Origin of the sequence: Pseudomonas cavernicola (genome assembly GCF_003596405.1) — a bacterium.
Classification (GTDB): Bacteria; Pseudomonadota; Gammaproteobacteria; order Pseudomonadales; family Pseudomonadaceae; genus Aquipseudomonas; species Aquipseudomonas cavernicola.
Genome location: NZ_QYUR01000002.1, coordinates 742,945 through 856,670 on the forward strand (window position 1 = coordinate 742,945; position 113,726 = coordinate 856,670).

General features: G+C 62.2%; 105 protein-coding genes, 4 pseudogenes and 1 riboswitch (2 of these 110 only partly in view). Of the genes and pseudogenes, 55 read left to right on the plus strand and 54 right to left on the minus strand.

Annotated features, from left to right (window positions below; translation table 11 throughout):
• Positions 1–1,250, plus strand: the 3' portion of a protein-coding gene (gene yccS / locus D3879_RS03800) for a YccS family putative transporter (RefSeq protein WP_119954878.1). The gene continues 940 nt to the left of window position 1, outside the view; 1,250 of the gene's 2,190 nt are visible here — the last part of the coding sequence; its start codon lies beyond the left edge, outside the window; the stop codon is at positions 1,248–1,250.
• A 256-nt stretch (positions 1,251–1,506) separates the two neighbouring features.
• On the opposite strand, the gene D3879_RS03805 is transcribed toward yccS, so the two are convergent.
• From D3879_RS03805 to D3879_RS03815, 3 genes are all read right to left on the minus strand, one after another.
• Entirely contained in the window at positions 1,507–2,364 is an 858-nt protein-coding gene (locus tag D3879_RS03805) for an HDOD domain-containing protein (RefSeq protein ID WP_119952753.1), read from the minus strand.
• A 143-nt stretch (positions 2,365–2,507) separates the two neighbouring features.
• Positions 2,508–3,251, minus strand: coding sequence for a substrate-binding periplasmic protein (locus D3879_RS03810; protein WP_119952754.1), 744 nt, complete (start codon positions 3,249–3,251; stop codon positions 2,508–2,510).
• Positions 3,252–3,771: 520 nt separating this feature from the next.
• Positions 3,772–5,010: a DUF3422 domain-containing protein gene (locus D3879_RS03815; RefSeq protein ID WP_119952755.1), complete on the minus strand. Its 1,239-nt coding sequence runs from the start codon at positions 5,008–5,010 to the stop codon at positions 3,772–3,774.
• A gap of 318 nt (positions 5,011–5,328) precedes the next feature.
• On the opposite strand from D3879_RS03815, the gene D3879_RS03820 reads away from it, so the two are divergent.
• Positions 5,329–5,790 (plus strand): aminoacyl-tRNA deacylase, encoded by a 462-nt coding sequence (locus tag D3879_RS03820; RefSeq protein WP_119952756.1) that lies wholly within the window; start codon positions 5,329–5,331, stop codon positions 5,788–5,790.
• A 439-nt stretch (positions 5,791–6,229) separates the two neighbouring features.
• Complete coding sequence (locus D3879_RS03825; RefSeq protein ID WP_119952757.1) at positions 6,230–6,463, plus strand: DUF2789 domain-containing protein; 234 nt, start codon at positions 6,230–6,232, stop codon at positions 6,461–6,463.
• Between the two features lie 90 nt (positions 6,464–6,553).
• Here the strand turns inward: D3879_RS03825 and D3879_RS03830 are convergent, their stop codons facing one another.
• The 3 genes and pseudogenes from D3879_RS03830 to D3879_RS27775 all read right to left on the minus strand — a co-directional run.
• Complete coding sequence (locus D3879_RS03830) at positions 6,554–7,072, minus strand: M48 metallopeptidase family protein (RefSeq protein ID WP_119952758.1); 519 nt, start codon at positions 7,070–7,072, stop codon at positions 6,554–6,556.
• A gap of 176 nt (positions 7,073–7,248) precedes the next feature.
• Positions 7,249–8,112, minus strand: a complete 864-nt coding sequence (locus D3879_RS27770; protein ID WP_420800916.1) for a methyl-accepting chemotaxis protein — start codon at positions 8,110–8,112, stop codon at positions 7,249–7,251.
• 231 nt (positions 8,113–8,343) lie between these two features.
• Positions 8,344–8,874 (minus strand): annotated as a pseudogene (locus tag D3879_RS27775) (Tar ligand binding domain-containing protein); the annotation flags it as partial.
• Positions 8,875–9,507: 633 nt separating this feature from the next.
• On the opposite strand from D3879_RS27775, the gene D3879_RS03840 reads away from it, so the two are divergent.
• Positions 9,508–10,194, plus strand: a complete 687-nt coding sequence (locus D3879_RS03840) for a polysaccharide lyase family 7 protein (protein ID WP_119952760.1) — start codon at positions 9,508–9,510, stop codon at positions 10,192–10,194.
• A 266-nt stretch (positions 10,195–10,460) separates the two neighbouring features.
• On the opposite strand, the gene fba is transcribed toward D3879_RS03840, so the two are convergent.
• The 7 genes from fba to tkt form a co-directional block, all read right to left on the minus strand.
• Positions 10,461–11,525: a class II fructose-bisphosphate aldolase gene (fba, locus tag D3879_RS03845; RefSeq protein WP_119952761.1), complete on the minus strand. Its 1,065-nt coding sequence runs from the start codon at positions 11,523–11,525 to the stop codon at positions 10,461–10,463.
• A 161-nt stretch (positions 11,526–11,686) separates the two neighbouring features.
• Positions 11,687–12,004, minus strand: a complete 318-nt coding sequence (locus D3879_RS03850) for an MliC family protein (RefSeq protein WP_119952762.1) — start codon at positions 12,002–12,004, stop codon at positions 11,687–11,689.
• A 53-nt stretch (positions 12,005–12,057) separates the two neighbouring features.
• Positions 12,058–12,270 (minus strand): hypothetical protein, encoded by a 213-nt coding sequence (locus D3879_RS03855; protein ID WP_119952763.1) that lies wholly within the window; start codon positions 12,268–12,270, stop codon positions 12,058–12,060.
• 83 nt (positions 12,271–12,353) lie between these two features.
• On the minus strand, positions 12,354–12,605 hold the full coding sequence (locus D3879_RS03860) for a hypothetical protein (RefSeq protein ID WP_119952764.1): 252 nt from the start codon (positions 12,603–12,605) through the stop codon (positions 12,354–12,356).
• Positions 12,606–12,681: 76 nt separating this feature from the next.
• A complete protein-coding gene (locus tag D3879_RS03865; RefSeq protein ID WP_119952765.1) occupies positions 12,682–13,845 on the minus strand; it encodes a phosphoglycerate kinase in 1,164 nt (387 codons plus the stop codon).
• Positions 13,846–13,874: 29 nt separating this feature from the next.
• Entirely contained in the window at positions 13,875–14,936 is a 1,062-nt protein-coding gene (epd, locus tag D3879_RS03870; protein WP_119952766.1) for an erythrose-4-phosphate dehydrogenase, read from the minus strand.
• 204 nt (positions 14,937–15,140) lie between these two features.
• Positions 15,141–17,138: a transketolase gene (tkt, locus tag D3879_RS03875; RefSeq protein ID WP_119952767.1), complete on the minus strand. Its 1,998-nt coding sequence runs from the start codon at positions 17,136–17,138 to the stop codon at positions 15,141–15,143.
• 327 nt (positions 17,139–17,465) lie between these two features.
• On the opposite strand from tkt, the gene D3879_RS03880 reads away from it, so the two are divergent.
• From D3879_RS03880 to D3879_RS03900, 5 genes and pseudogenes are all read left to right on the plus strand, one after another.
• Positions 17,466–18,479 carry an ArsR/SmtB family transcription factor gene (locus D3879_RS03880; RefSeq protein ID WP_119952768.1) on the plus strand — a complete coding sequence of 338 codons (1,014 nt, stop codon included), beginning with the start codon at positions 17,466–17,468 and terminating at the stop codon, positions 18,477–18,479.
• Positions 18,480–18,491: 12 nt separating this feature from the next.
• The gene (gene metK / locus D3879_RS03885) at positions 18,492–19,682 is read left to right on the plus strand and encodes a methionine adenosyltransferase (RefSeq protein WP_119952769.1); all 1,191 of its coding nucleotides are present in this window, start codon (positions 18,492–18,494) and stop codon (positions 19,680–19,682) included.
• Between the two features lie 338 nt (positions 19,683–20,020).
• Positions 20,021–20,764 carry a metallophosphoesterase gene (locus D3879_RS03890; RefSeq protein ID WP_119954879.1) on the plus strand — a complete coding sequence of 248 codons (744 nt, stop codon included), beginning with the start codon at positions 20,021–20,023 and terminating at the stop codon, positions 20,762–20,764.
• Positions 20,765–20,823: 59 nt separating this feature from the next.
• Positions 20,824–22,500, plus strand: a complete 1,677-nt coding sequence (ligB, locus tag D3879_RS03895; protein ID WP_119952770.1) for an NAD-dependent DNA ligase LigB — start codon at positions 20,824–20,826, stop codon at positions 22,498–22,500.
• A 329-nt stretch (positions 22,501–22,829) separates the two neighbouring features.
• Positions 22,830–22,949 (plus strand): annotated as a pseudogene (locus D3879_RS03900) (DUF1090 family protein); the annotation flags it as partial.
• Positions 22,950–22,961: 12 nt separating this feature from the next.
• On the opposite strand, the gene D3879_RS03905 reads toward D3879_RS03900, so the two are convergent.
• On the minus strand, positions 22,962–23,411 hold the full coding sequence (locus tag D3879_RS03905) for a c-type cytochrome (protein WP_119952772.1): 450 nt from the start codon (positions 23,409–23,411) through the stop codon (positions 22,962–22,964).
• Positions 23,412–23,544: 133 nt separating this feature from the next.
• On the minus strand, positions 23,545–23,931 hold the full coding sequence (locus D3879_RS03910) for an MAPEG family protein (RefSeq protein ID WP_119952773.1): 387 nt from the start codon (positions 23,929–23,931) through the stop codon (positions 23,545–23,547).
• Between the two features lie 237 nt (positions 23,932–24,168).
• Positions 24,169–24,292: riboswitch (S-adenosyl-L-homocysteine riboswitch) on the plus strand.
• A gap of 21 nt (positions 24,293–24,313) precedes the next feature.
• Between D3879_RS03910 and ahcY the strand changes: the two genes are divergently transcribed.
• The 3 genes from ahcY to D3879_RS03925 all read left to right on the plus strand — a co-directional run bounded on the left by ahcY (position 24,314) and on the right by D3879_RS03925 (position 28,939).
• On the plus strand, positions 24,314–25,708 hold the full coding sequence (gene ahcY, locus D3879_RS03915) for an adenosylhomocysteinase (protein WP_119952774.1): 1,395 nt from the start codon (positions 24,314–24,316) through the stop codon (positions 25,706–25,708).
• Between the two features lie 112 nt (positions 25,709–25,820).
• Positions 25,821–26,666: a methylenetetrahydrofolate reductase [NAD(P)H] gene (gene metF / locus D3879_RS03920; protein WP_119952775.1), complete on the plus strand. Its 846-nt coding sequence runs from the start codon at positions 25,821–25,823 to the stop codon at positions 26,664–26,666.
• Positions 26,667–27,022: 356 nt separating this feature from the next.
• The gene (locus tag D3879_RS03925; protein ID WP_119952776.1) at positions 27,023–28,939 is read left to right on the plus strand and encodes an RNA helicase RhlE2; all 1,917 of its coding nucleotides are present in this window, start codon (positions 27,023–27,025) and stop codon (positions 28,937–28,939) included.
• 139 nt (positions 28,940–29,078) lie between these two features.
• Here D3879_RS03925 and D3879_RS03930 read toward each other — a convergent pair whose 3' ends face one another.
• The 3 genes and pseudogenes from D3879_RS03930 to D3879_RS03940 form a co-directional block, all read right to left on the minus strand.
• The gene (locus D3879_RS03930) at positions 29,079–29,654 is read right to left on the minus strand and encodes a YceI family protein (RefSeq protein WP_119954880.1); all 576 of its coding nucleotides are present in this window, start codon (positions 29,652–29,654) and stop codon (positions 29,079–29,081) included.
• Between the two features lie 50 nt (positions 29,655–29,704).
• Positions 29,705–30,259 (minus strand): cytochrome b, encoded by a 555-nt coding sequence (locus D3879_RS03935; RefSeq protein ID WP_119952777.1) that lies wholly within the window; start codon positions 30,257–30,259, stop codon positions 29,705–29,707.
• Positions 30,260–30,494: 235 nt separating this feature from the next.
• Positions 30,495–31,970, minus strand: a pseudogene (locus D3879_RS03940) (flavin monoamine oxidase family protein); the annotation flags it as partial.
• A gap of 252 nt (positions 31,971–32,222) precedes the next feature.
• Between D3879_RS03940 and D3879_RS03945 the strand changes: the two are divergent.
• Positions 32,223–33,626 (plus strand): adenosylmethionine--8-amino-7-oxononanoate transaminase, encoded by a 1,404-nt coding sequence (locus D3879_RS03945; RefSeq protein ID WP_119952778.1) that lies wholly within the window; start codon positions 32,223–32,225, stop codon positions 33,624–33,626.
• Between the two features lie 129 nt (positions 33,627–33,755).
• Positions 33,756–34,475 carry a 16S rRNA (uracil(1498)-N(3))-methyltransferase gene (locus D3879_RS03950; protein ID WP_119952779.1) on the plus strand — a complete coding sequence of 240 codons (720 nt, stop codon included), beginning with the start codon at positions 33,756–33,758 and terminating at the stop codon, positions 34,473–34,475.
• A 130-nt stretch (positions 34,476–34,605) separates the two neighbouring features.
• Here the strand turns inward: D3879_RS03950 and D3879_RS03955 are convergent, their stop codons facing one another.
• The 8 genes from D3879_RS03955 to pilG form a co-directional block, all read right to left on the minus strand.
• Positions 34,606–35,076 (minus strand): chemotaxis protein CheW, encoded by a 471-nt coding sequence (locus D3879_RS03955; RefSeq protein ID WP_119952780.1) that lies wholly within the window; start codon positions 35,074–35,076, stop codon positions 34,606–34,608.
• A 31-nt stretch (positions 35,077–35,107) separates the two neighbouring features.
• The gene (locus D3879_RS03960) at positions 35,108–36,127 is read right to left on the minus strand and encodes a chemotaxis protein CheB (protein ID WP_119952781.1); all 1,020 of its coding nucleotides are present in this window, start codon (positions 36,125–36,127) and stop codon (positions 35,108–35,110) included.
• Complete coding sequence (locus D3879_RS03965; RefSeq protein ID WP_119952782.1) at positions 36,124–43,527, minus strand: Hpt domain-containing protein; 7,404 nt, start codon at positions 43,525–43,527, stop codon at positions 36,124–36,126. The genes D3879_RS03960 and D3879_RS03965 overlap by 4 nt, the downstream gene beginning before the upstream one ends.
• Positions 43,528–43,551: 24 nt before the next feature.
• On the minus strand, positions 43,552–44,418 hold the full coding sequence (locus D3879_RS03970) for a CheR family methyltransferase (protein WP_119954881.1): 867 nt from the start codon (positions 44,416–44,418) through the stop codon (positions 43,552–43,554).
• Between the two features lie 62 nt (positions 44,419–44,480).
• Positions 44,481–46,529 carry a methyl-accepting chemotaxis protein gene (locus D3879_RS03975; RefSeq protein WP_119952783.1) on the minus strand — a complete coding sequence of 683 codons (2,049 nt, stop codon included), beginning with the start codon at positions 46,527–46,529 and terminating at the stop codon, positions 44,481–44,483.
• A gap of 84 nt (positions 46,530–46,613) precedes the next feature.
• A complete protein-coding gene (locus D3879_RS03980; protein WP_119952784.1) occupies positions 46,614–47,150 on the minus strand; it encodes a chemotaxis protein CheW in 537 nt (178 codons plus the stop codon).
• Positions 47,151–47,196: 46 nt separating this feature from the next.
• The gene (gene pilH, locus D3879_RS03985; protein WP_108094980.1) at positions 47,197–47,562 is read right to left on the minus strand and encodes a twitching motility response regulator PilH; all 366 of its coding nucleotides are present in this window, start codon (positions 47,560–47,562) and stop codon (positions 47,197–47,199) included.
• 46 nt (positions 47,563–47,608) lie between these two features.
• Positions 47,609–48,016 carry a twitching motility response regulator PilG gene (gene pilG / locus D3879_RS03990; protein WP_079203716.1) on the minus strand — a complete coding sequence of 136 codons (408 nt, stop codon included), beginning with the start codon at positions 48,014–48,016 and terminating at the stop codon, positions 47,609–47,611.
• A gap of 245 nt (positions 48,017–48,261) precedes the next feature.
• Between pilG and gshB the strand changes: the two genes are divergently transcribed.
• The 7 genes from gshB to D3879_RS04025 all read left to right on the plus strand — a co-directional run bounded on the left by gshB (position 48,262) and on the right by D3879_RS04025 (position 54,496).
• Positions 48,262–49,215: a glutathione synthase gene (gene gshB / locus D3879_RS03995; protein ID WP_119952785.1), complete on the plus strand. Its 954-nt coding sequence runs from the start codon at positions 48,262–48,264 to the stop codon at positions 49,213–49,215.
• Between the two features lie 179 nt (positions 49,216–49,394).
• On the plus strand, positions 49,395–50,288 hold the full coding sequence (locus tag D3879_RS04000; RefSeq protein WP_119952786.1) for an energy transducer TonB: 894 nt from the start codon (positions 49,395–49,397) through the stop codon (positions 50,286–50,288).
• Between the two features lie 44 nt (positions 50,289–50,332).
• Entirely contained in the window at positions 50,333–50,902 is a 570-nt protein-coding gene (locus tag D3879_RS04005; protein ID WP_119952787.1) for a YqgE/AlgH family protein, read from the plus strand.
• Positions 50,902–51,357, plus strand: a complete 456-nt coding sequence (gene ruvX, locus D3879_RS04010; RefSeq protein WP_119952788.1) for a Holliday junction resolvase RuvX — start codon at positions 50,902–50,904, stop codon at positions 51,355–51,357. The genes D3879_RS04005 and ruvX overlap by 1 nt, the downstream gene beginning before the upstream one ends.
• A gap of 193 nt (positions 51,358–51,550) precedes the next feature.
• Positions 51,551–52,060 (plus strand): bifunctional pyr operon transcriptional regulator/uracil phosphoribosyltransferase PyrR, encoded by a 510-nt coding sequence (pyrR, locus tag D3879_RS04015; RefSeq protein WP_119952789.1) that lies wholly within the window; start codon positions 51,551–51,553, stop codon positions 52,058–52,060.
• A 154-nt stretch (positions 52,061–52,214) separates the two neighbouring features.
• Positions 52,215–53,225: an aspartate carbamoyltransferase catalytic subunit gene (locus D3879_RS04020; RefSeq protein WP_119952790.1), complete on the plus strand. Its 1,011-nt coding sequence runs from the start codon at positions 52,215–52,217 to the stop codon at positions 53,223–53,225.
• Positions 53,225–54,496 carry a dihydroorotase gene (locus tag D3879_RS04025; RefSeq protein WP_119952791.1) on the plus strand — a complete coding sequence of 424 codons (1,272 nt, stop codon included), beginning with the start codon at positions 53,225–53,227 and terminating at the stop codon, positions 54,494–54,496. The genes D3879_RS04020 and D3879_RS04025 overlap by 1 nt, the downstream gene beginning before the upstream one ends.
• 53 nt (positions 54,497–54,549) lie before the next feature.
• On the opposite strand, the gene D3879_RS04030 is transcribed toward D3879_RS04025, so the two are convergent.
• Positions 54,550–54,951 (minus strand): NINE protein, encoded by a 402-nt coding sequence (locus tag D3879_RS04030; protein WP_119952792.1) that lies wholly within the window; start codon positions 54,949–54,951, stop codon positions 54,550–54,552.
• Between the two features lie 288 nt (positions 54,952–55,239).
• Between D3879_RS04030 and D3879_RS04035 the strand changes: the two genes are divergently transcribed.
• Complete coding sequence (locus D3879_RS04035; RefSeq protein ID WP_119952793.1) at positions 55,240–55,836, plus strand: C40 family peptidase; 597 nt, start codon at positions 55,240–55,242, stop codon at positions 55,834–55,836.
• A 74-nt stretch (positions 55,837–55,910) separates the two neighbouring features.
• Here D3879_RS04035 and D3879_RS04040 read toward each other — a convergent pair whose 3' ends face one another.
• Positions 55,911–57,056, minus strand: coding sequence for a PilT/PilU family type 4a pilus ATPase (locus tag D3879_RS04040; protein ID WP_119952794.1), 1,146 nt, complete (start codon positions 57,054–57,056; stop codon positions 55,911–55,913).
• A gap of 132 nt (positions 57,057–57,188) precedes the next feature.
• Positions 57,189–58,223 (minus strand): type IV pilus twitching motility protein PilT, encoded by a 1,035-nt coding sequence (gene pilT, locus D3879_RS04045; RefSeq protein ID WP_119952795.1) that lies wholly within the window; start codon positions 58,221–58,223, stop codon positions 57,189–57,191.
• 328 nt (positions 58,224–58,551) lie between these two features.
• Between pilT and D3879_RS04055 the strand changes: the two genes are divergently transcribed.
• From D3879_RS04055 to D3879_RS04115, 12 genes are all read left to right on the plus strand, one after another.
• Positions 58,552–59,235 (plus strand): YggS family pyridoxal phosphate-dependent enzyme, encoded by a 684-nt coding sequence (locus tag D3879_RS04055; RefSeq protein WP_119952797.1) that lies wholly within the window; start codon positions 58,552–58,554, stop codon positions 59,233–59,235.
• A 55-nt stretch (positions 59,236–59,290) separates the two neighbouring features.
• A complete protein-coding gene (proC, locus tag D3879_RS04060; RefSeq protein ID WP_119952798.1) occupies positions 59,291–60,109 on the plus strand; it encodes a pyrroline-5-carboxylate reductase in 819 nt (272 codons plus the stop codon).
• Between the two features lie 279 nt (positions 60,110–60,388).
• Positions 60,389–60,979, plus strand: coding sequence for a YggT family protein (locus D3879_RS04070; protein WP_119952800.1), 591 nt, complete (start codon positions 60,389–60,391; stop codon positions 60,977–60,979).
• The gene (locus D3879_RS04075) at positions 60,979–61,275 is read left to right on the plus strand and encodes a DUF167 domain-containing protein (protein ID WP_119952801.1); all 297 of its coding nucleotides are present in this window, start codon (positions 60,979–60,981) and stop codon (positions 61,273–61,275) included. Before D3879_RS04070 ends, D3879_RS04075 begins: the two co-directional genes overlap by 1 nt.
• Positions 61,276–61,470: 195 nt before the next feature.
• Positions 61,471–63,453 (plus strand): dynamin-like GTPase family protein, encoded by a 1,983-nt coding sequence (locus D3879_RS04080; protein WP_119952802.1) that lies wholly within the window; start codon positions 61,471–61,473, stop codon positions 63,451–63,453.
• A 183-nt stretch (positions 63,454–63,636) separates the two neighbouring features.
• Positions 63,637–64,776 carry a homoserine O-succinyltransferase MetX gene (gene metX / locus D3879_RS04085; RefSeq protein ID WP_119952803.1) on the plus strand — a complete coding sequence of 380 codons (1,140 nt, stop codon included), beginning with the start codon at positions 63,637–63,639 and terminating at the stop codon, positions 64,774–64,776.
• 8 nt (positions 64,777–64,784) lie between these two features.
• The gene (gene metW / locus D3879_RS04090; RefSeq protein WP_119952804.1) at positions 64,785–65,405 is read left to right on the plus strand and encodes a methionine biosynthesis protein MetW; all 621 of its coding nucleotides are present in this window, start codon (positions 64,785–64,787) and stop codon (positions 65,403–65,405) included.
• A 41-nt stretch (positions 65,406–65,446) separates the two neighbouring features.
• Complete coding sequence (locus D3879_RS04095) at positions 65,447–65,866, plus strand: DUF4426 domain-containing protein (protein WP_119952805.1); 420 nt, start codon at positions 65,447–65,449, stop codon at positions 65,864–65,866.
• On the plus strand, positions 65,863–66,459 hold the full coding sequence (rdgB, locus tag D3879_RS04100; RefSeq protein ID WP_119952806.1) for an RdgB/HAM1 family non-canonical purine NTP pyrophosphatase: 597 nt from the start codon (positions 65,863–65,865) through the stop codon (positions 66,457–66,459). Before D3879_RS04095 ends, rdgB begins: the two co-directional genes overlap by 4 nt.
• Positions 66,456–67,646, plus strand: a complete 1,191-nt coding sequence (hemW, locus tag D3879_RS04105; RefSeq protein ID WP_119952807.1) for a radical SAM family heme chaperone HemW — start codon at positions 66,456–66,458, stop codon at positions 67,644–67,646. Before rdgB ends, hemW begins: the two co-directional genes overlap by 4 nt.
• Positions 67,647–67,664: 18 nt before the next feature.
• Positions 67,665–67,988: a DUF3392 domain-containing protein gene (locus tag D3879_RS04110; protein ID WP_119952808.1), complete on the plus strand. Its 324-nt coding sequence runs from the start codon at positions 67,665–67,667 to the stop codon at positions 67,986–67,988.
• 11 nt (positions 67,989–67,999) lie between these two features.
• Complete coding sequence (locus D3879_RS04115) at positions 68,000–68,206, plus strand: hypothetical protein (RefSeq protein ID WP_119952809.1); 207 nt, start codon at positions 68,000–68,002, stop codon at positions 68,204–68,206.
• A gap of 102 nt (positions 68,207–68,308) precedes the next feature.
• Here the strand turns inward: D3879_RS04115 and D3879_RS04120 are convergent, their stop codons facing one another.
• The 5 genes from D3879_RS04120 to D3879_RS04140 all read right to left on the minus strand — a co-directional run bounded on the left by D3879_RS04120 (position 68,309) and on the right by D3879_RS04140 (position 72,457).
• Entirely contained in the window at positions 68,309–69,652 is a 1,344-nt protein-coding gene (locus tag D3879_RS04120; RefSeq protein ID WP_119954882.1) for a DUF1329 domain-containing protein, read from the minus strand.
• A 255-nt stretch (positions 69,653–69,907) separates the two neighbouring features.
• Entirely contained in the window at positions 69,908–70,579 is a 672-nt protein-coding gene (gene trmB, locus D3879_RS04125; RefSeq protein WP_218567828.1) for a tRNA (guanosine(46)-N7)-methyltransferase TrmB, read from the minus strand.
• A 173-nt stretch (positions 70,580–70,752) separates the two neighbouring features.
• A complete protein-coding gene (locus D3879_RS04130; RefSeq protein WP_119952811.1) occupies positions 70,753–71,547 on the minus strand; it encodes a thiazole synthase in 795 nt (264 codons plus the stop codon).
• 75 nt (positions 71,548–71,622) lie between these two features.
• Positions 71,623–71,823 carry a sulfur carrier protein ThiS gene (gene thiS / locus D3879_RS04135; protein WP_119952812.1) on the minus strand — a complete coding sequence of 67 codons (201 nt, stop codon included), beginning with the start codon at positions 71,821–71,823 and terminating at the stop codon, positions 71,623–71,625.
• A 259-nt stretch (positions 71,824–72,082) separates the two neighbouring features.
• The gene (locus tag D3879_RS04140; RefSeq protein WP_119952813.1) at positions 72,083–72,457 is read right to left on the minus strand and encodes a DUF423 domain-containing protein; all 375 of its coding nucleotides are present in this window, start codon (positions 72,455–72,457) and stop codon (positions 72,083–72,085) included.
• A gap of 184 nt (positions 72,458–72,641) precedes the next feature.
• On the opposite strand from D3879_RS04140, the gene D3879_RS04145 reads away from it, so the two are divergent.
• Both D3879_RS04145 and mtgA read left to right on the plus strand, forming a co-directional pair.
• Positions 72,642–72,986 carry a cupin domain-containing protein gene (locus tag D3879_RS04145; protein ID WP_119952814.1) on the plus strand — a complete coding sequence of 115 codons (345 nt, stop codon included), beginning with the start codon at positions 72,642–72,644 and terminating at the stop codon, positions 72,984–72,986.
• A gap of 143 nt (positions 72,987–73,129) precedes the next feature.
• Complete coding sequence (mtgA, locus tag D3879_RS04150; protein ID WP_119952815.1) at positions 73,130–73,840, plus strand: monofunctional biosynthetic peptidoglycan transglycosylase; 711 nt, start codon at positions 73,130–73,132, stop codon at positions 73,838–73,840.
• An 87-nt stretch (positions 73,841–73,927) separates the two neighbouring features.
• On the opposite strand, the gene D3879_RS04155 is transcribed toward mtgA, so the two are convergent.
• The 5 genes from D3879_RS04155 to ftsY all read right to left on the minus strand — a co-directional run bounded on the left by D3879_RS04155 (position 73,928) and on the right by ftsY (position 78,762).
• The gene (locus D3879_RS04155) at positions 73,928–74,539 is read right to left on the minus strand and encodes a hypothetical protein (protein ID WP_119952816.1); all 612 of its coding nucleotides are present in this window, start codon (positions 74,537–74,539) and stop codon (positions 73,928–73,930) included.
• Positions 74,540–74,639: 100 nt separating this feature from the next.
• Complete coding sequence (gene rpoH, locus D3879_RS04160; protein WP_119952817.1) at positions 74,640–75,494, minus strand: RNA polymerase sigma factor RpoH; 855 nt, start codon at positions 75,492–75,494, stop codon at positions 74,640–74,642.
• Between the two features lie 111 nt (positions 75,495–75,605).
• Positions 75,606–76,625, minus strand: coding sequence for a permease-like cell division protein FtsX (gene ftsX / locus D3879_RS04165; protein ID WP_119952818.1), 1,020 nt, complete (start codon positions 76,623–76,625; stop codon positions 75,606–75,608).
• Positions 76,625–77,293, minus strand: coding sequence for a cell division ATP-binding protein FtsE (ftsE, locus tag D3879_RS04170; protein WP_119952819.1), 669 nt, complete (start codon positions 77,291–77,293; stop codon positions 76,625–76,627). Before ftsE ends, ftsX begins: the two co-directional genes overlap by 1 nt.
• Complete coding sequence (gene ftsY, locus D3879_RS04175; RefSeq protein ID WP_119952820.1) at positions 77,290–78,762, minus strand: signal recognition particle-docking protein FtsY; 1,473 nt, start codon at positions 78,760–78,762, stop codon at positions 77,290–77,292. Before ftsY ends, ftsE begins: the two co-directional genes overlap by 4 nt.
• A 145-nt stretch (positions 78,763–78,907) precedes the next feature.
• Here ftsY and D3879_RS04180 point away from each other — a divergent pair, with 145 nt between their 5' ends.
• The 4 genes from D3879_RS04180 (at position 78,908) to D3879_RS04195 (ending at position 83,425) form a co-directional block, all read left to right on the plus strand.
• A complete protein-coding gene (locus tag D3879_RS04180) occupies positions 78,908–80,263 on the plus strand; it encodes a M16 family metallopeptidase (RefSeq protein ID WP_119954883.1) in 1,356 nt (451 codons plus the stop codon).
• A complete protein-coding gene (locus D3879_RS04185; RefSeq protein WP_119952821.1) occupies positions 80,256–81,737 on the plus strand; it encodes a M16 family metallopeptidase in 1,482 nt (493 codons plus the stop codon). Before D3879_RS04180 ends, D3879_RS04185 begins: the two co-directional genes overlap by 8 nt.
• Entirely contained in the window at positions 81,737–82,336 is a 600-nt protein-coding gene (gene rsmD / locus D3879_RS04190; RefSeq protein ID WP_420800900.1) for a 16S rRNA (guanine(966)-N(2))-methyltransferase RsmD, read from the plus strand. Before D3879_RS04185 ends, rsmD begins: the two co-directional genes overlap by 1 nt.
• A gap of 105 nt (positions 82,337–82,441) precedes the next feature.
• Positions 82,442–83,425 carry a hydrolase gene (locus D3879_RS04195; protein ID WP_119952823.1) on the plus strand — a complete coding sequence of 328 codons (984 nt, stop codon included), beginning with the start codon at positions 82,442–82,444 and terminating at the stop codon, positions 83,423–83,425.
• Between the two features lie 38 nt (positions 83,426–83,463).
• On the opposite strand, the gene D3879_RS04200 is transcribed toward D3879_RS04195, so the two are convergent.
• Positions 83,464–84,129: a TetR/AcrR family transcriptional regulator gene (locus tag D3879_RS04200; RefSeq protein WP_119952824.1), complete on the minus strand. Its 666-nt coding sequence runs from the start codon at positions 84,127–84,129 to the stop codon at positions 83,464–83,466.
• Between the two features lie 263 nt (positions 84,130–84,392).
• On the opposite strand from D3879_RS04200, the gene D3879_RS04205 reads away from it, so the two are divergent.
• From D3879_RS04205 to ggt, 6 genes and pseudogenes are all read left to right on the plus strand, one after another.
• A complete protein-coding gene (locus D3879_RS04205; protein WP_119952825.1) occupies positions 84,393–85,823 on the plus strand; it encodes a coniferyl aldehyde dehydrogenase in 1,431 nt (476 codons plus the stop codon).
• A gap of 30 nt (positions 85,824–85,853) precedes the next feature.
• Positions 85,854–86,399, plus strand: a complete 546-nt coding sequence (locus D3879_RS04210; RefSeq protein ID WP_119952826.1) for a twin-arginine translocation pathway signal protein — start codon at positions 85,854–85,856, stop codon at positions 86,397–86,399.
• Positions 86,400–86,550: 151 nt separating this feature from the next.
• The gene (locus D3879_RS04215; protein WP_119952827.1) at positions 86,551–88,146 is read left to right on the plus strand and encodes a GMC family oxidoreductase; all 1,596 of its coding nucleotides are present in this window, start codon (positions 86,551–86,553) and stop codon (positions 88,144–88,146) included.
• A 296-nt stretch (positions 88,147–88,442) separates the two neighbouring features.
• Positions 88,443–88,922 carry a pantetheine-phosphate adenylyltransferase gene (gene coaD / locus D3879_RS04220; protein ID WP_119952828.1) on the plus strand — a complete coding sequence of 160 codons (480 nt, stop codon included), beginning with the start codon at positions 88,443–88,445 and terminating at the stop codon, positions 88,920–88,922.
• 230 nt (positions 88,923–89,152) lie between these two features.
• A complete protein-coding gene (locus D3879_RS04225) occupies positions 89,153–89,404 on the plus strand; it encodes a YfhL family 4Fe-4S dicluster ferredoxin (protein ID WP_119952829.1) in 252 nt (83 codons plus the stop codon).
• A gap of 13 nt (positions 89,405–89,417) precedes the next feature.
• Positions 89,418–91,133: pseudogene (ggt, locus tag D3879_RS04230) on the plus strand (gamma-glutamyltransferase).
• 25 nt (positions 91,134–91,158) lie between these two features.
• Here the strand turns inward: ggt and D3879_RS04235 are convergent.
• From D3879_RS04235 to D3879_RS04250, 3 genes are all read right to left on the minus strand, one after another.
• Positions 91,159–91,500 carry a multidrug transporter gene (locus D3879_RS04235; protein ID WP_119952830.1) on the minus strand — a complete coding sequence of 114 codons (342 nt, stop codon included), beginning with the start codon at positions 91,498–91,500 and terminating at the stop codon, positions 91,159–91,161.
• 196 nt (positions 91,501–91,696) lie between these two features.
• On the minus strand, positions 91,697–92,509 hold the full coding sequence (gene mutM, locus D3879_RS04245) for a bifunctional DNA-formamidopyrimidine glycosylase/DNA-(apurinic or apyrimidinic site) lyase (protein WP_119952831.1): 813 nt from the start codon (positions 92,507–92,509) through the stop codon (positions 91,697–91,699).
• 221 nt (positions 92,510–92,730) lie between these two features.
• Complete coding sequence (locus tag D3879_RS04250; protein WP_177412414.1) at positions 92,731–93,543, minus strand: HDOD domain-containing protein; 813 nt, start codon at positions 93,541–93,543, stop codon at positions 92,731–92,733.
• Positions 93,544–93,729: 186 nt separating this feature from the next.
• Here D3879_RS04250 and D3879_RS04255 point away from each other — a divergent pair, with 186 nt between their 5' ends.
• The 3 genes from D3879_RS04255 to D3879_RS04265 all read left to right on the plus strand — a co-directional run bounded on the left by D3879_RS04255 (position 93,730) and on the right by D3879_RS04265 (position 97,656).
• Positions 93,730–94,923 (plus strand): class I SAM-dependent rRNA methyltransferase, encoded by a 1,194-nt coding sequence (locus D3879_RS04255; protein WP_119952833.1) that lies wholly within the window; start codon positions 93,730–93,732, stop codon positions 94,921–94,923.
• Positions 94,924–95,253: 330 nt separating this feature from the next.
• Positions 95,254–97,101, plus strand: coding sequence for a dihydroxy-acid dehydratase (gene ilvD, locus D3879_RS04260; RefSeq protein WP_119952834.1), 1,848 nt, complete (start codon positions 95,254–95,256; stop codon positions 97,099–97,101).
• A gap of 96 nt (positions 97,102–97,197) precedes the next feature.
• Entirely contained in the window at positions 97,198–97,656 is a 459-nt protein-coding gene (locus tag D3879_RS04265; protein WP_119952835.1) for a metallophosphoesterase family protein, read from the plus strand.
• Positions 97,657–97,888: 232 nt separating this feature from the next.
• Here D3879_RS04265 and D3879_RS04270 read toward each other — a convergent pair whose 3' ends face one another.
• Positions 97,889–98,401, minus strand: coding sequence for a dihydrofolate reductase (locus D3879_RS04270; protein ID WP_177412368.1), 513 nt, complete (start codon positions 98,399–98,401; stop codon positions 97,889–97,891).
• A 103-nt stretch (positions 98,402–98,504) separates the two neighbouring features.
• Here D3879_RS04270 and D3879_RS04275 point away from each other — a divergent pair, with 103 nt between their 5' ends.
• Together D3879_RS04275 and D3879_RS04280 are read left to right on the plus strand one after the other, a co-directional pair.
• Positions 98,505–99,905 carry a DUF2868 domain-containing protein gene (locus D3879_RS04275; RefSeq protein WP_119952836.1) on the plus strand — a complete coding sequence of 467 codons (1,401 nt, stop codon included), beginning with the start codon at positions 98,505–98,507 and terminating at the stop codon, positions 99,903–99,905.
• 54 nt (positions 99,906–99,959) lie between these two features.
• On the plus strand, positions 99,960–101,333 hold the full coding sequence (locus tag D3879_RS04280; RefSeq protein WP_119952837.1) for a DUF3482 domain-containing protein: 1,374 nt from the start codon (positions 99,960–99,962) through the stop codon (positions 101,331–101,333).
• Between the two features lie 10 nt (positions 101,334–101,343).
• Here D3879_RS04280 and D3879_RS04285 read toward each other — a convergent pair whose 3' ends face one another.
• The 4 genes from D3879_RS04285 to D3879_RS04300 form a co-directional block, all read right to left on the minus strand.
• Positions 101,344–101,775 carry a hypothetical protein gene (locus tag D3879_RS04285; protein WP_119952838.1) on the minus strand — a complete coding sequence of 144 codons (432 nt, stop codon included), beginning with the start codon at positions 101,773–101,775 and terminating at the stop codon, positions 101,344–101,346.
• The gene (locus D3879_RS04290; RefSeq protein ID WP_119952839.1) at positions 101,772–102,566 is read right to left on the minus strand and encodes a thymidylate synthase; all 795 of its coding nucleotides are present in this window, start codon (positions 102,564–102,566) and stop codon (positions 101,772–101,774) included. Before D3879_RS04290 ends, D3879_RS04285 begins: the two co-directional genes overlap by 4 nt.
• Positions 102,563–103,381 carry a prolipoprotein diacylglyceryl transferase gene (gene lgt, locus D3879_RS04295; protein WP_119952840.1) on the minus strand — a complete coding sequence of 273 codons (819 nt, stop codon included), beginning with the start codon at positions 103,379–103,381 and terminating at the stop codon, positions 102,563–102,565. The genes D3879_RS04290 and lgt overlap by 4 nt, the downstream gene beginning before the upstream one ends.
• Positions 103,382–103,591: 210 nt before the next feature.
• A complete protein-coding gene (locus D3879_RS04300; RefSeq protein ID WP_119952841.1) occupies positions 103,592–104,374 on the minus strand; it encodes a sulfite exporter TauE/SafE family protein in 783 nt (260 codons plus the stop codon).
• A 177-nt stretch (positions 104,375–104,551) separates the two neighbouring features.
• Between D3879_RS04300 and D3879_RS04305 the strand changes: the two genes are divergently transcribed.
• On the plus strand, positions 104,552–105,298 hold the full coding sequence (locus D3879_RS04305; protein ID WP_119952842.1) for an NRDE family protein: 747 nt from the start codon (positions 104,552–104,554) through the stop codon (positions 105,296–105,298).
• Here the strand turns inward: D3879_RS04305 and D3879_RS04310 are convergent.
• The 3 genes from D3879_RS04310 to D3879_RS04320 are packed head-to-tail and all read right to left on the minus strand — an operon-like array spanning position 105,282 to position 108,970.
• The gene (locus tag D3879_RS04310) at positions 105,282–106,172 is read right to left on the minus strand and encodes a DUF6929 family protein (protein ID WP_119952843.1); all 891 of its coding nucleotides are present in this window, start codon (positions 106,170–106,172) and stop codon (positions 105,282–105,284) included. The two genes, D3879_RS04305 and D3879_RS04310, sit on opposite strands and share 17 nt — an antisense overlap.
• A 16-nt stretch (positions 106,173–106,188) precedes the next feature.
• Positions 106,189–108,468: a phosphoenolpyruvate--protein phosphotransferase gene (gene ptsP / locus D3879_RS04315; RefSeq protein ID WP_119952844.1), complete on the minus strand. Its 2,280-nt coding sequence runs from the start codon at positions 108,466–108,468 to the stop codon at positions 106,189–106,191.
• Positions 108,469–108,490: 22 nt separating this feature from the next.
• Positions 108,491–108,970, minus strand: coding sequence for an RNA pyrophosphohydrolase (locus tag D3879_RS04320; protein WP_119952845.1), 480 nt, complete (start codon positions 108,968–108,970; stop codon positions 108,491–108,493).
• A 157-nt stretch (positions 108,971–109,127) separates the two neighbouring features.
• On the opposite strand from D3879_RS04320, the gene D3879_RS04325 reads away from it, so the two are divergent.
• Positions 109,128–109,781 carry a histidinol-phosphatase gene (locus tag D3879_RS04325; RefSeq protein WP_119952846.1) on the plus strand — a complete coding sequence of 218 codons (654 nt, stop codon included), beginning with the start codon at positions 109,128–109,130 and terminating at the stop codon, positions 109,779–109,781.
• Position 109,782: 1 nt separating this feature from the next.
• Here D3879_RS04325 and D3879_RS04330 read toward each other — a convergent pair whose 3' ends face one another.
• From D3879_RS04330 to ilvA, 3 genes are all read right to left on the minus strand, one after another.
• Complete coding sequence (locus tag D3879_RS04330) at positions 109,783–110,250, minus strand: DUF2269 family protein (protein ID WP_119952847.1); 468 nt, start codon at positions 110,248–110,250, stop codon at positions 109,783–109,785.
• A 182-nt stretch (positions 110,251–110,432) separates the two neighbouring features.
• A complete protein-coding gene (locus D3879_RS04335; protein WP_119954885.1) occupies positions 110,433–110,873 on the minus strand; it encodes a DUF2269 family protein in 441 nt (146 codons plus the stop codon).
• A gap of 89 nt (positions 110,874–110,962) precedes the next feature.
• Positions 110,963–112,477 carry a threonine ammonia-lyase, biosynthetic gene (gene ilvA, locus D3879_RS04340; RefSeq protein ID WP_119952848.1) on the minus strand — a complete coding sequence of 505 codons (1,515 nt, stop codon included), beginning with the start codon at positions 112,475–112,477 and terminating at the stop codon, positions 110,963–110,965.
• A gap of 360 nt (positions 112,478–112,837) precedes the next feature.
• On the opposite strand from ilvA, the gene rpiA reads away from it, so the two are divergent.
• Positions 112,838–113,509 carry a ribose-5-phosphate isomerase RpiA gene (gene rpiA / locus D3879_RS04345; protein WP_119952849.1) on the plus strand — a complete coding sequence of 224 codons (672 nt, stop codon included), beginning with the start codon at positions 112,838–112,840 and terminating at the stop codon, positions 113,507–113,509.
• A 73-nt stretch (positions 113,510–113,582) separates the two neighbouring features.
• Positions 113,583–113,726, plus strand: the 5' portion of a protein-coding gene (locus D3879_RS04350; RefSeq protein ID WP_119952850.1) for a YegP family protein. It continues 189 nt past the right edge of the window; 144 of the gene's 333 nt are visible here — the first part of the coding sequence; it begins with the start codon at positions 113,583–113,585; the stop codon falls past the right edge of the window.

The window sequence follows — 113,726 nt, forward strand, 5'->3', positions numbered from 1 at the left end:
AGGCCCTGAGCGATCTGCAAGCCTCGCTGGAACACCTGCGCATCCAGAGCAATCCGGCGTGGCGCAGCTTGTTGCGCTCGCTGCGCGCGCTGGCCAGCAACCTCGGCACCTTGAATGACCTGCTGTGTAACGCCAATAACCCGGATGCCCTGGCGGAGGAACAGGACAGCAGCCTGCTCGACCGGTCGCCGCATTCGCTGAAAGACATCTGGACGCGCCTGCGCCTGCAACTGACGCCCACCTCGCTACTCTTCCGCCATGCCTTGCGCCTGGCGATTGCCCTGAGCGCAGGCTACGGCGTGCTGCACCTGATCCACCCGAGCGAAGGCTACTGGATCATCCTCACCACACTGTTCGTCTGCCAGCCGAACTATGGCGCCACCCGGCGCAAACTGGTGCAGCGCATCAGCGGCACGGTGATCGGCCTGGTGCTCGGCTGGGCGCTGTTCGACCTGTTCCCCAGCGCACTGATCCAGGCCATGTTCGCGGTAGTCGCCGGCGTGGTGTTCTTCGCCAATCGGGCGACCCGTTACACCCTCTCTACCGCCGCCATCACCCTGATGATCATGTTCTGCTTCAACCAGATCGGCGATGGCTATGGGCTGATCGTGCCGCGTCTGGTCGATACCCTGCTCGGCAGCTTGATCGCCGGCCTTGCGGTGTTCCTGATCCTGCCGGACTGGCAAGGTCGGCGGCTCAATCAAGTGGTGGCCAACACCCTCAGCTGCAACAGTCATTACCTGCAGCAGATCATGCAGCAATATGCCCGTGGCAAGCGCGACGACCTCGCCTACCGCCTGGCCCGGCGCAATGCGCACAACGCCGACGCCGCGCTCTCCAGCACCCTGGCCAATATGCTCATGGAGCCCGGCCACTTCCGCAAAGAAGCGGATATCGGCTTCCGTTTCCTGGTGCTTTCGCACACCTTGCTCAGCTACCTCTCGGCCCTCGGCGCGCACCGGGGCGAAGCTTTGCCCAGCGCCGCGCCGCCCAGCCTGCTCAGTGACGCCGCCACGCGCCTGGCCGGCAGCCTCGATGAAGTGGCCCAGAGCCTGGCGAGCAAAACCCCGGTCACCATCCACAGCGATGCCGAAGAAAATCTCGCCAAGGAGCTGGAGCAACTGCCGGAAGAAATGGACGACCGCGAGCGCCTGGTGCAAAGCGAACTGGCGCTGATCTGCCGCCAACTCGGCCCGCTGCGCACCCTCGCCGCGCACCTGCTGCGTGACCGAGCGGCCATCAGCAGCTGAAAAAAGCGCTAAGGACAACTCGCACGCAGGAGACCGCCTCGTAGATTGGCGCTGCTGATGTAGGTTGGCGCTGAAGTAGGTTGGCGCTGAACGCAGTGATGCCCAACAAGGAGTCGCTTAGCGACTCCCAATTCTCGATCCCGCGCTTAAGGAAGTTCTAGAAAGCCCATCATCCCCGCACAGGCGGGGATCGGGTGCCGGCGCAACAACTGGGTTCCCGCCTTTGCGGGAACGACGGAAGGAAGTTAATTCAGCCTCAACGCAGGGCATCCGCGAGCGCATGAATCTCCGCCCGATGGCTGATCAGCAACGCCAACTCGTCGTTATCACCGATAACGTTCAACGGCGGCAACAGCTTCGCGTAGGCCGCCAGGGACGACAGCTCCGGCAGATCCGCCTCGGCATTCATGCCCTTGACCGAGTGATAGAGGCTGAGATTGACCAGGTCAATCAATTCGAGGTGGTAGCGCTCCCGATGGAGCCAGTTGCCGGTGTTACGGATGATGCCGATGAACTCCTCATCCACCGCCCACTTCTTCAATAGGATGACCCCCAGCGATTTGCTGTAATCGCGACACAGGCGGTAATACAGCTCGCGCGAAGGCGCGACCGGGTCGTCCCTGAACGCCGAAAGCACCGCTAGCGAGCCCAGCTCGCTCAACAAGCTGGCGAGAAAAGCGTGATCAGGCTGCGTGTAACCGACCAGCCGAGCCAGGAAGGCGCAGGTACTGGCCTTCAGAATCAGCCGCTCCCAGGCCTCTATAAACAGCTTCTTGTGCCCTGGGCTGTGCAGGGTGAACAGGCTTTTGATGCTGTGGATCATCGTCACCCGATCCACCTGCGCAAGGCCCAACACCTGCAGCACGTCTTGTAGGGTTTTCGGCGGCCGGCTGCTGCGCAACATCGCGCTGGCGGCGTACTTCATCAGCAGCGCGCTAAGGGCCGGGTCTTTGCTGATCAAACCGCTCAAGGTGCCCAGGCTGACCTCCGGGCTGCGCAGCGACCGGCGAATTTCCAGAGTGATCACCGGCAGGCTGGGCAACTGCTCATCGCCACACATCAACTGCGAAACCACCTGCCGATACCTGGCATAGCCAGTCTGCTCAGCGTCCATGAGAGCCTTCTCTTGAGATTACACACAGCCGCATAGGCTAAACGCTAGCGGGCACTTTGCCCACCCGCCGCGGGTCACGCCAGCACGGTCAGCGCCACGCGCAGCATGCAAAAAATAGCGGCGCCGCACCGACGGCAAAGTGCCTACATCCCATGGCGTTTGAACAACGCAGCATAACTGCCGTCGGTCTTCATCGCCTTGATCGCGCGGTTGAACGCCGCGACGATCTGCGCATGCCGCGGGTTATGCAGGCTGACCAGAATATGCAGGTTGTTTTCGCTGAGCGGCTTGGGCAAAAACTCCAGGTCATCGCGTACGCTGCTTGGCTCGCGGTTGAGGTAATAGCGCGCGACGAACTCATCCTCCAGCGTCAGGTTGACCCGCCCGGCATGCAGCATCCGCGCCGCGCTGGCAAAGCCGAGCACCGGGATCTTGCGCAAACTGCTCGCGCTATCGAACTCCGCTCCATAGGTATATCCGCGCACCACCGCGATGTTGAAGGGCTGCAAGTCCGCCAGCGAGGTGAAACCAATCGGCGAACCCTTGCGCTTGAGCAAGCGCACTCGGTTGACCAGATAAGGCGAGGAAAACTGCCCGACTTGGGTACGTTCCTCGGTGAACCAGGCGTTCACCAGCACATCGTAGCTGCCCACCCCAATCCCATGCAGCGCTCGCGCCCAAGGCACCTGCGCGTACTCCGTGGCGTACCCGGCGCGGGCCAAGGCGGTGCTGACCAAATCGGTGGCCAAGCCGCCGTTCGGCAAGTTCTGATCGGTAAACGGCGGCCAGACATCCGCCACCAGACGCAACGTCTCTGCTGACGCGCCGGTCGTCAGCAGCCACAACACACACAACAGCACAAGCACAGTGCGCGGCACGGGTCTCATCCTTTTTTATCCTTCGCGATCCATGCAGGCCAAGAGCTGTAACCCGCTACTCCCAACGCAGGGTCGCAACCCCATCCGAACCAGGCGTCGCAGCAACCGCCACACCACTAATGGCCACCTGCCATTAATAGACCAGATTATGGCGCCAGGATAGTGGCGCTCAATGATTCATCCAAGTGGCCCGCAACGGTTCCAGCAACACTCCCAGCCCAGAGCCTTCGCCCCTTCAGCCCCCGACGCTGGCCAAACGGCCAAAACGGTGCCGCGTCGGTCAACCGCATCGAAGCAGTAGGTTGGTGCTGAGCCGAAGGTGATGCCCAACAACCGGCCCGCAAGGCCGGGCTGTCAAACGCGAGTCGGTGAGAGGGAGTCGCTGGGCGACTCCTTGTTGGGCATCACTGCGTTCAGCGCCAACCTACTTCAGCGCCAACCGACAGGCTGCCTCTTGCCTGCGAATTGTCCTTAACTGACTGGCATTAGCTCATCGAGCGGTTTTTCTGTGGCTGATCCAGCAACGCATCTAGTGGCTCTTCGCCTGGCGGATGCGCAAGGCGATGAAGCCAAGAATGAACAGCGCGATAGGCGTCATATAGGTTGCAGCGGTCAGTGGCTCGATCTTCAGCCCGATGGTGTGCAGCCCTTCCAGCACCAGCTTGAACAGGCTGAGCAGGTAGTAACTGATGGCGATCAGCGAGAGCCCTTCGACAGCCTTCTGGATCTTGATCTGGGTATTGGCTCTGCTGTTCAGGCTATGGAGGATTTCCGAGTTTTGCGCTTCAACCTCGACCTGGACCCTGGCCTGGAGCAACTCGCTCAGGTTGGCGACGCTGTGCCCCAGGCGTTGCAGGCGTTGATCCGTCGCCGCGCAATAGCGGACTGTCGGTTTGAACCGTCTTTCGATGAATACGCCCAGCCGCTGACAGTCGCCCAGATGGGCCTCGCGTAGCTCGCCGATGCGCTCGAAGACGATCTTTGAATAGGCTTCAGTCGCGCTGAAGCGACGGCGCGAGCGTGCCGTGCAGCGCACGATGCGCGCGGAGAGTGCGGCGATGTCGTTGAGCAGGCGCTTGGCATCGCAGGAGGCGGTTTCCGCATTGCTGTCGGAAAGGCCGGTCAGTTCCTTGTCGAACTCCTTCAGCGAGGCGCTGATGGACTGCGCGACCGGAAGCGTCAGTGACGCCATCATGCGATAGGTTTCGATCTCCAACAGGCGCCGGATCATGCGGCCCAGGCGATAGGCATTCAAGCCGCGATTGACCAGCAGAATACGGTTCATGCCCTCCTGATCGAGCTTGAAGTCACTCCAGACCGTGGCATCGCCGCCGCCGACATTCGAGCCGGCTGGGTCCTTGAACCCATAGAAAGCATAATCGCCGGCCCAGCTCTGCTCCGTTTCAACCTGGATCAGGTCGGCGTTGATAATCAGGTCGCGGTGGGCTGCGACGATGTCCCTAAGCACCGCGGGAAGTGGCTGCCAGATACCAGCGGTCTCGCTGTCGGACTTGGGCGCGACCAACGTCAGGGTGAAAAACTCAGTGTGCCGCTCCCACTTCAACGCAAACGTCCCAAGCTTGATCAACCCTTGAGGCGTGCTGCGATCATAAAGCGCGTCGGTCTGCTCATAGAGGCTACTGATTATGCCGTCGCACTGATCATCGGGGTCGATGAAGGCCAAGTGGTAGACATAAGCGGGCCCTTCGAAATAGATCGAGGGGCGCGAATGCAGTTCGTTATGCAGCGCTTTTCTCAGAGGGTGCATCGGCAGTTCACTTCAAGACGGGAGAGGGCTTAAGTGGTGACGTGCCTGGCCTTGAATAGGGTCACAGGCAGCGCATAAGTTTCTAGGCTGCAAAGAGTGATTCGGCTCCCACGCGCGCCACCCGACCGGCTCTGTAACCCGTCTATTGCTTGGGGCGAAAGCCCCCTCTTAGGCCAATCACCGCTATCGACAGCGGCCCATAGCATCAAGTGTTACAGCCGCCCAGCCGCCGCCGCCCCTCGCACTGCCTAAACTTTTATCAGGGGAGTTCTGATAACCAGTAGCCCTAGAGCATTCGACAGGGCGTGGAGGTGCATCATGCGTATGGCAAAAACTTTACAGCGCAGTCTAGAGCAGGCGCATTGCGAGTTCGACATCGTTGCGCACCCGCATTCGGCGAGCAGCCTAGAAACCGCTCGCGCGGCCGGCATTCCGGCGGAACGGGTGGCCAAATCGGTGATTCTGGATGATCGGCACGGTCACTACCTGATGGCGGTGGTGCCTGCCAGTCAGAACCTGGATCTGGGCAAAGTGCGTGGCGCAGAGGAATGGCAACTCACCAACGAAAGCACGATCGCCGGTCTGTTCACGGACTGCGAGCGCGGGGCCGTGCCGGCGTTGAGCGAACCTTACGGGATGAACATGGTGGTCGACCCTCTGCTGACCCGGCAGCAGGACATCTACCTGGAAGCCGGCGATCACAAGAGCCTGGTACACATGCGCATGGATCAGTTCCTCAAACTGGTGCCCAGCGCCGAGGTGCGCGAGGTCTGCCGCTAAGGGTCGCCATGCGGCTGCACACGCCAGCACAACGTCAAGTTGACGCGACTCGCGCTCAGCTTGGTGGGGGTGGGGGTTGTTGTTACTGTGTGAGCAAACCCGCTGCGCCCGCGCAGTTTTACTTCCGGCGCTCGATCGGTGGCCGCCAGCCACACCGGGTGGGTCGAGGCAATCCGAAGGCCTGAGCCCGTGACACGTGGACTCACGTCGGCGGAGGAGCGGTGTGGGTAGAGCTGAGTGAGCGACGCTATTCAAATCGGCTTACTGAGCCCGGAGGGGAATATTTACGTCCCACCGAGACCCGCCACGCACCGCCTATGAGAGGAACAAATCGCCCCGCGGCTGTCGATCTGCGCTACGGTTTTATCTTAGGCGGCGACTGCCGGGCCGAGCGTCTGCGGCGCACACACCAACCCAAGCCTGATCTGTGGAGAACCTCATGCAATCACCAACGCACAATCTCCCGTCCTTGTTCAAACAACTGGGGCTGCCTGCTGACCCCGCCGGCATCAATGCCTTCATTTCCACCCACTCGCCCCTGCCGGCCTCATTGTCCCTGGCGGACGCGTCGTTCTGGACAGCGGCGCAAGCGGATTTTCTGCGCGAGGAAATCCTTGAGGATGCCGACTGGGCCGAGGTCGTCGATCAGCTCAATCTACTGCTGCGCAAATAACTGTAGGAGCGAGCTCTGCTCGCGATGCTTCTCTGCCATGCCCGATCGCGAGGCGGCAGCCGTTCCTACAAGAGCAAAGGCGACAGCACACTAGCGGGAGGTGTCCGACGGCGGGCGACCTTGCAGCTCGCGATAGGTCAGATACACGCGCAAATCAAACTCCAACTGGTGATAGCCCGGCTGCATGTATTCGCAGAGCTGGTAGAACGCCTTGTTGTGCTCGTGCTCCTTCAGATGCGCCAGCTCATGCACCACGATCATCCTGAGAAACTCCGGCGGCGCCTCCTTGAACAAGGACGCCACACGAATCTCCTTCTTCGCCTTGAGCTTGCCGCCTTGCACCCGCGAGATCGCCGTGTGCAAACCCAAGGCACGATGCGTCAGGTCGAGGCGATTATCGAACAGCACCTTATCAATGCTCGGCGCGTTCTTCAGGTGCTCCTGCTTTAACGCCAGGGTATAGGCGTACAGCGCCTTATCGCTTTGCACCGCATGCCGTGCCGGGTAGCGCTGACCCAGGTAGTCGCCCAGGCGATTGTGCGCGATCAGCTGGCGCACCTGATCCTGCAATGCGGGGGAATAAGCGTTGAGGTATTTGAGCGGGGTCATGGGTGTTGTCGAGGCTAGCCGAATCTATTCGCCGAAGGATCGCTGGGTGAAGGTTCTTGCGGAGCCCGCGGCCCCTACAAAAGCCTTATACGCGGCGGAATTTCAAAAGCGCGCCAGTGTAGCTGAGCCGCCGACTCTCGGCAGCCGCTCTCCGCCCTGAGACAGCGCGCCGCGGCTTAGAAGCTGAAGCGCCGGATAATGCCTTGCAACCCATCGGACATGCTCTTGAGCGCCTGGGTTGCCTGCACGATCCCACCCTGGGCCGCGGAGTTCTCCTCGACGATCTGCGCCACCTTTTCCACGCTGCAAGCAACTTGCTCACTGGCCGCGCGTTGCTCCTGCAATGACAGGGAAATGAAGCTCACGGCCGCGAGCGACTCATCCAGCGCACTCTTGATCCGGCCCATCGATGCGCCTGCGCTTTCCACCAGTTGCCGACCATTGTCCACCCGCTCGCAGCCGGCGGCCATGCTGTTCTTGGCCTTGGCCATGCCGCTTTGAATGGCGTCGACCAGGGTGACGATCTCCGTGGTGGACTGGGCCGTGCGTCCGGCCAGGCTGCGTACCTCATCGGCCACCACGGCAAAACCACGGCCCTGCTCGCCTGCTCGCGCCGCCTCGATAGCGGCATTCAGCGCCAACAGGTTGGTCTGTTCGGCTATACCACGAATCACACCGACAATCTGGCTGATGTTGTTCGACTGGATCGCCAACTGATCGATATCGGCCGAGCTTTGCGCGACCAGATCGGCGATATGGCCCATTTCATGGATGGACTCCTGCATCACGGCCATGCCGTCATCGGTGATCTCACCGGCCTTCTTCGCCGTGCTCTGGGCCTGCTGAGCGTTGCCCGCGATGTGGTTGATGCTTACGGACAGCTGCTCGACCGTAGCCGCCATGGACGCAGCGGTATCGCTCTGCAGGTTGGCGCTTTTCAGCACCTGCTCGGAAGATGCGGCCAATTGCAGGGCGGCGCCCTCTATCTGCTCGGAGGCCTGGCCGATATTGCCAATCATGTCGCGCAGGCTGTGGCGCATGCGGTGCACCGACTGCAGTACGCCGGTTGCGGCCTTGTGCTGGTCGAGCTGCGCGCCGGCCAGTTGCCCCTGGGCGATGTTCGAGCTGATGGCCGCGAGCTCGCCCGGCTCAGCGCCGAGTTGGCGACCCAACAGCCTGGTGAAGAAGAACGCATAACCGCCGCCCAAGGCTAGTGCCAGCGACAAGACCAGAAGGCTGAGCTTGAGATTGAAGGCATAGGCGCTCTGGCCCTGCTCGAACTGGTGCTTGGCCTCGACCAGCTGCACCTCGATAAGTTCGGAAAATTTAGCCGACAAGGGATCGATCAACGGATACAGCCGCTGGTCGGCGAAGTGCTCGACGCCCGCGACGTCGCCCTTGCGCAGCATGCCCTGCAACTCCTGCAGCGGACCTTGGGTGGCCTCCATCAGTGGGCTGATTTGCGCGATCAGACGGTTTTCTTCCGTTGTCAGCTCGGTCGCCTTATAGGCCTGCCAGGTCTGGCCGATGGCCGCCTGAGCCTGCTCTAGCTGCGCCAGCGCTTCGGTATGGGTGGAGCTGCCGTCGTGCGCCTTGTGGGTGGCATCGACAATGCTCACCGCATACAGGTCGGCGATTTTTTTCAAATCCCGCAAGGGCACGACCCGATCGAGATAAACGGTCTGCAGGCCATACACGGTGGTCTGCAGACCATAAAGTCCGAGCCCGCCGACACAGAGCAAACCCAGGAGCAGAGAGCCGGCTAGCAGGAACAGGTGGGTTCTGATTTTCCAGTTGTTCATGATGAGTCATTCCTTGATCGAACTATCCAATACGGCTAGCGGGGTTGAAAATTCAGCCTTGCCATGCGTTGCCCGCAGGAAGTTTAGGCGACGATTTAATCAAGTGGGAAGGGATTGAAGAGTTTGCCTGACTTTGTGTTTCAACCCGTCAGTCCGTCGCTTGAAACTCGCCCGAAGTGGTCACCTGGAGCATTCTGGACGTGGTTCAGGGGCGCCAGTGTAGCGCGGTGGGATTAGCAACCGATGGGCCAACTCTTGCGAAAAACGGGGGGCACCAAATGCCCGCACGGGAGGGCCGCTGGTCGGACCGAAGCTTTATTCGCTCTGTGCTGTTGGGGCTTTCACGTTCAAGTTCGGGGGCGCGGAAAATGCCTTTGCGCTCAACCTGCTTCAGAGCTTTCCTATAATCCTCAGTATCTGCCTGCTTTCTGACGCCACGATATCGACGGGCGGTCATCAAGCGCGGCCCCGCCATGCCGATACTACCTTCGCGAGGCAGCTTCAAGCACAACGAGCAGCGCCTAGAAACCCTTTTAGTTCGTGCGTCACTGGCTGGAACGCCGAGTAAGCCCTTACTGACTCGAGGATGAGTCGTGCCACCCGACTGAAACCTTCTCCCGCGGAGAATCAGTCATGATCGACCTTGCCACCTGGAACCTCACCATCCCTGTGGGCGTACCTGCCACCACCATCGACACCCCGCTACTGGTGGGCGGTTATCAGGACCACTACTTCAAATCCACCCCGGACACGCTGTTCTTCTGGGCGCCGGTAAACGGCACCACCACTGCCAACGCCAGCTACCCGCGCAGCGAACTGCGCGAGACCTTCGCTGACGGCGCGCTGCGCAACTGGGCCTACCCGGCAGCCGACAACTCCCTGAGCGCGGCGCTGAGCGTCGGCCAGGTTCCATCGACCGGGAAGATCGTGATCGGCCAGATCCACGCATACGGCAGTAACAAACCGCTGCTCAAGCTGGAGTACCAGTACAAGACCACCAGCGCCAGCGCCAACATCGTCGCCAAAGTGCGCATCACCCCGTTGGACGAGGTCGGCCAGACCATCACGGTGCTCAAGGGCATTGCGCTGAACCAGCGCTTCACCTACGTGCTCAACCTGTCGCCGACGGGGCGCCTCAGCGTGATGATCAATAGCACCCTCTGGAGCCAACAGTTGGACTCCAGCTGGGCACCCAAGCCGCTGTACTTCAAGGCCGGCGTCTACCCCCAGGACAACACCGGCTACGAAACCGAAGCCGGCAACGCGACCTTCTACAACCTGAAGATCGACCACAAGCCGCTGCCTGTCGGCACGCCCTGAGAACCTGCTCAGCATCTGCTAGGGCTTCGCGCGTGATGCTGCGTTAAAAATGGTTTCGGAATGCTCATTTACAGCTCGTAAATTCTGCTTCCTCAGCCATTTTGACTCACTACGTTCGCCCTGCGGGCCAGCCTACGGCTGTTACTCCGCGTCGCTACGTTGCGCCTTGCCTGACCTTCGCTCGCTTAGATCCTGAACAGGTTCTAAGAACGCAAAAAGCCCGCATCGCTGCGGGCCTTTCGTTTAGTGCGATGAACGCGCGGTGATCAGTTCACCTTGGCGTTCAGTTCACCTTTGGCGTAACGCTGGAACATGTTTTCCAGGGAGATCGGCTTGATCTTCGAGGCGTTGCCGGCGGTGCCGAAAGCTTCGTAACGGGCGATGCAGACATCGCGCATGGCCTTGACGGTTTCGCCAAAGAATTTACGCGGGTCGAATTCGCTCGGGTGCTGGGCCATGTAACGGCGCATGGCACCAGTGGACGCCAGACGCAGGTCGGTGTCGATGTTGACCTTACGCACGCCGTGCTTGATGCCTTCGACGATTTCTTCGACCGGCACGCCGTAGGTTTCCTTAATCTCGCCGCCGTATTGGTTGATGATCGCCAGCCACTCTTGCGGGACCGAGGACGAGCCGTGCATCACCAGGTGGGTGTTGGGGATGCGCGCGTGGATCGCCTTGATCCGGTCGATGGCGAGGATGTCCCCGGTCGGCGGCTTGGTGAACTTGTAGGCGCCGTGGCTGGTGCCGATGGCGATGGCCAGGGCGTCGACCTGGGTCTTCTTGACGAAGTCGGCGGCCTCTTCCGGGTCGGTCAGCATCTGGCTGTGATCGAGCACACCTTCGGCGCCGATGCCGTCTTCTTCGCCGGCCATACCGGTTTCCAGGCTACCCAGGCAGCCCAACTCGCCTTCCACCGACACGCCGCAGGCGTGCGCCATGGCCACGGTCTGCTGAGTGACGCGAACGTTGTATTCGTAGTCGGTCGGGGTTTTACCGTCTTCGCCGAGGGAGCCGTCCATCATCACCGAGCTGAAGCCCAGCTGGATCGAGCGCTGGCACACGTCAGGGCTGGTGCCGTGGTCCTGGTGCATGCACACCGGGATGTGCGGGAACTCTTCGATCGCGGCGAGGATCAGGTGACGCAAGAACGGCGCACCGGCGTATTTGCGCGCGCCGGCGGAGGCCTGCACGATCACCGGGGAGTCGGTCTTGTCGGCCGCTTCCATGATGGCGCGCATCTGTTCCAGGTTGTTGACGTTGTAAGCCGGAACGCCGTAGCCGAATTCGGCGGCGTGATCCAGCATCTGGCGCATGCTGATAAGTGCCATGGTTTACCTATCTCCCGGTTGGGGTCGTTAATCGTGCAAGCCTGCCACAGGGCAGGCCATGTTCAAGTGTTTGAGGAGCGGGGGCGACCCCGCTACCCAGATATTTCGACAAGTCTGCGTAACCCATGCGGTGGGTTACGCCGCTGTGCGGCTAACCCACCCTACGGGGATTTGCAGCCCCGGCCAATCAGGTCGTTGTTGGCGACCCAGTAGAGCAAACCTTCCTCGCCCTTGCTGTGAAAGGCCAGGACGCCATCGCTATAGAACGCTCCCGAGGCGGCCGGTTCCTGCTTGAGACGGTAGACGATATCACCGCCGGCGAGACGCAAATCGACCGCTTCCTGACTGCTGTCGGCGAAACGCCAGAGCACTTCGGCCTGGCTGTCGCAGACCCAACGCGTCCACTGCTCCGTCGGCTGCGGCGAGCCGGCACAGCCGACCAACAGCGCGAACGCCGCCACGACAATAAAGCCCTTCATCCAACACTCCTTGTGTACGAACCAGCACTAGCCGCTCGTCCTTACATGGTTATTCAGGGGCAATGCTGCTCCTGACTGTCGTCGTCGCCCGGCTCACCACTGCCCTGTGCCTCGATCCGCTGATCGTCCTGCGTGGTTGGCTGGGGAAACTGCCCTGGGCTCCACACTTCACAGGTGCTCGGCGATCTACCCTCGGCACAGCCTGCAAGCCCCAAACACAGCAGCATCAGAGTCGCCGCGCAAGACTTTGCAAGGTAGCTATTCATAGTGAGGCCCTCCTTTTACGGTTAACCCACTACAAAGACCTCTGTCGGCCGCGGTTGGTTGCCTGCCCTGCTAAGCGCCTGGACTATGGACACTCGTCCATCGACGGCATGGCACTGAGCGGCTCCCCTTCCTTGAGTGCCGGCTTCGGCATGTCGTCCTCGCCGAAGCGTCGGTAGATCACCGCGGCCGTCTCCGCCCACCAACCCGCCTGGTAGCAACTGCGCTCGCGCGCCTGGGGCTGGTCCTGGCCAGCCTCCTCGGCTTGCCCCTCTGGAGCGCCCGCGCACCCTACAGCAAGTCCCGCGCTCAACAAAATCAGCAGGGGCTTGAGCATGTGCAACACCCTCTTCTTAGCCCTGGCGCTTGCCTGACCAGACACCCCCGCTTCGCTGCGCAGGGATATCAGACACTCAGGCTTTGGCGCGTTGTTCCAATACTTCCACGGCTGGCAGGACTTTGCCCTCGACGAATTCGAGGAAAGCGCCACCGCCGGTGGAGATGTAGGAGATCTGCGCAGCAACGCCGTATTTGTCGATCGCCGCCAGGGTGTCGCCACCGCCAGCGATGGAGAACGCCGAGCTTTCGGCGATGGCCAGGGCCAGGGCCTTGGTGCCTTCGCCGAACTGGTCGAACTCGAAGACGCCGACCGGGCCGTTCCAGAGGATGGTCTTCGACGACTTCAGCAGTTCGGCGAACAGCGCGGCGCTTTGCGGGCCGATGTCGAGGATCATGTCGTCTTCGGCGACATCGGCGATGGCCTTGACTGTCGCGGCGGCGCTTTGCGCGAACTCCTTGGCCACCACCACATCCACCGGCAGCGGCACGCTGACCTTGGCGGCGATGGCTTTGGCGGTGTCGAGCAGATCCGGCTCGTACAACGACTTGCCGACCGGATAACCGGCAGCTGCGAGGAAAGTGTTGGCAATGCCACCACCGACGATCAGCTGATCGCAGATCTCGCTCAGGCTGTTCAGCACGTCGAGCTTGGTCGAAACCTTGGAGCCGGCGACGATCGCTGCCATCGGCTTGGCCGGGGCGCCCAGGGCTTTGCCCAGCGCGTCCAGTTCGGCGGCCAGCAGCGGACCTGCGGCGGCGACTTTGGCGAACTTGGCTACGCCGTGGGTCGAGCCCTCGGCGCGGTGCGCGGTGCCGAAGGCGTCCATGACGAACACATCGCACAGCGCCGCGTATTGCTGCGCCAGCTCATCGCTGTTCTTTTTCTCGCCCTTGTTGAAACGCACGTTCTCGAACAGCACGATTTCGCCGGCTTTGATCTCAACACCGTCGAGGTAGTTGGCCACCAGCGGCACTTCACGGCCAAGGGCCTTGCTCAGGTAGTCGGCCACCGGCTTGAGACTGTTCTCAGCGCTGAACTCGCCCTCGCTCGGGCGACCGAGGTGCGAGCAGACCATCACGGCGGCGCCCTTCTCCAGCGCCAGCTTGATGGTCGGCAGGGAAGCCAGGATGCGCGCATCGCTCGTCACCACGCCGTCTTTCACCGGCACGTTGAGGTCTTCGCGGATCAGTACGCGCTTACCTTGGAGGTCGAGGTCGGTCATCTTCAACACGGTCATCAGGGTCAGTCCTTCACGGGGCTGGTTAATTAAAGGCTTTTAAGTTTCGCAGCGGCGGCGACGCGCAGATAGTGGTCGGCGACGTCGAGCATACGGTTGGCGAAGCCCCATTCGTTGTCGAACCAGGCCAACAGGTTCACCAGCCGGGGGCCGGAAACGCGGGTCTGGCTACCATCGACAATCGCCGAATGCGGATCGTGATTAAAGTCGCAGCTGGCGTGCGGCAACTCGGTATACGCCAGCAGGCCTTGGAGCGGGCCCGACTCGGCGGCCTGCCTGAGCACGCGGTTGATTTCGGCCGCGTCGGTATCGCGAGCGGTCTGGATAGTGATATCCAGGCAGGACACATTCACCGTGGGCACACGCACGGCTTTGGCCTGAATCCGCCCGACAAGTTCCGGCAACAGCCGTTCGATGCCACGCGCCAGACCAGTGGACACCGGAATCACCGACTGGAAAGCCGAGCGCGTGCGGCGCAGGTCTTCATGGTGATAGGCGTCGATTACCGGCTGGTCGTTCATCGCCGAGTGGATGGTGGTGATGGAGACGTACTCCAAACCCACCGCCTCATTCAGCAGCTTGAGCAATGGCACGCCGCAGTTAGTGGTACAGGAGGCGTTGGAGACCAGCAGTTCGGCGCCGCTCAACGTCTGCTGATTAACCCCGAAGACGACGGTGGCATCGATATCCGCCTCGCTGGCCATCGGCTGCGAGAACAGCACGCGCGGCGCGCCGGCGTCGAGAAAGCGCTGGGCGTCGGCACGAGTGTGGTAGGCGCCAGAACATTCGAGCACCAGATCGACACCCAGCGCGGCCCAGTCGACGCCCTCCGGCGTGGCGCTACGCAGGACTTGCACGCTAGCGCCATTGATATGCAGGCAATCGCCTTCGATCCGTACGTCGCCAGGAAAACGACCGTGGGTCGAGTCGAAGCGCGTCAGGTACTCGAGGCTGGCCAGATCGGCCAGGTCATTCAGTGCCACCACGTCGAAACAGGCCTTCGTCCCGCGCTCATACAACGCGCGCAGCACACAACGACCGATCCGGCCATATCCGTTGAGGGCGACTTTGTAGGGGCGGGTGCTGGGCATAAGGTTCTCAATGTGCGGGCTTTTGTTCCCTCTGCCATTCATGGGGAGGGGCGCTAGAGCACTCAGAACCTGTTCAAGGTCGTCGCGAGCGCAGGTCAGGCAAGGCGAAAATAGGCGAGGAAGCGGAGTTGACTGCAGTCAATGAGCATTCCGAGCCTGTTTTCAACGCAGCATCACCAAGCGCAGCAGACATTGAGCAGGTTCTCAGCCTTCCAGCAGTTCGGCGGCGGTATCCAGGATGTTCTCCAGGGTGAAGCCGAAATGCTCGAACAACGCCGGTGCCGGTGCCGACTCACCGAAGGTGGTCATGCCGATCACCCGACCTTCGAGGCCGACGTACTTGTACCAGTAATCGGCATGGGCCGCTTCGATGGCGATCCGGGCACCGACTTGCAACGGCAGCACGGACTGCTTGTAGCCGGCGTCCTGGGCGTCGAACACGCTGGTGCAAGGCATGGAGACCACACGCACCTTACGGCCTTGCTCGCTGAGTTTGTCGAATGCCTGTACCGCCAGACCGACTTCCGAGCCGGTGGCGATCAGGATCAGCTCCGGCTCGCCGGCGCAGTCCTTCAGCACGTAACCGCCACGGCTGATGCTGGCGACTTGCTGCACATCCCGCGCCTGATGCGTCAGGTTCTGCCGGGAGAAGATCAGTGCGGACGGGCCGTCGTTGCGCTCGATGGATTGTTTCCAGGCCACCGCGGACTCCACCGCATCGCAGGGACGCCAGCAGTCCAGATTCGGCGTCATGCGCAGGCTGGCCAGTTGCTCGATCGGCTGGTGGGTCGGACCGTCCTCGCCCAAGCCAATGGAGTCATGGGTGTAGACGAACAGCACGCGCTGCTTCATCAGCGCGGCCATGCGCACGGCGTTGCAGGCGTATTCCATGAAGACCAGGAAGGTCGCGCCGTAGGGGATGAAGCCGCCGTGGCGAGCGACGCCGTTCATGATCGCGCTCATGCCGAACTCGCGCACGCCGTAGAACATATAGTTGCCGTTGGCGTCGTCGGCGGTCACGCCCTTGCAGCCCTTCCACAGGGTCAGGTTGGAACCGGCGAGGTCGGCCGAACCGCCGAGGAATTCCGGCAGCAGCGGGCCGAAGGCGTTAAGCGCGTTCTGGCTGGCTTTGCGGCTGGCGATGGTTTCGCCCTTGTTGGCGACGTCGGCGATATAGACCGCGGCCTTCGCAGCGAAGTCGGCCGGCAGCTCGCCCTTGACTCGCCGGCTGAACTCGCTGGCCAGTTCCGGATAAGCGGCGGTGTATGCGGCAAAGCGCTGGTTCCATTCGACCTCGGCGGCGGCGCCAGCTTCCTTGGCATCCCACGCGGCATAGATCTCACTCGGCACTTCGAACGGGCCGTGAGTCCAGCCGAGGGCGGCACGGGTCAGGGCGATTTCGTCGTTACCCAGTGGCGCGCCGTGGCAGTCTTCCTTGCCTTGCTTGTTCGGCGAACCGAAGCCGATCACGGTTTTGCAGCAGATCAGGGTCGGCTGCTCGCTCTTGCGTGCGGTGTCGATGGCGATCTTGATTTCTTCCGCGTCATGCCCGTCGACGTTGCGGATCACCTGCCAGCCGTAGGCTTCGAAGCGCTTGGGCGTGTCGTCGGTGAACCAGCCATGCACTTCACCGTCGATGGAGATGCCGTTGTCGTCGTAGAAGGCGATCAGTTTGCCCAGGCCCAGCGTGCCCGCCAGCGAGCAGACTTCATGGGAGATGCCTTCCATCATGCAGCCGTCGCCCAAGAAGACGTAGGTGTGATGGTCGACGATGTTGTGGCCATCGCGATTGAACTGCGCCGCCAGGACCTTTTCCGCCAAGGCCAAGCCCACGGCATTGGCCAGCCCCTGGCCGAGCGGGCCGGTGGTGGTCTCGACGCCGGCGGTATAGCCGAATTCCGGGTGGCCCGGGGTACGAGAGTTGAGCTGACGGAAGTTTTTCAGGTCATTGATGGTGACGTCGTAGCCGGTCAGGTGCAGCAGCGAGTATTGCAGCATCGAGCCATGGCCGTTGGACATCACGAAGCGGTCGCGGTCGGCGAACTCCGGGTTGCTCGGGTTGTGCTTGAGGTAATCGCGCCACAACACTTCGGCGATGTCGGCCATGCCCATTGGGGCGCCGGGGTGGCCGCTGTTGGCTTTCTGCACAGCATCCATGCTGAGGGCACGAATGGCATTGGCACGCTCACGACGGCTGGGCATCGCTGATCTCCTGGGAGGGCTGCATTAAAACAGCGGGTCGAAAAAAGGCGGCTATTTTCGCCCAGCCAAGCCTGCGGGGGCAATCACAGATGGTCATGCGCCGGCCAAAAGCTCACTTATTTGTCGCGCGACCGCAGGTTCTCCCGCGCCTCAGTGACAGGCGTTTGCTCACTCAGCAAGGCTGACCGGGTCAGCGAGCGACCGTTTATCAGAAGAGTTGGCAGTGGCGGCCGTCCCCCAGCAATGCTTAGCCGCCCATCAGCCAATATCAAAACTTTTTGATATTGGCATTGCGAGCAGCAAAACCGGGGGCTAGACTGCCGCCCCATGAACTTGCGCGCGCCCTTAATCCGCCATGACGACTGCGACGAACTGGCTGCCCTGTGCAAAGCCGGTGGCGACCCGTTGCGCTTGAATGTGTTGCGCGCACTGGCCAACGATTCCTTTGGCGTACTGGAACTGGCACAGATCTTCGCCACCGGCCAGTCCGGTATGAGCCACCACTTGAAGGTACTCGCCCAAGCCGGGCTGGTAGCCACCCGCCGCGAAGGCAACGCGATTTTCTATCGCCGTGCCTTGCCGCAGGGTGAGTTGTTCGGTGGCACGTTGCACGCGGCGCTATTGGAAGAGGTGGATGAACTGACCCTGCCGCCGGATGTGCAAGCGCGCATCGGCGAGGTGCATGGCCAGCGCGCAGCGGCCAGCCACGACTTCTTCGCGCGGATGGCGGCCACCTTCCAGGCGCAGCAGGATTTGATCGCCGGGCTGCCACAGTATCGCGATAGCGTGTTGGCCTTGCTCGATGCGTTGAGCTTCCCCGCCGGTGCCACGGCGCTGGAAGTCGGCCCAGGTGATGGCGGTTTTCTGCCGGAACTGGCCCGGCGTTTCAGCCGGGTCACGGCGCTGGATAACAGCCCGGCGATGCTCGAACTGGCGCGTCTGCGCTGCGAGCGCGAAGGGTTGGGCAATGTCGATTTACAGCTGGCCGACGCCTTGGGCTCCGCCTGCGAGACCGCCGACTGCGTGGTGTTGAATATGGTTCTGCACCATTTCGCCGCGCCGGCCGAAGCGTTGAAGCAACTGGCGCCGCGCGTACGTCCCGGCGGCAGTTTGTTGATCACCGAGTTGTGCAGCCACAATCAGAGTTGGGCCAGGGAGGCCTGCGGTGATCTCTGGTTGGGCTTTGAACAGGACGACTTGGCCCGCTGGGCCTCAGCCGCAGGGCTTACGCCCGGTGAAGGCCTGTATGTGGGCTTACGTAATGGTTTCCAGATTCAGGTCCGACATTTTCAGCGGCCAGCTGGCGACACTCACCCATCGGTGCATCCATCGATAAACTAGGAAACCGTCGAGATGAGCGAATACTCTCTTTTCACCTCCGAGTCCGTGTCTGAAGGACATCCGGACAAGATTGCTGACCAGATTTCTGATGCGGTGCTGGACGCCATCATCGCCCAAGACAAGTTCGCCCGTGTGGCATGCGAAACCCTGGTTAAAACCGGCGTGGCGATCATCGCCGGCGAAGTCACCACCAGCGCCTGGATCGACCTCGAAGACCTGGTGCGCAAGGTCATCACCGACATCGGCTACAACAGCTCCGACGTCGGCTTCGACGGCGCCACCTGCGCGGTGATGAACATCATCGGCAAGCAGTCCCCCGACATCAACCAGGGCGTTGATCGTTCGCGGCCTGAAGATCAGGGCGCTGGCGACCAGGGCCTAATGTTCGGCTATGCCAGCAACGATACCGATGTACTGATGCCAGCGCCGATCTGCTACGCCCACCGCCTGGTCGAGCGCCAGGCCGAAGCGCGTAAATCCCACCTGCTGCCGTGGCTGCGTCCGGATGCCAAGTCGCAGGTCACCTTCCGTTACGAAAATGGCAAGCCGGTCGCCGTCGATGCCGTGGTGCTGTCGACCCAGCACAGCCCGGAGGTGTCCTACAAGGACCTGCGTGAAGCCGTGATGGAGCTGATCATCAAGCACGTGCTGCCGGCAGAATGGCTGCACAAAGATACCCAGTTCCACATCAACCCGACCGGCACTTTCGTCATTGGCGGCCCAGTGGGTGACTGCGGTCTGACCGGCCGCAAGATCATCGTCGATTCCTACGGCGGCATGGCCCGTCACGGCGGCGGCGCGTTCTCCGGCAAGGACCCGTCGAAGGTTGACCGTTCGGCCGCTTATGCCGGTCGATATGTGGCGAAGAACCTCGTCGCCGCCGGCCTGGCCGAGCGCTGCGAAATTCAGGTGTCCTACGCCATCGGCGTGGCGCAACCGACTTCGGTTTCGATCAACACCTTCGGCACCGGCAAGCTGAGCGATGACAAGATCGTCCAACTGGTGCGCGAGCATTTCGATCTGCGTCCGTACGCCATCACTAAGATGCTCGACCTGCTGCACCCGATGTACCGGGTAACCGCGGCCTACGGCCACTTCGGCCGCATCCCGCAAGAAGTAACGGTGGATGGCGATACCTTCACCACCTTCACCTGGGAAAAAACCGACAAAGCCGAGGCCTTGCGCGCAGCTGCCGGCCTGTAAGGCCCACGCCTGCGACAAAACAGCCCTGCACATGCGGCAATGCTGTTCACTTAAGCGATGTGCGCCTGAGCTCCCCTCTCCCGTTTACGGGAGAGGGGCTGGGGGAGAGGGTAAATAGCGGGCAAAAGTGAATTCATCTGGCATGCACCCCTCTCCCTAACCCTCTCCCCAGAGGGGCGAGGGGATAAAAGGCGAAGACGTATGCTTAAGTGAACAGCATTGCCTGCACATGCGGGGCTTTTTTGTGCCTGGCCCAACGCCTCTGGAAGGCCTCCTTGTGCGAGGACGCCCGCATGCGCAAAATCAATGCACCGCCCCCCTCAGCGCGAGAACCCGCCATGCGCATCCGGACACTCTCGGACCTGCACCACGAACACTTCGGAGGTCGCCGCGAGCTGCCCGGCGTCGAAGCGGATGTGGTGGTGCTCGCCGGGGATATCCACAGCCACTTGGAAGGACTGCACTGGGCGCGCGAAGTCTTTGCCGACACGCCAGTGATCTATGTCGCCGGTAACCACGAGTTCTACTCGTCCGATCTGCCGGAACTAACCCAAGCGATGCGCAACCTCGCGCGCGACCTGGACATCCACTTTCTGGAAAACGATGCCGTGGTGATCGATGGCGTGCGCTTTCTCGGGGCCACGCTCTGGACCGATTTCCAACTCTACGGCGCCGACGCCTACCCGACTGCGCACGAACTGGCGCTGCAACTCATGCCGGACTTCAACTGCATCGACTGGTTCGGCGCGGACTTCACGCCGGAACACAGCATCGCCCTGCACCAGGCCTCCCGCGCCTGGCTGCATGAACGGCTGGATGAGCCCTTCAGCGGCCCGAACATCGTGATCACCCATCACGCGCCGAGCGCCCGCTCGATTCCTCCGCAGTTCGTCGGCGACGGCCTGTCGCCCGCCTTCGCCTCCAGCTGTGACGTGCTGGTGGCACGCGCCGACCTGTGGATTCACGGGCATGTCCATCAAAGCCTGGACTACTACATCGGGAACGCCCGTGTGGTCGCCAACCCTGGCGCCTACCCGAGGGAGGACAGCGGTTTCGACGCCACCAAGATCATCGAAGTCTGAAGCACTGAAATGCCGCGCAAGGGATGTGCGCGTTATCACTCACGAACAGGACGTTCGCCATGCCACGCTGGATCGCTTTACTGCTGTTTCCCTTCGCCCTTCCCACCTTGGCCGGCACCTGCCCTGACTGGCCAGAGGCACGCGCCAAGGCAGAGCTCACGGCCTTAAGCGAGCAGATCGCCGAGTGGGACGCGCGCTATCACCGCCAGGGGCAATCGCCCATCGCCGATGAGCTCTACGACCAGGCCCAGGCGCGCCTGGCGCAATGGCAAAGTTGCTTTCCCGCCCAGACCGCTCCGCCCGCCGAGCCCTTGCGCGGCGCGGGCGGCCCGCAAACCCACCCGTTCGCCCACACCGGCCTGGACAAGCTGCCGGATACCGCTGCCGTCCGGGCCTGGATCAAGGGGCGCAGCGACCTCTGGGTGCAACCGAAAGTCGATGGGGTGGCGGTCTCCCTGATCTATCGCGATGGCCAGCTGCAGCAAGCCATCAGCCGTGGCGACGGGCGCAGCGGGCAGGACTGGACGGCAAACGCCCTGCGCATCGCGGCGATCCCGCGCCGCTTCGAGGGCGAGCACGGCCAACTGGTGCTGCAGGGCGAACTGTACTGGCGCCTGCCCGAGCATGTGCAGGCGCGTAGCGGAGGTGCCGGGGCGCGCGGCAAGGTCGCGGGACTGATGGCCCGGCAAAGCCTCAGTGACCGCGAAGCAGATGGCATCGGCCTGTTCGTCTGGGAACTCCCGCAGGGGCCGGCGGAAATGCCTGAGCGCCTCGCCCGTCTCAGCGCTCTTGGCGTCACCGAGAGCGTGCAGCTGAGTGAACCGGTAGCAACGCTTGCCGAGATCAGTCGCTGGCGCGAGCACTGGTATCGCTCGCCTCTGCCCTTCGCCAGCGACGGCGTGGTTATCCGTCAGGGAACACGGCCGTCGGGCAACAGCTGGCAAGCCGAACCGCCGTCCTGGGCCGTCGCCTGGAAATACCCGGCCGCCCAAGCACTGGCCGAAGTCCGCGCAGTGCAGTTCAAGATCGGTCGCAGCGGGCGGATCACGCCGGTGCTGAGCTTGCGCCCGGTGCGCCTGGATGACCGGACGATTCAGCGCGTCAGCCTCGGCTCGTTGCAACGCTGGAGCGAACTGGATATCCGCCCCGGCGACCAGGTGGCCATCGCCCTCGCCGGCCTGACCATCCCACGCCTGGACAGCGTGGTCTGGCGCGCCACTGAACGCGCCGAGCTGCACGCCCCAAAGGCCACCGATTACCACGCCCTGAGTTGCTGGCGACCATCCGCCGGATGCGCCAGCCAGTTCCGTGCACGCCTGGCCTGGCTGAGCGGCAAGCACGGTTTGGCGCTCGACGGGGTAGGTCCCGGCACCTGGGACAAGCTGCTGAACGCTCAGCGCCTGCCGGGCCTGCTCGACTGGTTGACGCTGTCACAGGAAGAGCTGGCCAGCATTCCGGGCCTGGGTGAGCGTAGCGCGAGCAATCTCAGCCGCAGATTTCAAACCGCGCCCCAGCGTCCCTTCCTGACCTGGCTGCGCGCCCTCGGCCTACCACCCACCGGTAGCGCCAAACTCCCCGACCACTGGGATGAGCTGGCACGACGCAGCGAGCAGCAGTGGCAAACCGAGCCGGGCATCGGACCAACCCGCGCCCAGCAACTCAGCGCGTTCTTCCATCATCCAGAAGTGCTGGCGTTGCGCGCACAGCTACAGGCCGCCGGCGCCGTGGGTTTCTAAGCTAAACCGCGCATAAGCTGAACAACGCGACAGCGGCTGTGGAACTCTGATCTGCCGCAACAGCGCACGTATCCGTCAGGATTGCGCACAAACTTTGGCTATGTACCCGTTAATTGTTGAGCTGGGCTGCCGCTCCTACAGGTGTTGCGCTTTTCCAATGCACGCCCTGCAACAGCTAACTCAGACAGAGCTCAAACTTTTCCCGCTAGACGCAGCCGACTCTAGCGAGTCCTTAAGCTGCTTTGGAGTGTTGTATGTTGCCGCGCAACTTCTTACCCACCGCCCTGTTCGCCACCAGCAGCCTACTCGCCACAGCACTGTCAGCTACCGAGAGCGATCTGCGCAAAGCCATGACCAAAGGCGATGCCGAGAAGATCAACACCCGCAAGGACAAGCTCGCAGAGGCACGCAAGGAGTTGCAGCATGCCCAGGATCAGTTGGGGCGCTAACAGATTGTTAAGTCAGTGGGTGCGAAACGCCTTGTGACAGGTCTCGCAGGCGTCTTCGACGGCCTGCACCGGCGGGCCGAGCTTGACCGGGTCCAACGGCTGTTGCGTGGTCGCAACGACTAACGCCGCGGTTGCGCCTTCAAGCTGACGTGCCAGCTCCTGAAAGCGTGCCTGACTTTCCCAGACCTCGGGCTTGGCGCTGGTTTTGTCGGTTTCCTTGACCTGCGGGAAGTGCTGCCAAGGCTGCTGCGACAGGCTGTCGAGCTTGATCGCGCCAGCGGTGAACCGCGCCCCATCGAAGGGAATGCGGCCACGCAGCATGCCACCGAAGTCTTCGCTGGTTTTCAGCATCTGCTTGAAGATCGCCTGGCGCTTACCCAGCGGCGAATTGGGGTCGACCCCGCCACAGGCAGTCAATGTCAGGCAGGCCAGCAGGGCGAGGGATAATTTTTTCAAGGTCATGACGGGTACTTAGCGACTAAACGGCGGCCAACAGTATCCTCGCCGGAGGGCGGAATACCAAACTCGGTGTTTTCCAAAGCTTGCCGCCACACTTGTGCAGGAGCGCGCTCGCGCTCCTCGCGCCGGCTACCAATCAGGCCGCCACCACGAACAGACTGACGATCAGCCCCATGCCGACAAACCAGACCAACGAACGCAGCGACGCCCAATCGGCCAGGTAGCAGACCAGGTACAGCAGGCGACTGACGACGAAGGCGATGGCCAGCATATCCAGGGTGGATTGCGCCGCACCTCCGGCCAGATGCGCAATGATCACCGCCGCAGAGAAGGCCGGGATGACTTCGAAAGCGTTCAACTGGGCATTGTTGGCACGCCGCCCCACACCGCTGAGCGTGGCGAGAAAAGCCCGCGGGTCGTGATTATGCTTCGGGCTGAAACCACCACTCACGCCCTTGGCCGCGACGGTGGACAGGTACGGCAGGAACAGGGCGATCAGTACGCACCAGTAAGCAATGGTCATAACGGCTCCAACTATTATTGTTCTGGAAGAATGCCCGCGCATCCTGCCCGCCCCGGCTCGCACCGTCCATGACCGCACGAACGCTGGGCTCAGCACCTCGGCCAATAGCCTTGGTGGCCCGCTTGCCCGTCGCTTTAGCCACCCGACAACCGACAGAAAGCCTTGGGCAAGCCCGTTTCCGCAGCTATAATCGCCCGGCTTCACAGCGGCCAACCTTGTTTTGGCCGCTCCCGCCACCTGTCCGAGGGGCGCTGCAGCAGATCACATCTGTCAGGCTCGGATGGGGCGTACTCAACAGCCGGTTACCCTGTCCCTGATAGAGACAACCGCTGTTCAAACGCATCAACGGCGCCCATTCGCACACCACGAATGGAGTTACAGCATGAGCGCTGCTTTTACCGACTATAAAGTCGCGGATATTTCTTTGGCCGCTTGGGGCCGTCGCGAAACCATCATCGCCGAATCGGAAATGCCAGCCCTGATGGGCCTGCGCCACAAGTACGCCGGCGAGCAACCGCTGCAAGGCGCGAAGATTCTCGGCTGCATCCACATGACCATTCAGACTGCCGTGCTGATCGAAACCCTGGTTGCCCTGGGTGCCGAGGTACGCTGGTCGTCCTGCAACATTTTCTCCACGCAGGACCAGGCCGCTGCCGCTATCGCCGCTGCCGGCATCCCGGTATTCGCCTGGAAAGGCGAGACCGAGGCCGAGTACGAGTGGTGCATCGAGCAGACCATCCTCAAAGACGGTCAGCCGTGGGATGCCAACATGATTCTCGACGACGGCGGCGACCTGACCGAGATCCTGCACAAGAAATACCCGGCGATGCTGGAAAAAATCCACGGCGTCACCGAAGAGACCACCACCGGCGTGCACCGTCTGCTGGACATGCTGGCCAAGGGCGAGCTGAAAATCCCGGCGATCAACGTCAACGACTCGGTCACCAAGAGCAAAAACGACAACAAGTACGGTTGCCGTCACAGCCTGAACGATGCGATCAAGCGCGGCACCGACCACCTGCTGTCCGGCAAGCAAGCGCTGGTCATCGGCTACGGCGACGTGGGCAAGGGCTCGGCTCAATCCCTGCGCCAGGAAGGCATGATCGTCAAAGTCACCGAAGTCGACCCGATCTGCGCCATGCAAGCCTGCATGGACGGCTTCGAAGTGGTGTCGCCGTTCAAGGACGGCATCAACAACGGCACTGCCGCCAGCATCGACACCCAACTGCTGGGCAAGATCGACCTGATCGTCACCACTACCGGTAACGTCAACGTCTGCGACTCCAACATGCTCAGCGCCCTGAAGAAGCGCGCCGTGGTCTGCAATATCGGCCACTTCGACAATGAAATCGACACCGCTTTCATGCGCAAGAACTGGGCTTGGGAAGAAGTGAAGCCGCAGGTGCATAAGGTTCACCGCACCGGCAGCGGCAGCTTCGATCCGCACAACGATGACTACCTGATCCTGCTGGCCGAAGGCCGCCTGGTGAACCTGGGCAACGCCACCGGCCACCCGAGCCGGATCATGGACGGCTCTTTCGCCAACCAGGTGCTGGCACAGATCCACCTCTACGGTGCCAAGTTCGCCAACCTGCCGGCTGCCGAGAAAGCCGCGCGCCTGACCGTTGAAGTGCTGCCGAAGAAGCTCGACGAAGAAGTGGCGCTGGAAATGGTCAAGGGCTTCGGTGGCGTTGTCACCCAACTGACCAGCAAGCAGGCCGAGTACATCGGCGTGCCGCAGGAAGGCCCGTTCAAGCCGCACGCCTACCGCTACTAATATGTAGGCTGGATAAGCCTTTGGCTTATCCACCGCCGTGGCCATTGGTGGATAACGCATGCGTTATCCACCCTACGCAAAGCCCGTACATGGGTTTTCCAGGAATTGTTTTATGAGCCAAGAACGCCGCTACAGCTTCGAGTTCTTCCCCGCAAAGACCGAGGCCGGCCACGCAAAACTACTCGCCACTGCGCATCAGTTGGCGAGCTACCAGCCGGATTTCTTCTCCTGCACTTACGGTGCGGGGGGCTCGACCCGCGATCGCACGGTCAACACCGTGCTGCAGCTGGACAGCGAAACCAAGGTGCAAACCGCACCGCACATCTCCTGCATCGGCGACTCCAAAGCCGATCTGCGAGTCCTGCTCAGCCACTACAAACAGGCCGGGATCACGCGCATCGTCGCCCTGCGCGGCGACCTGCCTTCCGGCATGGGCATGTCCAGCGGCGAACTGCGTTATGCCAACGACCTGGTGGGCTTTATCCGTGAGGAAACCGGCAGCCATTTTCACATCGAAGTGGCCGCCTACCCGGAGATGCACCCGCAAGCGCGCAATTTCGAAGACGACCTGGCCAACTTCGTGCGCAAGGCCAAGGCTGGCGCCAACAGCGCCATCACCCAGTACTTCTTCAACGCCGACAGCTACTTCTACTTCGTCGAGCGCGTGCGCAAGATGGGCGTCGACATCCCGGTAGTCCCGGGGATCATGCCGATCACCAACTACAGCAAATTGGCGCGTTTCTCCGACGCCTGCGGCGCGGAAATTCCGCGTTGGGTTCGCAAGCAGCTGGAGGCCTACGGGGATGACATCGAAAGCATCCAGAGCTACGGCGAACAGGTGGTCAGCGAAATGTGTGAACGCCTGCTGCAAGGCGGCGCACCTGGGCTGCACTTCTATACCCTGAACCAGGCCGAACCGAGTTTGGCGATTTGGAACAACCTCAAGCTGCCACGCTAAGGGTTTTCCACCACGCCAAGGCCGGCAATGCTCGACCTTGGCGCTTATGTCACCTCGTACTCGCAGTCGTACTTGTCGCCTGCCAGCCACACAAAGCTCAGCCAGAACACAGCGCGCAGCCCGAACGACTGCCGTTTTGTACTGTCCATTGGCTCGCACAACGGCGATAAACCGTTGAGCGGCAGGAAAGCAGCGCAGTTTCGCCGCTCTGTTATACTCCGGCTTCCCGCCAGGCTTACGCCCGGACGCTCGGCCCCCGCGGCCCAGCAGGACCGGACGGGATCGCGCCCCTAAGCGCGTTTCGAGCCAGGCCAGATCATCCCATTGGGCCACGCCCTAACTAGACAGGATTACTCATGTCCTTTGCTTCCCTCGGTCTCTCCGAGGCTTTAGTCAGCGCCGTTGAGGCAGCTGGCTACACCGAGCCCACTCCAGTGCAACAGCGGGCTATCCCCGCCGTGTTGCAAGGTCGCGATCTGATGGTTGCAGCCCAGACGGGCACCGGCAAAACCGGCGGCTTCGCCCTGCCCATCCTCGAGCGACTGTTCCCTAACGGTCACCCGGATCGCGAACACCGCCACGGCCCGCGCCGGCCGCGCGTGCTGGTGCTGACGCCGACCCGCGAACTGGCCGCCCAGGTGCATGACAGCTTCAAGGTCTATGCCCGCGACCTCAAATTCGTCAGCGCCTGCATTTTCGGCGGCGTTGGCATGAACCCGCAGGTGCAGGCCATGGCCCGCGGCGTCGACGTGCTGGTGGCCTGCCCCGGTCGGCTGCTCGACCTCGCCGGGCAAGGCAGTGTCGACCTGTCCCACGTCGAGATCCTGGTTCTCGACGAAGCCGACCGGATGCTCGACATGGGCTTTATCCATGACGTCAAGAAGGTCCTCGCGCGCCTGCCGTCCAAGCGCCAGAACCTGTTGTTCTCGGCGACCTTCTCGAAAGACATCACCGATCTCGCCGGCAAGCTGCTGCACAACCCGGAGCGCATCGAAGTCACCCCGCCGAACACCACGGTCGAGCGTATCGAGCAGCGTGTGTTCCGCCTCCAAGCCAGCCACAAGCGCGCCCTGCTGGCGCACCTGGTGACCGCTGGCGCCTGGGAGCAAGTGCTGGTGTTTACCCGTACCAAGCACGGCGCCAACCGCCTCGCCGAGTACCTGGACAAACACGGCCTGCCGGCGGTGGCGATCCACGGCAACAAGAGCCAGAACGCTCGCACCAAGGCCCTGGCCGACTTCAAGAACAACGGCGTACGGATTCTGGTCGCCACCGATATCGCCGCCCGCGGCCTGGATATCGACCAACTGCCGCACGTGGTCAACTTCGAACTGCCGAACATCGAAGAAGACTACGTTCACCGTATCGGCCGTACTGGCCGGGCCGGACGCAGCGGTGAGGCGATCTCGCTGGTGGCGCCGGACGAAGAGAAGTTGCTGAAAGGCATCGAGCGCATGACCAAGCAGAAGATCGCCGACGGCGACCTGATGGGTTTCGATGCCAGCACCGTTGAAGCCGAGCGCCCGGAAGTGCGTGAGCGTCCCGACGTGCGCGGCCCGCGCGGTCCACGCGACCCGAACAGCCCGCGTGGCGGTGGCGGCGGTGAGCGCCACGGCAGCGGGCGCAAGGACAAGGGCAAGGACACCGGCAAGGACAAGCCCGCCGCCCAGGCCCGTGCGCAGCAACCGGCCCGCGAGCAGCGTCAACCGCGCACCAGCGCAGCACCGACGCCACGTGCCGACCGCGCGCCGGACGAGTTTCTGGATGACGAAGTGGACAACTTCGGCAACCGTGCCGACTACGTCAGCCCCTACCAGAACAAGCAGCAGAACCGTGGCCGCCGTCCTGGCGCTCCCGCAGCGTCCGGCCCGAGCGCCAGCAATGGGGTTGGCCTAGGTGGCGCACGTCCTGCCGGCCAAGCTCCGCGTGGCCAAGCACCACGCCCACAAGGCCAAGGCAAGCCAGCAGGCCCGCGCACCGGTGGCGCTGGCGCTGGCCAGGGCAAACGCCAAGGCCAGCCTGGTCGCAGTGGCCCTGGGCGCGATGGTCAGGCGCGGCGTGATGACTCCCGTGGCCGTGGCCCGGGTCGTGACGAACAGCTGCGTCAGGAGCCGGCGGTGAAAGGCCCGCGCGACAGCCAGCCGCGGATCGTGCACAAAGAGTCGAAGATCGATCGCGTGCTGACGCCCGAGCAGTTGGAGCAACTGGATCAGTTGCCGAGCCGCACCCGCGGCGAGAAGCCCGCTTTGCTGACCCGCAACCGCGAAGCCTAAGGTTTCCCGTTGCAACAAAAACACCGGCCTCGTGCCGGTGTTTTTGTCTGTGCTGGGGCCGACTGCTTCGCCGCGGCAACCCTGGGCGCAATACAAAAACGCCGGCTCAGGGCCGGCGTTTGCTCTTAAGCGCAGCCGCTTACGTGCGCACGCCTTCGAACGAGAAGATCAACTCGACTTCCTGGGACGCCGGGCCAAGGTCCTTCTGAATCGCGAAGTCCTTCAGATTGAGCGTGGTCGAACCCTCGAAACCCGCGCGGTAGCCGCCCCATGGATCATCACCCTGGCCGATCAGCTTGGCTTTGATTACCACCGGCTTGGTCACGCCATTCAAGGTCAAGTTGCCGGCGATATCGGCAGTGTCGGTACCGGTCGACTTCACCGCGGTGGAGACGAAGGTTGCCTGCGGATTCTTGCCGACGTTGAGGAAGTCCTTACTGCGAATGTGCTTGTCGCGCTCAGCGTGGTTGGTATCGACGCTGGCGGTGTTCATCGTCACCTGAACCTTGCTCGCTTCCGGGTTCTTTTCATCGAAGCTGAAGCTGCCATCGAAGTCTTTGAACGTGCCGTACAGCCAGCTGTAGCCCAAATGGCTGATCTTGAAGTTAACGAAGGCATGCTGACCGTTCTTGTCGATAACGTAGTCAGTCGCCATCGCCTGGCCAGCGCTCAGCAGCGCAGTACCGAGGGCCAGGGCAGCCAGGGTTTTCTTCATCGTGAGGCTCTTCAACATTGCGATTGTCCTTGTGCAGTTGAGGGTTAGGGTTAATTCGTGCGACGCCCGAGCATGCGTGTCAGGGTGGCATCGCGGTCAATAAAGTGGTGTTTCAGTGCAGCTAAAGCGTGAAAACCGGCAAAGATCACCACGCCCCACGCCAGATACTCATGCACCAAGCCCGCAACATCTTCCTGATCGGGGATGCTGGTGATGGATGCAGGGACTTCAAACAGGCCAAACACCTCGATGCTCTGGCCGTCAGCGGTGGAGATCAAATAGCCGGAAACCATCAAGGCAAACAGCCCCAGGTACAGCAGGCTGTGGCCCACTTTGGCGCCCAAGCGGGTCATCGCGCCGTAACTGCCCAGGACTGGCGGTGGCGGGCTGACCAAGCGCCAGAGCGCGCGCAGCAGCATGACCGCGAACAGGGTCAGGCCAAGGCTTTTGTGCAGCGCCGGTGCGGTGTGATTCCAGGAGCTGTAGTAATCCAGCCCAACCATCCACAGGCCCAGCCCGAACAGCCCGAAGACCGCCAGCGCGATACCCCAGTGCAGCAGGATGCTGACCAGACCATAGCGGGAGGAGGAGTTGCGCCACTGCATGAAGATAATTCCGTAAAAAACGAGGGAACAAGACTAGCGGCAAATCAATCGATTTAAAGCGGAAAATCTTGCTTTGAAATATCGAGAAATACGATTGATATGCCGAATCTAGCGAAGCCTGAATTAGTGCGACACTGCTGCGGGAAGTTCAGTGGCCGGCACCCGAACGGCACCAGAGCGGGGATAAGCGGCGCCAGGCGTGACCGCTACGGCCACGCCTGGCGCGATTTCAATCGAACAGGCGCGAGAAAAAACCCGGCTTATCATCGGCCGCCTTAACTTTGCTCGACCCAGCAGAGGCCGCCGTAACCATTGGTTTGCTCGGCTCGACCGTCTTGCCGGCCAGCAAGTCTTGCACCTGCAGCGCCGCCCGCTGGCCGCTGCGCAAGGCGCCCTCCAGCGTGCCCGGGTATAGCGCATCGGTGTGTTCGCCAGCGAAGGCGAGCCGCTGCAACGGCTTCTCCCACAAGCGCCAATGGCGGCTGATCTGCCCCGGGCCAAACGCTAGATAAGCACCACCGGTAGCCGGATCGGTGCTGTAACGACGAATCTCATAGCCGGTATAAGCGCCCCGCGCCTTCGGATAGAACTTGTGCAGGCGGATCAACACCTGGTCGACCATCTGCTTGTCGCCAAACGCCTGCAACAACCGCGCATTGTCACCGGACAGGTTGATCACTACGTTGGCGCCGCCCTTCAAGGCCGGCTCGATCCACAACATGCCCAGACCCTGATCGCTGTAGATCTCACCCGAGAGGCGCGCCTTGCTATCCCACACCGGAGTCTTGAACTTCAGCATGATCTGGTCGCGCCAGCCGTAGTTGGTGCTCTTCAACGCCGCCAGATGCGCGGCGTCCAAGGCCGGCGTCTGCTGAATCTGTCCCAAGGCGCGCAACGGTACCGCCAGCACCACGTAATCGGCGCTGTAACCAACCGAGCCAACCTTGACGACCACACCATCCTTGCCCTGGCTAATGGCCGAAACCCGAGCGTTGGTCTTGATGGTTTTCAACTGTTTGACGAAGGCCTGCGCCAGCACCTGGCTGCCGCCCGGCAGACGTGCGGCACGCAGATCGCGGTCATCGACGCCGCGATACACCCGGGTTTGTTGCGCCAGATACAGCAGCGACAAACGCGAAGGCTCGTCATAGCGCGTGCGAATCCGCTGATTCACCAGCAAGCGCGCGGTGCTTGGCAATTCCAGTTTGTCCAACCACTTGGCCACGGTGATCTGATCGAGGGCGAACAGCGTGCTGTTGGCCGCAGGGTTTTGCGGGTCGCTGATGGAGGCGGCCAACTCGTCGAGGGTCTTGTCGAAGCGTTTCAGCGCGTCGGCAGTCGCCGGTTGTTTTTGCGCCAGTTCGGCGGCCGTGAAGTACTGGCCATCGATCAGGTAACTCGGCGTGCGCACAAACTCCGGGGCATCCAGCGTTTTCAACTTGAAGCTATCGAGGTAAGCATTCAGCACCGGTTGCGCTTTTTTGTTGCCGATCCACTCGCTGGTGGCCAGGCCTGAACGCCCACCGAGACTTGGCTTGGCTTCCAGCACCGTCACCTGCCAGCCCTTTTGCTGCAGCTCATAGGCGGCAGCCAGGCCCGCAAGGCCACCACCCACCACGATGGCACTGGGTTGCTTGTCCTTACCCAGCGCGACCACGCTGAACAACCCCATTGTGATCAGCGCCAGCGCGCGCAACCCAGTCAGCAACATTCCCTACCCCCAAACACGCCAAGAAACCGCTCTGCGACAGCAGAACGGCCTTCAATGCCGCGCAGGATACGCCTGCATCCGAGGGTGGGCCAGACGTGCCCGTCGGACATCTGCAAGCGCGCAAAAGACAATCCGGGTTGTCCAGCGACCGGGCATTGCATAGGCTTGCGCAACTGTTTGTCGGGCGCCTGTGCCGCCCTTGAGTTCAAGCGTCGTCTGCTGGACTAAGTCTGAGTTCCGAGGAGTGTTGAAATGGGCCTGAATGATCAGTGGATGCAGCGCGACCTTGCCGTGCTCTGGCATCCCTGCACCCAGATGAAAGACCACGAACAGCTGCCATTGGTACCGATCAAACGCGGCGAAGGGGTGTGGCTGGAGGACTTCGAGGGCAAGCGTTACCTGGACGCGGTCAGCTCCTGGTGGGTCAATGTGTTCGGCCACGCCAACCCGCGGATCAACCAACGGATCAAGGATCAGGTCGACCAACTGGAGCATGTGATCCTCGCGGGTTTCAGCCACCAGCCGGTGATCGAGCTGTCCGAGCGCTTGGTCAAGCTCACCCCGGAAGGCCTGACCCGCTGCTTCTACGCCGACAACGGCTCTTCGTGCATCGAAGTCGCGCTGAAGATGAGCTTCCACTACTGGCTCAACCGCGGGATGCCGGCGAAGAAACGCTTCGTCACCCTGAGCAACAGCTACCACGGCGAAACCATTGCGGCGATGTCGGTCGGCGATGTCGCGTTGTTCACCGAAACCTACAAGGCGCTGCTGCTCGACACCATCAAAGTACCGAGCCCGGACTGCTATCTGCGCCCGGAAGGGGTGAGCTGGGAGGAACACTCGCGGCTCATGTTCGCGCACATGGAGCAGACCCTCGCCGAGCATCACCAGGACGTCGCCGCCGTCATCATCGAGCCGCTGATCCAGGGCGCCGGCGGTATGCGCATGTACCACCCGGTCTACCTCAAGCTGCTGCGCGAAGCCTGCGACCGTTATGGCGTACACCTGATTCACGACGAAATCGCCGTCGGCTTCGGTCGCACCGGGACGATGTTCGCCTGTGAACAGGCCGGCATCCGCCCGGACTTCCTCTGCCTGTCCAAGGCCCTCACCGGTGGCTACTTGCCGCTGGCCGCCTGCCTGACCACCGACGATGTCTACAACGCCTTCTACGACGACTACCCGACCCTGCGGGCCTTCCTCCATTCGCACAGTTACACCGGCAACCCGCTGGCCTGTGCGGCAGCGCTAGCAACCCTGGATATCTTCGAACAGGACAACGTCATCGAGAGTAACCGGGCGCTAGCCACACGGATGGCCAAGGCCACCGCGCATCTGGTCGATCACCCGAACGTCGCCGAAGTCCGTCAGACCGGCATGGTCCTGGCCATCGAGATGGTGCAGGACAAGGCCAGCAAGACCCCTTATCCCTGGCAGGAACGGCGCGGTCTCAAGGTCTTCCAGCACGCCCTGGAGCGTGGTGCGTTACTGCGCCCGCTGGGCAGCGTGGTGTATTTCCTGCCGCCGTATGTGATCACCCCGGAGCAGATCGACTTCCTCGCCGAGGTCGCCAGCGAAGGTATCGACATCGCCACCCGCAGCAGCATCACAGTGCCGGTCAGCGGTCGCTATCCCAATTTCAGAGATCCGGGTTAACCGCGACCATGCGTAGGCTGGGTAGAGCGTAGCGAAACCCAGCGCCACCACAGCCACCTCGCTGGGTTTCGCCAAAAAACGGCTCTACCCAGCCTACGAGTCTACGAGCCAGGAATCCGTCTTAAACTTATGCGCCTTTCCCGTTTCTTTATCGATGCCCCTTTAAACCTCGGCGAACACGAGCTGCCGGAGGCCCAGGCGCACTACATCGGTCGTGTGCTGCGCATGAGCGAAGGCGCAGCCGTCCAGTTGTTCGATGGTTCCGGCACGGAATTTCTCGGCGAACTGATCGAGGTCGGCAAAAAGCGCGTGCGCGTCAGCCTTACCGAAAGCATGGCCGGCCAACCGGAGTCGACTCTACAGGTGCATCTCGGCCAGGGTCTGTCACGCGGTGAGCGGATGGACTGGGCGATCCAGAAAGCCACCGAACTGGGAGTCGCGCAAATCACCCCAATCGTCAGCGAGCGCTGCGAAGTGCGCCTGAAAGACGAGCGTGCCGACAAACGCATGGCCCACTGGCGCCAGGTGGCGATCAGCGCCTGTGAGCAGTGTGGGCGCTCGCAGGTGCCGCTGATTCATCCGCCGCTCAGCCTCGCGGAGTGGCTCGAGCAAACCCACGCCGAGTTGAAACTGGTGCTCCATCCGGTCGCCGAACCGCTGGCCAGCCATGCCAAACCCAGCACATTGGCCTTTCTAATCGGCCCGGAAGGCGGCCTCTCCGACGCGGAAGTAGCCCAGGCTCAACATGCGGGCTTCCACTCCGCCCGCTTTGGCCCGCGGGTACTGCGCACGGAAACGGCACCAGTGGTGGCGTTAGCCGTCGCTCAGCAACTCTGGGGTGACTTGTAAGGTGGGTTAGGCCGATAGGCCGTAACCCACCAACCCGGCCGGCCGCTTGGCCAGGCAACTCGGGCACCTACACTGGACGGTGGGTTACGCCGCGATGCGGCTAACCCACCCTACGCCTGCAGCCACTTTCCTAGATCAAGCCGGCATCCGCCAGCATCTGCTCCAGCGCGAGCAGATCTGGAATCTTCGCCACCTCCTCGCCGAAGCTGACTGCATCCAATTCCAGCGGTGCCAGCGGCGCATTCGCGCGCGCCAACTCCGCGCCGACCTTGAGCGAGCGTGGAATTCCCTGCACCAGCAGAGCAAGGAATTTCACTTTAGGCCGACCACCCAAGGCGTTGATCACCGCCACCCGCGCACCTGGGCGGATATGTGGCTGGCCATCGGAAGCCGCCTCGAAGGACAGCAGCGGCAGACTCAGATCACGCCAGGCCATCTGCCCCAAGAACCAGGCCGGCATGCCCGGGGTCACTTGCGGAGCACGATAAGGAATCAGCTCGGCCACAGCCACGTTCGGCAGCAGCAAGGTGCGGTCGACCAACGGCACCAGTAGCCCGGTCAGGCTGGTCATGCTATTGGGGGTCGTTACAGCTTGGCTCATCGGAATGTCCTGTACGCGGCAACGCGCGGCCTCAGCCGCACTGCGCCGCCAAATGATTAACCAGCGTCTCCGCCAACTCGCGCGGGTCGCCACTGTAGGCGCTATAGCCGCCTTCGCGCAGGCTATCCGGCATGCTTGGGCAGACGCAGCTGTCCGCGCGCTGGGTCCAGATCTCGCCGCCCTGGCGGCGCACATAGGCCGCCGCGGCGCTGCCGTCGCTGCCCATGCCGCTGAAGGCGATCACCCCGCACTGGGCACCGAAGTGCTGCGCCAGGTTGAGCATCATCTGGTCGATGGACGGGCTGTAGGGTTCCGGCCAGCCACGTTGGGCGATCTGCATGCTGCCGCCTTCGGCAAACCCGAGTTCGTGCACAATTGGTGCGACCACCACTTCGCCACAACGCACCGCATCCCCTTGCCTGGCCGGATTCACATGCCATTGGCTATGCCGGCCGACCGCTTGCGGCAACGCTGTTTCGAAGCTGGCATCGATATGCTGGGCATAAATGAAGCCGATCGGCAGTCCCCCCGGCAGAGCATCGAGGAAGGCTTTAACCGCGGCAGGGCCACCCAACGAGGCCGCCAACAGCCACACTTGCCGAGCTGGCGCGCCGGCCACCAGCGGCGTGTCCGCCAGCGCGCGCGGCAGTTCCAGGCGCGCGGGCCGCTGAGCCTCGTCGAGCAGCGCTTGCAGAGTTGGACCGACCGCCTGCGCCGGATCACCGACCAGCCGCTTGAGTTTGCCGACCAGGCGGCGCTCCCAACGCGGGTAATGCTCGGAATGCCGTTCTGGCGCATGCCCCTCGCCAAACAACACCGGAGCACTGGCGTATTCAAGCAGGCTATCGACCAACGGCGAGTCTTCCGACTGCGCCAAATCGACCAGCCACAGATCAGCCTCACAGGCGGCCAACGCCTCTGCATCGAGGCGCGCCGGGTCACTGTTCAGCACTACGTTATAGCCGTTACCCGCCAACGCCTGCTGCAGCACATGGCGTTGCAGCGAGGTATCGGCAAGCACGGCGATGCGAGCGGCAGTTTTTTCAGTCATATCCGTTTGACCAGTTGCGCAATGGTTTCGAGCAGCAAGGACTCTTGGTAGGGCTTGCCAAGGTAGTCGTTGACGCCGATGTTGAACGCCCGTTCACGGTGTTTCTCACCGGTACGCGAGGTAATCATGATGATCGGCAGGTCCTTCAGGCGCTCATCGTGGCGCACCAGAGTCGCCACTTCAAAACCATCCATGCGTGGCATTTCAATGTCCAGCAGCATGATATCGGGCTTGTGCTCTTGCAGCAGGGAGATCGCGTCGACCCCATCCTTGGCGGTCAGCACATTCATGCCGTTACGCTCCAATAGGCGGCTGGTGACCTTGCGCACGGTGACAGAGTCGTCCACCACCATCACCAGCGTCGGCCGCTCGACTTCGAGCTCCGCAGGCAAGGCGGTACGGTGCGCGGTGCGCGGCAGCAATTGAGTGAGCAGGTGGGCATGCAGCACCCGGATAGTCGCCAACAGATCGAGAATCACCACCACTCGACCGTCACCGAGGATGGTCGCCCCGGAGATACCATGCACTCCGGCGAACTGCGGGCCGAGGCTCTTCACCACGATTTCACGTGAGCCGGCCAGGGAATCCACCTGCACCGCCACCGCATGCTCGCTGGAACGCACCAGAATCACCGGCAACGGCAGACTCTGGCCGACCAGCTTCGGCTGCTGGCCGTTGTTCAACAGATCGCCGAGGTAGCGCAGTTCATAGGCCTGCCCGGCGTACTCGAAGCGCGGCGCATCCGGCTGATAGTAAGCCTCCAGCTCGTAAGGCGAGACCCGCACGATACCTTCGATAGTATTCAACGGAATGGCGTAAAGGTCTTCGCCAGACAGCACCATCAGCGCACGGTTGACCGACACGGTGAACGGCAGGCGAATCCGGAATGTGGTGCCCACTCCCAGGGTCGAGTCGATGCTCATGGAGCCGCCGAGCTGCTTCACCTCGGAGTGGACCACGTCCATGCCGACGCCACGCCCGGAAATCTGCGTGACCTTCTCGGCGGTGGAGAAGCCCGCTTCCAGGATGAATTGCAGAATCTCGTGATCGGTAAGATCGGAGTCGGCATCCATCATGCCGCGTTCGATGGCCTTGCGGCGCACCGCATCAAGCTTGATACCGCCGCCGTCGTCAGCGAGAGTCAGGACAATATCGCCACCCTCGCGGCCGAGGCTCAGGCGGATGCTGCCCTGCTCCGCTTTGCCGGCGGCGCGGCGCAGTTCAGCCGACTCAATCCCGTGGTCGACGGCATTGCGCAGCATGTGCTCCAGCGGGGCGACGATGCGCTCCAGCACCGTACGGTCCATCTCACCGTCGGCATTGCCGACGACAAACTCGACCTGCTTGCCTAGCTCGCTCGCCACCTGCCGGACGATGCGGCGCAAGCGCGGCACCAGCCGATCGAAGGGCACCATGCGCGTACGCATCAGGCCTTCCTGCAGTTCGGTGTTGACCCGCGCCTGTTGCAGCAGCAGGGTTTCCGCGTCGCGATTACGCGCTGCCAAGGTCTCTTTCAGTTCGAGCAAGTCGGATGCCGACTCGAACAGCGCGCGCGAGAGCTGCTGCAGCTGCGAGTGCCGGTCCATCTCCAACGGGTCGAAGTCTTCGTAGCCGACGCGTTCGGCCTCCGCTTGATAGCGGCTGATGATCTGCGACTGAGTTTCGATATCCAGCCGGCGCAATTGATCACGCACCCGGTCGATGGTGGCTTCCATTTCGCTGAGGGTGAAACCAAAGTCGCTGACCTGCTGCTCGACGCGACCGCGGAAGATCGAGGTCTCCCCCGCCAAGTTAACCAGGCCCTCCAGCAGCTCTGCCGGCACCTTGACCAACTCCTGCGGGGCGCGTCGGGATGCCGCCTCCAGCGCAGCCTCCTTAGCACGCTGGACGAACGGTAAGACCTTTGCCGCCAGCGGCACCGCCGGCAGCTCGCTGGCCGCCACGATCGGGCTGCTCAATGTGTGGGCTGGTGGTGGGCTGGGTATCGGTGTAACCGGCTCGGGCTGGGCCTCCACTGTCGATTCATCGACAAGATCCGCCGCCAGGCTCTCATTGAGGCGCTCGCGCAATTGATCGAGCCCGCGCTGCAGGCCTTCGAAACCGGACTGAACATCGAGGAACAGACTCTCTGGCCAAGGTGCGCCTTGCTGCTGCGCCTCGGTCAGGTGCTGCTCCAGGTCATGGGTCAAATCGCCGAGGCTTTTCTGCCCAGCCAGCCGTGCGCCACCTTTCAAGGTGTGCAAAATGCGCAGCATGTCGTCGATGGCAGCGCCATCGTCACGCTGTTTTTCCCAGCGACCAATGGCGCTTTCCATGGCCTCCAGCAGGTCGTCGCCCTCCTCGAGGAAGATGTCGAGAATCTCTGCCTCGGCATCGTCAGCATGCGCGTCGACAGCGGCCTTCAGGTGCACGCTGGACGGTATGCTCAGTTGCTCATCCGGATTGGCGCGAAAACGCCGGATAGTCTCGATCAGCGCCTCGCCGCTCGGCACCGCACGCTGAGCACGCACCGCTTCGAGCATTTCGGCGAGCCGGTCATGGCAGGCCTGGAGCAGGCTAAAGAGCCCAGCACTGGCGCGCAAACGGCCATCGCCAAGCCCCTCGTAGAGGAACTCCAATTCATGCGCAAGGTCGCCGATCTCACGGATTTCAGCCATCCGCGCACCACCCTTGAGGGTGTGTAGATCGCGCTGCAGGGACTCGACCTCAAGGGTGTTATCGGGGTCTTCCTTCCAGCGCTGCAGGGCCGCGCTGGAGCTATCGATGATGTCGAAACCTTCCTCCAGGAAAATTTCCACCAACTCGGGATCGCGCTCATCATCGAAAGCCGACGCAGCTGACGCGGCGAAGGCTTGCGGCTCGCTCGACTCAAGCGGCTCGGCTGTCTCTACTTCTGCTAGAGCACTTAGCTCAAGTGGCTCATCCGACGACCACTCTTGCGGCTCATCGCTCAACGCAGCGCTCGACTCGTCGGCCAGCTCGCCAGCCAGCAGCGCCAGCGGCGCTAACTCAAACTCAAATTCTTCTTCCACCTGCGGCTCGGCTTCGGCTTCGGCTTCGGCTTCGGCTTCGGCTTCGGCTTCGGCTTCGGCTTCGGCTTCGGCTTCGGCTTCGGCTTCGGCTTCGGCTTCGGCTTCGGCTTCAAAGTCAGGCTGGGGCACGACAACCGCCGCCGACAAGCTTTCCGTACCGCCCTGACGGAAGCTGCGGATCGCCTGGATCAACTCGACAGGATCGAGCAGCGGGCGTTTGGCCTGCAACTGTTCCAGCAACACGGCCAGGCGGTCGTGGCTCTGCTGCAGCAACCCCTTCAGCACTGGCGAATAGCTGTAGCGTCGATCCACCAGGCCTTCGTACAGCGCTTCCAGTTCATGGGCGAGATCGCCGATCTCAGGGATTTCAGCCATCCGCGCACCACCTTTGAGGGTGTGCAGATCTCGCTGCAAAGAGGACAGAGCCAGATTATTGTCCGGCTCACGTAGCCAACGCTCCAGGGCCTGACCGGCGCTTTCCAGGATATCGACCGCCTCTTCGAGGAAGATCGCGACCATTTCCTCGTCCAGCGGGTCAAGTGTAGCGAGTGGCGACTCTGCTTCGACTGCCAGCCACGGTTGTACTTCGAGCGCCAAATCCGCGCCTTGATCCACTGATGCGGCAAGCTGGATCGGCTCGCCGAACGCCCACTCGGCCAATTCGAGCTCGGCAGTTGCCGCGTCCAACTCGGTGACTTGCAATTGTGCATTGGCATCCGGTGTCAGCAAGGCCAGGGTCCGCGGGTCGAGAGCCTCGTCCAGCAGTGCCCGCAAAGCTTCGACGCGTTCGGGTTGCGCGCTCACCTGCAGCCCGGCAGCAACCTGATCCATCATGCTGATCAGCGCTTCGTGCGCACTCTCGGCCTCACTGAAGAATCGCTCACTGACGGCCAAGCTACCTTCTTCGACCGCACCGTAGAGATCCAGCAACGCTTCACACAGCTCATCGATCTGCGGGAGCTCGGCCATCTCGGCACCACGACCCAGGGTGCTCAGCTCGTCGAGCAGGGCACTGAGTTCCTGGCGCTCAGACGGATGCTCCCGCCAAAGGCGCAATAGATCCTCGGCGTCCAGCAGGATATCCATGCCTTCGGCGAGAAAGATGCCGATCAGTTGCGGATCACGGCTTTCACCTTGCTCGCCCTGACGCGCAGTTTGCGCGGCGTCCAGCCGGTCTTGGTGTAATTTGTACGCCCGCTCGAGCAGCTCGGCGGCCCCCTCAATGGGTGCTAACGGCTGCTCTTCCAGCTGTTCCAGACCGCGACGGAACAACTGCTCGGCACTGTGCAGCAACTCAGCCTCGGTCAGATCCATCGGGATCAGATTGGCCTTGAACTCCTTGACCAGCTTTTCCAGGGGCGTAGCGATCTCAGCTATCGGCAGAATGCCGGCCATGTACGCACTGCCCTTGAGGGTATGCAGAGCGCGCTGCAGATCATCGGTGACAGGTTGCGGCAGTTCCTGGGCGCAATCGGCGAGGAAACCGACCAAGGTATCCAGGTGGGTTTCCGCCTCATTGCGGAATATCTCGATCAACTGTGGATCGAGAGCCTCAACGATTTCCGCCACAGCCGATGCGGCCACAGGCTCGCCCACGGGCTCGGCCGCCTGCTGGAAGACTGGGGTGTCAATTTTTGCGATGCCCTGCCCCTTGGCCAACGAATGAGCAGTGGCAGCCAAACGGTCGACATCGTCACGTTGACGTTGAGCTTTGCCGGCGAACTCTTCCACCAGCGCCGGCATCAACTCGACCACATCGACGATGACTTGCTGCACCTCATCGCCAGGCTGGATGCTGCGCTCCAGCACTCGATTGAGCAGGTTCTCGATAGACCAGCCCAGTTCGCCAATAATCAGCGCACGAACCATCCGCCCACTGCCCTTGAGGGTGTGGAAGGCACGACGGACTTCGCTGAGGGCTTCTTTATTGTCGGTGTCAGCACGCCACCGCGGCAGGTACTCAGCGATGGTTTCCAGTACCTCACCGACCTCCTCGATAAAGACTTCCAGCAGTTCTTCGTCTATCGGCTCCTCATCGGCCGGCGGTGGTAGCAGGCTGGGTGGTACATCCTGGGCAGGCGGATTGATGGCTTGCACCGGTGCCGCCATGACCTCAGCCATGGACAGCGGCATCGAAGCGGGCGCGGCCTGCACCTCGGGCTCGAACGGCGCGCTCGGCAGCTCAACTTCGGGAAGTTCCAGCTCGGCCAACTCAGCCTCGCTCCACTGGGCCGGCTCGTCCCATTGCGCAGAGTTGTCGCTGAGCTCCGCAAAGCTCAGCTCTTCCAGCACCAGTGTGCTAGCGCCAGCCCATTGCAATGGTGCTTCAGCCAATTCCAGGCTGGGCAGTGGCGCGAACACCTCCGCTGGCGCCGCCAGACTAAAATCGATGTCGTCCAGAGGGATTTCTGGCAGCTCACTGAGGTTCCAATTTTCATCGGAAACCAGCAGCTCAGCGCCCTCACCAACAACCTCGGCAGCAACCTCGGCAAACTCCAGGCTCGGCTCGTCGCTAAGCTCCAGATTCGCCAGCTCAAAATCCGCCTCCTGGCTCTCCAGCGACTGGCCCAATTCAAGCTCTTCCAGCGGTTCGTCGGCTAACACCTCGATGTCGTGCATCGGATCAGCCAGCGCCGCAAAAGGCTCTGCTTCAGGCTCGACACGATCGAGGATCGACGGTTTCTCCTGCAGCGGATAACCGAGGGTTTCCAGGCTCTCTTCAGCCACATCGAGGATCAGATCGCCCTGGGTCGCATGGTCTTCGGTCAGCCGCTCGAGGTAGTACTCGACGCTGGTGATGGCATCGGCCAGGGTATCGAGGCTTTGCCAGTTCGGCACCGCTTTACGGGCCAGCAACTGTTCTTGAATGTAGCGATTACAGGCTTGCAGCAAGGCCGCAGCGCGCGCCAGCGGAATCATCGCCAGCCCGCCACGTGCCTGGGTTAGTAGCTCAGGCACACGGGCCAGGTGTTCGTGGTTCCACTGCGAAGCGATGAATTCGATGATCGCGTCTTTGGCCTGTTCCAGGCCGTTGCGCGCTTCCTTGATGACCAGTTGGTGAATCTGCGCCACATCGGTGGTCGGCAGGTGGCTTTCTTCGCGGCTACTGACATCAGCCGGGCCAACCATGCCGGCCAAGGTCGCCTCCACATACAACAGCGCCCCGGCGACATCCATCAGCACCGCATCGCTCGGCTCGCGCTGGCCGAGAGACAAGCCATGCACCACATCGATCTGATCGACAATCACTTTGCGCGGCTGGCCAAAACCGAGCACCGCCAGGGTATCGGCGATTTGCTTGAGCGGCGCCAGTTGGCTGTCCAGTTCGGCGACTTTGCTGCGGTCGCTGCGTACAAACAGGTCGAGACTGTCCTTGACCCGCACCAGTTCTTCGCACAGCGCAGCGACGACCGAGCGCATCGCATCGCGATCCGGCCCGGCCAGGCGTGCCCGCTCTTCGTCTACCACCTCGTGATCCGGTAGGGCGTCATCGAGGCGATATTGTTCTTTCAAGGCGCGAATCCGCGGCGATTGCGCCGACGCTTTCGCCACGTAGAACAACAGGTTTTTGGTCAGTTCGTCCGGAGCGGCCTGGTTGATGCCATCCGCACCCTGTTCGAGCAGGCGCTTGAGCTCTTTATCCACCTGGCGGAGCAAGGTCCGCACCGACGTGCCGTTGAGCACACTACCGTTAGCCAGGCCTTCAATCATGCCCGAAGCGATCTGCCACAGCGGGCCAAGCGGTGCGTCTTTGCAGAGCACTTCAAGTCGGGCAAAAACCCGCGCCATATAGCCCAGGTTGGTGCCGAGGTCCTGGTTGCGGATCACCCCGACCAAGGCCATTTGCAGCATCTGCCGCAGCTTGCGCAACAAGATCGGCAGCTCGGCGGTGCGCAGTTGTGCCAGCGACTCCACCGACAATGCCGGCTGACGAGCCGACATGTCCGGCGAGAACAAGCTGGTTTCCGACAGCAGTTTCTCGCCGCGCGCCGCGCGCAAATCATTCAGCAGTGGCATCACCACCATTGGCAGATCGCGCCGTGCGGTTTGAATTCGATCCAGATAAATCGGTAGCTGCAGAATCGCCTGCATCAGCACTTCCAGGGCCTCGGCCTGGTTGGCGACGCGGTTTTCCATCAGTGCCTGGGCCAACTGCTCCATTTCTTCCGCGAGCAGCGCCGCGCCGTAGAACTCCACCATCTGCAGAGTGCCATGGACCTGGTGTACATAGGTCAGACAGAAACGCATGCGTGTCGAGTCCTGCGGGCTCTCGACGAACGCCTCCAGGGCTTGCCGCGCCTGCTTCAGAGTTTCCGCGATCTCGCCTTTGACCCACTCCAGGGCGACATAGTCGTGCCGATCACCCATAGCAACTCCACTCATAACCGCACGTTACCCCTTTCGGGTAAAAGCCAGCACTCGCTCGTCGGCCACCGGCTCTAGATCCGGATGCTGCCAACCGACCACTTCACCGACGCCAACTACCAACAGACCACCCGGTGCCAGGCGCTCGGCCAGGCGGTTGAGGATCTCGCGGCGACGCCAGCGACGAAAATAGATCAGCAAGTTCTGACAGAAAATGACGTCCATGCCGGACATTGGCGCCTTCGCCAGCTCCAGCACATTGAGTCGGGCGCAACACACTCGCGCAGCCAGACTCGGTATTACCTTAAAACGTCCATCGGCCTGCGCTTCAAAGTAACGCTCACTCAGGTCCATATCCATTTGCTCGAGCCTGCGCGCGCCGTATTGACCTTCGCGCGCCTTGCTCAGGGCATTCAGACTGATATCGGTACCGGTCACGCCAAACTGCGCGGGATGTTCACTTTCACGCAACACTTCGGCGGCACAGATCGCCAAGGAGTAAGGCTCCTCACCACTGGAGCAACCCACACTCCACAAGGCCCAAGGCTGCTCACCAGCCTTAGCACGCGCCAGGCGCTCACTCAGGTAATGCTCAAGCACCTCGAAGGATGGGCGATGGCGGAAAAACCGGGTTTCTTGAACCGTCAGGCGATCCAGCAGGGTCGACCATTCCACCGCCCCACGCGGGCCATCGGTGACCTGTCGGTAGTAGCTTGAATAGTCAGCCACACCCAGTTCGCGCATCCGCGCGCTGAGGTTGGTCTGCAAAAATGCCTGGCGCTGTTCGCTGATCACTACCCCGGTACGCTCCTCCAACAACGTTTGCCAGTCGTGGAATTCTGCCGGAGTCATATCGACCAGGGGTTTCAAGGCCCAGGCCCCGCTTGGCTGCATGCCGTGCCCCTCGCTCATGGTCGCGTAGCGGCGACCTCTTCAGGCCGCCGCACCTCTCCTGATCAGGCTTGGTCCGTAGCTTCCGGCAAGGTAAAGCCGGAAACCGACCGACGCATCTCGCTGGCCATCTTGGCCAGGTTACCAATGCTCTTGGCGGTAGCCGTGGTCCCCGAGGAGGTCTGCGAAGTGATCTCCTGAATCACGTTCATGGTGTTGGAGATATGACCTGCCGAGGAAGCTTGCTGGCGAGCGGCGTTGGAGATGTTCTGAATCAAGGCCGCGAGGGTCTTGGATACTTTCTCGATCTCTTCTAGTGACACACCGGCGTCTTGCGCCAGACGAGCACCGCGCACCACTTCAGAGGTGGTTTGCTCCATCGAGATAACCGCCTCGTTGGTGTCGGTCTGAATCGTTTTAACCAGCGCCTCGATCTGCTTGGTTGCCGCGGAGGAACGTTCCGCGAGGCGCTGTACCTCGTCCGCTACCACGGCGAAGCCACGACCCGCGTCACCGGCCATGGAGGCCTGGATCGCGGCGTTCAGGGCGAGGATGTTGGTCTGGTCGGCAATGTCGTTAATCAGGCTAACGATGTCACCGATCTCCTGGGACGATTCACCAAGACGCTTGATCCGCTTCGAGGTGTCCTGGATCTGCTCCCGGATGTTATCCATGCCGGTGATGGTGTTGTGCACCACCTCGTTACCTTTATTGGCGATGGCTACCGAACGTTCCGCTACCGCGGAGGATTCCGAGGCGTTCGCCGATACCTGGTCAATCGACACGGCCATTTCGTTGATCGCCGCGGAAGCGCCGGCAATTTCCTGCGCCTGGTGCTCGGAAGCTTCGGCCAGGTGCATGGCTGTCGCCTGGGTCTCCTGGGCGGCCGCTGCCACTTGTACGGCGGTCAGGTTGATCGTTGCGACCAGGTCACGCAGTTGGTCGATCGAGTAGTTGATCGAGTCCGCAATGGCGCCGGTGAAGTCCTCGGTTACCGTTGCCGCTACCGTCAGGTCACCGTCGGCGAGGTCGGCGATTTCATCCAGCAGTCGCAGAATCGCCGCCTGGTTACGCTCGTTCTTCTCGGCGGTTTCAGCCAGACGACTGCGGGTGCTCTGCACCATGACCAGGCCGATCAAGATAATCGAGGCCAAGGCCAACAGGCCCAGCACATAACCGACGACGGTATTCAGGTAACGGCCACCGGCCAGGCTTTCAAAACCGCTGGCCAGTTGCGAGGCTTTGTCCAGCAAGGTCTGGGACACGCTGAAGATGCTGCTGGCAGACTCACGAACCTGAAACAGCTCTGGCGAAGTTTCCAGAATCTCGTCCACCGAACCGGATACGAACTCGAACAGCTCGGAAATTTCCGCCAGCCGCTCAAGGGCTTCCTGGTCGGTCACCTTGGCAATTTTCATCGCCGCATTGCCTTCCAGCATCGCGCTCAGTACGCGGCCGAACAGGCTGGCATCGCGGCCGAACATGTCGGCGGCCTGCACCGAGTCCTCATCACCGGCGAGCACTTTGTTCACCGAACCAAGGATCCGTTCGGCCAACAGCGATTGACGCTGGGCGACCGAAACCTGGGCGGCCGGCGCACCGCTTTCGAGGAGAATGTCGACCACCTCTTCGTACTCGACCTGCAGCTGCGGAATGGTTTCCGCCAGGGTCGCGGCGACCTGGTGCAGGGAGAGAACCGTCTGTTCGCTGGCGAGGATGGCATCGGAGTTCTTCCGCAGGCTGTCCCAGTCCTGTTGCACGGCGGACATTTCCGTCTGCACCGCTTCTGGAGCCGACGGCAGCCCCGTCGACTCGTCACCGTTGACCAGGAAGCCCCAGCGTTTCTCGAAGTCGTTGCGCGCGTCTTTCAGCAGGGCGAAGGCCTCGACCTTACCCGCCGCCGCTTCCGTGGCGTTCTTCGCGATCCGCTGGGAGAGCACACGCAGCTCACCGGAGTGGCTGATGTATTCCTTGTCGTAGTTCGACTGGGTGTTGATATAGGCGAAGTTGGCGAACAACAACACGATGGAAACGATCAGGACGATGAAAAGCCCCGCGATCAACGTGCTGCTGCGCATCCCAGCCAATAGATTGCCTGCGTTTAGTTTTTTCATTTTTTGGCCCCCGCCTGGACCCACCGCACTACGTTTCCCATGTAACGCCAAAGGGCCGGCAACGCCGACCCAACCGAAAAATGTTTAGAAAGCCACGTCGAGGAAGCCCGGGTGCTGTGCCAGCGCATGAGGGCTGAACACCAGCCAGGGCTGTTCGCGCTGGAAGACCCCGTGAATGAAGGGCTGAATGACCGCTTCGAGCGGTGGTAGCTGCTCGGAAAAGCTATTCACAGGGAAGTGTTGCATGCCAAACACTTCATCGACCGTCAGGCCTGCGAAGACTTCCTGATGATCCACCACCAACACCCGCCGCTGCTTACGCAAAGGCGACAGCTCATTGCCGAAGAAACCACACAGGTCCATCACCGGCAGCAAGCGACCACGCACGTTGGCGACACCCTTGACCCAACTTTTCACGCCCGGCAGCAAGGTAAATCTCGGCTCGTGCAGCACTTCGCCCACTTCCCCCATGGGTGCAACAAACAGTCGCTCGCCCATGCGAAAGCCAATGCCGCTCCAGGTCTGCACCACCGCCCGCTGCGACGGCAGCCCAGCCGCCAGCAGCCGACAGCGTTGGTCGATCTCGAGGAGAAGCTGAAAGGGAGTCTGTACGTCCGACATGCGGCCAGGGCCTTCTTCTTATTTTTAGCTACGGACTAGCACGGCATCAGCCGGCCAGCACCGCATTCAAGGTTTTCAGCAGCGTGTCTTCATCCACCGGCTTGGTCAGGTAGTCACGCGCACCTTGGCGCTTACCCCAGACCTTATCGGTTTCCTGATCTTTGGTGGTGACGATGATGACCGGGATGTGATTGGTATCCGCATCTTTGGTCAGCTGACGGGTTGCCTGAAAGCCATTCAGACCAGGCATAACAATATCCATCAGGACTGCATCGGGCTTTTCCTGGCGAGCTAGAGCCACGCCATCAGCGCCATTCTCCGCCTTGAGTACCTGATGCCCATGCTTTTCAAGCATGGCGGTCAGCTTGTACATCTCGGTCGGCGAGTCATCAACAATTAAAATTCGAGCCATGGCGTTCCCCATATGGAAGATGCGTCACCGCCTTAGCGGTCGGACGTCAGGATGCTTGTTCCACCGGGGTGAAGTTAGGTACATGGGCCTTAATGGCACCGAGCAGCTCTTCCTTGCTAAAAGGCTTGGTGAGGTACTGATCGGAACCCACGATACGGCCTTTGGCCTTATCGAACAGACCATCCTTGGAGGACAGCATGATCACCGGGGTGGATTTGAAAGCACTGTTATTTTTAATCAGGGCGCAGGTCTGATAGCCATCGAGCCGCGGCATCATGATGTCGACAAAGATGATGTTGGGATGGGTATCGGCGATTTTAGCCAGCGCATCGAAGCCATCTACCGCGGTGATGACTTCACAACCCACTTTTTTCAGCAGGGTTTCCGCAGTGCGACGAATCGTCTTCGAATCGTCAATCACCATGACCCTCAGCCCTTCGGAATGCTGTTCCATGTTCGCCCTACCATCGCCTCGGTGAGTCGTTATTTTTCTACGTTTCAGTGCGCCTGAGGCCTTACCAGCGACGGGCTGCGACCCAATCGCAGGCCTTTTTAGCACACTCTCTAGATGCAATCTATAAGCCTTAGAAGCGCTAGGTTTTTCCTTGACCGGGAAGGTCGTCAGCGCCACCCTGGCGCCACACAGTCTAGCCTCGACAGTTTTTTACTGTCGCATTCCTTTTGCGGAGGATTCCCCCCATGAGCGTTCGCCTCGGCATAGTCATGGACCCGATTGCGCGCATTTCCTTCAAGAAGGACAGCTCGCTGGCCATGCTACTGGCCGCTCAGGCCCGTGGCTGGTCTCTCTTTTATATGGAACAGCACGATCTTTACCAAATTGGCGGTGAGGCCCGGGCGCGCATGCGCCCACTCAAAGTCTTCGAAGATCCCCAACACTGGTTCGAACTGGACGCTGAAAGCGATCTCTCGCTGAGCGAACTCGACGTGATCCTGATGCGCAAGGATCCGCCGTTCGATATGGAGTTCGTCTATAGCACCTATCTACTGGAGCAGGCCGAGCGCGCCGGCGTACTGGTGGTCAATCGCCCGCAAAGCCTACGCGACTGTAATGAGAAGCTGTTTGCCACCCAGTTCCCCCACTGCACCCCACCGACGCTGGTCAGCTGCCGTGCCGACATTTTGCGCGAGTTTGCCAAAGAGCAACGTGACATCATTCTCAAACCCTTAGAGGGCATGGGCGGCTCTTCGATCTTTCGCCATCGCGAAGGCGACCCCAACCTCTCGGTGATTCTCGAGACCCTGACCGCCCACGGCACCCAGCAAATCATGGCGCAAGGCTACCTGCCGGCGATCAAGGACGGTGACAAGCGCATTCTGATGATTGACGGCGAGCCGATCCCCTATTGCCTCGCGCGCATCCCGGCTGCCGGTGAAACCCGTGGCAACCTGGCAGCCGGCGGACGTGGCGAGGCGCGCCCCCTGACCGAGCGCGATCGCTGGATCGCCGCCCAGGTCGGCCCAACGCTGCGCGAGAAAGGCCTGCTATTTGTGGGGCTGGATGTAATCGGCGAACACCTCACCGAGATCAACGTGACCAGCCCGACCTGCATCCGCGAGATCGACAATGCCTTTGGGACGAAGATTGGCGAGCAATTGATGGATGCCATTGCCAAGCAGCTGAGCCAGCGTTGATCGGCTCCGCGCTACGACTTAAGCAGACGCCACGCCGGGCTTGCGTGAACGTATTGGACGAGCGCGGCACAACCTCACGCTGAAATGCTCAGTACTTCACCAAGCCGCGCAGTGCTTCATGGACTTTTTCCCGAGCCCTCGGCAGACTGCGCGGCAACCTGAACTGACCACGATGAGCGATGAACGCAGCCGCCCTCCCGCCTGAACTGTCTTCCGCTGGCGTCCGCCCTGCGGATCGGCTGGGCTTTACCCTGTTTCTCGCTGCGGTGCTGCATGTGGCGCTAATCCTCGGCATCAGCTTCACCCTGGTCGAACCGAGCCAGATCAGCAAAACCCTGGAAATCACTCTGTCCACGTTCAAGAGCAAGGAAAAGCCCAAACAGGCCGACTACCTTGCTCAAGACAACCAACAGGGCAGTGGCACCCTGGAGCACAAAGCCGCACCGAAGACGACCGAGAAGGCGCTATTTCAGGATAAAGAGGTCAAACGCGTCACCCCGCCGGCCGCCCCACGGCAAACCACGCACCAGGAAGCGCCGAAAGCGGCGGTCGCCACCCGCACCCCGCAACCGCAGAAAACGCCGATCAAGCGCGAACAAGCCAAGCCAGAACCGCAAACTCGCCCAGCACCGGCGTTCGATAGCACACAACTGTCCGCCGAAATCTCCAGCCTGGAGGCCGAACTGGCGCAAGAACAGCAGTTGTATGCCAAGAGACCGAAAATTCACCGCCTGAACGCCGCTTCGACCATGCGCGACAAAGGTGCCTGGTATAAGGATGAGTGGCGCAAGAAGGTCGAGCGGGTGGGCAACCTCAACTATCCCGACGAGGCGCGCCGCCAACAGATTTACGGCAACCTGAGGCTGCTAGTCTCGATTAACCGCGACGGCAGCCTGTACGAGGTGCAGGTGCTGGAATCCTCCGGGCAACCGCTACTCGACCAAGCAGCCTTGCGCATCGTCCGCCTGGCCGCTCCATTCTCGCCGTTCACCGGCGATCTGGCGGATATCGATCGCCTGGAAATCATCCGGACCTGGCGCTTCGAGCGCGGCGACCGCCTGTCGAGCAAGTGAGCTCTGCTTGTCAGGGCGGCCACCCAGCGGCCACACTATTACTCATGAAAGACGCCAGCCCGAGCTACCTCAAGCATCACCTCCTGATTGCCATGCCGCACATGGCCGATCCGCATTTCGCGCAGACTGTCAGCTACATCGTCGAGCACAACGCCCAAGGCGCCATGGGCCTGATGATCAACCGGCCCAGCGGCTTGAGCCTTGCCGACGTGCTCGAACAACTGCGCCCGGACAGCCCTCCACCGCTCCGCTGCCAGAGCCTGCCGATCTTTTCCGGCGGTCCGGTGCAAACCGACCGAGGCTTTGTCCTGCACCCCGCCGGACAACAGTTCCAGGCCACCCTGGAGCTGGGCGAACTTGCGCTATCGACCTCGCAGGATGCGCTGTTCGCGATTGCCGACGGCACAGGCCCGGAAAAATACCTGATCACCCTGGGCTACGCGGGCTGGGAAGCCGGACAGCTGGAGAGCGAACTGATCAATAACGTCTGGCTGACCTGCCCAGCCGACCCACGCATTCTCTTTGACCTGCCCTACGACCAACGCCTGAATGCCGCGGCAGAGCGCCTGGGCATCAACCTCAGCTTGCTGACTTCCCAGGCCGGGCACGCCTAATGGCCGCGCCCCTCTCCGACAAGCCGCTGCGCCTCCTGCTCGGTTTCGATTACGGCACCAAACAGATTGGCGTCGCCGTTGGCCAGGCGATTACCGGCCAGGCCCGAGAGCTGTGCGTATTGAAGGCGCAGAACGGCGTACCCGACTGGCTGAAAGTCGAGGCACTGATCCGTGAATGGCAGCCCGACGCCATAGTCGTCGGCCTGCCGCTGAACATGGACGGCACGCCCAGCGAGATGAGCGAGCGCGCGGAAAAGTTCGCGCGCCGCCTGAATGGCCGCTTCAACCTGCCGGTACACACCCACGACGAACGCCTGACTACTTATGCCGCAAAAGGCGAACGGTTGAGCCAAGGCCAACGCGGTGGCTATCGGGAAAACCCGGTCGACGCCCTGGCTGCCGCCCTGCTACTGGAAGGCTGGCTGGCCGAGCACACTAGTGGCCTGCACGGCTAGCCGGTTAACTCAAGTTCGGATGCCTGGAGCTCTGAGACAAGGCGCCGCGACGGGTCATAGCCGGGCTACGGCAAGGAGCGGCAACGCAGCATCGGGGCTTCAGGCGCCGAAATTGACTAATTGAACTAGCCACACAGGCCACTAACGTCTGAGACGCGCCACTGCACGCCATTGCGGCCCACGAGGAGACACCATGAGCCTGCCCAACCCTGCCGAGCTGCTGCCGCAGATGGCTGCTGCGCTGAACACCCACCTGGCCAGCCGCAACATCACCGAGCCGCGCTTTATCGGCATTCACACCGGCGGCGTCTGGGTGGCTCAGGCTCTGCTGCAAGCCCTCGGGCGCAGCGATGTGCTGGGGATTCTCGACGTATCCTTCTATCGCGATGACTTCACCCAGAGCGGCCTGCACCCGCAAGTGCGACCCTCGGAACTGCCGTTCGAGATCGAAGGCCAGCATCTGGTGCTGGTCGACGACGTGCTGATGAGCGGCCGAACCGTCCGCGCCGCCCTCAATGAACTGTTCGACTACGGCCGCCCTGCCAGCGTGACGCTGGTCTGCCTGCTCGACCTTTGTGCGCGCGAGTTGCCGATTCGTCCGGATGTGGTCGGCGCCATACTGTCGCTCGCCCCTACCGAGCGGGTAAAATTACTCGGCCCCGCGCCGCTCACCCTTGAGCAGCAGCCCCCCGCCGCCAACTGAAAACGCTGTTTGCAACGTAGTCGAGCGAAGGTCAGGCAAGGCGAAAATGGCTAAGGACGCGGAGTTTACAAGCTGTAAATGAGCAGTCCGAAGCCATTTTTAACGCAGCATCACCGAGCGCAGATACTTTGCTAACAGCTTTGAGAACCCCGCGATGACACCGACCGATGCCAAGCGCCCGCTGCAGCTCAACGATCAGGGCCAGCTACGCCACTTCCTCACGCTCGACGGTCTACCTCGTGAGCTGTTGACCGAAATCCTCGATACCGCCGACTCGTTCCTCGAGGTCGGCGCCCGCGCGGTAAAAAAAGTCCCACTGCTACGCGGCAAGACCGTGTGCAACGTGTTCTTCGAGAACTCCACGCGCACCCGCACCACCTTCGAGCTGGCCGCCCAGCGGCTGTCCGCGGACGTGATCACGCTGAACGTCTCCACCTCATCGACCAGCAAGGGCGAGACGCTACTCGATACCCTGCGCAACCTGGAAGCGATGGCCGCCGACATTTTCGTGGTGCGCCACGCAGACTCCGGCGCCGCACACTTTATCGCCGAGCATGTGTGCCCAAACAGGGCGATCATCAACGGTGGCGATGGCCGCCATGCGCACCCGACCCAGGGCATGCTCGACATGCTGACCATCCGCCGGCACAAGGGCGGTTTTGAAAACCTCTCGGTGGCTATCGTCGGCGACATCCTACATTCGCGGGTGGCGCGCTCGAACATGCTGGCGCTGAAGACTCTCGGCTGCCCGGACATCCGTGTGATCGCGCCGAAAACCCTGCTGCCGGTCGGTATCGAGCAATACGGCGTGCGCGTGTTCACCGACCTCGCCGAAGGCCTGAAGGACGTCGACGTGGTCATCATGCTGCGCCTGCAGCGGGAACGCATGACCGGCGGCCTGCTGCCCAGCGAGGGCGAGTTCTACCGCCTCTACGGCCTGACCAGCGAGCGCTTGAAGCTGGCCAAACCGGATGCACTGGTCATGCACCCCGGGCCCATCAACCGCGGTGTGGAGATCGAGTCGGCGGTGGCCGACGGCCCGCAGTCGGTGATCCTCAATCAAGTCACCTATGGCATCGCCATCCGCATGGCGGTGCTGTCCATGGCCATGAGCGGACAGAACACCCAGCGCCAAATGAATCAAGACTCCGAGGAGCAAAACTGATGCGCATCGTTATCCTCGGCGCCCGCGTGATCGACCCGGCCAGCGGCCTGGATCAACTCAGCGACCTGTACCTGCAAGACGGTAAAATCGCCGCAATTGGTCAGGCGCCAGCCGACTTCGTGGTCGAGCAGAGTCTCGACGCGCAAGGCCTGGTCGCCGCACCAGGCCTGGTCGATCTCAGTGTCGCGCTGCGTGAGCCTGGCTATAGTCGCAAAGGCAGCATCGCCAGCGAGACCCTCGCCGCAGCGGCCGGCGGCATTACCAGCCTGTGCTGCCCGCCGTTCACTCGCCCGATTCTGGATACGCCAGCCGTCGCCGAACTGATTCTCGACCGCGCCCGCGCCGCCGGCCACACCAAGGTCTTCCCGATCGGCGCACTAAGCAAAGGCTTGGCCGGCGAGCAGCTGGCCGAATTGGTCGCCCTGCGCGATGCCGGTTGCGTGGCGTTCGGCAATGGTCTGGACAGCTTCAACAATAACCGCACCCTGCGACGCGCCTTGGAATACGCGGCGACCTTCGACCTGACCGTGGTATTCCACTCGCAAGATCACGACCTGGCCGAAGGTGGTCTGGCCCACGAAGGGGCGACCGCCAGCTTTCTTGGCCTGCCGGGCATCCCGGAAAGCGCCGAGACCGTCGCCTTGGCCCGCGACCTGCTGTTGGTCGAGCAAACTGGCGTGCGCGCACACTTCAGCCAACTGACCAGCGCGCGTGGTGCCCAACTGATCGCCGAGGCGCAAGCTCGCGGCCTACCGGTCACTGCGGATGTCGCGCTGTACCAGCTTATTCTCACGGACGAGGCGCTGATCGACTTCTCCAGCCTCTACCACGTGCAGCCGCCGCTGCGCACCGTCGCCGACCGCGACGGTCTGCGCGCCGCCGTAAAGTCCGGGGTGATCCAGGCTATCGCCAGCCATCACCAGCCCCATGAAGCCGACGCCAAGCTGGCGCCGTTCGGCGCCACCGAGCCCGGCATCAGCAGCGTCGAACTGCTGCTACCGCTGGCACTGAGCCTGGTACAGGACGGCTTCCTGGATCTGCCAACCCTGCTGACCCGCCTCAGCACCGGCCCCGCCCAGGCTCTACGCCTGCCCGCGGGCCGACTGTCGGTCGGGCAGCCCGCTGACCTGGTGCTATTCGACCCACAGGCTTCGACCCTAGCCGGTGAAACCTGGTACTCCAAGGGTGAGAACTGCCCGTTCATCGGCCACTGCCTGCCGGGTTCCGTGCGCTACACCTTGGTGGATGGGCATATCAGCTACCAAGCCTGATCGCAGCCACGAAAAAGCCCGCCGATTGGCGGGCTTTTTTCTGCACGGTCGGTTTAGACGCGCTGGACGTTGCGCACTGAGACCTGCTCGTTCAGCGTCCAGAAATCGTAGAGCACGCCGATCAGGAACAGCCCGCCGGTGAATAGATAGATGATCCCAGTGATCCACTTGCCCTGATACATCCGGTGCACACCGAATACACCGAGGAAGGTCAGCAGAATCCAGGCGACGTTGTAGTCCGTCTCACCGGCGTTGAAACGCAGATCCGCCTCGCGATCCATCGAAGGGATCAGGAACAGGTCGATGATCCAGCCGATGAACAACAGGCCGAGGGTGAAGAACCAGATGGTCCCGGTCACCGGTTTGCCGTAATAGAAGCGGTGCGCTCCGAGGAAACCGAAGATCCACAACAGATAACCGATGACCTTACTGTGGGTGTCCTGACGTACGTCCATGATTGCCTCCTGGCAGGTGACTGATGCTGTTTTGAGCGCTGAACCCAACGCAGATTTTATCGGTGCTGGAAAGCCTACAACTGGCGGCTTAACGCGGGCTAATTGAGCGCATCCCAACTGCCATTCTGCCAATCGCAGACGCAGGTCTCATCACTAAAAACACAGTTGAAAGCGGCATTTTGTCGCACCTACTTGGCTGCTGCGCATGAGTTCCAATCGACCAATGGTTAAAAAATGTGCAAAAAAGCTGTTATAAAGTTGCGCGCTTCCAACCAAGAGCCCTGCCAAATGCGTTCGATTTACCTGACATGGCTAGCCATTTGCCTTTCTTTGCCGCTCGCCGCACAAGCGACTAACCGCTATCAGCCGCTGCCTGTCGGCTCCACCGGACACACGGTAAAAGCGTATTCCGCCAGCAGCCGCAGCACGCCCAACCCGTCCCCCTCGGCGGTGGCGGCCGAGCACAGCAGCAATGTCTTGAGCCGCGCAGTAAACGCGCTCGGCATACGCTATCGCTGGGGTGGCAGCACGCCGGAAAAAGGCTTCGACTGCAGCGGCCTGGTCAAATACGCCTTCGGTGATATCGACGAGGTGGATCTTCCCCGCACGTCTAACGCCATGTCGCGCGCCGACGGGCAAAAAGTTGCGAGGGACCAGCTCGAGCCGGGTGACCTGTTGTTCTTCAATATCAGAAGCCGCAAGGTCAACCATGTCGCGATCTACCTCGGCAACGACCGCTTTATCCATGCGCCACGCCGCGGCAAAAACGTCACCATCGACACCCTGAACAAACCGTACTGGAAACGCCATTACGTGCTGGCCAAGCGCGTGCTGCCGAACACCGAGACCGCCAGCGGCTCACAGCTGCGCCTCAGTCAGCGCTGAGAGCGCCCCAGGCCAAGCCCTGCGGCAGCCAACGCGAAAAGCAAACCCCGCGCGCCAGCGGATTAACCGGCGGTTTAGCGGAAACGCCGGCCGGTATCTTCCTCGCTGGTTTCCAGCGCCAAGCCCTGAGAGATAGTGGTCAGATGCTCGCCATCGGTCTCCGAACCGAGCTTGATCATCAAGCGCAGGTCGTTGGCCGAGTCGGCGTAGGCCAGCGCATCTTCATAGGTGATCTCGCCTTGGGTATACAGCTGATAGAGCGCCTGATCGAAGGTCTGCATGCCCAGTTCGGTGGAGCGCTTCATCAAGGCTTTCAGCTCATGCACCTCACCTTTGCGGATCAAGTCGGCCGCTAGCGGCGTGTTGATCAGCACTTCGATCACCGCGCGCCGGCCCTTGCCATCTGGGGTTGGCACCAGCTGCTGGGCGACGATGGCCTTGAGGTTCAGCGACAAGTCCATCCACACCTGCTGCTGCCGGTCGGCCGGGAAGAAGTTGATGATCCGATCCAGCGCTTGGTTGGCGTTGTTGGCGTGCAAGGTGGCCAGGCACAAGTGGCCGGTTTCGGCGAACGCCACGGCGTGATCCATGGTCTCGCGGGTGCGCACCTCACCGATCAGGATCACATCGGGGGCCTGACGCAGGGTGTTCTTCAGCGCCACCTCGAAGGACTCGGTATCGATCCCCACTTCGCGCTGAGTGACGATGCAGCTCTGGTGCTGATGGATGTATTCGATCGGATCTTCGATGGAGATGATGTGGCCGCTGCTGTTCTTGTTGCGGTAACCGATCATCGCCGCCAGCGAGGTCGACTTACCGGTACCGGTCGCGCCGACGAACAACACCAGCCCACGCTTGGTCAGCGCCAGCTTCTTCAGCACTTCCGGCAGCTTGAGGTCTTCCAGAGTCGGAATATTGGTCTCGATGCGCCGCAGCACCATCCCCGCCAGGTTGCGCTGGTAGAAGGCACTGACCCGGAAGCGGCCGACACCACGCGCACTGATGGCGAAGTTGCATTCATGGTTTTCGGCAAAGTCCCGGCGCTGCTGCTCGTTCATCACCGCATGCACGGTTTCACGGGTCTGCTCGGGCGACATCGGGTTCTTGGTGATTGGCATGATCTTGCCATTGACCTTCATCGACGGCGGCACACCCGCCGTAATAAACAGGTCAGAGCCACCCTTTTCCACCATCAAACGCAGCAGTTTTTCGAATTCCATGGACTCTCTCGCCTATCACGCGACTCACTCACGGCAGCATTGCAGTTACCGCCAGCCCAAAGGGCGAGTCGATTGCGAGCGTGTACCGCAACCGACGTAACCCGCCCCACCACATGGCGGGGCGGATACGGATCAGAAATTCTCAGGGGTTTTGGATTTTTCGCGAGCGTTTTCGCGGGTGATCAAGCCCTTGGCCACCAAGCCCTTGAGGCAGGAGTCGAGGGTCTGCATGCCCAGCGAGCCCCCCGTCTGGATCGCCGAATACATCTGCGCGACTTTGTCTTCGCGGATCAGGTTACGGATCGCCGGGGTGCCGATCATGATCTCGTGCGCGGCCACTCGACCGCCGCCGACCTTTTTGATCAGGGTTTGCGAGATCACCGACTGCAGCGACTCGGACAACATGGAGCGGACCATGGACTTCTCTTCCGCCGGGAACACGTCGACCACCCGGTCGATGGTCTTGGCCGCCGAAGTCGTGTGCAGGGTGCCGAACACCAGGTGCCCGGTTTCCGCCGCGGTCAGCGCCAGACGGATGGTTTCCAGGTCGCGCATCTCACCGACCAGGATGATGTCCGGGTCTTCCCGCAGTGCCGAACGTAGCGCTTCGGAGAAGCCGAGGGTATCGCGATGCACTTCCCGCTGGTTGATCAGACACTTTTTCGATTCGTGAACGAATTCGATCGGGTCTTCAACGGTGAGAATGTGGTGGTATTTGTTGCTGTTTATATAGTCGAGCATCGCCGCCAGCGTGGTCGACTTGCCCGAACCGGTCGGCCCGGTGACCAATACCAGGCCTCGCGGCACATCGGAGATCTTCTTGAAGATCTCGCCCATGCCCAGGTCTTCCATGGACAGCACCTTGGATGGAATGGTCCGGAAGACCGCACCGGAACCGCGGTTCTGGTTGAAGGCGTTGACCCGGAACCGCGCGACGCCAGGGACTTCGAAGGAGAAGTCGGTCTCGAGAAACTCCTCGAAATCCTTACGCTGCTTGTCATTCATGATGTCGTAGATCAGCGCATGCACCTGCTTATGATCCAGAGCGGGTAGATTGATCCGCCGCACATCGCCGTCGACCCGAATCATCGGCGGCAAACCAGCAGAGAGGTGCAGGTCTGAAGCGCCTTGCTTGGCGCTGAAGGCAAGCAGCTCAGTGATATCCATGGAACTCCCCAATGACAAGCAAGCAAAAGGCTCTGTTGATGTATTTTCATGCGCCGCGTTGCCGCAGCAAAACCCGCCAGGCTAGGCGCGGGACGCAGGCGATGGCATTCCCTCGACAAGTCCCGCAACACCGCTTGGCGGGTTTTGCTGCGCAACCCGAAGGGACGGTGCTGTCCTGTCGCAGGACTGCGTTACTCGTCGCTCATTTGGAATAACCAAACCACACTCCTCGCACCTTGCCCTGCGACAGGACAGCCTCCGTCGCGGCGTATGAAAATACATCGACAGAGCCTAAAATGCCGCAGACCCTAGGCGGCTGGCGCAGGTAATGTCCACGATAGCAGAGAATATTGCAAAGGTCGGTGAGCGGATCCGTGAGGCGGCGCAAGCCTCGCAGCGTGATTACGCGACGATTGGCCTATTGGCAGTGAGCAAAACCAAACCGGCGCAAGCCATCCGTGAAGCCTGCGCGGCAGGCGTGCATGACTTTGGTGAAAACTACTTGCAGGAGGCCCTGAGCAAACAGGCCGAGCTGAACGACTTGCCCTTGATTTGGCATTTCATCGGCCCCATTCAGTCGAATAAGACCAAAGCTATAGCCGAGCATTTCAGCTGGGTACATTCGGTCGATCGACTCAAGATTGCCCAACGTCTGTCTGAACAGCGCCCACCACAGCTACCGCCACTGAATATCTGTTTGCAAGTTAATGTCAGCGGCGAGGCGAGCAAGTCCGGCTGTGCTCCAGAGGATTTACCGGCGCTAGCGGCCGCGGTCGCGAAGCTGCCCCGGCTTAAACTGCGCGGCCTGATGGCCATTCCCGAACCAACCGAGGATCTCGCGGCACAGCATGCGGCCTTCGCTCAAGTGCGAGAACTGCAGGCCAGCCTGAACCTGGAACTCGACACCCTGTCCATGGGCATGAGCCACGATCTGGAAGCCGCGATCGCCGAAGGCGCCAGTTGGGTGCGGATTGGCACCGCCCTATTTGGTGCCCGCGACTACAGCCACTGATGAGTCGGCCAACCCCTAGCGTGGGCCGCCCCCAGTCTTAATAAGGAAGCCTTTTATGAGCGATACCCGCATTGCCTTTATCGGCGCCGGCAATATGGCCGCCAGCCTGATCGGCGGCCTACGCGCCCAAGGCATGGATGCCGCGAGCATTCGTGCCAGCGACCCAGGCGCCGAGCAACGCACCAAGATTGCCGCCGAGCACGGTATTGAAGTCGTTGCCGATAACGCCGAGGTCATTCAAGGCGCTGACGTGATTGTCCTGGCCGTCAAGCCACAAGCCATGAAGACCGTCTGCCAAGCCCTGGCACCGAGCCTCAGCGGCAAGCAATTGATCGTCTCCATCGCCGCCGGGATCACTTGCGCCAGTATGCAGAACTGGTTGGGTACCCAGCCAATCGTGCGCTGCATGCCGAACACCCCGGCACTGCTGCGCCAAGGCGCCAGCGGCCTGTACGCCAACGCGCAAGTGTCCGCAGCGCAGCGCCAGCAGGCCGAGCAACTGCTCTCGGCGGTCGGTGTGGCGCTGTGGCTGGACGAGGAGCAGTTGATCGACGCGGTGACTGCCGTCTCCGGCAGCGGCCCGGCGTATTTCTTCCTGCTGATCGAGGCGATGACTGCGGCGGGCGAGAAGCTCGGCCTGCCGCGCGCCACGGCCGTCCAGCTAACCCTGCAAACGGCGTTGGGTGCTGCGCGCATGGCCGTTAGCAGCGATGTCGATGCCGCCGAATTGCGCCGCCGCGTCACCTCACCCGCCGGCACGACCGAGGCAGCGATCAAGGCTTTCCAGGCCGGTGGCTTTGAAGCCCTGGTCGAACAGGCACTCAACGCCGCCGCGCACCGCTCGGCGGAACTGGCCGAGCAGTTGGGCCAATAGGGGGTGCTCTCCGCTATTTCACACCCCGCGTTGTCGCCTGAAAGCGTACCAGGCAAGGCGCAGGCTGCAGGGAATGGTCATCCCTTGCCAAGGCCTGCAACGCAGCATGGCACGCTTTCAGGCACAACCCGAAGGGACGGGCCTGCCGTTGCGCAGGGCTGCGTTACTCGTCGTTCATTTGGAACAACCAAATCACACTCCTCGCGTCTTGCCCTGCGCAACAGTAGGCTCCGGCGCGGGGTGGCAAATAACTGAGAACACCCCCTTTAGGACCTGATGATGAACGGACTGAATACCGCTGCCGTATATCTCCTGCAAACCATCGGCAGCCTGTACCTGCTGATCGTGCTGCTGCGCTTCATTCTGCAACTGGTGCGGGCCGACTTTTACAACCCGCTGTGCCAGTTCATCGTGCGCGCCACCCAGCCGCTGCTGAAACCCTTGCGCAAGATCATCCCGGGCTTTGGCGGGCTGGATATTGCTTCACTGGTGCTGGCGATTTTGCTCCAACTTCTGCTGATGACGCTGACCTTGCTGCTGACTTACGGGGTAATGGGCAACCCACTCCAACTGCTGATCTGGTCGGTCATTGGGATCACCGCGCTGTTCATGAAAGTGTTCTTCTTCGCGATGATCATCAGCGTGATCCTCTCCTGGGTCGCCCAAGGCAGCCACAATCCGGGCGTGCTACTGGTCAATCAAATCTGCGAACCGATGCTGATGCCGATCCGGCGCTTCCTGCCGAGCATGGGCGGGCTGGATATCTCGCCGATCTTCGCCTTCATCGGCATCAAGCTGATCGACATGCTGGTGATCCAAAACCTCATGATCGGCACCGGCATGCCCGACGTGCTACGTCTGCTGATCTGATGCCGTTCTACCGCTGGGATGGCGATGACCTGATCCTCGACTGCCACTTGCAGCCCAAAGCCAGTTGCGACGAATTCGCCGGGCTGCATGGTGAGCGGTTGAAGATTCGCCTCACCGCGCCGCCGGTGGAAGGCAAGGCCAATGCTCACTTGCTGGCCTTTCTCGCCAGCGCCTTCGGCGTCGCCAAGCGCCAGGTCAGCCTGGAAAGTGGCGAGCTGAACCGCCAGAAGCGCGTGCGCATCCGCAACCCCAAGCATCTCCCGCCCGAACTCGGAGTGACCGTCCGGTCACCCTGACCGACCTTAAGGCGGGCCGCTGAGCCCACCCAATTGACGCACGCGCCACGACCCGCATAATGCGCCTCAGTGGCAACTTGCCATATGCCTTGCGTTCAGCACCGCTCAGCAGCTGGCGCAGGTCGCTTGCTCGGCCAATATGTACCGATCTTCCTGAGTTCCCCGCAGGATGTGTTGCCAAAAAGGAGAGCACGGATGGGCATGGAACGTCTCAGTCAACAAGTGAGCGCTTACGTCACCTGGAAGCGCGAGCTGATGCGCGAGATCACCCGTTATCGCAGTTGGCTGGCCAATAACCGCCTCACCTCCGAGGCCGTGGAAGCCAAGCTTGAGGCCGCACTGCGCCTGCTGCGCACCGACCACATCACCCTGGCCTTTATCGGTGAGTTCTCCCGCGGCAAGACCGAGCTGATCAACAGCCTGTTCTTCTCCGAATACGGCCAACGCATGCTGCCGTCGCACGCCGGGCGCACCACCATGTGCCCGACCGAGCTGTTCTTCGATCCACGCTCGGAACGCTCCTATATTCGTCTGCTGCCGATCGAAACGCGCATGGCCGATGCCAGCGTCGCACAGTTCAAGCGTATTCCCAGGCATTGGGTGAATATCCCGCTGGATATCAGCGACCCGAACAATATGGTGCAGGCCTTCACCCAAGTCGCGAAGACCAAACCGATGCCAGTGGAACAGGCGATTCAGCTGGGCTTCCATCCGGACATGCTGGAAAGCGCCGGCAAACCCGACCAGGTGTTGGTGCCCGCCTGGCGCCACGCCATCGTCAACTTCGACCACCCGCTGCTGCGCCAAGGCCTGCGCATCCTCGACACCCCTGGTTTGAACGCCCTCGGCAGCGAACCCGAGCTGACCCTGTCGATGCTGCCCAGCGCCCAGGCAATCATTTTTCTGCTGTCCGCCGATACCGGGGTGACTGCCAGTGACATGGCCGTCTGGCAGACGCACATCCATCAGCTCGACGAGGACACCCAGACCAGCCTGTTCGCCGTACTGAACAAGATCGACGTACTGTGGGACGACCTGGCCGGCGAAGCCTTCGTGCAGAAGGCCATCCAACAGATCCAGGCGGCGACCGCCAAACAGCTCGGCATCGCCCGCGAGGATGTGCTGCCACTGTCGGCCAAGCAGGCCCTGCTGGCCAAAGTCCGCAAGGATCAAGAGCTGCTTAGCCGCAGCCAACTGGGCGACCTGGAAAACCTGCTGTGCGAGCGCATTGTCGCGCAGAAGGAACGCCTGCTCGAAGAGCGCGTGGTCAATCAGGTGCTGGCGCTGCTGCAAAACAGTCAACACCTGCTCAATCTGCGCCTGGAAAAAGTCCGCGAGCAACAAACCCTGCTGGCCAACCACCAGCAGGACAACGGCCAATTGCTGTTCGAACTGACCGCCAAGACCAAGGACGATCACGGCCAGCACCATCGGCGCCTGCTCGGGCTGAAGACCAACCAACGCCTGCTCAAGCGCCAGGGCGATCTGCTGCGTACCGCTGCGAACCCCGAGCGCCTGGAAGAACACCTGCACAAGGTGCGCAAGAACCTCACCGGTAGTTGGACCACCCTCGGCATCAACCAGGCCATTCTGCATTTCTTCCGTTCGATAGAGCACGATCTGCACAACCTCGAGCAAGAAGCCGAGATGGCCAACACCATGGTCGCCGCCATCTACCGTCGACATAACGAAGAGAACCCGCTGCACGGTGTGGACGCGCCGCAGTTCAACGTCAAACGCTACCTGCGCGAACTGAAACAACAGCAGGGTAAGGCCGATCAGTTCCGTCTACACCTGAAGACCCTGCTGACCGAGCAACGCACCCTGACCCGGCGCTTCTTCGCCACCCTGGTGCAGGAAGTCATCGGCCTGCACCAACGCCTGCGCCAGGAGACCGAGCAATGGGCCAGCGATGCGCTGATGCCACTGATGCAGCACACTCTGGAGCACAAGCAACTGCTGGAAACCCACATGCTGCGGCTCAAGGCGCTAGCCCAAAACACCCAGCAGGCACGCCTGCGCAGCCAGCAAATGCAACGCTATACCCAGGAACTGGAACAGCAGCTGAGCCAGGCCAACGAGATGCTGCGCACCTTGCGCCGCCCCGCACCGATCCAACGCCGGGCCAAGGTGGTCACGCTACCACTCTCCAACCGCCAACAAGGCACGGCCGATTGAGCCCGAAGCAAACTTTGTCGCGATACTAGGAGCCTGGCGGGCGCAGACTTTCGCAGCAGGACAGTGTTAAGTCCGACAGACTCCCGGGCCCGGCATTTCAAGGTGTTACCTACCGCCCCGTGCGCTTGCCGCCTGGGGCGGTGCTCTTTAGACTGACGCCTCCTTTCAGCGAGAGCAGGGTCGATGCCCACCGCCTTTCCCGAAGACTCCGTCGGTCTGATCACGCCCCAGGTCGCGCACTTTGCCGAACCACTGGCGCTGGCCTGTGGCCGCAGCCTGGCCGACTACCAGTTGGTCTACGAGACCTACGGCGAACTTAACGCTGCGCGCAGCAACGCGGTACTGATCTGCCACGCCCTCTCCGGTCACCACCACGCCGCCGGCTACCACAGCGTGGACGAGCGCAAACCCGGCTGGTGGGACAGCTGCATTGGCCCCGGCAAGGTCATCGACACCGGCAAATTCTTCGTCGTCAGCCTCAACAACCTCGGCGGCTGCAACGGCTCGACCGGCCCCTCCAGTATTAACCCGGCCAGCGGCAAGCCTTACGGCGCGGACTTCCCGGTACTGACCGTGGAAGATTGGGTGCATAGCCAGGCGCTCTTGGCCGACCGGCTCGGCATCGCGCAATGGGCCGCGGTGGTCGGCGGCAGCCTCGGCGGCATGCAGGCCATGCAATGGGCCATCAGCTACCCTGAGCGAATTCGCCACTGCCTGGCGATCGCTTCGGCACCGAAACTGTCGGCACAGAACATCGCCTTCAACGAAGTGGCACGCCAGGCGATCCTCTCCGATCCGGAGTTCCACGGCGGGCACTTCCAGGAACAGGGCGTGATCCCCAAGCGCGGGCTGATGCTGGCGCGCATGGTCGGCCACATCACCTACCTGTCGGATGATGCCATGGGCGAGAAATTCGGCCGCGGACTGAAGAGCGAGAAGCTCAACTACGACTTCCATAGCGTGGAATTCCAGGTCGAAAGCTACCTGCGCTACCAAGGCGAGGAGTTTTCCGGGCGCTTCGACGCCAACACCTACCTGCTGATGACCAAGGCGCTGGACTACTTCGACCCGGCTGCGGCACATGACGGCAACCTGGCCAAGACCCTGGCAGGCGTCAAGGCAGACTTCTGCGTGATCTCCTTCACCACCGACTGGCGCTTCTCGCCGGCACGTTCGCGAGAAATCGTCGACGCGCTGATGGCCGCGCGCAAGAACGTCTGCTACCTGGAAGTCGATGCGCCGCAAGGGCATGACGCCTTCCTCATGCCGATTCCGCGCTACCTGCAAGCCTTCGGCGGTTACATGCACCGCATCAGCATCTAAGGATTCACGTGAGAGCCGATCTGGAAATCATCCAAGACTGGATACCCGCCGGCAGCCGGGTGCTCGACCTCGGTTGCGGCAATGGCGAGCTGCTCGCCTGGCTGCGTGACCACAAGCAAGTCAGCGGCTACGGCCTGGAAATCGACCCGGAGAATATCGCCGAGTGCGTGAGCAAGGGCGTCAACGTCATCGAGCAGGACCTGGACAAGGGCCTCGGCAACTTCGCCAGCAACAGCTTCGATGTGGTGGTGATGACCCAAGCTCTGCAGGCCGTGCAATACCCGGACAAGATCCTCGAAGAGATGCTGCGAGTCGGTCGCCAGTGCATCATTACCTTCCCCAACTTTGGCCATTGGCGCTGCCGCTGGTACTTGGCCAGCAAAGGCCGGATGCCGGTTTCCGAGTTCCTGCCGTACACCTGGTACAACACGCCGAACATCCACTTCTGCACCTTCCAGGACTTCGAGGCGCTGTGCCGCGAGCGCAAGGTGCGCGTACTCGACCGCCTGGCGGTGGATCACCAGCACAGACACGGCTGGACTAGCCGGGTTTGGCCTAATCTATTAGGTGAGATCGGCATCTATCGCGTCAGCGGCCCCGGCGTGCTGGATCACCGTATCGCCGTTTAACCGCCTGCCGCCCTGAGGCCCATATTTTAAGGAGAGCAATCATGCGTCGCTTCGCTCTATTCATTCTCGCCTTGTGCCTGGCCTTGCCCGTCGCCGCCGAACAAAAGCAAAGCTTCGGAGACCTGGATGTGCATTACAGCGCCTTCAACTCTGGCATCCTGCAGCCCGACATCGCGGCGGCGGCGGGCCTGACCCGCAGCAAGACCCTGGGAGTGCTCAATATCGCCGTGCTGAAAGCCGGCAAGGCCAGCAGCGCTAAGGTCAGCGGCGAGGTCAAGAACCTGCTCGGCATGGTTCGCCCCCTGACCTTCAAGCAGGTCAATGAAAGCGGCGCCATCTACTACCTGGCGCAGTTCCCCTTCGATCAGCAGGAAGTGCTGCGCTTCAGCGTCAAGGTGCAAGCCGACGACGGCGCGGTCAACAGCCTCGATTTCAGCCAAGAGTTTTTCCCCGACGAATGATGCCTTTCACACAACTGGTCCTGGCCAGCCACAACACCGGCAAACTTAAAGAGCTCCAAGCCATGCTCGGAGACGCCATCCGCGTGCGCTCGGTGGGCGAGTTCAGCAGCCTGGAGCCGGAAGAGACCGGCCTGTCGTTCATCGAGAACGCCATTCTCAAGGCCCGCAACGCCGCCAAAGTCTCCGGTCTGCCGGCACTTGCCGATGACTCGGGCCTGGCGGTGGACGCCCTCGGCGGCGCCCCTGGCATCTACTCGGCCCGTTATGCCGATGGTCAAGGCGATGCGGCGAACAACGCCAAACTGCTGGCCACCCTGCAGGGCGTGCCGCAAGCCGAGCGTGGCGCGCAGTTCGTCTGCGCCCTGGCGCTGGTCCGGCATGCCGATGATCCGTTGCCGATCATCTGCGAAGGCCTCTGGCACGGCCGCATCCTGGAAGAGGCACGTGGCGAACAGGGCTTCGGTTACGACCCACTGTTCTGGGTGCCCGAGCGCGACTGCTCGAGCGCCGAACTGTCCCCCGCCGAGAAGAACCAGCTGAGCCACCGCGCCCGCGCCATGGCGCTGCTGCGTCAGCGCCTGGAACTGGCATGACCGAGCGTGGGCTGATTCTCCCTCTGCACCCGGCAGGGGGCGTTGGGCTGCCGCAATTGCCGCCGCTGGCGCTCTACATCCACATCCCCTGGTGCGTGCGCAAATGCCCGTACTGCGACTTCAACTCCCATGCCGCCAGCCCTGAGCTGCCGGAAACGGCCTATGTCGATGCGCTGCTGGCCGATCTCGAGCAGGATCTGAAGCACGTCCACGGCCGTGAGCTGACCTCGATCTTCTTCGGTGGCGGCACGCCCAGCCTGTTCAGCGCCGAAGCCTTGGGGCGCTTGCTCGATGGGGTCGAACAGCGGATCAAGTTCGCCCGCGATATCGAGATCACCCTGGAGGCCAATCCAGGCACCTTCGAGCAAGCCAAATTCCGCGCCTACCACCAGCTCGGCATCAACCGTCTGTCGATTGGTGTACAGAGTTTCCAGGAAGCAAAACTCAAAGCGCTGGGCCGCATCCACAACGGCGATGAAGCGATCCGCGCGGCAGACATGGCGCGCAATGCCGGCTTCGACAACTTCAATCTGGACCTGATGCACGGCCTGCCCGATCAATCCCTCGACGACGCCCTCGCCGACCTGCGCCAGGCCATCGACTTGGCGCCGACCCACCTGTCCTGGTACCAACTGACCCTGGAACCGAACACAGTATTCTGGAACCAGCCGCCGACGCTGCCGGAAGACGACATCCTCTGGGATATCCAGGAAGCCGGCCAGGCGCTGCTGGCCGAGCACGGTTATGCGCAGTACGAAGTCTCCGCTTACGCGCGCGATGGCCTACGGGCGCGGCACAACCTGAATTACTGGAGCTTCGGTGACTTCCTCGGCATCGGCGCCGGCGCGCACGCCAAACTGAGCAGCCCGAACGGGCAGATCGTCCGCGCCTGGAAAACCCGCCTGCCGAAGGATTACCTGGACCCGAGCAAAGCCTTCCAGGCGGGCGAGCGGATACTCAGTCGCGAGGAGCTGCCCTTCGAGTTTTTGATGAATGTGCTACGCCTCACGGACGGCGTGGCGGCCGATCTATTCACTCAACGCACCGGCCTACCGATAGCCGAACTGGCCAGCGCGCGCCGCGAAGCCGAAGCCCGCGGCCTACTCCTCGCCGACCCCACGCGCTTAGTCGCAACCCGTGAAGGGCAGCTGTTTCTTAACGACCTCCTGCAACACTTTCTGCCCTGAGCGGGCTAAGGACACCGGATGGATTTGGTACTCGACCTGATTGCCACCTTGTCGCGCTGGAGCCGCGGGCACATGTACGACATCTCCCTGGCCATCATGGCCACCTTGCTGGTGCTGTTCGGCCCAGGGATCAACGCCTGGGTACAGCAACGCATCGGTGGGCTGAATTTCATCTTCCGCACCCTGCTGTTCGTGCTGATCTGCGCGGTCGGCTACGGCCTGGCGATGGTGTTCCTCACGCCCTGGCTGGCCAAAGGGCTCGGTCATTTCAATAACTACACCCTGGCGCCGGTACTGCTACTAGTCTTCTTCCTGATCGGCGTGATCGCGGATCGCAACTAGGCTGACGGCTCCTGATCCTGCGTTTCCCGCAACAAAGTGACAACCCCGTCACCATCGCCCGCAGCCTACGCAAGCACCTGGAGTCGCCGTTCCTCAGCATCCAGGTGGATGGCGATCTGCTGCCCATCCCGTGGGAAAGCATCAAGTACCTGCAAATCAGCCCCGCACCCACAGCCCTGCCGGAACCGACCATCATTGGCGCCGAGCTGGTCGACTAAGGCCCTAGCAACCTGTGTAGGAGCGACAGCACACTAGCCAAAACCATCAGCCATAAAAAACCGCCTCGAAAAGGGCGGTTTTTTTATCCAGCCGGCGCTGCCTCAGTTACCTTCGCGCCGCAGTGCCTGCGGGGTGAAATCGCCCGGGCTGAGCGGCGCGTGGAAGTCGTACATCGGCTCGTTGTTATCCAGGCCATCGGCGAAATAACGGCGGCCCTGGAAGTCGTAGATGGTCTCCAGGGTGCTGCCAAACATCGGCACGTCGTAATAGCTGATCGGGTGGCTTTCTTGCAGACCAATCAGCTCGCCGTTCTTGTCGTAGAGGTCGACAGCGAGGATCTGCCAGCTGTCCTCGTCCAGATAGAAGCGACGCTTGGCGTAAGGGTGGCTGAAGCCCTTGCGTAGAGCCGCCTCGACCACCCAGACGCGGTGCAGCTCGTACCGCAACAGGTCGGGATTGACGCTCTTGGCTTGCAGGATCCTCGCGTAAGGGAGGCCTTTCTGGTGCACCGCGTAGCTGTTGTAGGGCACCAACAGCTCCTGCTTGCCGAGCAGCTGCCACTCGTAGCGATCCGGCGCACCATTGTAGGAATCGACCATGTCAGCGGTGGCCATGCCATTGGTATCCGGCTGCAGGGTATCGAACGCCAGCATGGGTAGGCGCCGCACGCGCCGCTCACCACGGTTAAAACGCCAGGCCTTACGGATCGACAACACCTGGTCGAGGGTTTCCTGCACCACCAGGGCCGAACCCGACAGCTTGGCGGGGGCGACGACTTTGTACTTGTAGTAGAACAGGGTGTTATCCAGGTCCTTCGGGCTGACGCCCTCGCGACCGTAGCGGAAGTAGATGTCGCGCTCGAGCTTGAGCAGGTTGTAGCCACCGCTGGAGAGCACCGCCGCCTGATTGGTGACGAAGTGAATCTGCTCGCCGCGGTAGCGCATGATGTGGTTCCAGATGGCTTCCTGGCCGGTTTCTGGCAGCGGGAAGGGAGCCCCGGCGGCAGCGCCCTGCACGCCGTTACCGCCCGAGATCAGCTCGGCGTTAAGCGCATTGAAACGCGTGGCGTCATAGATGCTTTGCGGCGCCGCGGCACTACGGCGGGTGGGGAATACACGCAGGAAGTAGTCGGGGTTGGTCTCCAGCAGCGTCTTCAGGCCGACCGGCAACAGCGCCTGGTATTGGCCGAGGTTTTTACTGTTGACCACATATTGCACGGCATCGCTGGCATAGGGATCGGGATGGTGCATGCCCGCTTGGTAGCCGGCGATGGGTTGTGCCAAACCACCCTCCCAATCCGGGATAGTGCCCACCGCATTGCCACCACGCTCACCACCCAGCGGGGTGAGATCGCCATTGAGGCGACTGGCCTGGACAGCATCGACTTTGGCTTGCGCTTGTAGCGCAATAACCGTCAGCAGCAGAACTCCAATACTTCTCAACACAGCTTTCTCCTCGCAGCGCATCAAAACCACGCCGCTTTTATATTTATCCAGCCAGTCCAGGCCGAGCTTTGTCGTTACTGTTTGGTGCGGTGAGGAGCCGTCCTGGCGCCGGCTACTGCCGGTCTTTTTTGACATCCCTGCGCCGCTGAGCGGCCTATGTTGCGTTGTTACCGGTCAAGCCACGAGCAGCCCTGGCGCTGCCGCCAAAGCCATTCGAGGTGCACATCAATGGAGAAATAACCGCGCGAAGTCGACTCAGTCGATGCGCTGGAACTTCAGATCCCAGACACCGTGCCCGAGGCGTTCACCACGCCGCTCGAACTTGGTGGTCGGGCGCTCTGGCGGACGCGGCACGCAACCGCCGTCTTGCGCCTGGTTGCGAAAACCCGGCGCCGCCTGCAGAACCTCCTGCATGTACTCGGCATAGGGCTGCCAGTCGGTGGCCATATGCAGCACACCGCCGATTTTCAGCTTCTGCCGCACCAGCTGGGCGAACTCCGGCTGCACGATGCGGCGCTTATGGTGGCGCGACTTATGCCAAGGGTCAGGAAAGAACAGCAGCAAGCGATCCAGACTGGCATCGGCGATGCAGTTACGCAGCACTTCCAGAGCGTCGCACTGATAGACGCGGACGTTGGTCAGGTTCTGCGTCAGCAAACCATTGAGCAACGCACCGACGCCCGGCCGATGCACCTCGACGCCGATAAAATCCTGCTCCGGCGCAGCGGCGGCCATCTCCAGCAGCGAATGGCCCATGCCAAAGCCGATCTCGAAAGTCCGCGGTGCACTACGACCGAAGACCGCATCGAAATCCGGCGCCCCGGCCGTCAACTCCAGGCCAAAGCGCGGCAGGCCCTGGTCGAGGCCGCGTTGCTGGCCGTCCGTCATCCGCCCGGCACGCATGACAAAGCTCTTGATGGTGCGCAGATGGCGCTCTTCGTCGGCCGGGGCGGACGGCTCTTGCGATTCGATCATGGCGAACTCTTAACTCAATAACGCTGCAGTAATCGTCATACCCGCGTAGGCGGGTATCCAGATACGCTGGAACACCTGCGCCCGCGTTTGCGCGGGAGCGATAGAAATAGGCTTTCCGCAGCTTCTTAGCGGATCAGGCCATCCAGTGGCGACGAGGCGCTGGCATACAGCTTCTTCGGCATACGGCCGGCCAGATAGGCCAGGCGCCCGGCAACAATCGCGTGCTTCATCGCTTCGGCCATCAGCACCGGGTTCTGCGCATGGGCGATGGCGCTGTTCATCAGCACCGCCTCACAGCCCAGTTCCATGGCGATGGTCGCGTCGGATGCAGTGCCGACACCGGCATCCACCAGCACTGGAACCTTCGCTTCTTCGAGGATGATGCGCAGGTTGTACGGGTTGCAGATACCCAGCCCGGTACCGATCAAGCCGGCCAGCGGCATCACCGCGATGCAGCCCATCTCGGCCAGTTGCCGCGCGATGATCGGGTCGTCGCTGGTGTAAACCATCACGTCGAAACCGTCCTTGACCAACACTTCGGCGGCCTTGAGGGTCTCGATTACGTTGGGGAACAGGGTTTTCTGATCGGCCAGCACTTCCAGCTTGACCAGCTTGTGCCCGTCCAGCAGCTCGCGCGCCAGGCGGCAGGTGCGGACCGCCTCGATGGCGTCGTAGCAGCCAGCAGTGTTCGGCAGAATGGTGTAACGCGAAGGCGAAATCACATCGAGCAGATTCGGTTCATCCGGGTTCTGGCCGATATTGGTGCGACGCACCGCAACCGTGACTATCTCCGCGCCCGACGCCTCGATGGCACGACGGGTTTCGTCGAGATCCTGATACTTGCCGGTACCGACCAACAGACGTGACTGGTAAGTACGACCGGCCAGGGTAAAGGGCTTATCGCTGCGAACTTGGCTCATCGGAAATCCTCTTGGGCTTTGGCGCTGTTGCCGCCAGTTCTGTTGCTGTCAGGGCTGCACTGTCGCGGCTGAAAGCTAGCCGCCACCGATGGCGTGCACCACTTCCAGCTGGTCGCCCTCGCGCAAGGCCGTGGCGGCGTGCTGGCTGCGCGGCACGATATCCAGATTGAGCTCGACCGCAACGCGGCGGCCAGTCAGCTCAAGGCGAACCAGCAAGTCGGCGACCGTCTGGCCATCGGGCAGCTCGAAAGATTCACCGTTCAACTGAATGCGCATGACGGGGCAATCACAATTTGAGGGGGGCCGGCATTCTAGCTCTATCGCTGGCGATGACCAAGGCAAAGGCGCGCCATTCGTCTCACAGTTGACGCCAAAGTCAGGTTAAACGCCAGGCCACAGCCTGGAGGGCTCGGGGAAGAGCGCAGCGAAAAAGTGATTGAGCGAGACCAGATTCCTCCGATTTTGCCGCCCCATAGTCGCTCTATGGGGCAAGAAAACGGTGGAATATGGGCCGCTCAGGCGCTTTTGCAGCCGCTTAGCCCTGAGCCTTCCAGGCTGCGATGCCTAAGCAGGCCCAGCCGGCGAGAAAAGCCAGACCGCCAAAGGGCGTGATGATGCCGAGCTTGCCGACGCCGGTCAGCGTCAACAGATAGAGGCTGCCGGAAAACAACAGGATACCCAGCGTGAACAGACTGCCTGCCGCCGTCAGCAGGCGCCCCGGCAGGTGCAGCGTCAACGCAGCCACTGCCAGCAGAGCCAGGGCATGAATCAATTGGTAATGCACACCGGTCTGAAACACTGCCAGGTACTCGGTGGACAAGCGACTTTTCAGGCCGTGGGCAGCGAAAGCGCCGAGGGTTACGCCGCTAAAGCCGAAAAATGCGGCCAGCAGGATAAATAAACGCAGCATGCGCAGAACTCCAGAATGACCAATCCACAATCGGTGCCGACCATCATGCCCGCAGAAACCTGCGCAGCCAAAAATAGTGGCGGGAACCAGGCCATACCAGGTCGGCTGCAGACAATCCCGCCACCACGCGACGCCCTATATTGAACGCCCAAACCGCGTTCATTAACCGCCAGTGGAATGCCCCATGCCTAATCCGATCACCGTACTCAGAGACACCCAGCCACTCCCCGTTCTGGATGCCTGCAAGTGGAAGAAAATTGCCGGCGACCCGCACACCGTGAACCTGAATGCCTACACCTCGGAAGACGGCAAAAAGATCATGGGCACCTGGATTTGCACCCCAGGTACCTGGGAAGTGAACTATGACCGCTGGGAGTACTGCCACTTCCAGGAGGGCTACTGCATCATCACCCCCGAAGGCAAAGACCCGATCCACCTCAAGGCTGGCGATATTTTCATCGTCGAAGCCGGCATGCGCGGCACCTGGCAAGTCGTGGAAACTGTCAGAAAGTACTTTGTGTTCGCCTGACCCTCTGCCCTGCGTTGCCACCGCCTTGCGTTAACAGACCGTTGAAAAAGGTGGCAGCGCTACATAACTCACCCCCGACAGATATCCGCGACTGGCACCCCCCTGGCTATAATGGCCGCCTCAACTGCCAGACCCAGCCGCGCATGCTTCGATCTCTGTTTCCCCGCCTGTTCAAACCGCTGCTCTGGTTCGTGGTCGGCTCGGCGCTGCTGGTGCTGTTCTTTCGCTGGGTTCCGCCGCCCGGCTCGGCGCTGATGGTCGAGCGCAAGATCGAGTCCTGGATCGATGGTAAGCCAATCGACCTCAAGCGCGACTGGCGCCCCTGGAACGAACTGCCGGATGACCTGAAGATCGCCGTGATTGCCGGCGAAGATCAGAAATTCGCCGAGCACTGGGGCTTCGACATCAATGCCATCCAGGCCGCCATGGCCCATAACGACCGCGGCGGCTCGCTGCGCGGGGCCAGCACCCTCAGCCAGCAGATAGCGAAAAACCTGTTCCTCTGGTCCGGCCGCAGCTGGCTGCGTAAAGGACTGGAAGTCTGGTTTACCGGGCTGATCGAGCTATTCTGGCCGAAGCAGCGGATTCTCGAGGTGTACCTGAACAGTGTCGAATGGGGCGATGGAGTGTTCGGCGCCGAAACCGCCGCGCGCAAGCACTTCGGGATCGCTGCCCCCTATCTGTCGAATCAACAGGCCAGCCTGCTTGCCGCCGTGCTACCCAATCCACGGGAGTGGAGTGCCGGCCGCCCGAGCGGCTACGTCAGCCGCCGCGCCAGCTGGATTCGCCGACAGATGCGACAGCTGGGCGGTAGCCACTACCTCAACCAGATGCAAGCGCAGCGCTCTGGCTAGTGAGGGGTTGAAGGCTGCCCCAGCCGTTAGCCGACAATCCCAGCCGCCAACCCCGCACAAGCACGCTAGCTCGCTGCAGCGTGGCGCTCAGTGCTGCTCCAGCGCCCGGCGCGGCACGACGCGCAACAGCTGCAACTGATCGTCCTGCAAATGCGCGGTCAGGCCTTGCAGCGGATAGACCCAGGCCTCACCCTCGGCCAGCTCCAGACGCAATCGCGGCTGGCCCAGGCTCGCGGCGACTCGCTCGCCGCTAACTGGCTGTAGCGGCGTCAAGGTCAATGTCGCCAGCGCATGCGAGCCTAATTGCGCCAGCAACTGCTGACTGAGCGGCTGCTCGGCATCCTTCGGCTCCAACCCCGTCGCCGCCATCAGGCTGACGCGCTCGCTGTCACTCAACGCCAGCTCGGCTTCCAACTGCCAAACTTCACCGGAAGCCGCCAGCTCCGCGCGATAGAGCAGACGCGGCCCATCCAACCGCGGTTGCAGCCACAGCTCGCCCTCGGCCACCGCACTCAAGCGACTCAACGTCAGTTGATTCTCGGCCAAAGGCGTCAGCACCTGGCTCTGCCACTCGGCCAAGCCGGGCAATGGCGCGACCTTGTCCGGCGCGCGCATCAACCAGCCACCCCAGGCAAAGAACAGCAGCGCCACCAGGGCAAACAACAGCCAATGCTGCAGACGCAGCGGCGGCATGGACATAGGTTTACTCCAAGCAAAAATTCAGACAGAAAAAAGCCGCACCAGAGTGCGGCTTTTCGAGGACGACTTACAGGCTTAGAGTGACACAGCCTTAGGAGGCTTAGGCTGCAATCGAACCTTTCAGCTTATTCATGGCGTTCTTCTCCAGCTGGCGGATACGCTCAGCGGAGACGTTGTACTTGGCCGCCAGCTCATGCAGGGTCGCCTTCTCCTCGGCCAGCCAACGCTGGTGCAGGATGTCGCGGCTGCGCTCGTCCAGACCTTCCAGCGCCTCATGCAGATTGGCGGTGGAGCTGTCGCTCCAGTCCGAATCTTCCAACTGCCGGGCCGGATCGTAGCGATGGTCTTCCAGGTAGTTCGCGGGCGACTGAAACGCGCTGTCGTCATCGGCTTCGGCCGCCGGATCGAAGGCCATATCATGGCCGGTCAGACGGCTTTCCATCTCGCGCACTTCACGCGGTTCCACACCCAGGCTCTCGGCCACCGCATGCACTTCGTCGTTATTCAGCCAGGCCAGACGCTTCTTCTGGCTGCGCAGGTTGAAGAACAATTTGCGCTGCGCCTTGGTGGTGGCGACTTTGACGATGCGCCAGTTACGCAGGATGAATTCGTGGATCTCGGCCTTGATCCAATGCACGGCGAAGGACACCAGACGCACACCCATCTCTGGGTTGAAGCGCTTGACCGCTTTCATCAGGCCGACGTTGCCTTCCTGGATCAGGTCGGCCTGGGCCAGACCGTAGCCGGAATAACTTCTCGCGATATGTACGACAAAACGCAGGTGCGCAAGCACCATTTGCCGGGCTGCCTCAAGGTCTTGATGGTAATAGAGACTCTCGCCCAGTTCGCGCTCCTGCTCGGCGCTCAACAGCGGAATGCTGTTAACCGCATGCACGTAGGCCTCCAGGTTGGCACCCGGGACCAAGGCATAGACAGGTTGCAAAGAATTGGTCATGCGAATCCTCCGACTCACGAAAACTCGTGCCTTTCAAGCACTGCGGATAAGACTATACAGTTGACTCAAAAGTTCAAAAAGCACGAAAACACAAATAGAAACATACTCTTACTACTTTGGCGCGAGCTCGGTCAAGTGCCGGGCGACCGCTAGCCAGGCGCCAATATACCCCAACAATAGTGCGCCCAGCAGCAGAGACAGACCATCGGCTAACGGCACCCCGGCGAGGGCAAAATCACTGCCGTAGAGCCCTGCCAGCCGCACCACTGCGCCATTCAGCCAGTCCAAGCCGAAGGCCAGCACCGCCCAGGCGAGAAACCCGGCACCCAGGCCATATAGCGCGCCCATATAGAGGAAGGGTCGGCGTACATAGCTGTCGGTACCACCGACCAGCTTGATCACTTCGATCTCCGTGCGACGGTTTTCGATATGCAGACGAATGGTGTTGCCGATAACCAACAGCAGCGCCATCACCAGCAACAAGGTCAGCCCGAAAACGAAGCGCTCACCGAGCTTGAGGATCGCGCTCAGGCGCTCCACCCAGAGCAGATCGAGTTGCGCCTGTTGCACTTTCGGCAACTCCGCCAGACGCAGACGCAACGCTTCCAGCGCGGTTTTATCGACCTCCTTCGGCGTGACCAGAATCACCCCGGGCAGCGGGTTCTGCGGCAACTCCTTGAGCGCTTCGCCGAGGCCCGACTGCTGCTGAAACTCCGCCAGCGCCTGCTCGCGGCTGATCCACTCGGATTCAGCGACATCCGCCATCCCGGCGATCTGCGCCCGCAGTTGTTCGCCCTCGGCATCGCTGGCATCGATCTGCATAAACAGGGAAATCTGCGCCGCGCGCTGCCAGGAGCCACCGAGGCGCTCGACGTTATTCAGCAGCAGGGAAAGCCCCATCGGCAGACTCAGGGCGATGGCCATCACCAAGCAGGTGAAGAAACCACCGATCGGCTGCTTGCCTAGCCGGCGCAGGCTATCGACCAGGCTGGAGCGATGGCTTTCCAGCCAGGCGTGCAGCAAGGTACGGAAGTCCGGACCATCGTCGTGCTTCTTATCGTCTTTTTTCGGCGCAGCGCCTACGCGCTCAGCCGCGGACGACGGCTCTTGTGGGTTGCGAGTCGCACTCATTAGCCGGCCTCCCCATCACCAATCAAACGGCCGCGCTGCAAGGTCAACATGCGATGGCGCATGCGGGCGATCAACGCCAGGTCGTGGCTGGCGATCAGCACACTGGTACCCAAGCGATTGATGTCTTCGAATACACCCATGATCTCCGCCGCCAGCCGTGGGTCGAGGTTACCGGTGGGTTCGTCCGCCAGCAGCAGGGCGGGGCGATGGACTACCGCACGGGCGATACCGACCCGCTGTTGCTGGCCGGTGGACAGATCACCGGGAAACAAATCGCGCTTGTCCGACAGCGCCACGCGCTCCAGCGCCGCATCGACACGCTTGGCGATCTCCGGTTTGGACAGGCCGAGAATCTGCAACGGCAAGGCGACGTTGTTGAACACGGTACGGTCGAACAGCAGTTGATGGTTCTGAAACACCACGCCGATCTGCCGACGCAGGAAGGGAATCTGCGCGGTGGTGATCTGCGCCAGATCCTGCCCGGCCAGCAACAGCTTGCCGGTGGTCGGCCGTTCCATCGCCAGAATCAGCCGCAGCAAGGTACTTTTGCCGGCCCCGGAGTGCCCGGTGACGAACAGAAACTCGCCACGCCGTACGCGGAAACTCAGCTCGTGCAGGCCGACGTGGCCATTGGGATAGCGTTTACCGACCTGTTCAAAGCGAATCATGCGTGCTCCCGCTCGGCGAACAAGGCCTGCACAAAGGCCTCGGCTTCAAAGGTACGGAGATCATCGATGCTTTCACCTACACCGATATAGCGAATCGGCAGGCCAAACTGCTTGGCCAGGGCGAAGATCACCCCACCCTTGGCCGTACCATCCAGCTTGGTCAGCGCTAGACCGGTCAAGCTCACGGTCTGGTTGAACTGCTTGGCCTGGTTGATGGCGTTCTGCCCAGTACCGGCGTCCAGCACCAGCAGCACTTCGTGCGGTGCCGCCTCATCGAGCTTGCCGATCACTCGGCGAACTTTTTTCAGCTCCTCCATCAAATTGTCTTTGGTGTGCAGGCGACCGGCGGTATCGGCAATCAGCACATCCATACCGCGCGCCGTGGCGGCCTGCACCGCATCGAAGATCACCGAGGCGGAGTCCGCGCCGGTGTGCTGGGCAATCACCGCGATCTGGTTACGCTCGCCCCAGACCTGCAATTGCTCGACGGCGGCGGCGCGGAAGGTATCGCCGGCGGCGAGCATGACTTTCTTGCCTTCCAGCTGCAGCTTTTTCGCCAGTTTGCCGATAGTGGTAGTCTTCCCGGCACCGTTCACGCCGACCACCAGAATCACGAAAGGCTTCTTCTGCGGATTGATCTGCAGCGGCTGTTCGACTGGCTTGAGCATGGCCGCCAACTCTTCCTGCAGTGCTTTATAGAGTGCGCCACTGTCGGTCAGCTGCTTGCGCGCGACCTTTTGCGTCAGGCTCTGGATGATCGCGTTGGTGGCTTCGACGCCCACGTCGGCGGTCAACAGATGGGTTTCGATCTCGTCGAGCAGGTCGTCATCGATGGCTTTCTTGCCGAGGAACAGGCTGGCCATGCCCTCGCCGAGGTTGGCGCTGGTCTTCGACAGCCCCTGCTTCAACCGCGCGAAAAAGCCTGCTTTCGTTTCCTCAGAACTGACCGTCGCACTGGTCACACCGACCGGTGCGGGCGTTGGCGGCACCGCCGGCGCAACCAATGGAGCAGTTTCGACCGTTGCAAGCGTTACCGGCTCGGTTGCCGGCGACGTCGGCGCCTTGCTCTCAGGCGCTTTGAAGCGGGCGAAAAAGCCTGGCTTGGCGGCCTCTTCCGCAGTTTCGACTGCGGCCTGGGCAGGCGTTTGCACGCGACTGTCAGGCACAACGGCAGCCGCCGCGGGTGGCTCGGCAGGGCTAAGCGCTGGCGGGCTGGCCAGCGGCTCTGGCGCCAGGCTCGGTTCAGCCGCTGGCGGCGAGTCAGCCGTCAACGCCGGCCCAGCCGGGCTTGCAGGCTCTATTGCAACCGGCTCAGCCGTGACGGGCTGAGGCTTGGTCGCCGCCTCGGCAGCAGTCTCCTGCGGCTTTTTACGCAGCCAGCCGAACAGGCTCTTTTTCTCTCCGGATTCAGCCGGAGCTTTCTCTCCAGCAGCGGCTGGAGTCTTCTTGTCGTCGTTGGAACCAAACATGGAGGACGGCTATCTCAAAGGAGCGACGCGCCGACAGGGCAAAAACCCAACAGCCGTGGCCGCCAGTAAAACGGATGGGTATCCTAGCACCTCCGCGCCCGCCGAAGCTAAGACCAAGCGGGCCGCCCGACAGGTCGACCTCTTAATGAAAATGCTTGCCCGCCGCGCCGCCGGTTTGCTGCTCGTAGCCTTCTGCTTACCGCTGACGGCACAGGCCGCAGAACCTCAGCCGACTCACGAATTCAGCCTGGAGAATGGCCTCAAGGTCATCGTTCGCGAGGATCACCGCGCCCCGGTGGTGGTTTCGCAGATCTGGTACAAGGTCGGCTCCAGCTACGAAACGCCGGGTCAGACCGGCCTTTCCCACGCCCTCGAACACATGATGTTCAAGGGCAGCCGCAAGCTCGGCCCCGGTGAAGCCTCGCGCATTCTGCGTGAGCTGGGCGCCGAGGAGAACGCTTTTACCAGCGACGACTACACCGCCTATTACCAGGTGCTGGCGCGCGACCGCCTGAGCGTGGCCTTCGAGCTGGAAGCCGACCGCCTGGCCAGCCTGCGCCTGCCGCCAGAGGAGTTCAGCCGCGAGATCGAGGTGATCAAGGAAGAGCGGCGCCTGCGCACCGACGACAAGCCCAGCGCGCTGGCCTATGAACGCTTTCAGGCCCTGGCTTACCCCGCCAGCGGTTATCACACGCCGACCATCGGCTGGATGGCCGACCTCAAGCGCATGACGGTGGCGGAACTGCGCCACTGGTACGAAACCTGGTACGCGCCGAATAACGCCACCCTGGTGGTGGTCGGCGACGTCAGTGCCAGCGAGGTGAAAACCCTCGCCGAGCGTTATTTCGGCGCCATCCCCCGCCGCGCCGTACCGAGCGCGAAGACGCCCCAGGAGCTGGCCGAACCGGGCGAGCGGCGCATTCGCCTGCACCTGAAGACCCAACTGCCGAGCCTGCTGATGGGCTTTAACGTACCGAGCCTAGCGACCGCCAAGAATGCCCGCCAAGTGCATGCCCTGCGACTGATCTCCGCGCTGCTCGACGGAGGCTACAGCGCGCGCTTACCGGCCCGTCTGGAACGCGGCGAAGAGTTGGTTTCCGGCGCCTCGGCCTACTACGACGCCTTTACCCGCGGCGACAGCCTGTTCGTACTATCCGCCACACCGAATGGGCAAACCGGGAAAACCCTGAAACAGGCCGAAGCAGGCCTTTGGCGGCAACTCGACGACCTCAAGAAGAACCCGCCGTCCGCCGAGGAGCTGCAGCGCGTGCGCGCCCAGGTGATTGCCGGCCTGGTCTTCGAGCGTGACTCCATTACCAGCCAGGCCACCACCATCGGTGAACTGGAAACCGTCGGCCTGTCCTGGAAGCTGATGGATGAAGATCTGGCTACCCTGGAGGCGGTGACCGCCGCCGATATCCAGCAAGCGGCCCGCACCTACTTCACCCGCGAGCGCCTGAGCGTCGCCGAGATACTGCCGAAGGAGGCTGCTCATGAGTGAGCGCAACGGTCTGCGTTACGGCCTGCTTGGCCTGACCCTGTTGGCTCTGCTTGCAGTGTTGGCTTTCCTTATCAACCGCCCTTCCCAAGCCCCGACCACCCCAGCAGCGGCGCCTAGCAATCAATTGCAATCCCTGGCCGCCCTCAACGGCCAGGCACCCAGCCACCGGGCCCTGGAGATCCAGACCTGGCAGACCGCCGAGGGCGCCAAGGTGCTGTTCGTCGAGGCGCATCAGTTGCCGATGTTCGATCTGCGCCTGACCTTCGCCGCCGGCAGCAGCCAGGACGCCGGCACACCCGGTCTGGCCATGCTGACCAACGCCATGCTCAACGAAGGTGTGGCCGACCAGGACGTCAGTGCCATCGCCGAAGGCTTTGAAAACCTAGGCGCCGACTTCGGCAACGGCGCCTATCGCGACATGGCCGTCGCCAGCCTGCGCAGCCTGGCCGCCACCGACAAACGCGAAGCGGCACTGCATCTGTTCGCCCAGGTCATCGGCCAGCCGAGCTTCCCCGCCGACTCCCTGGCGCGGATCAAGAACCAAGTACTGGCCGGTTTCGAATACCAGAAGCAGAACCCCAGCAAGCTGGCCAGCCTGGAGCTGTACAAGCGGCTCTACGGCGAGCACCCCTATGCCCACTCCAGCGAGGGCACCGCGCAGTCGATTCCAGGGATCACCGTCGCGCAGCTGCGCGCCTTCCACCACAAGGCCTACGCCGCCGGGAATGCGGTAATCGCGCTAGTGGGCGACCTCTCGCGCGCCGAAGCCGAAGCGTTGGCGGCGCAGGTTTCCGCCGCACTGCCGAAAGGTCCGGCACTGGCCAAAACGGCCCAGCCGCAGGAGCCGAAAGCCGGCCCCAGCCATATCGAGTTTCCCTCGAAACAAACTACCTTGTTGCTGGCCCAACTGGGCATCGACCGCCGCGACCCGGACTACGCCGCGCTGTACCTGGGTAATCAGATCCTCGGTGGCGGCGGTTTTGGTACGCGATTGATGGAGGAGGTGCGGGAGAAACGCGGGCTGACCTACGGCATATCCTCTGGTTTTAGCGCCATGCAGGCGCGTGGGCCGTTCATGATCAGCCTGCAGACCCGTGCCGAACTCAGTGAAGGCACCCTCAAACTGGTGCAAGACATCCTCCGCGACTACCTGGCCAGCGGCCCGACGCAGAAGGAGCTGGATGACGCCAAGCGCGAGCTGGCAGGCAGCTTCCCACTGTCTACCGCAAGCAATGCCGATATCGTCGGTCAGTTGGGTGCCATTGGTTTCTACGACCTCTCGCTAACCTATATGGAAGACTTTATGCAGCAGATCCAGGCGCTCGACGTCGCGCAGGTCAAAACCGCGATGGCCAAGCATCTGCAGCCGAACGCCCTGGTAGTCGTCAGCGCCGGCCCGAGCGTGCCACAGAAAGAACTGCCGCCACCCACCGACCATCCCGTCGAGCAGCCGCTCGGCGTACCGGAGCACTGATGAGCCGTCCCGTGAAACCCGCCAACGTTCCAGCCCACGGCGGCCAAGGCCAGCTGCGGATCATCGGTGGCGAGTGGCGTAGCCGCCAGTTCAGCTTCCCGATGGCGCATGGCTTGCGGCCCACCCCGAACCGGGTGCGTGAAACCCTGTTCAACTGGCTTGCCCCCTATGTCGCCGGCGCCCGCGTGCTCGACCTGTTTGCCGGCAGCGGCGCTCTGTACCTGGAAGCCTTGTCGCGCGGCGCCAGCATGGCCTTGGCGCTGGACCTGAATGCGGCGGCCATCGCCAGCCTGCGTCAGGCGCTGGACACCCTCAAATGTGGCAACGGCCAGTTGCTGCAGAGCGATGCCCTGCGTTATCTGGAAAATCAGCCGAGCACCGCGTTCGACCTGGTCTTTCTCGACCCGCCGTTCAGCCAGAACCTGCTGCTGCCCGCCTGTACCCTGCTGGAAGAAAAAGGCTGGCTAGCCAGCGACGCCTGGATCTATACCGAAAGCGAAACCTCACCCTCGAGCCTCGGCCTGCCGGGCAACTGGCGGCTGCACCGGGAACAAAAGGCGGGACAGGTTTACTACGCGTTATGGCAACGCACGACGTAGGGCGGGTTAGCCGCACAGCGGCGTAACCCGCCAAGACTACCGTGCCGCCCAATGGTGGGTTACGCCTAAGCTAACCCACCCTACGACTGGTTTATCAACAAGGCTATGAACACGACCTTCAAGCCCGCCTGGTGGCTCCCTGGCGCTCACCTGCAGACCCTGTGGAATGCGCTGTGCCGGCGCCCGCCCGTGCTCGAGCGGCAGCGCGAACGCTTGTGGCTGGCCGATGGCGACTTTCTCGATCTGGACTGGCACGGCCCACATGATGCCAAGGCGCCGCTGGTGCTGGTGCTGCACGGCCTGACCGGCTCATCCAGCTCACTGTACGTGCTCGGCTTGCAGCAAAAGCTGGCCGCCCAGGGTTGGGCCAGCGTGGCGCTGAATTGGCGCGGCTGTTCCGGCGAACCGAACCTGCTGCCGCGCGGCTATCACTCAGGGGTGAGCGAAGACCTCGCCGCGGTCATCGAACACCTGCGCAGCGCTCGACCAATGGCCCCCCTGTATGCGGTCGGCTATTCGCTAGGCGGTAATGTGCTGCTCAAGCACCTGGGTGAAACCGGCGCGGCGTGCGGGTTGCAGGCGGCAGTCGCGGTGTCGGTGCCGTTTCGCCTGGACCAATGCGCGGATCGCATCGGCATCGGCTTTTCCAAGGTCTACCAAACGCACTTCATGCGCGAAATGCTCGCCTATGTGCGCGATAAGCAAAAGCGCTTCAAGCATGAAGGCCAAGCCGAGCGCCTGGCCACCCTGGAGCAGCTCGGGCCACTGGACGGCATGCGCACGTTCTGGGATTTCGACGGCCGCGTCACCGCGCCGCTGCACGGCTTTGCCGATGCCAATGATTACTACCGGCGCGCGTCGAGTCGCTACTACCTCGGCACGATTCAAACGCCGACGCTGATCATCCAGTCGACCGACGACCCCTTCGTGTTCCGCCACAGCCTGCCGGAAACTGCCGAGCTCGCCGCCTGTACCACACTCGAGCTGCACCCGCGCGGCGGCCACGTTGGTTTTATCGAAGGTTCTTTAGTGCGCCCCGGCTATTACCTGGAGCGGCGGATTCCACGCTGGCTGGCGGAACAGGCGTAGGGCGAATAAATCGCGCTCGGGTTATCCGCCCGGCATGCCTAGCTCGGAATCACCAACTCCAGCGGCACATACAGCTTCTGATACAGCGCCTGCACGGCGGCCTGCGCCGACGGGGCGATATAGCCACCTTCCAGCGCCAAGACCTGATAGATACCACGCCGCAGCATTTCTTCGCTGAGATCGCCCGGGTCACCGCGTGATGTGCAGAGAAAGCGCACCCAGGAGGTCATGATGATCCAGCTATTGAGGGTCAATGCCTCGATCTGCTGACGATCCATCAACAGAATCCCCGCCTCGACGAAGCCCTGATAAATCGCCTGCGCATGGCTCAGGCAACGCTGGGAGAACAGCCGATACTGCGCCGCCAGTTCAGCATCGGACTCCAGCAGGTGCTCGAGATCGCGATGCAGAAAGCGGTAGTACCACATGGCCGCCAGCAGCGCTTCCAGATAGAAGGTCTTATCCGCCACCGTCATGGCGCGGCCTTGCGGGCGCCGCAGAAAGGTATCCACCTGACACTCATACTGGTTGAACAGCTCGGCGATGATCGCCTGCTTGTTGCGGAAGTAGTAATACAGGTTGCCTGGGGACATCCCCAGGTGCGCGGCAATATGGTTGGTCGTCACGTTGCGCTCACCCTGGGCGTTGAACAGCTCCAGGCTGGCTTGGATGATGCGTTCGCGGGTTTTGATCGGCGCGGCCATAAAGCAGCTCTGGGGTTGGATTCGGGTATGTCGCATTGCTGCGCCAAAGGTACACGGGCAAGCCCCTGCGGTGTTACCCAAGACCACGGCAACGGGCGCCCGCTAGCTTTTCGTTGGGCTGCATCGCGGTACTTAGAGCGGCATGCTATTTGACACATTAGAGTAATTGCTCTAAAAATCCAACGCACACTTCCCACGAAGCCCAAAACCGTCATCTCACCGGTTCCCGGGTTTCCCACGCTGGATCGCCGAGGAACCGCAGCATGGTCGCCGACATCGCTTACCTACAACATAGCCAACAACAGATCACCCAGCTGGATGACCTGTTCAGCCGCCAGCGCGCGGCTTTCCGCGCCAACCCGATGCCCGCGGCGGAGCAGCGCATGCAGTGGCTGAATGCCCTGCGTGAGCTGCTGCTCAGCGAGCAGGCGGCGTTGATCCAGGCGATTTCCCAGGACTTCAGCAACCGTGCTGCCGAGGAGACCTTGCTGGCGGAGATCATGCCCAGCGTGCAGGGCATCCATTACGCCCATAAGCGCATCAAGAAGTGGATGAAACCCTCGCGCCGCGCGGTCGGCCTGGCCTTCCAGCCGGCCAGTGCCAAGGTGGTGTACCAGCCGCTGGGCGTGGTCGGCGTCATCGTGCCGTGGAACTACCCGCTGTTTCTCGCCGTCGGCCCGCTGGTCGGTGCGCTTGCGGCCGGCAACCGGGTAATGATCAAGATGAGCGAGTCGACGCCGGCCACCTCACAATTGTTCAAAGACCTGCTGGCGCGGATCTTTCCGGAAGACCTGGTCGCCGTGGTCCTGGGTGAAGCGGAGGTCGGCATGGCCTTCTCCAAACTGCCCTTCGATCACCTGCTGTTCACCGGCGCCACCAGCATCGGCAAGCACGTGATGCGTGCCGCCGCGGAAAACCTGACCCCAGTCACCCTGGAGCTGGGCGGCAAATCGCCGGCGATCGTCTCGGCCGAAGTACCGCTGAGCGACGCCGCCGAACGCATCGCCTTCGGCAAAACCATGAACGCCGGGCAGACCTGCGTGGCGCCGGACTACGTGCTGGTACCGAAAGATCGCGTGGAAGGCTTTGTCGCCGCTTACCGCCAGGCGGTGCAGAGCTTCTACCCGACCCTTAAAGACAACCCGGACTACACCGCGATCATCAACGAGCGGCAGCTACAGCGCCTGCAGAGCTACCTGAGCGACGCCGAAAGCAAAGGCGCCAAGCTGATCCCCCTGTTCGCCGAAGGCCAGGGCCGACGTATGCCGCAGACCGTGCTGCTGAACGTGAGCGACGAGATGAAGATCATGCAGGACGAGATCTTCGGCCCGCTGCTGCCGATCGTGCCTTACGAGCGCATCGAGGAGGCCTTCGCCTACATCAACGACCGCCCACGGCCGCTGGCGCTCTACTACTTCGGCTACAACAAGGGCGAACAGCAACGCGTGCTGCACGAAACCCACGCCGGCGGTGTGTGCCTGAACGACACCTTGCTGCATGTGGCCCAGGACGATATGCCATTTGGCGGTGTCGGCCCGTCCGGTATGGGCCACTACCACGGCCACGAAGGCTTCCTGACCTTCAGCAAAGCCAAAGGTGTGTTTATCAAACAGCGTTTCAACGCCGCCAAGCTGATCTACCCCCCCTACGGCAAGGCGTTGCAGAAGCTGGTGTACAAGCTGTTCATCCGTTAAGTCGTCACCGACCCGAGGTGCATAACAACAATGACTGACACCACCTTCGACGCGCCGGGCCTGTCCCGGCGCGGCCTGCTCAAGATTGGCCTGTTCGGCACAGCCTTTCTCGCCACCGCCGGGGTCACCGCGACACTCAGCGGTTGCTCGGCCAGTGCTCCGGCCAGCGGCTTGACCGTCCTGCGGGCCTCCGACTTGCCGTTTCTGAAGGCTCTGATCCCGGTGATGCTCGAAGGCGCCGTCGCCCCGGAGCAGATGCCGCAGGCCATCGACGGCACGTTGCAAAGCCTCGACTACAGCCTCAATCGGCTGTCGCCAGAGATGCTCAAACTCACCGTGCAGCTGTTCGATGTACTCGCCCTGCCGATCACCCGCGGACCGCTGACCGGGATCTGGGGCAGTTGGGCTAACGCGTCTGGCGAAGACGTGCGCAACTTCCTCGGCCGCTGGCAGAACAGCTCCATCGGCCTGCTGAAGATGGGCCACAGCTCGCTACTGCAACTGGTGATGATGGCCTGGTACGGGCGCCCGGAGTCGTGGGCGCATTGCGGCTATCCAGGGCCGCCGACGGTCTGAGGCAACACCTGTAGGAGCGAGCTTGTGACCCACATGGATGTGGGGAATGCGGCAAACCGTAAGGAACGGCTACCGCCTCGCGATTTGCCCCCGTCGCGAGCAGAGCTCGCTCCTACAAAACACACCATAAGAATTAACTGAGAGCGCCTGCATGCCTGTACCCGATTTGTTCGCCGAAGGCCTCGCCCGCGGCTGGAAAACCCACAACGGTTCGCGCCTGGAGCATGACCTGACCCTGGAGGCCGACGTCGCCATCATCGGCACGGGCGCTGGCGGCGGAACCACCGCGGAAATCCTCAGCGCCGCCGGGTTCAAGGTGCTGCTGATCGAAGAGGGGCCGCTGAAGACCAGCAGCGACTTCAAGATGCAGGAGGCCGAGGCCTATCCCAGTCTGTATCAGGAAGGCATCGGGCGGATGAGTAAAGATGGCGCCATCACCATCCTGCAGGGCCGCGCAGTGGGCGGTACCACGCTGGTCAACTGGACCTCGAGTTTCCGCACCCCCGACCCGACCTTGGAGCACTGGGCCAAGGAACACGGCGTCAAAGGCCATAGTTCGGCGGAGATGGCTCCCTGGTTCGAGAAGATGGAGCAGCGGCTGGGTGTTGCGCCGTGGGCGCTGCCACCCAATGCCAACAACGATGTGATCCGCGCCGGCTGCGACAAGCTCGGTTACCCCTGGAAGGCTATCCCGCGTAACGTCCGCGGCTGCTGGAACCTCGGTTACTGCGGCCTGGGCTGCCCGACCAACGCCAAGCAATCGATGCTGGTCACCACCATTCCGGCGACGCTGGCGAAAGGCGGCGAGCTGCTCTATCTGGCACGTGCCGAGCGCCTGCTGCTCGACGGCGATCAGGTCAGCGGCATCGAATGCGTGGGCATGGACGAGCGCTGCGTGGCGCCGAACGGCCGCAAGATCAGGGTCAAGGCCAAGCATTACGTGCTGGCCGGCGGCGGCATCAACACCCCGGCGATCCTGCTGCGCTCTAAGGCACCGGACCCGCACCAGCGGGCCGGCAAGCGCACCTTCCTGCACTTGGTGAATTTCTCCGCCGCGCAGTTCGAACAGGTGATCAACCCGTTCTACGGCGCGCCGCAGTCGATCTACTCCGACCATTTCCAGTGGGACGACGGCAGCACCGGGCGCATGTCCTACAAACTGGAAGTACCGCCCTTGCATCCGGCGCTGACCGCCACCCTGCTCGGCCGCTTCGGCGTCGACAACGCTTTGCGCATGGAACAGCTACCGCACACCAACATGATGCTGGCGCTGTTGCGCGACGGCTTCCACCCGGACAGCGCCGAAGGCACGGTGGAACTGCGCGGCGACGGCAGCCCGGTACTCGACTACCGGATGACCGACTACACCTGGGACGGCGTGCGCCGCGCCTTCCACACCATGGCCGACATCCAGTTCGCTGCGGGGGCTAAAGCGGTATTGCCGATGCACGCCGACGCCGACTACGTGAAAACGCCCAAGGAAGTCCACGCACTGATCGACAATCTGAGCCTGGAGCTGTATCGCACCCGCCTCGGCAGCGCCCACGTGATGGGCGGCTGCGCCATGGGCGAAGACCCGCAACTGGCCGTTGCCGACAGCCTCGGTCGCCACCACCAACTTAGCAACCTGTCGATCCACGACGGCTCGCTGTTCCCCACCAGCATCGGCGCCAACCCACAGCTATCGGTTTATGGCCTGACCGCGCAACTGGCTACGCAGCTGGCCGAGCGCCTCGGCAAAGCGTAGGGCGGGTTAGCCGCCTAGTGGCGTAACCCGCCATCGGCACCCGAGGCGTAGCCTGCGCTGACATTGGTGGATTGCTTCGCTGAATCCACCCTACGCCTGACTGGAACCCGCCAGGGTGAAACCCAGCAGGCAGCCGAAGCTCGGCAAAACGGCTTTCCCTGCCGTTTTGTCGCTACGCTCTACCTGGCCTACGAGGCATACCCCAACCAAGATGCGCGCCTGCACCTCCTGGCTTGGCCGCGGGACCCTGCTGCGCTACCATCCGAATCCCCTACGGACTCCGCCAGGACGTCGCGATGAATCGAGTGTTGTACCCAGGTACCTTTGACCCTATCACCAAGGGCCATGGCGATCTCGTCGAGCGCGCTTCGCGCCTGTTCGATCAAGTGGTCATTGCTGTGGCTGCCAGTCCGAAGAAGAACCCGTTGTTTCCTCTGGAACAACGCGTAGAGCTGGCCCGCGAGGTCACCAAACATCTGCCGAACGTCGAAGTAGTGGGCTTCTCCACCCTACTCGCGCACTTCGCCAAGGAGCAGAACGCCAATGTCTTCCTGCGGGGCCTGCGCGCCGTCTCCGACTTCGAGTACGAGTTCCAACTGGCCAATATGAACCGGCAACTGGTGCCGGACGTGGAAAGCCTGTTCCTCACGCCGTCGGAGAAGTACTCGTTTATTTCCTCCACGCTGGTGCGTGAAATCGCAGCTTTAGGTGGCGATATCACCAAGTTCGTCCACCCGGTGGTGGCCGAAGCCCTGACCGAACGCTTCAAGCGCTAAGCCGCGTATGGATTAGCCGCACAGCGGCGTAATCCACCAACGATGCCGCCAGCCACCGCCACTCGCCGGTCTGATGCCCGGCTGGTGGGTTACGGCCTACGGCCTAACCCACCCTACAAACTAAGTCCGCCAGGCGGTAGGGCGCTCGCGTGCACTGCGGGCGCCGATGCGGCACAATTCACCGCATAGTTCCCCAATGTCGCGGCAACCGCCACGGCAGGAGTTGTCCCATGTCCCTGATCATTACCGACGACTGCATCAACTGCGACGTCTGCGAACCGGAGTGCCCGAACGGCGCCATCTCGCAGGGCGAAGAGATCTACGTCATCGACCCCAACCTGTGCACCGAATGCGTCGGCCACTACAACGAGCCGCAATGTCAGCAGGTCTGTCCGGTCGACTGTATCCCGCTCGACGAAGCTCATGTCGAAAGCAAAGACGAGCTGATGCAGAAATACCTGATTCTCACTGGAAAAGCCTGAACCCGTGGGCTGCCTGATCCGCGGCAGCTCGCCTGCTAGAGCGCTGTTCGGCGCCCTGCTGCTATTTTTTGTCCTGCTCGCCCAGGCCGCGCCAACCCCCAAGCAGGCTGTCATCGCCAGCGCCCATCCCGCCGCAACCGTAGCGGGTTTGGAAACCCTGGCTGCGGGTGGTAACGCCTTCGACGCCGCCGTGGCGGTCAGCGCCGCCCTCGCTGTGGTCGAGCCCTATGGTTCGGGCCTCGGCGGTGGCGGCTTCTTTCTATTGCGCGAGGCGGGCGAACAACCGACCTACCGCTTTCTCGACGCCCGCGAACGGGCACCGTTGGCCGCCCACTAAGATATGTACCGGCGTGGCGGCCAGGTGCAGCCAGCCTTGTCCCTGGAGGGCGGCCTGGCCGCAGCCATACCTGGATTGCCCGCAGCTCTGGTGGAGTTGGCTCAGCGCTTCGGGCGCTTACGTTTGATCGACTCCCTGGCTCCGGCGATCCGCCTGGCGCGCGACGGAGTGTCTATCGACCGCGTCTACCGCGAGCGCGCCACCTGGCGCCTGGCGGCCTTGCGCGACGATGCGGAAAGCGCGCGGATCTTCCTCGATAAGGGCGCCGTCCCCGAGCAATGGGGCCTGTTGCTTCAGCCGGAACTCGCCGACACCCTGGAGCGCCTGGCCCGCTACGGCAAGGCCGGCTTCTATGCCGGCGAAACGGCGCAGAAACTGGTCAGCGGAGTCAGGGCGGCCGGCGGGATCTGGAGCCTCGCCGACCTGGCGCAATATCGGGTGGTGGAGCGCGCGCCGTTGCGCTATCCGCTCGCCGAGGGGCGTGAGTTGATCAGCGCGCCGCCGCCCTCCGCCGGCGGCATCGCCCTGGCGCAAAGCCTGACCATGCTGCAACAGCTGCCCTGGCGTGAGGCCGACAAGCTGCAGCGCAGTCACTATGTGGTGGAAGTGCTACGTCGCGCCTATCGCGACCGCGGCCTGCTCGGTGACCCGGACTTTGTCGCCAACCCCATCGCCAAGTTGCTCGATAGTCGCTATCTGCAGCAACTGGCGCGCGGCATCGACCCGCTGAAAGCCACACCCAGCAGCAGTCTGCCGCCGGCTCCAACGTGGCGCGAAGGTGATCACACCACCCATTTCGCGGTGCTCGACAGCGCCGGCAACGCCGTTGCCGCCACCCTCTCGGTCAACCTACCGTTCGGCGCCGCCTTCACCGTGCCGGGCACCGGCGTGCTGCTCAACGATGAAATGGACGACTTCGCCGCCAATCCCCAAGGCGCCAATACCTACGGCCTAAGCGCTAGCCGGGCCAATGCCATCGCCGCCGGTAAACGCCCACTGTCGAGCATGAGCCCAAGCTTTATCGAGAGCCCTAGCCAGTTCACCGCGTTCGGCACGCCAGGCGGTAGCCGCATCCCCAGCATGGTGTTGCTGTCGATTCTCGAATACCTGGACGGCCGACCGGTGGCGAGCTGGCCGGCTGTACCGCGCTATCACCATCAATACCTGCCAGACCAGATCGAGTACGAGCCAGCGGCCTTCACCCCGGCAGAAATCACCGCGCTGCAAACCCGTGGCTATCAGCTCAAAGCCGTAGAGCGCAGTTACGGGAATCAGCAGGTACTGTTGTGGAACAAGGACAGCGCGAGCGTCGAGGCCGCCAGCGATCCACGCGGGATTGGCCGGGCCATACTCTTCACGCCAGATGCAGAGACAAAAAAGCCGGTCGATTGACCGGCTTTTCAGCGTGACTACTTGATCAGTCCCTTTTGTAGCCGCTGGTGGTGCATCCCAGGCAGCGCACAAACGCCTCCTTGCCTGGCACTGCCACCAGCTCTTGCGCGGCCTCACCGACATTGCCACCCAGCGCCGTGAACGGCAGGCTGACGACAAAGGCCACTACGCCAATCGCCGTAGCGCCAATCAGCAATGGGCGGGCAATCAGCAAATCACCGATCATCGAATAGGCCGGCGGGGCGTCGGCGGTGTACAGCGGATCACCACTGGCATTCTGCTGATAGACCATTTCCGCCTGTGCCGGCAGCGCCAGTAGGCCAGTGGTCAGCGCCAAGACAACAGCGGTTGAGCGAAACAGGTTCATGAGTGCGATCCTTCAGCTATTCAGGGTGCGATGGCACTAACTATAACAGTGCTCCGGCGATTGTCAGCGTGACGGCCGTCAATCGCCGCAGAACGCGTATCGCGGCTTTTTCGGTAGAAAAGGCCAATAGAAGGCCAAGATCGCCTTGAGGTCGGCGTGTTCATCGCCACTTGACCGGCACAGCAGGCCGATAACTTCAGCGTTGGCAGCGCGGGCAATAGACGCTGGCGCGCTGGCCCAGACGAATCTCGCGCAAGGTGCTGCCGCAGGTTTTGCAGAACTCACCGCCGCGCCCATACACGAACAACTCCTGCTGAAAGTAACCCGGCTGACCATCGCCGCCGACGAAATCCCGCAGGGTGGTACCGCCGCGTTCGATGGCGTGGGCGAGGATACGTTTGATCTCCTGCGCCAACTTCAGATAACGCGCCCGCGAGATCGAGCCGGCTTCGCGACGCGGGTCGATACCGGCGGCGAACAACGCCTCGCTGGCGTAGATATTGCCAACCCCGACCACTACCGCGTTATCCATGATGAACGGCTTGACCGCCATGCTTTTGCCGCGCGACAGCTGATATAGCCGTTCGCCGTCAAACAACTCGGTCAACGGCTCAGGCCCCAGGCGCAGCAGCAACTCGTGGTTGAGCGGATCGGCACTCCAGAGCAGCGCACCAAAGCGCCGCGGGTCGGTGTAACGCAGCGCCAGCCCGGACTCCAGCACGATATCCACATGCTCGTGCTTGGCCACCGGTGTATCGGCAGGCACTAGGCGCAAACTGCCGGACATGCCGAGGTGGCTGATCAACGTCCCCGCCTCGGCCTTGATCAGCAGGTACTTGGCGCGCCGCTCGACACACTCGATGCGCTGCCCGGACAGGCGCACGTCGAGGTCTTCGGGGATTGGCCAACGTAGGCGGCGCTCACGCACGATCACCCGGCTGACGCGCTGGCCTTCGAGATAGGGCGCGATCCCGCGGCGGGTGGTTTCGACTTCGGGTAATTCAGGCATAAAAGGCGGGCACGGCAACGGCAGAGTGAGAGCAGACAACCACCTTAGCAGGAAAGGCCAAGGCCGACGAGGCGCTGCCGTCGCTGGCTTAGAAGCCGCCCGCAACGAGCCTCTAGGAGCCAGCTCTGCAGGCGATCAGCGACATCGGCGTTGACCGCAATCGCGAGCAGAGCTCGCTCCTACGGAAAGCATTGCGCATGACGAGACCTCGAGAGCGCCCTTTAGCGGGTGCCGAGTTCGCGGAGGCTTTCCTTGAGATTTTCGAAGTCGTATTCGGACAGCCCGACATACTCCAGCACCAGTTGCTCGATGCTCTGCCACTCATGGTCATCCGCCTGGTTGCCCAGTACCCGATGGCTCTCGCAAATATGCTCGGCCATCTTCAGGATCGCCAGCAGCGTCTTCAGCTGCGCATCGCGGCCGGAGTCGTCGGTGAAAATCGACAAGGCGTTGTGATGGTTGGCAATTGCCTCGCACAGGTGCAACGGCAGGTTCCACGACTTGGCGGTGAAGTAGCCGACCACCGCGTGGTTGGTATTCAGCAGGCGGTTCTCGGTGTCGACGATACGCCGCTCGAGACTGGCGCTGGCATAAGCCTCCTCCAGCACCGTCATATAGTCGGGAAAGCGCTTGAGCATCAGCGGGATGCCGCAGTTGTGGAACAGGCCGAGGGTATAGGCCTCATCCGCAGCCTGGTAGCCGATGCGCTTGGCCAGGCTCAGGCAGGTCATCGCCACATCCTGGGCGGTGTCCCAGAAACGGTTGAGGGTGACGATGGCCTCGTCGGTCATCTCGCCCTTGATCGACTGCGCGTTGATCAGGTTGATCACGGTGTTGCAGCCGAGCAGGTTGACCGCCTGCTGGATCGAGGCGATGCGGTTGGACAGCCCAAAAAACGGCGAATTGACGATTTTCAGCAACGCCCCGGACAAGCCAGGGTCCTGGCTAATCAGCTTGGCGATGGTCTTCAGGTCGGGATTGGGCATGACCTGCTCCATCTGCAGGTCGACCATAATCTGCGGCTGCGGTGGCACACTGATGCCCTGCAAGACCTTTTGAATCTGTTCGGCGGATAACTCGTGAGCCATGGCGGCGATAACTGTTGGTAGCTGAAAACCGCCACAGTCTAGCCAAATGCCAGCATTTCCACAGTAACTCGCTGCAACCTAGCGGGTTGTCGCCTGGGCTATAATCCCGCTCTTTTTCCGGAGAGCGACCCCATGTCCCTGCCCAGCCTGCGCCTCAAAGCCAATGCCGATCGCCGCCTGCGCGCCGGACACTTGTGGGTCTACAGCAACGAAGTCGATGTCGTCGCCACCCCGCTGAACGGTTTCAATGCCGGCGACCAGGCCATCCTCGAAGCGGCCGGCGGCAAACCGCTGGGCATCGTCGCGCTGAGCCCGAACAACCTGATCTGCGCCCGCCTGATCTCCCGCGATACCAAGCATGTGCTGGACAAATCCCTGCTGGTGCACCGGATCAATGTCGCGCTGTCGCTGCGCGAGCGGCTGTTCGACAAGCCTTACTACCGTCTGGTCTATGGCGATTCCGACCTGCTGCCGGGCCTGGTGGTCGACCGTTTCGGCGATATCGTCGTGGTCCAGTTGGCCTCCGCCACCATGGAGCGGCATAAGGACGACGTGCTCGCCGCGCTGATCCAGGTGCTCAAACCCAGCGGCGTGCTGTGGAAGAACGACTCCGCCGCCCGTGATGCCGAAGGCCTGAGCCGCTACGTCGACACGGCGTTCGGCACGGTGCCGGAGTGGGTAGCCCTGGAAGAGAACGGCGTGAAGTTCGAAGCGCCGGTCATGGAAGGCCAGAAAACCGGCTGGTTCTACGACCACCGGATGAACCGCGCGCGACTGGCGCCCTACGTCAAAGGCAAGCGCGTGCTCGACCTGTTCAGCTACATCGGCGGCTGGGGCGTGCAGGCGGCGGCGTTTGGCGCCAGCGAAGTGATGTGCGTAGACGCCTCCGGTTTTGCCCTTGACGGTGTCGAGCGCAATGCCACGCTAAACGGCCTGTCCGAGCGCGTGGCTTGCGTGGAAGGCGATGTCTTCGAAGCCCTGAAGGAACTGAAAGCCGCCGAAGAGCGCTTCGACGTGATCGTCGCCGATCCGCCAGCCTTCATTAAGCGCAAGAAGGATCTGAAAAACGGTGAGGCCGCCTACCGTCGCCTCAACGAACAAGCCATGCGCCTGCTGAACAAGGACGGCATCCTGGTCAGCGCCTCCTGCTCCATGCACCTGCCGGAAGACGACCTGCAGAACATCCTGCTCAGCAGCGCCCGCCACCTGGATCGCAATATCCAGCTGCTCGAACGTGGCGGCCAAGGCCCGGATCACCCGGTACACCCGGCTATCGTCGAGACCCGCTACATCAAGAGCCTGACCTGCCGCTTGCTGCCAGTCTGAGTTGACTGTGTAGGGTGGGTTAGCCGCTCCGCGGCGTACCCCACCACCGGTGCCGCGAACCAATCCGTCTGGTGGGTTACGGCCTACGGCCTAACCCACCCTACCCCGCGCCCGACCATCAGCCTTTCCACGGTCCGAGCGCCAAGAGTAGAATCCAGGCATCCCTCGCCACTCATCCCCGGCGGGCATGTGAGCCCAGGCCCAGCATGCGGTGATCCCGCTACGCCTCCCGGCCTTGATCCGAACACACAGCGACTACTGTTTGCATCCGATCCAAGCGACGCTCACCATACGTACATAACCGCTACCTGATTAGCTGCAGGAACTACCATGCCTGACTATCGCTCGAAAACCTCCACCCACGGCCGCAACATGGCCGGCGCCCGCGCCCTGTGGCGTGCCACCGGGATGAAGGACGAGGACTTCAAGAAGCCGATCATCGCCATCGCCAACTCCTTCACCCAGTTCGTGCCCGGCCATGTGCACCTGAAGGACCTCGGTCAGTTGGTCGCCCGCGAGATCGAGCGGGCCGGCGGCGTCGCCAAAGAATTCAACACCATCGCCGTGGATGACGGCATCGCCATGGGCCACGACGGCATGCTCTATTCGCTGCCGAGCCGCGAGATCATCGCCGACTCCGTCGAATACATGGCCAACGCCCACTGCGCCGACGCCATCGTCTGCATTTCCAACTGCGACAAGATCACCCCCGGCATGCTGATGGCCTCCTTGCGCCTGAATATCCCGGTGATCTTCGTCTCCGGCGGGCCGATGGAAGCCGGCAAGACCAAACTGGCCAGCCACGGCCTGGATCTGGTCGACGCCATGGTGATCGCCGCTGACGACAGCGCCTCCGACGAGAAAGTCGCCGAGTACGAGCGCAGCGCCTGCCCGACCTGTGGCTCCTGCTCCGGCATGTTCACCGCCAACTCGATGAACTGCCTGACCGAAGCCCTCGGCCTGGCCCTGCCGGGCAACGGCTCGACCCTGGCCACCCACAGCGACCGCGAACAGTTGTTCCTGCAAGCCGGGCGCACCATCGTCGAATTGTGCAAACGCTATTACCAGGACGGCGACGAGTCGGCCCTGCCACGCAATATCGCCAGCTTCAAGGCGTTCGAGAACGCCATGACCCTGGATATCGCCATGGGCGGTTCGACCAACACCATCCTGCATCTGCTGGCCGCCGCCCAGGAGGCCGAGATCGACTTCGACCTGCGCGACATCGATCGCCTGTCGCGCGAAGTGCCGCAGCTGTGCAAGGTCGCGCCGAACATCCAGAAGTACCACATGGAAGACGTGCACCGCGCCGGCGGCGTCTTCAGCATCCTCGGCGAACTGGCCCGTGGCGGCCTGCTGCACACCGAGCTGCCGACCGTGCACAGCCAGACCATGGCCGACGCCATCGCCAAGTGGGACATCACCCAGACCGACGATGAAGCCGTGCACACCTTCTTCAAGGCCGGCCCGGCGGGCATTCCGACCCAGACCGCATTCAGCCAGTCGACCCGTTGGGAAACACTCGACGACGACCGCGCCGAAGGCTGCATCCGCAGCGTCGAGCACGCCTACTCGCAAGAAGGCGGCCTGGCTGTGCTCTACGGCAACATCGCCCGCGACGGCTGCGTGGTGAAGACCGCCGGTGTCGACGAATCGATCTACGTCTTCGAAGGCAACGCAAAAATCTTCGAGAGCCAGGACAGCGCCGTACGCGGCATCCTCGCCGACGAAGTGAAAGCCGGCGACATCGTGATCATCCGTTACGAAGGCCCGAAAGGCGGTCCGGGCATGCAGGAAATGCTCTATCCCACCAGCTACCTGAAATCCAAGGGCCTGGGCAAAGCCTGCGCACTGCTCACCGACGGGCGTTTCTCCGGCGGTACCTCGGGCCTGTCCATCGGCCACGCCTCGCCGGAAGCGGCAGCGGGTGGTGCCATCGGTCTGGTGCGTGAAGGCGATAAAATCCTGATCGACATTCACAACCGCTCGATCAACCTGCTGGTCAGCGACGAAGAGCTGGCTCACCGCCGTCACGAACAGGACAAGAAAGGCTGGAAACCGGTGGAAAAACGCCCACGCAAGGTGACCACCGCACTGAAGGCCTACGCCCTGCTCGCCACCAGCGCCGACAAGGGTGCGGTACGCGACAAGGCGATGCTCGACAAACTGACGCCGTAAGCACCCAGCAATGCAAAAGCCCGGCACCACGCCGGGTTTTTGCTTTCTACCGTTTACGAAAAAAGGCGAGAGGGCAATCAGCGCATGAAGACCCGCATGAAAGTCGGCCTGATCTCCGACACTCACGGCCTGCTGCGCCCCGAGGCACTGGCGGCGTTGGAAGGCTGCGACCACATCCTCCATGCCGGCGATATCGGCAAGCCGGAAATCCTCGACAGCCTGCGCGCGCTGGCACCGCTGACGGTGGTGCGCGGCAATAACGATCAAGGCGAGTGGGCGCACAGCCTGCCGGAGCACCTCAGGCTGAATCTGGCGGGCGTCTCGCTCTATCTGCTGCACGACCTGGCCGAGCTGACACTCGATCCCGCCGCCGAAGGCATTCGTGTGGTCATCAGCGGCCACTCCCACAAACCCAAACGGGAAGAGCGCAACGGCGTGCTCTACCTCAACCCCGGCAGCGCCGGGCCTCGGCGCTTCAAGCTACCGATCTCCGTCGGTCTGCTGCATGTGGATGACCAAGGTGTGCGCGGCGAGCTGATAGCCCTCACCCCGTAACCGGATGCAATCCAGGATGGTTCCCAAGCGAACAGCCCAGGATTAGCTTTCCCTCGTTATTCCCGCGTAGGCGGAAATCCAGTGTCTATTACATCCCCGAACCTGTAGGAGCGAGCTTGCTCGCGATGTTTTCTGCCATGCCCGATCGCGAGCAAGCTCGCTCCTACAAGGGTGAGGTACATGTATGCACCTCATGAAACCCAGCAGATACCCGCGTCCCACGCTCAACCTCTTAGCGCCGCTCCCACACCTCAAAGGCATAACCCGGTGTTTCTGCCGTTGCTGCATGCTCGATGCTCGAAGCCATGCGCCAGTCGCTGTCCGCATATTCCGGGAACCAGGCGTCACCCTCCGGGCTCAGCGCGACGCGGGTCAGGTACAGCCGGTCGGCCTGCCGCAACCCTTGCTCATACAACTGCGCACCACCGATCAGCATCAACTCTTCGGCATCCTCAGCACGCGCCCAGGCTTCGGCACGGATCAGCGCCGCCTCCAACGACGGGAAGACTTCGGCGCCTTCCAGCCGCAAACCCGGCTGACGGCTGACCACCAGATTGAGGCGGCCCGGCAACGGCCGGCCGAGGGAATCCCAGGTCTTGCGGCCCATGATGATCGGCTTGCCGAGGGTCAGCGCCTTGAAGTGCTTGAGATCCACCGGCAAATGCCAGGGCAGTTGATTGTCGCGGCCGATCACGCGGTTGTCGGCGATGGCGGCGATGAGACAGAGGGGGAGTGTTTTTTTCATAGCGGCGAGGATAACGGCTCCGGGGACCGGAAAGAAAGCAAACGGATGATGGGCTCGCCCTGAGCGGTTATCCTCTGGGCACAGCCTAAGCACGAGCCGCCGCGTGACTGAGTCGAACCGCCCCGCCCACTCTCTTTCCTCCCTTGAGCGCCTCTGGCTTACGGAAGCCGTGCGTCTACGTGAAGAACACGCCGGCCCGTTGGAAGATCGCGAAGCGAACCGCCTCGCCCAGGCCGCGGGCGGCGATCTGGTTAGCCGTATCGAGAGCCGCGCGCTGTGGCTGGCGCAACGCGATGGCTTGTTCGGTGCATTGCAGCATTGGCGCCAAGGTGCGCAGCTAGCGCTGATTGTCCTGCTGAGCCTGGCGCTACTGAGCGGCGCCGGCCTGGCGCTCGCCGCACTGGGCGACGGCCAACGGCCGGTCAATGTGTTCTGGGCGCTGGGCAGCCTGCTCGGCCTGCACCTGCTGATGCTGCTCGGCTGGGCCTTGGGCCTGGCGTTTGCCGGGGACAGCGCCGGTTCGCTGGGCAGGCTCTGGCTGTGGCTAAGTGAAAAACTCGCGCGTGACGCCCAAGCGGCGCAGCTCGCACCGGCGCTGCTGCTCTTGCTGCAACGCCAGCGACTCAGCCGTTGGGCCCTGGGCCTGCTGGTGCATGGCCTCTGGCTAGTGGTGCTGCTGGCTGCTTTGCTCAGCCTGCTGGCCCTTTTGGCCACTCGCCGATATGGCTTTGTCTGGGAGACCACCATCCTCAGCGGCGAGACCTTCGTCGCGCTGACCCAAGCGCTCGGCGCACTCCCCGCGCTACTGGGGTTTGCCTTGCCGGATGCCGAACTGATCCGCGCCAGCGGCGATAGTGCGTTGGCAGTCGAGAGCGCCCGGCAAGCCTGGGCTGCCTGGCTGGTCGGCGTACTGCTGGCCTACGGCGTGCTGCCGCGCGGGCTCCTCGCGCTGCTCTGCCTGTGGCGCTGGCGACGGGGGCGCGCGGCTCTCGCGCTGGATCTGAATCTGCCTGGCTACAGCTTGCTGCGCGACCGCCTCCTGCCCAGTAGCGAACGCTTGGGCGTTTGCGATGAGGCGCCGCAACACCTGGCCGAACCCCAGGCCGGTGCTGCGGCAAGCAATAGCGCAGGTGCGCTGCTGGTGGCGATCGAACTGGACGACCGCCGTCCCTGGCCGCCGGCACTACCGAAAGGCCTCGCCAATGCCGGCGTGATCGACAGCCGTGAACAGCGCCAGCGCCTGCTCGAGCAACTGACGCGATTTCCACCGGCCCGCCTGGCCATCGCCTGCGACCCGCAGCGCTCGCCGGATCGCGGCACCCTGACATTGCTCTCCGAACTGGCCCGCTGCGCTGGCGCCACCCGGATCTGGCTGCTGCAAGCACAACCCGGCGAAGCACTGGATAGCGAACGCCTGGGCGACTGGCAACAGGCCTTGGCGAAACTGGGCTTGAGCTATGCCAACAGCGCGCCGCTGAGCTGGCTGGAGACAGGCCATGATTGACGCTCACATAGCGTCAATCTGCTGCGCTGATTGCGCTCGACAAGGAAGCCACTCATGAGCAAGCCGCTGAAACTGGCAGTCGTCGGCCACACCAACGTCGGCAAGACCTCGCTGCTGCGCACCCTGACCCGCGACGTCGACTTTGGTGAAGTGTCGCATCGGCCGAGCACCACCCGGCATGTCGAGGGTGCTCGGTTGTCGGTGAATGGCGAGGCGTTGCTGGAGCTGTATGACACGCCCGGTCTGGAAGACGCCATCGCCCTGCTCGACTATCTAGAACGGCTGGATCGCCCCGGTGAGCGCCTCGACGGCCCGGCGCGATTGACGCGCTTCCTCGAGAGTAGCGAAGCGCGCCAGCGCTTCGAGCAGGAGGCCAAGGTGTTGCGCCAATTATTGGCATCGGATGCCGGCCTGTATGTGATCGACGCCCGCGAGCCAGTGTTGGCCAAGTACCGCGACGAACTGGCGGTGTTGGCCAGTTGCGGCAAACCGCTACTGCCGGTGCTGAACTTCGTCACCAGCGCCCAGCAACGCGAGCCCGACTGGCGTGCCGCCTTGGCCCGTCTCGGCCTGCACGCGCTAGTGCGCTTCGACACGGTTGCGCCGCCGCTGGACGGCGAACGGCGGCTCTACGACAGCCTGGCGTTGCTGCTGGAAAAGTCCCGCCCGCAGCTGGAGCGCTTGATCCTCGACCATGAAGCGCAGGCGCGCGCGCGCCAGCACAGCGGTGCACGGCTGATCGCCGAATTGCTGCTGGATAGCGCCGCCTGCCGCCGTAGCGTGGCCGCCCAGCCGACCCTGGAACAGGGCGCGATCCGCGAGTTGCGTGAAGCGATCCGCCAACGTGAGCAACGCTGCGTGGCAGCCTTGCTGCGCCTGTATGCCTTCCGCCCGGGGGATGCCGCCGCTGCGGACCTGCCGCTGCTCGACGGGCGCTGGGGCGACGACCTGTTCAACCCGGAAACCCTCAAGCAGCTCGGTGTGCGTGTCGGCAGCGGCATTGCCGCAGGCGCCGCAGCTGGCGCCGGTATCGACTTGCTGGTCGGCGGTCTGACCCTGGGCGTGGCCGCCGTCGCTGGCGCCATCGCTGGCGGCGCGCTGCAGACCGCGCGCAGCTACGGCGGGCGCCTGCTCGGCAAGCTCAAGGGCCAGCGCGAGTTGACCGTGGACGATGCGGTGCTGCGGCTCCTGGCTCTGCGCCAACGGCAGTTGCTGCAAGCGTTGCAGGCGCGCGGGCATGCGGCCGTGGAGACGCTGCGCGTGGCCACGCCGGAGGATAACGCCTGGCGCACCGGCAAGTTGCCACAGCCCCTGCTCAAGGCCCGCGCTCACCCCGAGTGGTCGGCGCTCAGCCCCGCGCCCCAGCTGGAGCAAGCGGAGCGGCAAGCCCAGTTGCAACGGTTGAGCGAGCAACTGGCCGCCGGATAAAGCCTGCCGGCTAGCCTAATAAACGCTGCAGCTGCTCATAAAACGGCTGCAGCGGCCTCAACGCACCCTCATCGCTCGCCGCGATATCGATCTTGTACGGGTTGGAAACCTCGAACTGCGCATGCCACTGCGAGCAGCGCGACACGATCACCGCCTCGTCGATCCCAGGGAACTGATCGGCCGTCAGGTCGACGATCAAGTCGCCCTGCTGAATCCAGGCATGGGAAGGAATCCCCTCGCGGCTGCCATGCAAATACTCGAAGCGGCCGAAGCCCTTTTCTTCAAGATAACTGCCGATCAGCTCGGAGGTACTGCCACAGCTGGCATGCGGGAAGTTCTTCAAGGACGCATGCCGAGCCGCGGGCTCCACACTGAAAATTGCCGCGCGCAGCTGCTCGGCGATTTTCTGAATCGCCACCAAGGGCATATCGGCGCCGGTCAAACCGCTACCGGCGCTTTGATATGCGGGTGGGCGTGATAGCCGACCAGCTCGAAGTCGTCGAACTTGAAGGCGAACAGATCCTTCACCGCCGGGTTGAGCTTCATGGTCGGCAACGGCAGCGGCTCGCGCGACAGTTGCAGGTCAGTCTGCTCGATATGGTTGGCATACAGGTGGCAGTCGCCGCCAGTCCAGATGAACTCACCCGGCTCGAGGTCGCAGACCTGCGCCACCATCAGCGTCAGCAGCGCGTAGCTGGCAATATTGAACGGCACACCGAGGAAGATGTCCGCCGAACGCTGATACAGCTGGCAGCTGAGCTTGCCGTCGGCGACGTAGAACTGGAACAGCGCATGGCACGGCGGCAGAGCCATCTGCTCGACCAGCGCCGGGTTCCAGGCGGAAACGATCAGCCGGCGCGAGTCCGGGTTCTTCTTGATCATCTCGATCAGCTTGCTGATCTGGTCGATCGACCCACCGTTCGGTGCCGGCCAGTTGCGCCACTGGTAGCCGTACACCGGGCCAAGGTTACCGTTTTCGTCGGCCCACTCGTCCCAGATGCGTACACCGTGGTCCTGCAGGTACTTGATATTGGTGTCGCCCTGAAGGAACCACAGCAGCTCATGGATGATGGATTTCAGGTGACATTTCTTGGTGGTCACCAGCGGAAAGCCATCGGCCAGATTGAAGCGCATCTGATGGGCGAACAGGCTGTAGGTGCCGGTGCCGGTGCGGTCGGGCTTGAAGGTGCCGGTCTCGCGCACCAGGCGCATCAGCTCGAGGTACTGTTTCATTGCGCGGCTCCCTTAGTAATGGGTGGTGCAGTGGAGGGACGGCGATAAGCCCAGATCAGCAGGCCGATACCCCCGAGAATCATCGGCACACAGAGCACCTGCCCCATGGTCAGCCAGCCAAAGGCCAGGTAGCCCAACTGGGCATCCGGCACGCGGACGAACTCGACGATAAAGCGGAACAAGCCGTAGAACAGCGCGAACACGCCGGAGACCGCCATGGTCGGCCGTGGTTTACGCGAAAACGCCCAGAGCACCAGGAACAGCGCCACGCCTTCGAGGGCGAATTGGTAGAGCTGCGACGGATGGCGCGGCAGTTGTGCCGGGTCGGTCGGGAAGATCATCGCCCACGGCAGATCGGTGGCCTTGCCCCACAGCTCGGCATTGATGAAGTTGCCGATGCGCCCGGCACCCAGCCCAATCGGCACCAGCGGCGCGATAAAGTCCATCAGCTCGAAGAAGCTCTTGCCGTTGCGCTTACCGAACCACCACGTCGCCAGCATGACGCCGATAAAACCGCCGTGGAACGACATGCCGCCCTTCCAGACTTCGAAGATCAGTAGCGGATTGGCTACATAGGCCTGTAAGTCGTAGAACAACACATAACCCAGCCGCCCACCGAGGATCACCCCCATCGCCACCCAGAACACCATGTCGGAGAGTTTCTCCTTGCTCCAGGTCGGGTCGAAGCGCTGCAAGCGGTACGAGGCCAACAGCCAGGCACCGCCGATGCCGATCAGGTACATCAAGCCGTACCAGTGGATTTTCAGCGGGCCGATGGCCAGCGCCACCGGGTCGATTTGCGGGTAAGCCAGCATGTGGACTCCTTAGAGCCTTTTCACGGTCTTGCGAGCTAAGGTCAGGCAAGGCGAAATCGGGCGAAATGTAGCGAAGCGGAGCAACAGCCAAAGGCTGGCCCGCAGGGTGAGCGAAGCGAGTCAAAAGCGCAGTTTACACGTAGTAAACGAGCATTTTTAGCCCGATTTCAGCACAGCATGGCTGACGCGCAGCAGATCATGAGCAGGCTCTTAAACCAAGAAACTCGTGCCCACGCAGAACAGCAGCAGGGCGAACAAACGTTTAAGCAAACGCGGCGACAGTTTATGTGCCAGGCGCGCGCCAAAGCGGGCGAAAAACATGCTGGTGATGGCAATCCCGGCCATCGCCGGCAGGTAGACGAAGCCCAGACTCCACGACGGCAGCAGTGGATCGTGCCAGCCCAGCAGCATAAAACTCAGCGTACTGGCCGCGGCAATTGGCAAGCCACAGGCGGAAGAGGTTGCCACCGCCTGCTGCATCGGCACACTGCGCCAGCTCAGGAACGGCACGGTCAACGAGCCGCCGCCGATGCCGAAAATCGCCGAGGCCCAACCGATTACGGTGCCGGCAGCACTCAAACCGAGCCTGCCTGGGACACCACGACTGGCTTGCGGTTTCAGCTCCAGGGCCATCTGCAGCGCAATAGTGATCGCGAACACGCCGATGATCTTCTGCAGCAGCGGCCCGGTGATCGCCGTCGCCGTCAGCGCACCGAAACCGGCACCGAACAGAGTCCCGAGGGTCATCCAGCCGAAGATCGGCCAGCGCACCGCGCCCTTGCGCTGATGCTCCAACACCGCATTGATCGAGGTGAAGATAATGGTCGCCAGCGAGGTACCGACCGCCAGGTGGGTGAGGATCGACGCATCGAAGCCTTGAGCGGTAAAACTGAACACCAGCACCGGGACAATGATGATGCCCCCGCCCACGCCGAACAGCCCGGCGAGCACGCCAGCACCAGCCCCCAGTAGCAAATAGAGTAGAAGTTCCATCTATACCCCCGAAAAACAAAGCGGCATGGTAACGGATGCGCCCCCACCCCTTCACCTGCGACGATGGATGCCAGGGCCGGCTTCTCGTACAGTGGGGATCGTCTAAGAGTTTGTCGGACTTAGAGCTGCCCTACTGTGAAAGCCTGGATACTGGCCCGGCAACCCCAAGGAGCCTTTATGTGTTTGATCGTATTTGCCTGGCGCCCCGGACATGCCCGGCCTCTGGTGGTCGCGGCCAACCGTGACGAATTCTATGCCCGCCCGAGTTTGCCGCTCGGCGCCTGGGCGGATGCCCCGGGGGTGATCGCCGGGCGCGATCTCGAGGCCGGCGGCACCTGGCTGGGCGTCGGCCCGCAAGGCCGTTTCGCCGCGCTGACCAATATCCGCAATCCAGGTCAAGCACAGGGCGGGCGCTCGCGAGGTGAACTGGTCGCGCAGTTTCTTCGTGGCCAGCAAACGCCAGAGGCCTATTTAGCCGCGATCGCCGAACGGGCGAGCGAGTATGCCGGGTTTAATCTGCTGGTCGGTAACAGCCACGAACTCTGGCACCTCAACTCCCGGGAAGGCGCACCACTGCGCCTGGGCAGCGGCCTCTACGGGCTGTCCAATGCCGGCCTTGATACGCCCTGGCCGAAGGTGCAACGCGCTAAAGCGGCGCTCGCCGAATGCCTCGATACGCCACAAGCGTCGGCACTGCTGGGGCTCCTGGCCGATCCGCAACAGGCACCGGAAGCCGCACTACCGGAAACCGGTGTCGGTTTGGCCACCGAACGGTTGCTGTCGAGCATTTTTATCGTCAGCCCCAACTACGGCACACGCGCCAGCAGCGTGCTGATCGTCCAGGCCGATGGCCGGCGGCAACTGGTCGAGCGGAGTTTCGGGCCGTATGGCGCGCACTTGGGCGAGGTCAGCCTTGAGTGCTAGCAGGTTGTTCGCCAAGACCATCCAGGGCAAACAGCGGCGCCGCGATCGTCGGATCGTCAGCATCGGCCACCAGCAGCAAACGGCCATCGGCCTGGAAGGCTAGCCCTTCGATCTTCACCCGTGGCTCCAATCGAGCCAGTTGCACGATGTTGAAGTCCTGATCGAAACGCCCGAGTGCACTGCCGACGCAGGCCCCGTCCAGATAGCTGGAGTCGGTGGCTTCCGCAGCGGCGCTGAAGTACAGACGCCCGGCGGGATCCACGCTGAGATCGGTCAGGCTCAATGGCACGCCGTCCAACTCCGGCAACTGCAACGGCAGGATGCGCACCAAGGCGGCCGCACTTAACTGGCCGCTGTCGAGGTCGTCCAGGGCTTGTTGCAGATCGAGAAACACCAGGGCATTTTCCCCGCCCACCCCATTGCCGCGCTGCGCCAACAACAATTGCCCGTCGTGCACCACGGCGCCTTCCAGATTCAATTCCTGGAAATGCTCGGCGAGCTTCAGGTACAGCGGGCTGAGGTCGATGACGCGAACGGCTCCGGTTCGGATCAAACAACCGCGACGGCGCCGCTTGGTCGAACCAGAACCGAGCGCCAGCAAGGCGCCATCGGGCAATAGCAGCAACGCCTCGAAATCCGCTTTGAGTTTTTTGCGCAGCTTGGCGCCCTCCGGCAACTCGCCGGGTAGCAGCGCCCGCTCAGCCAGCCAGTCACCCGTCAGGCTATAGTGCTGCAGGCACAACGCATCGTCGGCCACCAGCCAGAGGCTCTGCCCCTGACAGACCAGCGCGCTGGCCGCCGACAGGCGCAGATTGGCCAGCAAGCACAGCGACAACGGCTGAGCCGATGGCTCCAGCAAAACCGATTGTTCCATCAAAACAGTACGCCGCTTAGGCCTGAATCGCCGACGCGGGATTGAGCACTCGGCTCAGGCCAAGATTGCGTAAGGCCAGGTGCAGGGTGCTGTGGGTGACCTGCGGATTGTCGATAGCCATCAGCTGCGCCAGTAGTTCCTTGGCTTTGCTCAGGCTGATCTGCCGCAACAACCATTTCACCTTGGGTAGGTTGGTGGCGTTCATCGACAGGCTGTCAAAACCCATGGCCATCAGCAGCACCGCCGCCGACGGGTCACCCGCCATCTCACCACAGATGCTCACGGGCTTGCCTTCGGCATGAGCACCATCGACCACCATCCGCAGCGCTTGCAGCACCGCCGGGTGGAGGAAGTCATAGAGATCGGCCACCCGCGGGTTGTTGCGGTCGACGGCAAGCAAGTACTGGGTCAGGTCATTCGAACCGACCGAAAGGAAATCGACCTGCCGCGCCAGTTCGCGAACCTGATAGACCGCCGCGGGAATTTCGATCATCACCCCCACCGGTGGCAGCAGCACGTCGGCGCCTTCGTCGCGCACCTCGCCCCAGGCGCGGTGGATCAGGTGCAGCGCCTCCTCCAACTCGCGGGTGCCGGAGATCATCGGCAGCAGGATGCGCAGATTATCCAGCCCCTCGCTGGCTTTGAGCATCGCGCGGGTCTGCACCAGGAAGATTTCCGGGTGGTCGAGGGTGACGCGAATGCCGCGCCAACCGAGGAACGGGTTGTCTTCCTTGATCGGGAAATACGACAGTGCCTTGTCGCCGCCGATATCCAGGCTGCGCATGGTCACCGGCAGCGGATGGAAAGCCGCCAACTGCTCGCGATAGATCGCCAGCTGCTCTTTCTCGCTGGGGAAGCGGTCCTTGATCATGAACGGCACTTCGGTGCGATACAGCCCCACGCCCTCGGCACCCCGCTCCTGGGCCCGCACCACGTCGGCGAGCAGGCCGGTGTTCACCCACAACGGCATGCGGTGGCCATCCAGGGTTTCGCACGGCAGCGCACGCAGTGCACTCAAGCCCTGAGTCAGTTGGCGCTCTTCCTCAACCACCTCGGCATATTGCTTTCGCAGCACTTCGCTGGGGTTGGTGAAGACTTCGCCGTGGTAACCATCGACGATCAGCTGGATGCCATCGATTTTCGAATACGGCAGGTCGACCGCGCCCATGACCGTGGGAATACCCATGGCACGGGCGAAAATCGCCACATGCGAGTTACCCGAGCCGAGCACCGAGACCAGGCCGACCAGCTTGCCTGCCGGTACTTCGCCAAGCATTGCCGGCGACAGCTCCTCGCTGACCAGAATGGTGTTATCCGGGTAGACCAGGCTCTGCTGCCGCTCTTGTTGCAGATAGGCCAACAACCGGCGACCGAGGTCCTTTACATCCGAGGCGCGTTCGCGCAGGTAAGCATCGTCCATCAATTCAAAGCGGTTGACGTGCTCACCGACCACTTGGCGCAATGCGCCCTGCGCCCACTGACCGGTCTTGATCACCGTGGTCACTTCGCTACCCAGGGCGGCGTCGTCGAGCATCATCAGGTAGACGTCGAACAGTGCGCGCTCTTCCGGGCGCAGTTGCGTCGCCAACTTGGCCGACAACGCCCGCATGTCCTCGCGCACCCTCTCCAACGCCTGGTTGAACAGCTGCAGCTCGGCGGCGATATCATCGACGGCCTTGTCCGGCACCACTTCCAGATCGGCCGGCGGCAACACAACTACCGCAGTACCCACGGCCGCACCTGGCGAACCCGCCACCCCGATGAACTTGGCTTCCTGGATACCCTTGCCCTGCTTGCCCAGGCCACGGATCGAACCGGTGGCCTCGGCGTGCGCGATCACCCCGGCCAGTTGCGCGCTCATGGTGACCAGGAAGGCTTCCTCGCCCTCGTCGAACTGGCGGCGCTCCTTTTGCTGGATCACCAGTACACCCACCACTCGCCGGTGGTGGATGATCGGCGCGCCGAGGAAGGAGGCGTAGCGTTCCTCGCCGGTTTCGGCGAAGTAGCGGAAGCGCGGGTGGCTGGCCGCGTCTTCCAGGTTGAGCGGCTCCTCGCGGGTACCGACCAGGCCGACCAAGCCTTCGCTCGGCGCCATGCTGACCTTGCCGATCGAGCGCTTGTTCAAACCCTCGGTGGCCATCAGCACGAAGCGATTGGTTTCCGTGTCGAGCAGGTAAACCGAGCAGACCTGACTGCCCATGGCCTCTTTAACCCGCTGCACAATGATCGTCAGCGCCGCCTTGAGATCCTTGGCGGAGTTTACTTCCTGGACGATTTTGCGCAGCGTGTTGAGCATGGCTCGGGGTCGAACTCCGTAGTCAGTCGCGCGCCAACAGGCGCGGCGCTAATTCCTTGAGCGCGCGGCGGTAAACCTCGCGCTTGAATGTCACCACTTGTCCCAGCGGGTACCAGTAACTGACCCACTTCCAGCCATCGAATTCCGGCTTGCTGGTCAGATCCATGCGCACCCGCTCTTCGGCGGACTTCAGGCGCAGAAGAAACCACTTCTGTTTCTGCCCAATGCACAACGGCTGACTGTGGGTACGTACTAAACGTTGCGGCAGACGATAACGCAACCAGCCACGCGTGCAGGCAAGAATCTGCACATCGTGCTGTTCCAGGCCGACTTCTTCGTTCAATTCGCGATACAGCGCCTCTTCCGGCGACTCGTGATCATTGATCCCGCCTTGCGGAAACTGCCAGGCATCCTGATTTATACGACGCGCCCACAGCACTTGACCGACATCATTGGTCAGAATGATGCCGACATTCGGGCGAAAACCATCAGAATCGATCACGGCACACAACCTCGCAAACGCTTGTTTCGGCATTCTTTCACAAAGGTCGTGACAGCAGCAACGCGACTGCCCGCCTTATGGGCAGGCTGGGCGAAAGCTCGTATTCTGTGGGCCTTTTTCCAGCCCCTGGCTTCAACTAGTGCAGCGAGAAACTAACATGCGCCTGGCTTTATTCGATCTTGACAACACCTTATTGGCCGGCGACAGCGACCACGCCTGGGGCGATTACCTGTGCGCACGCGGGATTCTCGACGGCGTGGCGTATAAAGCGCGCAATGATGCGTTTTATCAGGACTACCTGGCCGGCCGCCTGGATATCACCGACTACCTGAACTTCAGCCTGGAAATTCTTGGCCGTAGCGAGATGGCGCAGCTCGAGCAGTGGCACCGCGAATTCATGCGCGACTGCATCGAACCGATCATCCTGGCCAAGGGCGAAGCACTGCTGGCGGAACACCGTGCAGCCGGCGACAAGCTGCTGATCATCACTGCCACCAACCGCTTCGTCACCGCGCCGATCGCCGCGCGCCTAGGCGTCGACACCCTGCTGGCGACCGAGTGCGAGCTGGCTGACGGGCGCTATACCGGCCGCATGACTGACGTGCCGTGCTTTCGCGAAGGCAAGGTCACCCGCATCAACCGTTGGTTGCAGGAAAACGGCTTCGACCTGGAAGACAGCTGTTTCTATAGCGATTCGATGAACGATTTGCCGCTGCTGGAACAAGTCAGTCGCCCGATCGCCGTCGACCCCGACCCGAACCTGCGCGCCGAGGCCGAGCGCCGTGGCTGGCCGGTGATGTCCCTGCGCTAAATCAGACCGGCTTGGCGACCATCAGGAAAAAGATCGCCACGAAGGCGATAAAGGCCGGCCAGCCGAGAATGAACCAGATCGCCATATAACGCTGCGCCAATGCAGGCAGCTCGACACCCTCCCGCTGCGCGACCTCGACCAGATCGCGCAGACGAATCTGCAGCCACAGCACCGGCAGCCAGCACAGTCCGGCCAGCGCATAGAGCCCCAGACTCCAGAGCAGCCAGAGTTGGTTCAAGGGCCAGCCGGCCAGATGGGCCAGGGCCAAGCCGCTCAATGGCTGGAACACCGCAGTGGTGGCGATGAACAGCCAGTCAGCGGTCACCAGGTGCCGGAAGGTCACGGCTATGGCCTGCAGGTTGCCGGTGCGCCATGCCCGCCAGGCGTAATACGCCGAGCCCAGGCCGGTGCCGAACAGCAGGGTCGACGAGAGGATATGCAGGGTTTTCAGCAACAGATAAAGACTCATCGGTGTCCGTTCCAGGTCGTTCGATCGGAGCCTGTCGGCGGCTCGGTCCGTAGGCTGGGTTTCATGAGGTGCATCCATGCACCTCACCCTACGGGCAGCTAAAGCTGTGCAAAACGGCTTTCCTACCGTTTTGTCGCTTCGCTCTACACCAGCCTACCGGTCGCGCGAACCGGGCAAAGGGCTCAGGCCGGCTTCGCACCCATCAGGCCGAGGATCACCAGCAAGAGAAGCAGAATCAACGCGGCGTAAGCCAGATTGAAACGCAGCAACCGCTGCGGCGCCGGCGTATCGCCCAGGGCTTCCCAGGCGGCAAGGCGGCCAGCCAGCAGCAGGCCGAAGAGGATCAACACGGCAAACAGCAGGGCACTGCCGAGCAGCCAGAACTGGCTCAGCGGCCAGCCGACCATATGCACCAGCTGCCAGCCGCTGACGGGCAGCGTCACGGCCAGCACGCCCATGACCGGCAGGCTGATCAGCCGGGTACGGCGCAATTTGCTTGGCAGTACGCCCGGTTCGGCACGCTGGCGGGCCTTCCACAGCAGCACGACATGGGCAATCACACCGAGCGGCAGCAGGACGGCGGGCAGACTGTGGAGAATCTTCAGCAGCAGGTAGTGATCCATCATTGCGTCCCTGTCATTAATCACATTGAGCCTAGAAGGCCGGCTGATTGAAGTCGACGCTCAGGCGCGTCATCCCTCAGGGCTTGCTCTTAGCCGAGAAACAGTTGGTAGGCCGGATTATCGCTCTCATCCCAATACGGATAGCCGATATCCTCCAGCGCCGCCGGCACCAGATGGCGGTCGCCGGTCGGCACTTGCAGGCCAACCACCACACGACCATCGGCGGCACCGTGGTTGCGGTAGTGGAACATCGAGATGTTCCAGCGCCCGCCGAGCTTGTGCAGGAAGTTGAACAGCGCGCCCGGCCGCTCGGGGAACTCGAAGCGATACACCACCTCATCGCTGACCCGCACCGCATGGCCGCCGACCATGTGGCGGATATGCAGCTTGGCCAGTTCGTTGTCGGTCAGATCGAGCACCGGGAAACCCTGCACCTGCAGGTTCTTCACCAATGCCTCACGCGGATCGGTCTCCGGGTGGGTCTGCACACCGACGAAGATGTGCGCCTCTTTGTCGGTGTGGTAGCGGTAATTGAACTCGGTGATCTGGCGTTTGCCGATGGCCTCGCAGAACGCCTTGAAACTGCCCGGCTTCTCTGGAATGGTCACAGCGATGATCGCCTCACGACCCTCGCCCAACTCGGCACGCTCGGCGACATGCCGCAGGCGGTCGAAGTTGACGTTGGCGCCAGAATCGATGGCTACCAGCACCTGACCGCTACAGCCTTCACGCTCGACGTACTTCTTGATCCCGGCCACGCCCAGGGCGCCGGCCGGCTCGGTGATCGAGCGAGTGTCATCGTAGATGTCCTTGATCGCCGCACAAATCTCGTCGGTGCTGACTGTCAGCACTTCGTCGACATAGTCGCGGCAGATATCGAAGGTGTGCCGACCGATTTGCGCCACCGCCACGCCATCGGCGAACAAGCCGACCTGGCTCAGCACCACGCGCTCGCCGGCGGCCATCGCCGCTTGCAGGCAGTTGGAGTCATCCGGCTCGACGCCGATTACCTTGATCTCCGGGCGCAGGTATTTGACGTAGGCGGCGATCCCGGCGATCAGCCCACCGCCGCCGACCGGTACGAAGATCGCGTCCAGTTGGCCGGGGTGCTGGCGAAGGATTTCCATGGCCACCGTGCCCTGGCCGGCGATGGTGTGCGGGTCGTCGTAGGGGTGGATGTAGACGTAGCCCTTCTCCTCGACCAGCTTCAGCGAATACGCCAGCGCCTCGGGGAAGGAATCGCCATGCAGCACCACTTTGCCGCCGCGCGAACGCACGCCATGCACCTTGATTTCCGGGGTGGTCTTGGGCATGACGATAGTCGCCTTGATGCCCAGCTCCTTCGCCGCCAGGGCCACGCCCTGGGCGTGGTTACCCGCCGAGGCCGTCACCACACCGCGCGCCAGCTCCACCGCGGTCAATTGCGCCAGCTTGTTGTAAGCGCCGCGAATCTTGAAGGAGAACACCGGCTGCAGGTCTTCGCGCTTGAGCAGAATCTGGTTAGCCAGACGTTCGGACAGCTGATGAGCCGGTTGCAGGGGGGTTTCCACCGCGATGTCATAGACCCGCGAGGTAAGGATTTTCTTGACGTACTGTTCGAGCATCGGAAGGCATCGCAGGCAGGCTTGCAGGGATCACGGAGTCTACCCCACGGATCCGCCGAACGACCATACGAATCAGGCCGTGTGAAAACTACTGCAGGCTTCGCGCGTTATACGGCGTTAAAAACGCTCACAAAAGCGAAGCAGCGCTCGCTCTTCGGGCCAGCCTGCGGCTGTTACTCCGCTTTGCTGCGTTGCGCCTTGTGACCCACATGGATGTGGGGAATGCCGCTACCCGTAGGGAACGGGTGCGGCCCTAACCTTCGCTCGCTACGTTTTCACACAACCTGAAATCCCGGGGTTTTGCCGCGCCATGCCGCTATAATCCGCACCTTCAGATTTTCCGTTCGCCGTGGAGCCCGCATGACTCAGGATCAGCTCAAACAAGCAGTAGCGCAGGCCGCTGTCGACTTCATCCTTGCGCAACTCGATGACAAGAGCATCGTCGGGGTCGGCACCGGGTCCACCGCTAACTGCTTCATCGACGCGCTGGCCCTGCACAAAGGCGCCTTCGATGGCGCCGTGGCCAGTTCGGAAGCCACCGCACAGCGCCTGAAAGGCCATGGCATTCCAGTCTACGAGCTGAACACCGTCAGCGACCTGGAGTTTTACGTGGACGGCTGCGATGAGAGCAACGAACGCCTGGAACTGATCAAGGGCGGCGGCGCGGCGCTGACTCGCGAGAAAATCGTCGCCGCAGTGGCCAAGACCTTCGTCTGCATCGCCGACGGCAGCAAGCTGGTGCCGCTGCTCGGGGCCTTCCCGCTACCGGTGGAAGTCATCCCCATGGCCCGCAGCCATGTCGCCCGTGAACTGGTCAAGCTCGGCGGCGACCCGGTGTACCGTGAAGGGGTGATCACCGATAACGGCAATATCATCATCGACGTGTTCAACCTGCAGATCAGCAACCCTAGCGAGCTGGAAGCGCAGATCAACGCCATCGTCGGCGTGGTCTGCAATGGTTTATTCGCCGCGCGCCCCGCCGATTTGCTGCTGCTCGGCACCACGGACGGGGTAAAAACCCTGCGCCGCTGATCGACCTCAGCTGGCCATTGCGCGAACGGGGGCTAGCCTGAAACAGGCTCCCCCACCGACCAGGAGGTCTGCTATGGCTAGCAAATTCCATCTGAAAAAGGCCAGCGACGGCCAGTTCCACTTCAATCTACTCGCCGGCAATGGCGAGATCATTCTCACCAGCGAACTGTACAAGGCCAAAGACTCGGCACTGAACGGCATCGAGTCGGTACGCAAG

Coding starts and splice junctions, on each gene's coding strand:
- ftsY (WP_119952820.1), bottom strand. CDS start 78,762: ATGTTTGGTTCCAACGACGACAAGAAGACTCCAGCCGCTGCTGGAGAG.
- D3879_RS03855 (WP_119952763.1), bottom strand. CDS start 12,270: ATGAATAGCTACCTTGCAAAGTCTTGCGCGGCGACTCTGATGCTGCTG.
- D3879_RS04040 (WP_119952794.1), bottom strand. CDS start 57,056: ATGGAATTCGAAAAACTGCTGCGTTTGATGGTGGAAAAGGGTGGCTCT.
- metK (WP_119952769.1), top strand. CDS start 18,492: ATGAGCGAATACTCTCTTTTCACCTCCGAGTCCGTGTCTGAAGGACAT.
- D3879_RS04185 (WP_119952821.1), top strand. CDS start 80,256: ATGAGTGAGCGCAACGGTCTGCGTTACGGCCTGCTTGGCCTGACCCTG.
- D3879_RS03815 (WP_119952755.1), bottom strand. CDS start 5,010: ATGCACCCTCTGAGAAAAGCGCTGCATAACGAACTGCATTCGCGCCCC.
- D3879_RS04290 (WP_119952839.1), bottom strand. CDS start 102,566: ATGAAACAGTACCTCGAGCTGATGCGCCTGGTGCGCGAGACCGGCACC.
- rdgB (WP_119952806.1), top strand. CDS start 65,863: ATGATGCCTTTCACACAACTGGTCCTGGCCAGCCACAACACCGGCAAA.
- coaD (WP_119952828.1), top strand. CDS start 88,443: ATGAATCGAGTGTTGTACCCAGGTACCTTTGACCCTATCACCAAGGGC.
- D3879_RS03925 (WP_119952776.1), top strand. CDS start 27,023: ATGTCCTTTGCTTCCCTCGGTCTCTCCGAGGCTTTAGTCAGCGCCGTT.
- D3879_RS04055 (WP_119952797.1), top strand. CDS start 58,552: ATGTCCACGATAGCAGAGAATATTGCAAAGGTCGGTGAGCGGATCCGT.
- D3879_RS03840 (WP_119952760.1), top strand. CDS start 9,508: ATGATCGACCTTGCCACCTGGAACCTCACCATCCCTGTGGGCGTACCT.
- D3879_RS03970 (WP_119954881.1), bottom strand. CDS start 44,418: ATGCAGCCAAGCGGGGCCTGGGCCTTGAAACCCCTGGTCGATATGACT.
- D3879_RS03810 (WP_119952754.1), bottom strand. CDS start 3,251: ATGAGACCCGTGCCGCGCACTGTGCTTGTGCTGTTGTGTGTGTTGTGG.
- D3879_RS04300 (WP_119952841.1), bottom strand. CDS start 104,374: ATGGAACTTCTACTCTATTTGCTACTGGGGGCTGGTGCTGGCGTGCTC.
- D3879_RS03950 (WP_119952779.1), top strand. CDS start 33,756: ATGCGCCTTTCCCGTTTCTTTATCGATGCCCCTTTAAACCTCGGCGAA.
- tkt (WP_119952767.1), bottom strand. CDS start 17,138: ATGCCCAGCCGTCGTGAGCGTGCCAATGCCATTCGTGCCCTCAGCATG.
- D3879_RS04270 (WP_177412368.1), bottom strand. CDS start 98,401: ATGAAAAAAACACTCCCCCTCTGTCTCATCGCCGCCATCGCCGACAAC.
- D3879_RS03930 (WP_119954880.1), bottom strand. CDS start 29,654: ATGAAGAAAACCCTGGCTGCCCTGGCCCTCGGTACTGCGCTGCTGAGC.
- hemW (WP_119952807.1), top strand. CDS start 66,456: ATGACCGAGCGTGGGCTGATTCTCCCTCTGCACCCGGCAGGGGGCGTT.
- D3879_RS04180 (WP_119954883.1), top strand. CDS start 78,908: ATGAAAATGCTTGCCCGCCGCGCCGCCGGTTTGCTGCTCGTAGCCTTC.
- ruvX (WP_119952788.1), top strand. CDS start 50,902: ATGGCCGCGCCCCTCTCCGACAAGCCGCTGCGCCTCCTGCTCGGTTTC.
- rpoH (WP_119952817.1), bottom strand. CDS start 75,494: ATGACCAATTCTTTGCAACCTGTCTATGCCTTGGTCCCGGGTGCCAAC.
- D3879_RS04070 (WP_119952800.1), top strand. CDS start 60,389: ATGAACGGACTGAATACCGCTGCCGTATATCTCCTGCAAACCATCGGC.
- D3879_RS04020 (WP_119952790.1), top strand. CDS start 52,215: ATGACACCGACCGATGCCAAGCGCCCGCTGCAGCTCAACGATCAGGGC.
- rpiA (WP_119952849.1), top strand. CDS start 112,838: ATGACTCAGGATCAGCTCAAACAAGCAGTAGCGCAGGCCGCTGTCGAC.
- D3879_RS03805 (WP_119952753.1), bottom strand. CDS start 2,364: ATGGACGCTGAGCAGACTGGCTATGCCAGGTATCGGCAGGTGGTTTCG.
- D3879_RS04145 (WP_119952814.1), top strand. CDS start 72,642: ATGCCTAATCCGATCACCGTACTCAGAGACACCCAGCCACTCCCCGTT.
- D3879_RS03820 (WP_119952756.1), top strand. CDS start 5,329: ATGCGTATGGCAAAAACTTTACAGCGCAGTCTAGAGCAGGCGCATTGC.
- D3879_RS04205 (WP_119952825.1), top strand. CDS start 84,393: ATGGTCGCCGACATCGCTTACCTACAACATAGCCAACAACAGATCACC.
- ftsX (WP_119952818.1), bottom strand. CDS start 76,625: ATGAGTGCGACTCGCAACCCACAAGAGCCGTCGTCCGCGGCTGAGCGC.
- D3879_RS03980 (WP_119952784.1), bottom strand. CDS start 47,150: ATGTCGGACGTACAGACTCCCTTTCAGCTTCTCCTCGAGATCGACCAA.
- D3879_RS04215 (WP_119952827.1), top strand. CDS start 86,551: ATGCCTGTACCCGATTTGTTCGCCGAAGGCCTCGCCCGCGGCTGGAAA.
- pyrR (WP_119952789.1), top strand. CDS start 51,551: ATGAGCCTGCCCAACCCTGCCGAGCTGCTGCCGCAGATGGCTGCTGCG.
- D3879_RS27770 (WP_420800916.1), bottom strand. CDS start 8,112: ATGCGCCACAGCCTGCGCGACATGATTGGCAATATCGGCCAGGCCTCC.
- D3879_RS03880 (WP_119952768.1), top strand. CDS start 17,466: ATGAACTTGCGCGCGCCCTTAATCCGCCATGACGACTGCGACGAACTG.
- pilT (WP_119952795.1), bottom strand. CDS start 58,223: ATGGATATCACTGAGCTGCTTGCCTTCAGCGCCAAGCAAGGCGCTTCA.
- fba (WP_119952761.1), bottom strand. CDS start 11,525: ATGGCACTTATCAGCATGCGCCAGATGCTGGATCACGCCGCCGAATTC.
- proC (WP_119952798.1), top strand. CDS start 59,291: ATGAGCGATACCCGCATTGCCTTTATCGGCGCCGGCAATATGGCCGCC.
- ilvD (WP_119952834.1), top strand. CDS start 95,254: ATGCCTGACTATCGCTCGAAAACCTCCACCCACGGCCGCAACATGGCC.
- D3879_RS03955 (WP_119952780.1), bottom strand. CDS start 35,076: ATGAGCCAAGCTGTAACGACCCCCAATAGCATGACCAGCCTGACCGGG.
- D3879_RS04195 (WP_119952823.1), top strand. CDS start 82,442: ATGAACACGACCTTCAAGCCCGCCTGGTGGCTCCCTGGCGCTCACCTG.
- D3879_RS04095 (WP_119952805.1), top strand. CDS start 65,447: ATGCGTCGCTTCGCTCTATTCATTCTCGCCTTGTGCCTGGCCTTGCCC.
- D3879_RS03960 (WP_119952781.1), bottom strand. CDS start 36,127: ATGACTGAAAAAACTGCCGCTCGCATCGCCGTGCTTGCCGATACCTCG.
- D3879_RS04035 (WP_119952793.1), top strand. CDS start 55,240: ATGCGTTCGATTTACCTGACATGGCTAGCCATTTGCCTTTCTTTGCCG.
- ftsE (WP_119952819.1), bottom strand. CDS start 77,293: ATGATTCGCTTTGAACAGGTCGGTAAACGCTATCCCAATGGCCACGTC.
- D3879_RS03860 (WP_119952764.1), bottom strand. CDS start 12,605: ATGCTCAAGCCCCTGCTGATTTTGTTGAGCGCGGGACTTGCTGTAGGG.
- D3879_RS03850 (WP_119952762.1), bottom strand. CDS start 12,004: ATGAAGGGCTTTATTGTCGTGGCGGCGTTCGCGCTGTTGGTCGGCTGT.
- pilH (WP_108094980.1), bottom strand. CDS start 47,562: ATGGCTCGAATTTTAATTGTTGATGACTCGCCGACCGAGATGTACAAG.
- mutM (WP_119952831.1), bottom strand. CDS start 92,509: ATGCCTGAATTACCCGAAGTCGAAACCACCCGCCGCGGGATCGCGCCC.
- D3879_RS03975 (WP_119952783.1), bottom strand. CDS start 46,529: ATGAAAAAACTAAACGCAGGCAATCTATTGGCTGGGATGCGCAGCAGC.
- D3879_RS04210 (WP_119952826.1), top strand. CDS start 85,854: ATGACTGACACCACCTTCGACGCGCCGGGCCTGTCCCGGCGCGGCCTG.
- D3879_RS04000 (WP_119952786.1), top strand. CDS start 49,395: ATGAACGCAGCCGCCCTCCCGCCTGAACTGTCTTCCGCTGGCGTCCGC.
- D3879_RS04305 (WP_119952842.1), top strand. CDS start 104,552: ATGTGTTTGATCGTATTTGCCTGGCGCCCCGGACATGCCCGGCCTCTG.
- ahcY (WP_119952774.1), top strand. CDS start 24,314: ATGAGCGCTGCTTTTACCGACTATAAAGTCGCGGATATTTCTTTGGCC.
- D3879_RS04330 (WP_119952847.1), bottom strand. CDS start 110,250: ATGAGTCTTTATCTGTTGCTGAAAACCCTGCATATCCTCTCGTCGACC.
- metX (WP_119952803.1), top strand. CDS start 63,637: ATGCCCACCGCCTTTCCCGAAGACTCCGTCGGTCTGATCACGCCCCAG.
- lgt (WP_119952840.1), bottom strand. CDS start 103,381: ATGCTGGCTTACCCGCAAATCGACCCGGTGGCGCTGGCCATCGGCCCG.
- D3879_RS04335 (WP_119954885.1), bottom strand. CDS start 110,873: ATGGATCACTACCTGCTGCTGAAGATTCTCCACAGTCTGCCCGCCGTC.
- D3879_RS04140 (WP_119952813.1), bottom strand. CDS start 72,457: ATGCTGCGTTTATTTATCCTGCTGGCCGCATTTTTCGGCTTTAGCGGC.
- D3879_RS04005 (WP_119952787.1), top strand. CDS start 50,333: ATGAAAGACGCCAGCCCGAGCTACCTCAAGCATCACCTCCTGATTGCC.
- D3879_RS04200 (WP_119952824.1), bottom strand. CDS start 84,129: ATGGCCGCGCCGATCAAAACCCGCGAACGCATCATCCAAGCCAGCCTG.
- D3879_RS03865 (WP_119952765.1), bottom strand. CDS start 13,845: ATGACCGTGTTGAAGATGACCGACCTCGACCTCCAAGGTAAGCGCGTA.
- D3879_RS04325 (WP_119952846.1), top strand. CDS start 109,128: ATGCGCCTGGCTTTATTCGATCTTGACAACACCTTATTGGCCGGCGAC.
- D3879_RS04025 (WP_119952791.1), top strand. CDS start 53,225: ATGCGCATCGTTATCCTCGGCGCCCGCGTGATCGACCCGGCCAGCGGC.
- D3879_RS03910 (WP_119952773.1), bottom strand. CDS start 23,931: ATGACCATTGCTTACTGGTGCGTACTGATCGCCCTGTTCCTGCCGTAC.
- D3879_RS04080 (WP_119952802.1), top strand. CDS start 61,471: ATGGGCATGGAACGTCTCAGTCAACAAGTGAGCGCTTACGTCACCTGG.
- D3879_RS04030 (WP_119952792.1), bottom strand. CDS start 54,951: ATGGACGTACGTCAGGACACCCACAGTAAGGTCATCGGTTATCTGTTG.
- gshB (WP_119952785.1), top strand. CDS start 48,262: ATGAGCGTTCGCCTCGGCATAGTCATGGACCCGATTGCGCGCATTTCC.
- metF (WP_119952775.1), top strand. CDS start 25,821: ATGAGCCAAGAACGCCGCTACAGCTTCGAGTTCTTCCCCGCAAAGACC.
- D3879_RS03905 (WP_119952772.1), bottom strand. CDS start 23,411: ATGACCTTGAAAAAATTATCCCTCGCCCTGCTGGCCTGCCTGACATTG.
- D3879_RS04235 (WP_119952830.1), bottom strand. CDS start 91,500: ATGAACCTGTTTCGCTCAACCGCTGTTGTCTTGGCGCTGACCACTGGC.
- D3879_RS04310 (WP_119952843.1), bottom strand. CDS start 106,172: ATGGAACAATCGGTTTTGCTGGAGCCATCGGCTCAGCCGTTGTCGCTG.
- D3879_RS04110 (WP_119952808.1), top strand. CDS start 67,665: ATGGATTTGGTACTCGACCTGATTGCCACCTTGTCGCGCTGGAGCCGC.
- D3879_RS04155 (WP_119952816.1), bottom strand. CDS start 74,539: ATGTCCATGCCGCCGCTGCGTCTGCAGCATTGGCTGTTGTTTGCCCTG.
- rsmD (WP_420800900.1), top strand. CDS start 81,737: ATGAGCCGTCCCGTGAAACCCGCCAACGTTCCAGCCCACGGCGGCCAA.
- D3879_RS04130 (WP_119952811.1), bottom strand. CDS start 71,547: ATGAGCCAAGTTCGCAGCGATAAGCCCTTTACCCTGGCCGGTCGTACT.
- epd (WP_119952766.1), bottom strand. CDS start 14,936: ATGCCCAGCACCCGCCCCTACAAAGTCGCCCTCAACGGATATGGCCGG.
- D3879_RS04225 (WP_119952829.1), top strand. CDS start 89,153: ATGTCCCTGATCATTACCGACGACTGCATCAACTGCGACGTCTGCGAA.
- D3879_RS04265 (WP_119952835.1), top strand. CDS start 97,198: ATGAAAGTCGGCCTGATCTCCGACACTCACGGCCTGCTGCGCCCCGAG.
- ilvA (WP_119952848.1), bottom strand. CDS start 112,477: ATGCTCGAACAGTACGTCAAGAAAATCCTTACCTCGCGGGTCTATGAC.
- D3879_RS03935 (WP_119952777.1), bottom strand. CDS start 30,259: ATGCAGTGGCGCAACTCCTCCTCCCGCTATGGTCTGGTCAGCATCCTG.
- D3879_RS04280 (WP_119952837.1), top strand. CDS start 99,960: ATGAGCAAGCCGCTGAAACTGGCAGTCGTCGGCCACACCAACGTCGGC.
- D3879_RS03965 (WP_119952782.1), bottom strand. CDS start 43,527: ATGGGTGATCGGCACGACTATGTCGCCCTGGAGTGGGTCAAAGGCGAG.
- thiS (WP_119952812.1), bottom strand. CDS start 71,823: ATGCGCATTCAGTTGAACGGTGAATCTTTCGAGCTGCCCGATGGCCAG.
- pilG (WP_079203716.1), bottom strand. CDS start 48,016: ATGGAACAGCATTCCGAAGGGCTGAGGGTCATGGTGATTGACGATTCG.
- D3879_RS03945 (WP_119952778.1), top strand. CDS start 32,223: ATGGGCCTGAATGATCAGTGGATGCAGCGCGACCTTGCCGTGCTCTGG.
- mtgA (WP_119952815.1), top strand. CDS start 73,130: ATGCTTCGATCTCTGTTTCCCCGCCTGTTCAAACCGCTGCTCTGGTTC.
- D3879_RS04075 (WP_119952801.1), top strand. CDS start 60,979: ATGCCGTTCTACCGCTGGGATGGCGATGACCTGATCCTCGACTGCCAC.
- D3879_RS04255 (WP_119952833.1), top strand. CDS start 93,730: ATGTCCCTGCCCAGCCTGCGCCTCAAAGCCAATGCCGATCGCCGCCTG.
- ligB (WP_119952770.1), top strand. CDS start 20,824: ATGCCACGCTGGATCGCTTTACTGCTGTTTCCCTTCGCCCTTCCCACC.
- D3879_RS03825 (WP_119952757.1), top strand. CDS start 6,230: ATGCAATCACCAACGCACAATCTCCCGTCCTTGTTCAAACAACTGGGG.
- ptsP (WP_119952844.1), bottom strand. CDS start 108,468: ATGCTCAACACGCTGCGCAAAATCGTCCAGGAAGTAAACTCCGCCAAG.
- D3879_RS03890 (WP_119954879.1), top strand. CDS start 20,021: ATGCGCATCCGGACACTCTCGGACCTGCACCACGAACACTTCGGAGGT.
- D3879_RS03830 (WP_119952758.1), bottom strand. CDS start 7,072: ATGACCCCGCTCAAATACCTCAACGCTTATTCCCCCGCATTGCAGGAT.